106 protein-coding genes, 1 other RNA gene and 1 pseudogene (2 of these 108 only partly in view) are annotated in these 112,891 nt (G+C 63.3%); 38 read left to right on the top strand and 70 right to left on the bottom strand.

Annotated features, from left to right (window positions below; all coding sequences use genetic code 11):
• The 11 genes in view from murC to mraZ are tightly spaced (at most 54 nt apart) and all read right to left on the bottom strand, a layout consistent with a single transcriptional unit that may run on beyond the window.
• Window positions 1-813, bottom strand: partial view of a UDP-N-acetylmuramate--L-alanine ligase gene (murC, locus tag NKH43_RS10000; RefSeq protein ID WP_023721200.1) — the 5' portion only. The gene continues 594 nt to the left of window position 1, outside the view; only the first 813 of its 1,407 coding nucleotides appear in the window; it begins with the start codon at window positions 811-813; its stop codon lies off the left edge, out of view.
• Window positions 813-1,937, bottom strand: coding sequence for an undecaprenyldiphospho-muramoylpentapeptide beta-N-acetylglucosaminyltransferase (murG, locus tag NKH43_RS10005; protein ID WP_352857883.1), 1,125 nt, complete (start codon window positions 1,935-1,937; stop codon window positions 813-815). Before murG ends, murC begins: the two co-directional genes overlap by 1 nt.
• 1 nt (window position 1,938) lies before the next feature.
• A complete protein-coding gene (gene ftsW / locus NKH43_RS10010; RefSeq protein WP_023721202.1) occupies window positions 1,939-3,090 on the bottom strand; it encodes a putative lipid II flippase FtsW in 1,152 nt (383 codons plus the stop codon).
• Entirely contained in the window at window positions 3,090-4,490 is a 1,401-nt protein-coding gene (gene murD / locus NKH43_RS10015; protein WP_023721203.1) for a UDP-N-acetylmuramoyl-L-alanine--D-glutamate ligase, read from the bottom strand. Before murD ends, ftsW begins: the two co-directional genes overlap by 1 nt.
• A gap of 8 nt (window positions 4,491-4,498) precedes the next feature.
• On the bottom strand, window positions 4,499-5,581 hold the full coding sequence (mraY, locus tag NKH43_RS10020; protein ID WP_023721204.1) for a phospho-N-acetylmuramoyl-pentapeptide-transferase: 1,083 nt from the start codon (window positions 5,579-5,581) through the stop codon (window positions 4,499-4,501).
• Window positions 5,582-5,605: 24 nt separating this feature from the next.
• On the bottom strand, window positions 5,606-7,039 hold the full coding sequence (locus NKH43_RS10025; RefSeq protein WP_352857886.1) for a UDP-N-acetylmuramoylalanyl-D-glutamyl-2,6-diaminopimelate--D-alanyl-D-alanine ligase: 1,434 nt from the start codon (window positions 7,037-7,039) through the stop codon (window positions 5,606-5,608).
• Entirely contained in the window at window positions 7,036-8,490 is a 1,455-nt protein-coding gene (locus NKH43_RS10030; RefSeq protein WP_023721206.1) for a UDP-N-acetylmuramoyl-L-alanyl-D-glutamate--2,6-diaminopimelate ligase, read from the bottom strand. The genes NKH43_RS10025 and NKH43_RS10030 overlap by 4 nt, the downstream gene beginning before the upstream one ends.
• 54 nt (window positions 8,491-8,544) lie before the next feature.
• Complete coding sequence (locus NKH43_RS10035) at window positions 8,545-10,272, bottom strand: peptidoglycan D,D-transpeptidase FtsI family protein (protein ID WP_352481539.1); 1,728 nt, start codon at window positions 10,270-10,272, stop codon at window positions 8,545-8,547.
• Between the two features lie 14 nt (window positions 10,273-10,286).
• Window positions 10,287-10,664, bottom strand: coding sequence for a cell division protein FtsL (gene ftsL / locus NKH43_RS10040; protein ID WP_023676771.1), 378 nt, complete (start codon window positions 10,662-10,664; stop codon window positions 10,287-10,289).
• 4 nt (window positions 10,665-10,668) lie between these two features.
• Window positions 10,669-11,700, bottom strand: coding sequence for a 16S rRNA (cytosine(1402)-N(4))-methyltransferase RsmH (gene rsmH, locus NKH43_RS10045; protein WP_352857889.1), 1,032 nt, complete (start codon window positions 11,698-11,700; stop codon window positions 10,669-10,671).
• A complete protein-coding gene (gene mraZ, locus NKH43_RS10050; RefSeq protein ID WP_352857891.1) occupies window positions 11,697-12,155 on the bottom strand; it encodes a division/cell wall cluster transcriptional repressor MraZ in 459 nt (152 codons plus the stop codon). The genes rsmH and mraZ overlap by 4 nt, the downstream gene beginning before the upstream one ends.
• A 406-nt stretch (window positions 12,156-12,561) precedes the next feature.
• Between mraZ and NKH43_RS10055 the strand changes: the two genes are divergently transcribed.
• Window positions 12,562-13,677: a cystathionine gamma-lyase gene (locus tag NKH43_RS10055; protein ID WP_352857894.1), complete on the top strand. Its 1,116-nt coding sequence runs from the start codon at window positions 12,562-12,564 to the stop codon at window positions 13,675-13,677.
• On the opposite strand, the pseudogene NKH43_RS10060 reads toward NKH43_RS10055, so the two are convergent.
• The 7 genes and pseudogenes from NKH43_RS10060 to NKH43_RS10090 form a co-directional block, all read right to left on the bottom strand.
• A pseudogene (locus NKH43_RS10060) lies at window positions 13,657-13,964 on the bottom strand (type II toxin-antitoxin system RelE/ParE family toxin). The gene NKH43_RS10055 and the pseudogene NKH43_RS10060 sit on opposite strands and share 21 nt — an antisense overlap.
• A complete protein-coding gene (locus NKH43_RS10065) occupies window positions 13,961-14,236 on the bottom strand; it encodes a type II toxin-antitoxin system ParD family antitoxin (protein ID WP_352857897.1) in 276 nt (91 codons plus the stop codon). Before NKH43_RS10065 ends, NKH43_RS10060 begins: the two are co-directional and overlap by 4 nt.
• Window positions 14,237-14,387: 151 nt before the next feature.
• An RNA gene (gene rnpB / locus NKH43_RS10070) (RNase P RNA component class A) lies at window positions 14,388-14,786 on the bottom strand.
• Between the two features lie 59 nt (window positions 14,787-14,845).
• Entirely contained in the window at window positions 14,846-15,589 is a 744-nt protein-coding gene (locus NKH43_RS10075) for a lytic transglycosylase domain-containing protein (protein ID WP_352857900.1), read from the bottom strand.
• Window positions 15,590-15,774: 185 nt separating this feature from the next.
• Window positions 15,775-16,542, bottom strand: a complete 768-nt coding sequence (locus NKH43_RS10080) for an N-acetylmuramoyl-L-alanine amidase (RefSeq protein ID WP_352857903.1) — start codon at window positions 16,540-16,542, stop codon at window positions 15,775-15,777.
• Window positions 16,539-17,258, bottom strand: a complete 720-nt coding sequence (locus NKH43_RS10085; protein ID WP_023721214.1) for a J domain-containing protein — start codon at window positions 17,256-17,258, stop codon at window positions 16,539-16,541. The genes NKH43_RS10080 and NKH43_RS10085 overlap by 4 nt, the downstream gene beginning before the upstream one ends.
• 319 nt (window positions 17,259-17,577) lie before the next feature.
• Entirely contained in the window at window positions 17,578-17,784 is a 207-nt protein-coding gene (locus tag NKH43_RS10090) for a hypothetical protein (protein ID WP_023721215.1), read from the bottom strand.
• Between the two features lie 172 nt (window positions 17,785-17,956).
• Here NKH43_RS10090 and NKH43_RS10095 point away from each other — a divergent pair, with 172 nt between their 5' ends.
• From NKH43_RS10095 to NKH43_RS10105, 3 genes are read left to right on the top strand one after another with little or no spacing between them, the layout of a single operon-like run.
• The gene (locus tag NKH43_RS10095) at window positions 17,957-21,838 is read left to right on the top strand and encodes a hydantoinase B/oxoprolinase family protein (RefSeq protein WP_352857906.1); all 3,882 of its coding nucleotides are present in this window, start codon (window positions 17,957-17,959) and stop codon (window positions 21,836-21,838) included.
• A 31-nt stretch (window positions 21,839-21,869) separates the two neighbouring features.
• On the top strand, window positions 21,870-23,168 hold the full coding sequence (locus NKH43_RS10100) for a BtaA family protein (protein ID WP_352857909.1): 1,299 nt from the start codon (window positions 21,870-21,872) through the stop codon (window positions 23,166-23,168).
• Window positions 23,165-23,830, top strand: a complete 666-nt coding sequence (locus NKH43_RS10105) for an SAM-dependent methyltransferase (RefSeq protein ID WP_352857912.1) — start codon at window positions 23,165-23,167, stop codon at window positions 23,828-23,830. The genes NKH43_RS10100 and NKH43_RS10105 overlap by 4 nt, the downstream gene beginning before the upstream one ends.
• Window positions 23,831-24,037: 207 nt before the next feature.
• Here the strand turns inward: NKH43_RS10105 and NKH43_RS10110 are convergent, their stop codons facing one another.
• Window positions 24,038-25,417 (bottom strand): serine hydrolase domain-containing protein, encoded by a 1,380-nt coding sequence (locus NKH43_RS10110; RefSeq protein WP_352857914.1) that lies wholly within the window; start codon window positions 25,415-25,417, stop codon window positions 24,038-24,040.
• 318 nt (window positions 25,418-25,735) lie between these two features.
• Here NKH43_RS10110 and NKH43_RS10115 point away from each other — a divergent pair, with 318 nt between their 5' ends.
• Together NKH43_RS10115 and NKH43_RS10120 are read left to right on the top strand one after the other, a co-directional pair.
• On the top strand, window positions 25,736-26,533 hold the full coding sequence (locus NKH43_RS10115) for a glycoside hydrolase family 25 protein (protein ID WP_352481550.1): 798 nt from the start codon (window positions 25,736-25,738) through the stop codon (window positions 26,531-26,533).
• An 80-nt stretch (window positions 26,534-26,613) separates the two neighbouring features.
• Window positions 26,614-27,786 (top strand): lytic murein transglycosylase, encoded by a 1,173-nt coding sequence (locus tag NKH43_RS10120; protein WP_352857917.1) that lies wholly within the window; start codon window positions 26,614-26,616, stop codon window positions 27,784-27,786.
• Between the two features lie 87 nt (window positions 27,787-27,873).
• Here NKH43_RS10120 and NKH43_RS10125 read toward each other — a convergent pair whose 3' ends face one another.
• The gene (locus NKH43_RS10125; RefSeq protein WP_352481552.1) at window positions 27,874-28,767 is read right to left on the bottom strand and encodes a LysR family transcriptional regulator; all 894 of its coding nucleotides are present in this window, start codon (window positions 28,765-28,767) and stop codon (window positions 27,874-27,876) included.
• Window positions 28,768-28,890: 123 nt separating this feature from the next.
• On the opposite strand from NKH43_RS10125, the gene NKH43_RS10130 reads away from it, so the two are divergent.
• Window positions 28,891-29,622 carry an SDR family oxidoreductase gene (locus NKH43_RS10130; protein ID WP_023721222.1) on the top strand — a complete coding sequence of 244 codons (732 nt, stop codon included), beginning with the start codon at window positions 28,891-28,893 and terminating at the stop codon, window positions 29,620-29,622.
• A 157-nt stretch (window positions 29,623-29,779) separates the two neighbouring features.
• Here the strand turns inward: NKH43_RS10130 and NKH43_RS10135 are convergent, their stop codons facing one another.
• Window positions 29,780-31,000, bottom strand: coding sequence for an alanine racemase (locus NKH43_RS10135; RefSeq protein ID WP_352857920.1), 1,221 nt, complete (start codon window positions 30,998-31,000; stop codon window positions 29,780-29,782).
• Window positions 31,001-31,224: 224 nt separating this feature from the next.
• Between NKH43_RS10135 and NKH43_RS10140 the strand changes: the two genes are divergently transcribed.
• On the top strand, window positions 31,225-32,142 hold the full coding sequence (locus NKH43_RS10140) for a DMT family transporter (protein WP_023721224.1): 918 nt from the start codon (window positions 31,225-31,227) through the stop codon (window positions 32,140-32,142).
• An 8-nt stretch (window positions 32,143-32,150) separates the two neighbouring features.
• Here the strand turns inward: NKH43_RS10140 and NKH43_RS10145 are convergent, their stop codons facing one another.
• The 4 genes from NKH43_RS10145 to NKH43_RS10160 all read right to left on the bottom strand — a co-directional run bounded on the left by NKH43_RS10145 (window position 32,151) and on the right by NKH43_RS10160 (window position 35,807).
• The gene (locus tag NKH43_RS10145) at window positions 32,151-32,729 is read right to left on the bottom strand and encodes an RES family NAD+ phosphorylase (RefSeq protein WP_352857923.1); all 579 of its coding nucleotides are present in this window, start codon (window positions 32,727-32,729) and stop codon (window positions 32,151-32,153) included.
• 111 nt (window positions 32,730-32,840) lie between these two features.
• Window positions 32,841-33,278, bottom strand: coding sequence for an MbcA/ParS/Xre antitoxin family protein (locus tag NKH43_RS10150; protein ID WP_023676794.1), 438 nt, complete (start codon window positions 33,276-33,278; stop codon window positions 32,841-32,843).
• A gap of 589 nt (window positions 33,279-33,867) precedes the next feature.
• Window positions 33,868-34,785, bottom strand: a complete 918-nt coding sequence (metF, locus tag NKH43_RS10155) for a methylenetetrahydrofolate reductase [NAD(P)H] (protein ID WP_023676795.1) — start codon at window positions 34,783-34,785, stop codon at window positions 33,868-33,870.
• Window positions 34,785-35,807: an ArsR/SmtB family transcription factor gene (locus NKH43_RS10160; RefSeq protein WP_352857925.1), complete on the bottom strand. Its 1,023-nt coding sequence runs from the start codon at window positions 35,805-35,807 to the stop codon at window positions 34,785-34,787. The genes metF and NKH43_RS10160 overlap by 1 nt, the downstream gene beginning before the upstream one ends.
• Before the next feature lie 140 nt (window positions 35,808-35,947).
• On the opposite strand from NKH43_RS10160, the gene tsaA reads away from it, so the two are divergent.
• Together tsaA and NKH43_RS10170 are read left to right on the top strand one after the other, a co-directional pair.
• Window positions 35,948-36,472, top strand: coding sequence for a tRNA (N6-threonylcarbamoyladenosine(37)-N6)-methyltransferase TrmO (gene tsaA, locus NKH43_RS10165; RefSeq protein ID WP_352857928.1), 525 nt, complete (start codon window positions 35,948-35,950; stop codon window positions 36,470-36,472).
• Window positions 36,469-36,780, top strand: coding sequence for a DUF2293 domain-containing protein (locus NKH43_RS10170; RefSeq protein ID WP_352857930.1), 312 nt, complete (start codon window positions 36,469-36,471; stop codon window positions 36,778-36,780). The genes tsaA and NKH43_RS10170 overlap by 4 nt, the downstream gene beginning before the upstream one ends.
• Window positions 36,781-36,888: 108 nt before the next feature.
• Here NKH43_RS10170 and NKH43_RS10175 read toward each other — a convergent pair whose 3' ends face one another.
• The 7 genes from NKH43_RS10175 to NKH43_RS10205 all read right to left on the bottom strand — a co-directional run bounded on the left by NKH43_RS10175 (window position 36,889) and on the right by NKH43_RS10205 (window position 44,877).
• The gene (locus NKH43_RS10175; RefSeq protein ID WP_352857933.1) at window positions 36,889-37,434 is read right to left on the bottom strand and encodes a gluconokinase; all 546 of its coding nucleotides are present in this window, start codon (window positions 37,432-37,434) and stop codon (window positions 36,889-36,891) included.
• 5 nt (window positions 37,435-37,439) lie between these two features.
• A complete protein-coding gene (locus tag NKH43_RS10180; protein WP_352857935.1) occupies window positions 37,440-38,426 on the bottom strand; it encodes an ABC transporter permease in 987 nt (328 codons plus the stop codon).
• The gene (locus tag NKH43_RS10185) at window positions 38,423-39,403 is read right to left on the bottom strand and encodes an ABC transporter permease (RefSeq protein ID WP_352857937.1); all 981 of its coding nucleotides are present in this window, start codon (window positions 39,401-39,403) and stop codon (window positions 38,423-38,425) included. Before NKH43_RS10185 ends, NKH43_RS10180 begins: the two co-directional genes overlap by 4 nt.
• The gene (locus tag NKH43_RS10190; protein WP_023721233.1) at window positions 39,400-40,941 is read right to left on the bottom strand and encodes a sugar ABC transporter ATP-binding protein; all 1,542 of its coding nucleotides are present in this window, start codon (window positions 40,939-40,941) and stop codon (window positions 39,400-39,402) included. The genes NKH43_RS10185 and NKH43_RS10190 overlap by 4 nt, the downstream gene beginning before the upstream one ends.
• A gap of 80 nt (window positions 40,942-41,021) precedes the next feature.
• Entirely contained in the window at window positions 41,022-42,146 is a 1,125-nt protein-coding gene (locus NKH43_RS10195; protein WP_352589840.1) for a sugar ABC transporter substrate-binding protein, read from the bottom strand.
• A 301-nt stretch (window positions 42,147-42,447) separates the two neighbouring features.
• A complete protein-coding gene (gntR, locus tag NKH43_RS10200; RefSeq protein ID WP_352857940.1) occupies window positions 42,448-43,476 on the bottom strand; it encodes an HTH-type transcriptional regulator GntR in 1,029 nt (342 codons plus the stop codon).
• 168 nt (window positions 43,477-43,644) lie between these two features.
• Window positions 43,645-44,877 (bottom strand): MFS transporter, encoded by a 1,233-nt coding sequence (locus NKH43_RS10205; RefSeq protein WP_352857943.1) that lies wholly within the window; start codon window positions 44,875-44,877, stop codon window positions 43,645-43,647.
• 176 nt (window positions 44,878-45,053) lie between these two features.
• On the opposite strand from NKH43_RS10205, the gene NKH43_RS10210 reads away from it, so the two are divergent.
• The 4 genes from NKH43_RS10210 to mocR all read left to right on the top strand — a co-directional run bounded on the left by NKH43_RS10210 (window position 45,054) and on the right by mocR (window position 48,250).
• Window positions 45,054-45,341, top strand: a complete 288-nt coding sequence (locus NKH43_RS10210; RefSeq protein ID WP_023721237.1) for a DUF3175 domain-containing protein — start codon at window positions 45,054-45,056, stop codon at window positions 45,339-45,341.
• Window positions 45,342-45,459: 118 nt separating this feature from the next.
• On the top strand, window positions 45,460-46,371 hold the full coding sequence (gene iolE, locus NKH43_RS10215; protein ID WP_352857946.1) for a myo-inosose-2 dehydratase: 912 nt from the start codon (window positions 45,460-45,462) through the stop codon (window positions 46,369-46,371).
• Between the two features lie 201 nt (window positions 46,372-46,572).
• On the top strand, window positions 46,573-46,779 hold the full coding sequence (locus tag NKH43_RS10220) for a LacI family DNA-binding transcriptional regulator (RefSeq protein WP_023721239.1): 207 nt from the start codon (window positions 46,573-46,575) through the stop codon (window positions 46,777-46,779).
• A 4-nt stretch (window positions 46,780-46,783) separates the two neighbouring features.
• Window positions 46,784-48,250 carry a rhizopine catabolism transcriptional regulator MocR gene (mocR, locus tag NKH43_RS10225; protein ID WP_352857949.1) on the top strand — a complete coding sequence of 489 codons (1,467 nt, stop codon included), beginning with the start codon at window positions 46,784-46,786 and terminating at the stop codon, window positions 48,248-48,250.
• A gap of 166 nt (window positions 48,251-48,416) precedes the next feature.
• Here the strand turns inward: mocR and NKH43_RS10230 are convergent, their stop codons facing one another.
• Together NKH43_RS10230 and NKH43_RS10235 are read right to left on the bottom strand one after the other, a co-directional pair.
• A complete protein-coding gene (locus NKH43_RS10230; RefSeq protein ID WP_352481566.1) occupies window positions 48,417-48,860 on the bottom strand; it encodes an SRPBCC family protein in 444 nt (147 codons plus the stop codon).
• 170 nt (window positions 48,861-49,030) lie between these two features.
• Window positions 49,031-50,275, bottom strand: a complete 1,245-nt coding sequence (locus NKH43_RS10235; protein WP_023721241.1) for a DegT/DnrJ/EryC1/StrS family aminotransferase — start codon at window positions 50,273-50,275, stop codon at window positions 49,031-49,033.
• A gap of 363 nt (window positions 50,276-50,638) precedes the next feature.
• On the opposite strand from NKH43_RS10235, the gene NKH43_RS10240 reads away from it, so the two are divergent.
• The 5 genes from NKH43_RS10240 to NKH43_RS10260 all read left to right on the top strand — a co-directional run bounded on the left by NKH43_RS10240 (window position 50,639) and on the right by NKH43_RS10260 (window position 55,896).
• A complete protein-coding gene (locus NKH43_RS10240) occupies window positions 50,639-51,613 on the top strand; it encodes a polysaccharide deacetylase family protein (RefSeq protein ID WP_352857952.1) in 975 nt (324 codons plus the stop codon).
• A gap of 67 nt (window positions 51,614-51,680) precedes the next feature.
• The gene (locus NKH43_RS10245) at window positions 51,681-52,649 is read left to right on the top strand and encodes a rhizopine catabolism ABC transporter substrate-binding protein (protein WP_023721243.1); all 969 of its coding nucleotides are present in this window, start codon (window positions 51,681-51,683) and stop codon (window positions 52,647-52,649) included.
• Window positions 52,650-52,797: 148 nt separating this feature from the next.
• On the top strand, window positions 52,798-53,913 hold the full coding sequence (locus NKH43_RS10250; RefSeq protein ID WP_352547088.1) for an ABC transporter permease: 1,116 nt from the start codon (window positions 52,798-52,800) through the stop codon (window positions 53,911-53,913).
• Window positions 53,914-53,945: 32 nt separating this feature from the next.
• Window positions 53,946-54,758: an ATP-binding cassette domain-containing protein gene (locus tag NKH43_RS10255; protein WP_352858090.1), complete on the top strand. Its 813-nt coding sequence runs from the start codon at window positions 53,946-53,948 to the stop codon at window positions 54,756-54,758.
• A 31-nt stretch (window positions 54,759-54,789) separates the two neighbouring features.
• Complete coding sequence (locus NKH43_RS10260) at window positions 54,790-55,896, top strand: Gfo/Idh/MocA family protein (protein ID WP_352857955.1); 1,107 nt, start codon at window positions 54,790-54,792, stop codon at window positions 55,894-55,896.
• 27 nt (window positions 55,897-55,923) lie between these two features.
• On the opposite strand, the gene NKH43_RS10265 is transcribed toward NKH43_RS10260, so the two are convergent.
• Window positions 55,924-56,697, bottom strand: coding sequence for a FadR/GntR family transcriptional regulator (locus tag NKH43_RS10265; RefSeq protein ID WP_023721247.1), 774 nt, complete (start codon window positions 56,695-56,697; stop codon window positions 55,924-55,926).
• A gap of 30 nt (window positions 56,698-56,727) precedes the next feature.
• A complete protein-coding gene (locus tag NKH43_RS10270) occupies window positions 56,728-57,729 on the bottom strand; it encodes a LysR family transcriptional regulator (protein ID WP_352857957.1) in 1,002 nt (333 codons plus the stop codon).
• Between the two features lie 110 nt (window positions 57,730-57,839).
• On the opposite strand from NKH43_RS10270, the gene NKH43_RS10275 reads away from it, so the two are divergent.
• From NKH43_RS10275 to NKH43_RS10285, 3 genes are all read left to right on the top strand, one after another.
• Window positions 57,840-58,454 carry a nitroreductase family protein gene (locus NKH43_RS10275; RefSeq protein WP_352857960.1) on the top strand — a complete coding sequence of 205 codons (615 nt, stop codon included), beginning with the start codon at window positions 57,840-57,842 and terminating at the stop codon, window positions 58,452-58,454.
• Entirely contained in the window at window positions 58,451-59,308 is an 858-nt protein-coding gene (locus tag NKH43_RS10280) for an EamA family transporter (RefSeq protein ID WP_352857962.1), read from the top strand. Before NKH43_RS10275 ends, NKH43_RS10280 begins: the two co-directional genes overlap by 4 nt.
• Window positions 59,309-59,477: 169 nt before the next feature.
• Window positions 59,478-59,966, top strand: a complete 489-nt coding sequence (locus NKH43_RS10285) for a nucleoside deaminase (RefSeq protein ID WP_352857965.1) — start codon at window positions 59,478-59,480, stop codon at window positions 59,964-59,966.
• 94 nt (window positions 59,967-60,060) lie between these two features.
• On the opposite strand, the gene NKH43_RS10290 is transcribed toward NKH43_RS10285, so the two are convergent.
• Entirely contained in the window at window positions 60,061-60,957 is an 897-nt protein-coding gene (locus NKH43_RS10290) for an NAD-dependent epimerase/dehydratase family protein (RefSeq protein WP_352857968.1), read from the bottom strand.
• A gap of 146 nt (window positions 60,958-61,103) precedes the next feature.
• Between NKH43_RS10290 and NKH43_RS10295 the strand changes: the two genes are divergently transcribed.
• A complete protein-coding gene (locus tag NKH43_RS10295; protein WP_352857971.1) occupies window positions 61,104-62,042 on the top strand; it encodes an NAD(P)-dependent oxidoreductase in 939 nt (312 codons plus the stop codon).
• Window positions 62,043-62,705: 663 nt separating this feature from the next.
• Here NKH43_RS10295 and NKH43_RS10300 read toward each other — a convergent pair.
• Together NKH43_RS10300 and NKH43_RS10305 are read right to left on the bottom strand one after the other, a co-directional pair.
• The gene (locus NKH43_RS10300; RefSeq protein ID WP_023721256.1) at window positions 62,706-63,485 is read right to left on the bottom strand and encodes a FadR/GntR family transcriptional regulator; all 780 of its coding nucleotides are present in this window, start codon (window positions 63,483-63,485) and stop codon (window positions 62,706-62,708) included.
• Window positions 63,486-63,632: 147 nt separating this feature from the next.
• Window positions 63,633-64,622 carry a sugar-binding protein gene (locus NKH43_RS10305; RefSeq protein ID WP_352481576.1) on the bottom strand — a complete coding sequence of 330 codons (990 nt, stop codon included), beginning with the start codon at window positions 64,620-64,622 and terminating at the stop codon, window positions 63,633-63,635.
• Between the two features lie 427 nt (window positions 64,623-65,049).
• Here NKH43_RS10305 and NKH43_RS10310 point away from each other — a divergent pair, with 427 nt between their 5' ends.
• From NKH43_RS10310 to NKH43_RS10365, 12 genes are all read left to right on the top strand, one after another.
• On the top strand, window positions 65,050-65,790 hold the full coding sequence (locus NKH43_RS10310; RefSeq protein WP_023675804.1) for an ATP-binding cassette domain-containing protein: 741 nt from the start codon (window positions 65,050-65,052) through the stop codon (window positions 65,788-65,790).
• Between the two features lie 34 nt (window positions 65,791-65,824).
• Window positions 65,825-66,823: an ABC transporter permease gene (locus tag NKH43_RS10315; protein ID WP_023721258.1), complete on the top strand. Its 999-nt coding sequence runs from the start codon at window positions 65,825-65,827 to the stop codon at window positions 66,821-66,823.
• A gap of 269 nt (window positions 66,824-67,092) precedes the next feature.
• A complete protein-coding gene (locus NKH43_RS10320) occupies window positions 67,093-67,920 on the top strand; it encodes an AraC family transcriptional regulator (protein ID WP_352641216.1) in 828 nt (275 codons plus the stop codon).
• 107 nt (window positions 67,921-68,027) lie between these two features.
• Complete coding sequence (locus NKH43_RS10325) at window positions 68,028-68,480, top strand: SRPBCC family protein (protein WP_352481579.1); 453 nt, start codon at window positions 68,028-68,030, stop codon at window positions 68,478-68,480.
• 21 nt (window positions 68,481-68,501) lie between these two features.
• Window positions 68,502-69,296, top strand: a complete 795-nt coding sequence (locus NKH43_RS10330) for an FAD binding domain-containing protein (RefSeq protein WP_352857976.1) — start codon at window positions 68,502-68,504, stop codon at window positions 69,294-69,296.
• A gap of 32 nt (window positions 69,297-69,328) precedes the next feature.
• Window positions 69,329-69,811, top strand: a complete 483-nt coding sequence (locus NKH43_RS10335) for a (2Fe-2S)-binding protein (protein ID WP_352481581.1) — start codon at window positions 69,329-69,331, stop codon at window positions 69,809-69,811.
• 13 nt (window positions 69,812-69,824) lie between these two features.
• A complete protein-coding gene (locus NKH43_RS10340) occupies window positions 69,825-71,192 on the top strand; it encodes a xanthine dehydrogenase family protein molybdopterin-binding subunit (RefSeq protein WP_023721263.1) in 1,368 nt (455 codons plus the stop codon).
• 1 nt (window position 71,193) lies between these two features.
• The gene (locus tag NKH43_RS10345; RefSeq protein ID WP_023721264.1) at window positions 71,194-72,198 is read left to right on the top strand and encodes a xanthine dehydrogenase family protein molybdopterin-binding subunit; all 1,005 of its coding nucleotides are present in this window, start codon (window positions 71,194-71,196) and stop codon (window positions 72,196-72,198) included.
• Between the two features lie 9 nt (window positions 72,199-72,207).
• Complete coding sequence (locus NKH43_RS10350) at window positions 72,208-73,089, top strand: AAA family ATPase (RefSeq protein WP_023721265.1); 882 nt, start codon at window positions 72,208-72,210, stop codon at window positions 73,087-73,089.
• Window positions 73,086-74,219 (top strand): vWA domain-containing protein, encoded by a 1,134-nt coding sequence (locus NKH43_RS10355; protein ID WP_352788615.1) that lies wholly within the window; start codon window positions 73,086-73,088, stop codon window positions 74,217-74,219. Before NKH43_RS10350 ends, NKH43_RS10355 begins: the two co-directional genes overlap by 4 nt.
• The gene (locus tag NKH43_RS10360) at window positions 74,219-75,106 is read left to right on the top strand and encodes an amidohydrolase family protein (protein ID WP_352481707.1); all 888 of its coding nucleotides are present in this window, start codon (window positions 74,219-74,221) and stop codon (window positions 75,104-75,106) included. Before NKH43_RS10355 ends, NKH43_RS10360 begins: the two co-directional genes overlap by 1 nt.
• Window positions 75,107-75,352: 246 nt before the next feature.
• On the top strand, window positions 75,353-76,141 hold the full coding sequence (locus NKH43_RS10365; RefSeq protein WP_352857979.1) for an IS5 family transposase: 789 nt from the start codon (window positions 75,353-75,355) through the stop codon (window positions 76,139-76,141).
• Between the two features lie 368 nt (window positions 76,142-76,509).
• On the opposite strand, the gene NKH43_RS10370 is transcribed toward NKH43_RS10365, so the two are convergent.
• The 21 genes from NKH43_RS10370 to NKH43_RS10470 form a co-directional block, all read right to left on the bottom strand.
• Window positions 76,510-76,917 (bottom strand): carboxymuconolactone decarboxylase family protein, encoded by a 408-nt coding sequence (locus NKH43_RS10370; RefSeq protein ID WP_352857983.1) that lies wholly within the window; start codon window positions 76,915-76,917, stop codon window positions 76,510-76,512.
• A gap of 239 nt (window positions 76,918-77,156) precedes the next feature.
• Window positions 77,157-78,653 (bottom strand): sugar ABC transporter ATP-binding protein, encoded by a 1,497-nt coding sequence (locus tag NKH43_RS10375; RefSeq protein ID WP_023721268.1) that lies wholly within the window; start codon window positions 78,651-78,653, stop codon window positions 77,157-77,159.
• Window positions 78,653-79,711, bottom strand: coding sequence for an SMP-30/gluconolactonase/LRE family protein (locus tag NKH43_RS10380; protein WP_352857986.1), 1,059 nt, complete (start codon window positions 79,709-79,711; stop codon window positions 78,653-78,655). Before NKH43_RS10380 ends, NKH43_RS10375 begins: the two co-directional genes overlap by 1 nt.
• On the bottom strand, window positions 79,708-81,831 hold the full coding sequence (locus tag NKH43_RS10385) for an ABC transporter permease (RefSeq protein ID WP_352857989.1): 2,124 nt from the start codon (window positions 81,829-81,831) through the stop codon (window positions 79,708-79,710). The genes NKH43_RS10380 and NKH43_RS10385 overlap by 4 nt, the downstream gene beginning before the upstream one ends.
• 83 nt (window positions 81,832-81,914) lie before the next feature.
• Window positions 81,915-82,940: a sugar ABC transporter substrate-binding protein gene (locus tag NKH43_RS10390; RefSeq protein WP_352857991.1), complete on the bottom strand. Its 1,026-nt coding sequence runs from the start codon at window positions 82,938-82,940 to the stop codon at window positions 81,915-81,917.
• Between the two features lie 59 nt (window positions 82,941-82,999).
• A complete protein-coding gene (locus tag NKH43_RS10395; protein ID WP_023721272.1) occupies window positions 83,000-83,986 on the bottom strand; it encodes an ABC transporter permease in 987 nt (328 codons plus the stop codon).
• Window positions 83,987-84,266: 280 nt separating this feature from the next.
• Window positions 84,267-85,709 carry a DHA2 family efflux MFS transporter permease subunit gene (locus NKH43_RS10400; RefSeq protein ID WP_352857995.1) on the bottom strand — a complete coding sequence of 481 codons (1,443 nt, stop codon included), beginning with the start codon at window positions 85,707-85,709 and terminating at the stop codon, window positions 84,267-84,269.
• Window positions 85,710-85,936: 227 nt separating this feature from the next.
• Entirely contained in the window at window positions 85,937-86,737 is an 801-nt protein-coding gene (locus tag NKH43_RS10405) for a 3-methyl-2-oxobutanoate hydroxymethyltransferase (protein WP_023675787.1), read from the bottom strand.
• Between the two features lie 37 nt (window positions 86,738-86,774).
• Entirely contained in the window at window positions 86,775-87,089 is a 315-nt protein-coding gene (locus tag NKH43_RS10410) for a MocE family 2Fe-2S type ferredoxin (protein ID WP_352857998.1), read from the bottom strand.
• A gap of 42 nt (window positions 87,090-87,131) precedes the next feature.
• Complete coding sequence (locus tag NKH43_RS10415) at window positions 87,132-88,220, bottom strand: fatty acid desaturase family protein (protein WP_352858000.1); 1,089 nt, start codon at window positions 88,218-88,220, stop codon at window positions 87,132-87,134.
• A gap of 91 nt (window positions 88,221-88,311) precedes the next feature.
• Entirely contained in the window at window positions 88,312-89,493 is a 1,182-nt protein-coding gene (locus NKH43_RS10420) for an aldose 1-epimerase family protein (RefSeq protein ID WP_352858002.1), read from the bottom strand.
• A 34-nt stretch (window positions 89,494-89,527) separates the two neighbouring features.
• The gene (locus tag NKH43_RS10425; RefSeq protein ID WP_352668485.1) at window positions 89,528-90,310 is read right to left on the bottom strand and encodes an ATP-binding cassette domain-containing protein; all 783 of its coding nucleotides are present in this window, start codon (window positions 90,308-90,310) and stop codon (window positions 89,528-89,530) included.
• Entirely contained in the window at window positions 90,307-91,326 is a 1,020-nt protein-coding gene (locus tag NKH43_RS10430; protein ID WP_023721278.1) for an ABC transporter permease, read from the bottom strand. Before NKH43_RS10430 ends, NKH43_RS10425 begins: the two co-directional genes overlap by 4 nt.
• A 46-nt stretch (window positions 91,327-91,372) precedes the next feature.
• A complete protein-coding gene (locus tag NKH43_RS10435) occupies window positions 91,373-92,314 on the bottom strand; it encodes a sugar ABC transporter substrate-binding protein (RefSeq protein ID WP_352481596.1) in 942 nt (313 codons plus the stop codon).
• A gap of 37 nt (window positions 92,315-92,351) precedes the next feature.
• Window positions 92,352-93,266, bottom strand: a complete 915-nt coding sequence (locus NKH43_RS10440; RefSeq protein ID WP_352858005.1) for a sugar phosphate isomerase/epimerase family protein — start codon at window positions 93,264-93,266, stop codon at window positions 92,352-92,354.
• Window positions 93,267-93,292: 26 nt separating this feature from the next.
• The gene (locus tag NKH43_RS10445) at window positions 93,293-94,396 is read right to left on the bottom strand and encodes a Gfo/Idh/MocA family protein (protein ID WP_031194610.1); all 1,104 of its coding nucleotides are present in this window, start codon (window positions 94,394-94,396) and stop codon (window positions 93,293-93,295) included.
• Between the two features lie 35 nt (window positions 94,397-94,431).
• Window positions 94,432-95,505, bottom strand: coding sequence for an ABC transporter ATP-binding protein (locus tag NKH43_RS10450; protein ID WP_352858008.1), 1,074 nt, complete (start codon window positions 95,503-95,505; stop codon window positions 94,432-94,434).
• A gap of 1 nt (window position 95,506) precedes the next feature.
• Window positions 95,507-96,598: an ABC transporter ATP-binding protein gene (locus NKH43_RS10455; protein ID WP_023721283.1), complete on the bottom strand. Its 1,092-nt coding sequence runs from the start codon at window positions 96,596-96,598 to the stop codon at window positions 95,507-95,509.
• Window positions 96,595-97,554 (bottom strand): carbohydrate ABC transporter permease, encoded by a 960-nt coding sequence (locus NKH43_RS10460; RefSeq protein WP_352858010.1) that lies wholly within the window; start codon window positions 97,552-97,554, stop codon window positions 96,595-96,597. Before NKH43_RS10460 ends, NKH43_RS10455 begins: the two co-directional genes overlap by 4 nt.
• On the bottom strand, window positions 97,551-98,411 hold the full coding sequence (locus NKH43_RS10465; RefSeq protein ID WP_023721285.1) for a carbohydrate ABC transporter permease: 861 nt from the start codon (window positions 98,409-98,411) through the stop codon (window positions 97,551-97,553). The genes NKH43_RS10460 and NKH43_RS10465 overlap by 4 nt, the downstream gene beginning before the upstream one ends.
• Before the next feature lie 77 nt (window positions 98,412-98,488).
• The gene (locus tag NKH43_RS10470) at window positions 98,489-100,102 is read right to left on the bottom strand and encodes an extracellular solute-binding protein (RefSeq protein ID WP_023721286.1); all 1,614 of its coding nucleotides are present in this window, start codon (window positions 100,100-100,102) and stop codon (window positions 98,489-98,491) included.
• 373 nt (window positions 100,103-100,475) lie between these two features.
• Between NKH43_RS10470 and NKH43_RS10475 the strand changes: the two genes are divergently transcribed.
• The gene (locus NKH43_RS10475; RefSeq protein ID WP_023721287.1) at window positions 100,476-101,507 is read left to right on the top strand and encodes a LacI family DNA-binding transcriptional regulator; all 1,032 of its coding nucleotides are present in this window, start codon (window positions 100,476-100,478) and stop codon (window positions 101,505-101,507) included.
• A 167-nt stretch (window positions 101,508-101,674) separates the two neighbouring features.
• Here the strand turns inward: NKH43_RS10475 and NKH43_RS10480 are convergent, their stop codons facing one another.
• Both NKH43_RS10480 and NKH43_RS10485 read right to left on the bottom strand, forming a co-directional pair.
• The gene (locus NKH43_RS10480) at window positions 101,675-101,830 is read right to left on the bottom strand and encodes a hypothetical protein (protein ID WP_352858013.1); all 156 of its coding nucleotides are present in this window, start codon (window positions 101,828-101,830) and stop codon (window positions 101,675-101,677) included.
• Entirely contained in the window at window positions 101,830-102,453 is a 624-nt protein-coding gene (locus NKH43_RS10485) for a heme/hemin ABC transporter substrate-binding protein (RefSeq protein WP_245278681.1), read from the bottom strand. The genes NKH43_RS10480 and NKH43_RS10485 overlap by 1 nt, the downstream gene beginning before the upstream one ends.
• 251 nt (window positions 102,454-102,704) lie before the next feature.
• On the opposite strand from NKH43_RS10485, the gene NKH43_RS10490 reads away from it, so the two are divergent.
• Entirely contained in the window at window positions 102,705-104,837 is a 2,133-nt protein-coding gene (locus NKH43_RS10490) for a TonB-dependent hemoglobin/transferrin/lactoferrin family receptor (RefSeq protein WP_352858015.1), read from the top strand.
• 2 nt (window positions 104,838-104,839) lie between these two features.
• Window positions 104,840-105,922, top strand: a complete 1,083-nt coding sequence (locus NKH43_RS10495) for an SIP domain-containing protein (RefSeq protein WP_352858018.1) — start codon at window positions 104,840-104,842, stop codon at window positions 105,920-105,922.
• Here NKH43_RS10495 and NKH43_RS10500 read toward each other — a convergent pair.
• From NKH43_RS10500 to NKH43_RS10535, 8 genes are all read right to left on the bottom strand, one after another.
• On the bottom strand, window positions 105,919-106,341 hold the full coding sequence (locus tag NKH43_RS10500; RefSeq protein ID WP_023721289.1) for an aconitase X swivel domain-containing protein: 423 nt from the start codon (window positions 106,339-106,341) through the stop codon (window positions 105,919-105,921). The two genes, NKH43_RS10495 and NKH43_RS10500, sit on opposite strands and share 4 nt — an antisense overlap.
• Complete coding sequence (locus tag NKH43_RS10505; protein ID WP_352858021.1) at window positions 106,338-107,585, bottom strand: aconitase X; 1,248 nt, start codon at window positions 107,583-107,585, stop codon at window positions 106,338-106,340. The genes NKH43_RS10500 and NKH43_RS10505 overlap by 4 nt, the downstream gene beginning before the upstream one ends.
• 80 nt (window positions 107,586-107,665) lie before the next feature.
• A complete protein-coding gene (locus NKH43_RS10510; protein WP_352481610.1) occupies window positions 107,666-108,733 on the bottom strand; it encodes an ABC transporter ATP-binding protein in 1,068 nt (355 codons plus the stop codon).
• Complete coding sequence (locus NKH43_RS10515; RefSeq protein WP_031194613.1) at window positions 108,733-109,521, bottom strand: ABC transporter permease; 789 nt, start codon at window positions 109,519-109,521, stop codon at window positions 108,733-108,735. The genes NKH43_RS10510 and NKH43_RS10515 overlap by 1 nt, the downstream gene beginning before the upstream one ends.
• Complete coding sequence (locus tag NKH43_RS10520; RefSeq protein WP_352858025.1) at window positions 109,521-110,390, bottom strand: ABC transporter permease; 870 nt, start codon at window positions 110,388-110,390, stop codon at window positions 109,521-109,523. The genes NKH43_RS10515 and NKH43_RS10520 overlap by 1 nt, the downstream gene beginning before the upstream one ends.
• A 60-nt stretch (window positions 110,391-110,450) precedes the next feature.
• On the bottom strand, window positions 110,451-111,512 hold the full coding sequence (locus NKH43_RS10525) for an ABC transporter substrate-binding protein (protein ID WP_352858027.1): 1,062 nt from the start codon (window positions 111,510-111,512) through the stop codon (window positions 110,451-110,453).
• A 52-nt stretch (window positions 111,513-111,564) separates the two neighbouring features.
• Window positions 111,565-112,539, bottom strand: coding sequence for a PfkB family carbohydrate kinase (locus NKH43_RS10530; protein WP_352858029.1), 975 nt, complete (start codon window positions 112,537-112,539; stop codon window positions 111,565-111,567).
• Window positions 112,536-112,891, bottom strand: partial view of an ADP-ribosylglycohydrolase family protein gene (locus tag NKH43_RS10535; RefSeq protein ID WP_352858031.1) — the 3' portion only. 685 nt of this gene lie beyond the right edge of the window; the window shows 356 of its 1,041 coding nt (coding positions 686-1,041); its start codon lies beyond the right edge, outside the window — the gene reads right to left on this strand; the stop codon is at window positions 112,536-112,538. Before NKH43_RS10535 ends, NKH43_RS10530 begins: the two co-directional genes overlap by 4 nt.

Consider the following 112,891-nt stretch of genomic DNA (forward strand, 5'->3'; position numbering starts at 1 on the left):
GCCGTGCGTCTTGCGGTCGCGGATCACCACGTCGAATTCCGAGGTTGGGCCGTCCATGCGGTGATTGGTGAAGCGCACGTCGGCCTGCGCATTTTCGCCATAGGTGATGACGCGCCGGTCCTCGATGCGGCCGACCAGCGCCTGCACCTCGGGATGGTCGGTGCACATCACGCCGAAGCCGTAGAACGGCACATTCTCGACGAACTGGCGAAACGCCTCGCGCACTTTATCGAAGGAGCCGTAATGGTCGAGGTGCTCGGGGTCGATATTGGTGACGACGGCAATCTCGGCCGGCAGCTTGAGGAAGGTGCCGTCGCTCTCGTCGGCCTCGACCACCATCCATTCGCCGTCGCCCATGCGGGCGTTGGTGCCATAGGCATTGATGATGCCGCCATTGATCACCGTCGGGTCGAGCCCGCCGGCATCGAGTAGCGTCGCCACCATCGAAGTCGTCGTTGTCTTGCCGTGCGTGCCGCCGATCGCGACCGCCTGCCGGAAGCGCATCAGCTCGGCTAGCATTTCGGCGCGCCGCACGATCGGCAGCAACTTCTCTCTCGCCGCCTTCAGCTCCGGGTTGGATTTCTTGATTGCGGTGGAGACGACGACCACTTCGGCCTCGCCGAGGTTCTCGGCCTGGTGGCCGACGAAGCATTCGATGCCCTTGTCGCGCAGCCGCTGCACATTGGCGCTGTCGGCCTGATCGGATCCCTGCACCTTGTAGCCGAGATTGTGCAGCACCTCGGCGATGCCGCTCATGCCGATGCCGCCAATGCCGATGAAATGCACGAGGCCGATCGTCTGTGGCATCTTCATCAATGCGTCTCCTTCCTGAATTCCGAAACGGATTTCCTGGACGCAATAGCCTCTGTCAGATCGGCGAGCAACCGCGCGGCATCCGGTTTACCGGACGATTTCGCCGCCGCAGCCATTGTCGCCGCCCTGCCTGGATCATCCATTAGCCCGCCGACAAGCGCAGCGATCCGCTCCGCCGAAAGCGTGGATTGCGGATGCACCTCGGCGCCACCCGCTGCGGCAAGGGCGGCCGCATTCGCCGCCTGGTCGTGGTCGAGCGCGTGCGGATAAGGCACCAGCAGCGCCGGCCTGCCGATCACCGCGATTTCCGATACGGTCGACGCGCCGGAGCGCGACATCACCAGATGCGCCGCCGCGAGCCGCGCCGCCATGTCGGTGAAGAAGGGCGACACCTCGGCCTCGATGCCAACCGCGGCATAGGCGGCTTCCACCCGCGCCACATCGTCGGCGCGGGCCTGCTGCGTGATCGCCAGTCGCCTACGCTGTGCATCGGAAAACCGGGCGATCGCCGCCGGCACCGCATCGGAAAAGAACTGCGCACCCTGGCTGCCGCCAAACACCAGAAACCGGAACGGCTCTTCGCCGGCCGATGCAGCATAGGGTGTATTCGCTGCTTCCAACACTTGCGGCCTGACCGGATTGCCGGTGGTCACCGTCTTGGCGCCAGTGGCACTGATGTCTTCCGGCAGGAACCCGCCGGCAACGGCGTCGACGCGGCCGGCGAGCGCCCGATTGGCGCGGCCCATCACCGCATTCTGCTCGTGGATCAGCGTCGGCACCTTGCGCCGGGTCGCCGCGTAAAGCGGCGGCAGTGTCGGATAGCCGCCGAAGCCGACCACGATGGCGGGCTTGATGCTGGCGATGACGGCCGACGCCTGCCGCACCCCGCGCCAGATTTTCCAAAACGCGGCGAGCATGGCAAAAGGATTCTTCGAGCCCATCGTCGCCGACTGGATCGGATGGATGGCGGTCGCCGGGAACTGCCCGGCAAAGCGCTCGGCGCGGTCGTCGGTGGCCAGATGTACCGCCCAGCCGCGCGCCTTGAGCTCATGTGCCAGCGCCTCGGCCGGGAACAGATGTCCGCCCGTTCCGCCAGCAGCTAGAAGGATGACCCCCTTCGCCATCTCACTCCGCCGGCATCGCACGCGGCGACGGCATGAAGCCCAGCTGCTTGCGCTTTTCCGGGCGCTTGCGCGTCAGCGCCAGCACCATGCCCATCGAGATGGCGATCGCGATCTGGGAGGAACCGCCATAGGAGATGAACGGCAGCGTCATGCCCTTGGCCGGCATCAGTTGCAGATTGACGGCCATGTTGATGACCGACTGCAGGCCGAAGACGGTGACCAGGCCGCCAACCGCGTAGCGCGTGAAATCGTCCTGCTCCTTGAGTGCCGTGTTGAGGCCGCGCAGCACGATGAAGCCGAAGATGGACATGATGAAGAAACACATGATCAGCCCGAATTCCTCGCCAGCGACCGAGAAGACGAAATCGGCATGGCTGTCGGGGATGACCCGCTTGACGGTGCCCTCGCCCGGCCCGACGCCGAACCAGCCGCCATTGATCAGCGCCTCGCGGCCCATGTCGACCTGGAACGTGTCGCCCTCGCCGGTCATGAAGCGGTCGATGCGGCCGGCAACGTGCGGGAACACCGCATAGGCGGCGAACACGCCGCCGACGCCGGCAGCACCCAGCGCGACGATCCACAGCCACGGCAGCCCGGCCATGAAGAACATCACCCCCCAGGTGCCGAGCACCAGCATGGTCTGCCCCAGGTCAGGCTGCGCCACTAGCAGCGAGATGACCAGCGCAAGCAGCAACATGGCGAACAGATTGCCCGGAATGTCGGGCTGGCGCTTGTGCTCGGCGAACAGCCAGGCGCAGATGATGACGAAGCCCGGTTTCAGGAACTCGGACGGCTGTATCGACAGGCCGGCAAGCGATACCCAGCGCCGCGCGCCTTTCACCTCGACGCCGATATAGAGCACCGCCACCATCAAAAACAGCGTGATGCACAGCATGACCAGCGCCATGCGCCGGATCTGCCTGGATTCAAGGAACGAGACGGCAAGCATCACTCCAAGTGCCGGAATGGTGAAGATGATCTGGCGTGTGGCGAAGTGGAAACTGTCTAGTCCGATGCGTTCGGCCACCGCCGGGCTTGCGGCGAAGGACAAAACGATGCCGAGGCCCATCAGCGACAGGAACGCCGCCAGGAACCAGCGATCGATCGTCCACCACCAGGTCGCCACGGGGCTTTTGTCGAGACGGCTTTGCATTATCGTGTCCCTCCGATGGGCTTCACGCCATCAATGGCGGTTGCGGCTTGCCTGAACGCCTCACCGCGGACTTCGAAATTCTTGAACTGGTCGAAACTGGCGCAGGCCGGCGACAGCAGCACCACCGCCTCGCCGCTACTATCCTTGGCCGCATCGCGGGCGGCGTGTTCGACCGCCGCAGCCAACGTGCCTGATATCTCGTAGGGCACCGCTTCGCCCAGCGTCGCCGAAAAGGCCGGTGCGGCTTCGCCGATCAGATAGGCCTTGGCGATACGCGGGAAGAAGCCGCGCAACGGCTCGATGCCACCCTCTTTCGGCAGACCTCCGGCAATCCAGTAGATACGCGCAAAGCTCGACAGCGCCGGTGCCGCGGCATCGGCATTGGTCGCCTTGGAATCGTTGACGAACAGCACATGCCCTTTGCGGCCGACCTGCTCCATGCGGTGCGCCAGCCCCGGGAAACTCTCCAGTCCGGATTGGATCTCGCCGAGCTCGAGCCCGACCTTGAGGCAGGCGGCGGCGGCGGCCAGCGCATTCTGCGCGTTGTGCTGGCCGCGCAACGAGCCGATGCCTTCGAGAAAGGCGACCCGGCTGTAGCGGCCGTGCACGGCTTCCATCAGGTTGGTGCCTTCGGCGAAATAGCCGTCGGTCAGCGGCAGGCGCTTGGAGATGCGAATGATCTGCCGGCCCGCTCGCTCCAGCCGGTCGGCGATCTGGGCGCACCAGGAATCGTCGACACCGATGATTGCCGTCTCGCTGCCGGCCACCAGCCGCTCCTTGATCGAGGCGTAGTGTTGCATCGTGCCATGGCGATCGAGATGGTCCGGCGTCAGGTTGAGCAGGATGCCGGCCGTCGGATTGATCGAAGGGGCAAGATCGATCTGATAGGACGAGCACTCAACCACATAGTGCCGCTCGGGCTGCGGCGGATCGAGCGTCATCACCGCGCGGCCGATATTGCCGCCCATCTGCGTGTCGCGCCCGGCCGATTTGAGGATGTGCGCCGTCAATGCCGTGGTCGTCGACTTGCCGTTGGTGCCGGTGATGGCGATGAAGGCTGCTGCCGGCGCCCGCGCCGTCCGCTCGCGGCAGAAAAGCTCGATATCGCCGATGATCTCCACGCCTGAGCCCCGCGCGAGCTCGACGGTCCAGTGTGGCTTGGGATGCGTCAGCGGCACGCCGGGCGACAGCACGAAGGCGGAAAACCTCGCCCAGTCCGCGCCGCGCAGGTCTGCGGTGGCGATGCCGACCGCGCCGGCCTTGGCAACGCTGTCGGGATTGTCGTCCCAGGCGAGGACGTCCGCGCCGCCCTCGATCAGCGCGCGCGCCGTGGCAATCCCCGAGCCGCCGAGCCCGAAGAGCGAAACGCGCTTGCCTGAAAAGGATGCGGCGGGGATCAAGCGGCCTCCTATCTGAGCTTCAGGGTCGACAGCCCGACCAGCGCCAGAATGACGGCGATAATCCAGAAGCGGATCACCACCTGGCTTTCGGTCCAGCCGAGCTTTTCGAAATGATGGTGGATCGGCGCCATCAGAAAGACGCGCTTGCCGGTCATCTTGAAATAGCCGACCTGGATGATGACCGAGAATATCTCGACGACGAACAGGCCGCCGACGATGACCAGCACGATCTCGTGCTTGGTCGCCACCGCGACCGTGCCGATCAGCCCACCCAGCGCCAGCGAGCCGGTATCGCCCATGAAGATTGCCGCTGGCGGCGCATTGAACCACAGGAAACCGAGACCGGCACCGATCACCGCTCCGAGGACCACGGCAAGCTCACCGGTGCCGGGAACGAAATGGATCTGCAGATATTCAGCGAACACCGCATTGCCGGAGAGATAGGCGATGACGCCGAAGGACGCCGCCGCGATCATGATCGGCACGATCGCCAGCCCGTCGAGGCCGTCGGTCAGGTTCACCGCATTGCCGGCGCCGACGATGACGAAGCACGAGAACGGGATGAAAAACCAGCCGAGATTGACGAGAAACTCCTTGGCGAAAGGGAATGTCAACGATGACGAGAACGGCACCTGGCCGTTATGCATGATCACCCAGGCGGCGATGCCGGCAATGACGAATTCGAGCCCGAGCCGCGCCTTGCCGGAAAAGCCGAGATGCGATTGCTTCGTCACCTTGAGATAATCGTCGTAGAAGCCGATCGAGCCGAACCCCAGCGTCACCAGCAGCACCACCCAGACGTAGATGCTCGACAGGTTCGCCCACAGCAGCGACGAACCGACGATGCCGGACAGGATCATCAGTCCGCCCATTGTCGGCGTTCCCGCCTTCTTGAAATGCGTCTGCGGCCCGTCGGCGCGGATCGGCTGGCCCTTGCCTTGCCGCAGCCTCAGCGAATTGATGATGGTCGGTCCGAAGATGAACACGATCAGCGCCGCTGTGATCAGCGCTCCGCCGGTGCGGAAAGTTATGTAGCGGAAGACGTTGAAGACCGAGATCTTGTCCGCAAATTCGACGAGCAGTGTTAGCATGCGCTTGCGTCCCCCGGACCGATCCTAGGTCTGTCTGCTGGTTGTGGCTTCCGCCGGAAACTTGCCGAGCAACGCCTCGACCAGCTTTGAAAAGCCTATGCCCTTCGACGATTTGATCATGACCACGTCGCCGGGCTTCAATTCCGACAGAAGCACCGGTTTCAGATCTTCCGCGCCGGCGCGGTATTCCGTCTTGATCTCGCCCGGCAGCACGTCGGCCAGCGCCCGCATTTCCGGGCCGCCGAGGAAAACCGTGCGCGTATCGGTGCCGACGATCAGGTCGGCAAGCGCGGCATGCAATTTCGCCGAATGGCTGCCGAGCTCGAGCATGTCGCCAAGCACGGCAATGCGCCTGCCCTCGCCCGACACCGGTGTGGTGTTGAGCAGTGCCATTGCAGCGGTCATCGACGCCGGATTGGCGTTGTAGCTCTCGTCGATCAGTGTGATCGGCCCCTTGGGATGGCGCAACACATAGCGTTTGCCGCGTCCGCGTTCGGGCGAAAGATCGGCCAGCGCCTGCGCAACCCTGGTGACGTCGGCGCCGACCAGATGCGCGGCACCCAGCACGGCCAGCACATTCTGCACCATATGGCGGCCCGGCGCGCCGATCCTGGCGACAATCTCGTGTCCGCCAATCTTGGCGGCTATCACGGAGTGATCGGCATTGAGCTCGCATTTGATCAGTTTGAAGGTCGCCCGTGCATTCTCGCCGAACCCGTAGACATGCTCGACGCCCGCTTCTTTCGCCATCTTCTCCAGCAGCTTCCAGCGCTGGTCGTCGCGGTTGAGAAGGGCGGCGCCACCGGGCTCCAGTCCCTCGAAAACCTCTGCCTTGGCCTTGGCGATCTCGTCCAGGTTGCGGAAGAAGCCGAGATGAGCGGCCGCGATCAGCGTAATGATGGCGACATGCGGCCGGACCATTTGGACGAGGGGCCGGATCTCGTCCGGATGGTTCATGCCGATCTCGAAGACGGCATAGTCGCAATCCTGCGGCATGCGCGCCAGTGTCAGCGGCACGCCCCAGTGATTGTTGAACGACTGAGCCGATGCATGCACCGTACCGACCGCGGACAGAGCGTGGCGCAGTGCTTCCTTGGTGGTGGTTTTGCCCGCCGAACCGGTCACGGCAATCACCCTCGCCTTCGAGCGTGCGCGCGCCGCAACGCCGAGCTTTTCCAGCGCGACGAGCACGTCCTCCACGACGATCATCGGTGCCGTCAGCCGCCCCAGCGACGGCAGCTTGCCCTCGGCGACGACAAGCACGCCGGCGCCCGCCTTGATGGCGGCGGTGACGAAATCATGGCCGTCCATCACCTCGCCCTTGATGGCGAAGAAGGCGTCTCCCGGCTGCAGGCTGCGGCTGTCGATGGAAATGCCGGCGATGCCTTCAGGCATCGGACCGAGCGGCCGGCCATCCATGGCGGCAACCAGCGCCTCGGAGGTCCACAGATAGCTCACGCCGCTTGCTCCCTGAGCGCCGAGCGAACTTCCTCATGATCGGAAAAATGCAGCGTCTCGGTGCCGATGGTCTGGCCTTCCTCATGGCCCTTGCCGGCCACGATCAGCGTGTCGCCAGCGTGAAGCATCCCGACTGCCTCGTGGATGGCCTTGCGCCGGTCGCCGATCTCGATGGCGCCAGGTGCGGCCTCCAGGATCGCGGCGCGGATCGTCTCGGGAACTTCCGAGCGGGGATTGTCATCGGTGACGATGACGACATCGGCCAGCCTTGTGGCGATCTCGCCCATGATCGGCCGCTTGCCCCGGTCACGGTCGCCGCCGCAACCGAATACGACGATGACGCGGCCGGTGGTAAAGGGACGCACCGAAGCCAGCACGTTTTCCAGCGCGTCCGGCTTGTGCGCGTAGTCGACATAGACCGGTGCGCCATTGGCGGCCGTCCCAACGAGGTCGAGCCGCCCCGGCGCACCCTTCAATTTCTCTAGCGCCATCAACGCCTTGGCAACAGATGTTCCAGTCGAAATGGCGAGGCCCGCCGACACCAGCGCATTGGCGATCTGGAAGTCGCCCGCCAACGGCAGGTCGACTTCATGGAGAACGCCGTCAACTTCGACCTCGGCGCGTTGGCGGTGGCGCTCGTGCTCGACCCGCTTCAGCCGCAGGAAATCGCCGTGGCGGCCGACCGTCAGCACGTTCAGTCCCGCTGCCCGCGCCGCCTTGATTGTCGGCTCCGACCACGGGTCGTCGGCAAAGATGACGGCCGGCGCGCCCTTCGGCAGCAGCGCATCGAACAGACGCAATTTGGCGCGATGATAGTCCTCGACCGTCGGATGATAGTCCATATGGTCGCGGCCGAGATTGGTGAAGCCGCCGGCCGCAAGCCTGACGCCATCGAGCCGGCGCTGGTCGAGGCCATGGCTGGACGCTTCCATCGAGGCGTGGGTGACGCCGGCCTCCGCCAACTCCTTGAGCAGCCTGTGCAGTGCCACCGGATCCGGCGTGGTCAGCGAGCCATATTCATTGCGGCCCGGCGCCACCACGCCGGTCGTGCCGATCGAAGCGGCGACCAAACCCGCCTGCTCCCATATCTGTCGGGTGAATGCGGCGACGGAGGTCTTGCCGCTGGTGCCGGTCACCGCGACCATGGTTTGCGGTTGCTTGCCGAAAATACGGGCAGCACTCAGCGCCAGCGCAAGGCGCGGATCGTCTACGACAAGAACCGGAACTGGCAGCCCGGCGACCGCACTGCCCTTGCCGACAACAATCGCGGCAGCGCCGCGGCTCGCGGCATCGGCGGCATAGGCTGCGCCATCCGCCTTGGAGCCGGTGAGCGCGAAAAAGACAACACCCGGTGTTACCTGGCGGGAGTCCGACGAAATCCCTGTAACCTCCATGTCGAAGGAAGCTGTCCCCTCGACAGGCAGGATACCGGCTAGATTTTTCAGCTTCATCGAACCCCGTTCATCGCAACAAAATAGCGCGCAGTTGCCGGCGCGCCCCAAGAATCACTGATAGGAAACCAGCGTTGCACCATTTTCATGGCTGAAATCTGGCTTCACGCCAAGCATGGAAGCCGCACGTCGGATGATGTTTGCAGCCATGATGCCCGCATTCGAGGCAGCCGTGGCACCCATGCCGGGCTTTTCCGGCTTCGGTTCGTCGGCGATCGTAAGCACTATGTATTGCGGATCGTCCATTGGGAAAGCCGCAACGAAAGCGTTGAAATTCTTTTCCTTCGAGTAGCGGCCGTTGACGACCTTCTCCGCCGTTCCCGTCTTGCCGCCCACCCGGTATCCTGGCACCCGGGCATTGCGGCCGGATCCCTTTTCGGCATTGAGGGCATAGAGATAGCGCATGCCCTCGACGGTCTTGTCGCTGACCACTTTCTTGGCCACCGCCATCGCCTGCTCCTGGGTGCGCGGCAGGAAGGTCGGGTCCATCAGATAGCCGCCATTCATCAGCGCGGCGCAGCCGACCGCCGTCTGCAGCGGGGTCGTCGACACGCCGTGGCCGAAGGCGATGGTAATCGAATTGACCTGCTTCCAGACCTTGGGCTCGGTCGGCCGGGCGACTTCCGGCAGTTCGGTCTGCATCTTCTCGAGGATTCCCAGGCGATGCAGGAATTCGCGGTGTCCGTCAATGCCAACCGCTTCGGCTTCCTTGGCAGAGCCGATATTGGATGAGTAGATGAACACTTCCGGCACCGACAGCACCCGGCCCTTGCCATGGAAATCATGGATGGTCTGATGGCCGATCCTGATCGGGCGCGATGCGTCGAAGCGGCTTTGCAGCGTTATCTTGCCGGAATCGAGCGCCATGGCGGTGGTGAAGCTCTTGAAGGTCGACCCCATTTCGTACAGGCCGGCGGACATACGGTTGAGCCGGTCCTTGTCCTGCGCGTTATAGGGGTTGTTCGGATCGAAATCTGGAACCGACGCCATCGCCAGCACCTCACCGGTCTTGACGTTGAGCACGACGGCACCCGCCGCGATCGCATGGTACTTTTCCATGCCGGTGGCGACCTCGTCACGTACGATATGCTGGACGCGCAGATCGATCGAGAGCTGGACCGGCTTCAAATCCTTGGCCACCGCCAGGCCCGACGCCTGAAGATCGCTCAAGCCCTGTTCGTCGATGTATTTCTCCATGCCGGAGATGCCCTGATTGTCGATGTTGGTGAGGCCGACAATGTAGGACGAGGTTTCGCCGGCCGGATAGAACCGGCGCTTTTCGGTGCGGAAGCCGAAGCCGGGGATGCCGAGCTGCATGATATCGGCCTGCTGCTTCGGCGTCAGTTGCCGCTGCAGCCAGACGAAGCCGGCGCCGCTCTTCAGCTTGTTGTATGTCTGCTCGTAGTCGATCTCGGGAAGCACCGTCGACAGCTTTTCGATCGCCTCGTCGGCATCGACGATGCGGCGCGGTTCGGCAAACAGCGACGCCGTCTTGATGTCGGTCGCCAGCACTTCGCCGTTACGGTCGACGATGTCGGGCCGCGATGCCGTCACCCGGCTCTGCGGCCCGCCCGACAGGTCGGGGTTCTGGAAACCCAGATAGACCAGCCGCCCGGCAATGGTCGAATAGATACCGAAGAACACCGCCATCGTCATGACAATGCGGGTCCTGCCCTTGCCACCGGTTGCCTTGCGGGCACCTTCGACCACGATCGATCCGCCCGCGCCGGGCTTCGAACCGCGCTTCAGCAGCCTGCCAACCTGTGGAAATCTGGCGGCCATTGGAAATCCGGTGATCATTGGACGATGCCTCCGGTCACCACCGGATCCTTGCCGCCAATATCAGCCATGCCGCCCAGCCGCTGCGATGAAAGGTCCTCGATGTTGACGGGTTTGGCCGGCAGATCGTCCAGCCCGACGATCTGGCGCGCATTGACCGGCTCGAGTCCGAGTTGCGATTTGTAGATTTCGGTGAGCTTCTGCAGGCGCGACGGCTGGGTAAGCAGGCTCCAGTCCGCCTTGAGCAGGTCGATCGTGTCCTCTTCATAACGGATCTGCGCCTGGATCTTGTGCACTGCCGCCAGTTGCTCCTCGGCCTCGCGTTTGGTCTTGTAGGTCAAGGCAGCCGCCGAAACCATGACGGCGATCAGGACTATGTCGCTGGTACGAAACACGTGTTCACCTCTCTCCCGGTCGATCGGCACCGGGAAGCTTTGGGCCAGGCAGTTTTGGCAGGCCGAAAATCGAAAAATCACCAGCGCGCGCCGGCGCCTCTGTACGGATCGCAGCGCGCAGCCTTGCCGAGCGCGCCCGCGGATTGGCCGAAATCTCGGCATCGCCAGGCGTCACGCCGCTGCCCTTCTTGGTGAAGGTGGCGGTGCGCGCCTGCGCCTCGGGCAGGTGCCGCGATCCGGTCGCTGAATCAGCTCTGTCGGCGATGAAGCGCTTGACCATGCGGTCCTCCAACGAATGGAAGGTCACCACGGCAAGCCGCCCGCCCGGTTTCAGCACGCGCTCGGCGGCAAACAGCGCCTTTGCCAGTTCGCCGAGCTCGTCGTTGACGAAGATGCGCAGCGCCTGGAAAACCCGGGTGGCTGGATGGATCTTGTCTTTCGGCGCGCGGCCGATATGCGTCTCGATGGCATCGGCAAGGTCGAGCGTGCGCTCAAAGGGGCGTTTTTCGCGACGGCTCTCGATCATACGGGCGATGCGCCCAGCATGGCGTTCTTCGCCGAGAAAACCGAAGATGCGGGCAAGATCGCCCACCTTGAAAGTGTTGACGACGTCGGCGGCGCTCAGGCCCGCCTGCGCCATGCGCATGTCGAGCGGTCCATCGGCGCGGAATGAAAAGCCGCGCTCCGGCTGGTCGATCTGCATGGAGGAGATGCCGATGTCGAGCACGACGCCATCGGCACTTTCAACCTGCTCGTCGAGCGTTGAGAACGGTGCCTGGACAAGCCTGAGCCTGCCGCCGGACTGCTGTTCAAGGGTCCGCCCCGCCGCGATCGCATCCGGATCGCGGTCGATGGCGACGACCGAGGCTCCGCTTGCCAGAATGGCCTTCGTGTAGCCGCCGGCACCGAACGTGCCGTCGACGATCACCTCGCCTTTTGTCGGCGCCAGCGCCTCCAGAACTTCGGCAAGGAGGACCGGAATGTGACGGGCTGGTCCGCCAACGGCATGAACTTCATCGCCGTCGCCCGCCATCATTCCGGCCGCTCCCCGGGCTTCGTCCCCTGCCGAAGCTGCAAAAGCCGGGCGCGAGCTTCCGTCCCATAGGCGCTGAGCCGTCCCGGCTCCCAGATCTGAAAGAAATTGCCGCGGCCAACGAAGGCCACTTCCGCTGAAATGCCGGTATGCTCGCGAATGAAATCGCTCATCGTGATACGGCCGTCCTGGTCGAGCTTCAGAAACGTTCCATCGCCATGGCAGAAGAAGGACATGTCGCCCGCCGTCTGCAGGAACGGGTCTTCCTGGGCGATACGCTGCTCGTAGCGATCGAGCAGGTCGAGCCCGCCGACATCCATCGCCGGGCGATCCAGGCAGCGTAGCGCATAAAGTTCCGAATAGCCGCGTTTCTGCACAACGGCACGGAAATGCGCCGGCACGGACACCCGTCCCTTCGCATCGATCCTGTTCACCGCGCTCGACAGAAACCGGTCCATTACGCGTTACGACCGCTTGCGCCGCCGCACCCCTCTGCATCTTCCTGTCCGCGCCGCCCCAGCCCGGTCGGCGTCCAAAACCCACTTCGTTATGACGGGCGAACGCAGGCAAACGCGCAGCCGCCGCGGCTGCCCGATTGGCGTACGCTTCACCCTGACACGGAACGAAGGCTTGAGTATCGTAATGGGATATCATGGGGTGTTATGGGCGTCAACGGGAACAGTCTTCAAAACGCGCCTGCCACGACTGGGGAGAGCAGCTTTGACGGCACTCCCGTCTTTATCGTCTATTAAGCCTAACGAAGCGTTTAGAGCCGTGTGGCCCAACCGGAGCCGACTTGCTGCGGATCGCTGCCGCGCATAGCCTCGGCATCTCCTTTTCCGGTCAGTAACGAGGTTTGAAATCATGTCCGAAACAGCCAAGTCACGCGCCGCAGCACTTCCCCATCTGCGCCGCGGCGGGCTGGCCAAGGGCGAGCCGATCCCCTTGCCCCTGACCATGGCCGCCATCTTTCATGCGCCCGGCGACGCCACCGGCTTCGATCAATATGGCCGCTTCAGCAATCCGACCTGGGATGCGGTCGAGCACATGCTGGCGCATCTGGAAGACGCCCCATGCGTCGCCTTTCCCTCGGGAATGGCTGCCATCTCGGCGGTGTTTTTCGGCCTGCTCAAAGCCGGCGACCGTATCCTGCTGCCGTCCGACGGCTACCATACGACGCGAGCGCTGGCAGACCGTTTCCTGAAATCCTTCGGCGTTGCCTACGATGTCCGGCCGACGTCGAGCTTCCTCGACGGCGGCTTCGACGGCTATCGGCTTGCCTTCGTCGAAACACCCGCCAACCCAGGACTGGACATATGCGACATCGCAGCCGTCGCCGAAGCCGTGCATAGAGCGGGTGCGGTGCTTGTGGTCGACAACACGACGATGACACCTTTCGGCCAGCGCCCGCTCGATCTCGGCGCAGATATCGTCATTGCTGCCGACACCAAGGCACCAAACGGCCATTCCGATGTGCTGTTCGGCCATGTCGCCAGCCGCGACGCGGACATTATCTCGAGGGTGACCGACTGGCGCGAGACGTCGGGCGCCATCCCCGGGCCGTTCGAGGCATGGCTGGTGCATCGCGGCCTCGAAACGCTGGACGTGCGCTTCGACCGCATGTGCACTTCCGCAGAAATGATAGCGCGACGGCTGAAAAACCATCGCGCGATCAGCGGCTTGCGTTTTCCGGGACTGGAGAGCGACCCATCGCACAATCTTGCCCGCGCCCAGATGGAGCGCTTCGGATTTCTCATCTCGTTCGTGCTCGCCTCGGAGGACAAGGCCGAGGATTTCATCAACAGTTGCGCCTTGATGCAGGCCGCGACATCGTTCGGCGGTGTACACACCTCGGCCGAACGGCGATCAAAAAGGGGAGATGCCGTTCCGCCCGGCTTCGTTCGCCTGTCGGTCGGCTGCGAGCCGGTGGAAGAGCTTTGGCAAGCGATCGAAGCGTCGCTAGATGCAATCGGTGGCTGAGCCGGCGTCGATCTTGCGCCGGCCGTGGAGGACGCGAACGATTTCGATCGCCTCTTCGACGACACGATACAGGGTGAGGTATTCGCCGACGATCAGGTGACGGATGCCGGGCGCGATGTCTTCGCGCGGGCACCTGAGAAGGGATAAGTGGCCACTTGCTGCCAGCGGGCTTCGATCCGATCGAGCAACCGATCCGCTGCAGCCCCGCTGTCTTGCGCAACATAAAGCCAAATCGCGATCAAATCCTCTTCTGCATGTGCAGTTCGGATAATGGGCAACAAATTCATGCCGCGCTGTCGGGTTTCAATCGTCTCCGAGCTTCGGCCTTTATTTCGTCGATCGACGCAAATCGCCCCGGCCCGCTGTCGATCCCCTCCTGCGCCATCTTGCGCAATTCCTCGACCGTGTAGCCGAGCAGGTCGCGCCTGTCCTTCCATTGCCTCAGTGCGTCGCGGATCACCTCGCTCGCCGAGGCATATTCGCCGGCGGCGACCACGTCGTCGACTGCCGCGGCCAACTCCGGCGACAGCGTGATGCTACGTTTATCGACCTGTCCCATGACGCGCTCCTGAATATCGTCATCAACTGGTACGATTTAATCGCACCATTTTCAAGGAATGTCGCGCTCGATTGCGGGTCGAAAAGCGAATCAACGGCTGCGCCCGAAGACGTAACCTGCTGATATCAGGAGATTTCCTTTTATCGGGGAAACTGCCAGCTGGCCTGTAAGCCGGGTTCTGTATGGCCCTCGCCCCGTACGGGGCGAGAACGTGGCGGCCATTCATCTTGGGCGCATGTTGCCATGCGCCTCACGCAACCTACCCGGACGGTGAGCCGGAAACGGCCCTCGAGGGTTTCCCCTCGCACCGCCCCTATTCGGTCTTGCTCCCGGTGGGGTTTACCGTGCCGCTCCTGTTGCCAGTCGCGCGGTGGGCTCTTACCCCACCCTTTCACCCTTGCCACGATTAGATCGTGGCGGTTTGCTTTCTGTGGCACTTTCCCTGGGGTCGCCCCCGCCGGCCATTAACCGGCACCGTGTCTCCATGGAGCCCGGACTTTCCTCACCCGCAGCCTTTCGGCTTCGCGGGTGCGGCCGCCCGGCCAGCTGGCAAGGCGTATAAAGGGGTTCAGGCCCGAAAACGCAAACGAAAAAGCAAGTTATCGCTTGTCAGGCGGGCGCTCCAAGTGCTGCCAGCTGCACCTTGACCTTGCCGCAATAGGCTGCGGACACCGGGTTCATCCGTGTGGCGCCGTGGCCGGCATTGTATTTCAGGATCGTGCCGCAGGTCGTGCCGCCGCCGAGATCCCGCGCCATGGCAAGGTACTTCATGCCGTATTTGATGTTGGTATCGGGATCGTAGAGACCCTGAACCGAACCGCTATAGCCCATCATTCTTGCCGTCGCCGGCTTGATCTGCATCAGGCCGATCTCGCCGGCGCTGCCGACCTGGTTCGGCTGGTAGTTGCTCTCGATCTTGATGACGGCATTGGCGAGCGACACCGGCACGCCGTAGCTGGCGGCATATCGCGCAATGATCGCCGAATACTGTCCGCTGCCGCCGACAACCGCCGCCTGGGGCGCTGGCCTGCTCTTCGGAGCGACTGACGCCGTTGCCATGTGGTCGATACGTTTGCGGTTACGCTTCACATGCTGTTTGGAGATTGTCTTTCTCGCAGCGGTTGGCCTTTTCGCGGAGACTGGCTTTTTCGTTCTTACCGCGGCCGCTTTTTCCACTTTTGCGGTGGTGGTCTTCTCTACTTTTGCACCACCTTTCGGCATGGCGGTTTTGCCGGCTGCGGCACTGAAGCCCTGATCGGCCCGTTGGCTCAGCGGTGCGCCGTTCGCCGCGCTGAAGGCAAAAGTCATTACGCCGGCAGCAATGGCTGCCGTTAAAACGGTCAATTTCTGCATGTGATCCTGTTCTGTTTGATCTGCACAAAGAACTTCGCGCAGATACCCTCAATCAACATCGGAACATCTGGGGGGATAGAGGTCCGACAATCTGTACGGATCGCCTTTGACGACGGAATTGGCGCCAAAGAAGGCGGCGCAAGTCACTTTAGGTAACAGATTGTAACTTTTAATCTGGGAAAAGATTATTTGAGAGAGGCTATCCTTGCGGAAGCGAGCAGCCTTTCCAGCGTGCGGATCGTCGATCCGTCAGCCATGCCATCGACCAGGCGCTGCCGGAAATGCCGCTGAAATGCCTCGACCACGATTTCGGTCTGCCGGTCGAAAGCGCCGGTGATCTCGACGCCATAACCATAGAGCGACAGCATCGACTGCAGCGCCTCGACCTCGGCGCCGGTATCATCTGGCTTCAGTACGGCGCCGCGCCGGATCGGTGCTGCCGGCACAACATGGCCGACACCGGCGGCAAACAAGGCTTTCCATGGAAATTTCTCGCCCGGATCGACCTTGCGCCCCGGTGCCACGTCGGAATGGGCGAGCACCCGCTGCGCCGGAATGGAATGGCGCTCGACGATGCCGGCGCACAGGCCGATCACCGCGTCGATCTGCGGTTTTGGAAAGTTGCGATAGCCGAGCATATGCCCCGGATTGACGATCTCGATGCCGATCGAACAGGAGTTGACGTCGCTCCGTCCGAACCACGAGCTCGTGCCGGCATGCCAGGCGCGGTCGCTTTCCCTTACCATCTGAACAATGCGGCCGTCCTCATGGACCAGATAGTGCGACGAGACCTCGCTTGCCGGATCGCACAGCCATGCCTCGGCACCGGCGCCGGTCGCCATGCCGGTGTAGTGCAGCACGATCATATCGGGTCTAAGCGTGCCGCGCCGCGGTCCGAAATTCGGCGCTACCCTGACCTCGGCGCTCGGCTCGTCGGGCGGAAAGCCGCTCATGCGTGCCGCAGGCCTCGCTCGATCATCTCATAGGCCGCGTTGATCGCCGCCAGCCTGGTCGTCGCGATCTTGATGAATTCCTGCGGCAGGCCGCGTGCGATCAGCCGGTCCGGATGATTGTCGGAGACCAGCTTGCGGTAGCGCCTGCGGACCTCCTCGAACGGCTTCCCACGCTCGATGCCGAGCACAACATAAGGATCGGCGGCGCCCAGATCGACATGCCGCGCCAGGATGCTCTGGTAGTGCGCCTCATCGATGCGGAAGATCTCGGCGATGCGATGCAGGAATTGGCGCTCGCGCTCATGCACCAGCCCGTCGGCCTTGGCGATGTGGAACAGCCCGTCGAGTATGTCCTCCAGCATCAGGCAATTCGAATGGCCCGAACCGCAAAGCTGCGCCATCCGCTCGGCATAGGTTTCGAAACCGGCAATGTCGCGTTTGGCCAAATCGTAGAGCCGCGCCACATTGCGCCTCTGTTCCTTCGGCACCTCGAATATTTCCTGGAAGGCGCGCACCTCGTCTTGGGTGACGATGCCGTCTGCCTTGGCCATCTTGGCCGACAGCGCGATCATCGCCACCGAGAAGGCGACGCGCCGGCGCAGATCGGCATCGCCGGAGAAAACCGTGCGCACGGCTTCGACCACTTCGGCGACGCCTGACGACGCTGAAGATGAAACGCGTGTGACGAAGTCGCCGAGGCGGTCCCAAATCGACATGAGGGTTTCATAGGGCCAACCGCCCATCGCTATCAAGCCAAGACAGTGCCGCAGGGGCTGGCCCAATCGATTTGGCGGAATGCCTGAGGCGGCTGGCGCTAGCGCTCACCCATGGAAAATCCGCAGACGGCAGCCTCGCCGCGCAAACGGCGAGCCTGGCGATTGGCGCCTTGGGTCGTCGTTTCGGCGCAAGTAAGGGGCGAGGCGTACTTTTCGCGTTGCGGTTACCTGCGTCGGCGCACTCGGCCGCAAAGCGCGGGTATCGTAAGCAGCAGAAAGGCCGGCGTGTGAGGCCGGCCTCTCTTGGTTGTCACATCAATTATTGCGCCGGGGCAGCCGGCGCAGGAGCGGGCGCCGGGGCCGGCTCGGCAGGTTTGTTGGCGTCAGGAGCAGCCGGCTTCATCGTCTGGTCGGATGCCGGCGGGTTAGTGCTCTGCGTCGTAGTGTTGTCAGTGCCGCTGTCGCTGCAGGCCGCAACGCCAAGCAAGGCAAGCGCCGAGACCGACGCAAGAATGAGTTTCTTCATGATATCTCTCCTCTAATCACGCCACCGTTACCGGCGACGATCGAGGACACAATGCATCAGGTCATGATGAGTTTCGTAACGTTGCGTTTCCGCGTGTAACATCAAGCGCTTGGCCGTACAAAGCGTTGAGCACTAACAGGATGCGTAAAATGAAAATGCCGGAGGCGCTGCCATGACCGCAAGATGGGATTTCTGGATCGACCGCGGCGGTACCTTCACCGACATCATCGGCCGGGACCCGGAAGGCGGGCTGCATCCCAGGAAACTCCTTTCGGAAAATCCCGAAGCCTATGCCGACGCTGCCATCCAGGGCATTCGCGAACTGCTCGGCGTCCAGCCCGGCGCCCCAATCCCCTCCGCTCTGATCGGCGACGTCAAAATGGGCACCACGGTTGCCACCAATGCGCTTCTCGAGCGCAAGGGCGACCGCGTGCTGCTGCTCATCACCAAGGGCTTCCGCGATGCGCTGAGGATTGCCTATCAGGCCAGGCCCGATATCTTTGCCAAGCAGATCATCCTTCCCGAACACCTCTACGAGCACGTCATCGAGATAGACGAACGCCTGCGCGCCGACGGTCGTGTCGAACGCCTGCTCGACATCGCCTCCGTGCGTCCTGCCATCGAACAGGCCAAGGCTGACGGTATCGATGCGGTCGCGATCGTCTTCATGCATGCCTGGAAACATCCCGATCACGAAAAGGCGGTCGCCAAAGTCTGTCGAAAGCTCGGATTCTCGCAGGTCTCGGTCAGCCACGAGGTCTCGCCGCTGATCAAGCTGGTCGGCCGCGGCGACACCACGGTGGTCGACGCGTATCTGTCGCCGATCCTGGCAAGGTATGTGCAAAGGGTTGCGGCGGAACTGGGTGCCGCGCCAATCTCCCCCCTTGTGGGGGAGATGTCGGCGAAGCCGACAGAGGGGGGCGCTGTCCCGCCAACATCTCAGTCTGTCACGCCCCCCTCTGCCCTGCCCCCTTTGCCGCCACTTGGCATCTCCCCCACAAGGGGGGAGATTGGCCAATCCCCCCGCCTCATGTTCATGATGTCGTCGGGCGGCCTCACCGCCGCCGACATGTTCCAGGGCAAGGATGCGCTGTTGTCAGGCCCGGCCGGCGGCGTCGTCGGCATGGTCGAGACGGCAAAACTCGCCGGTTTCGGCAAAGTCATCGGCTTCGACATGGGCGGCACCTCCACCGATGTCGCCCACTATGATGGCGACTACGAGCGCGCCTTCGACACCGAGGTCGCCGGCGTGCGCATCCGCGCGCCGATGATGCGCATCCACACCGTCGCCGCCGGCGGCGGCTCGATCCTGCACTATGAGGCCGGCCGCTTTCGCGCCGGGCCGGATTCGGCCGGCGCCAATCCCGGCCCGGCCGCCTACCGGCGCGGCGGTCCGCTTGCGGTCACCGACGCCAATGTCATGCTGGGAAAGCTGCAGCCCGACTTCTTTCCGGCCATTTTTGGGCCGGGCCAGCACGAACCGCTCGACGTGCGGACAGTTCGCGAGATGTTCACCGCACTTGCCGCCGAAATCGGCGACGGCCGCTCGCCGGAAGCCGTTGCCGAAGGGTTCGTCACCATCGCCGTCGAAAACATGGCCAATGCCATCAAGAAGATTTCGGTGCAGCGCGGCTACGACGTCACCGAATACCTGCTGAATTGTTTCGGCGGCGCCGGCGGCCAGCACGCTTGCCTCGTCGCCGATGCGCTCGGCATGGAGGCTGTGCTGATCCATCCCTTTTCCGGCCTGCTCTCGGCATACGGCATCGGCCTGTCCTCGGTGTTTGCGTCACGCCAGCAGGCGCTGCTGAAGCCGCTGGCGAACGATTCCGGGCCGGCGATCAACGAGCTCATCGCAACGATGCGCAAAGCCGTCATCGACGAACTCGCCGCGCAAGGCATCACCGAAGACGCGGTCGCCTCGAAGCCGGTGCTGCAGATCCGCTATGACGGCACCGATACCGCGCTGCCTGTGAACTTTGGGCACGGCTCGATTGCGCAGGCCAAGGCGGACTTCGAACTGGCGCACAAGGCGCAGTTCGGCTTCGTCTATGACGACAAGCCGATGATCGTCGAATCGGTCGGCGTCGAAGGTACCGATACCGGCAGCACCGGCCGCGACGAAAGCGATTCAGTTCTTGAACACAAGGCCGCAAGCCCTTCCGGGACGCGGAAAATTTTCGTCGACGGCATCTGGCGCGACGCCGGCATCTTCCCTCGCGAAACGCTGAAGCCCGGTAACAAGATCGCCGGCCCCGCTTTGATCATCGAGCCGAACCAGACCATCGTCGTCGAGCTCGGCTGGCAGGCCGAGATCACCGCCAAGGACCATGTACTGATGCGCCGCATCGAGAAGAAGCACCGGCAGGCCGCACTCGGCACCGAAGCCGATCCGGTGATGCTGGAGGTCTTCAACAATCTGTTCATGTCGATCGCCGAGCAGATGGGCGTAACGCTGCAGAACACCGCCTATTCGGTCAATATCAAGGAGCGGCTCGACTTCTCCTGTGCCGTTTTCGACCGGAATGGCGCGCTGGTCGCCAACGCGCCGCATATGCCGGTGCACCTCGGCTCGATGGACCGCTCGGTGGAGACCATCATCCGGCGCAACTCCGGCGACATTCACCCCGGCGACGTCTTTGCCCTGAACGCCCCTTACAATGGCGGCACGCATCTGCCTGATATCACCGTGGTGACACCGGTGTTTTCCCTCCCCCTCGAGGGGAGGGTGGCCGCGAAGCGGCCGGGTGGGGTCCTCTCAGAAGGCACCACAAGTGCGTCGAGCACTGCCGCAACGACCCCCACCGGCGGCTTCGCCGCCACCTCCCCTTCGAGGGGGGAGGAGATCCTCTTCTACGTAGCGTCGCGTGGCCATCATGCCGACATCGGCGGCACGGCGCCCGGCTCGATGACGCCGCTTGCCACTACCGTCGACGAGGAAGGCGTGCTGTTCGATAATTTCCGCATCCTCGATCGCGGCCGGTTCCGCGAAAAGGACGTGGAGACGCTGCTCACCGACCATCCCTACCCGGCACGCAATCCGCACCAGAACATCGCCGATCTCAAGGCGCAGATCGCCGCGAACGAGAAGGGCGTCGCCGAGCTGCGCAAGATGGTCGCGCATTTCGGCCTCGATCTGGTCGAAGCCTATATGGGTCACGTCCAGGACAATGCCGCCGAAAGCGTGCGCCGCGTGCTGGAGCGGCTGCCCGACAGTTCCGAATACGAATACTCGACCGACACCGGCCAAATGATCAAGGTGAAGATATCTGTCGACCGGCAAAAGCGCGAAGCGACCGTCGACTTCACCGGCACGTCGCCGGTTATGAAGAACAATTTCAATGCGCCAGAGCCGGTCGCCCGTGCCGCGGTGCTTTATGCCTTCCGCGTCATGGTCGAAGACAACATCCCGATGAATGCCGGATGTCTCCGGCCGATCAACATCATCATTCCCGACGGCTCGATGCTGAAGCCCGCCTATCCCGCGGCAGTCGTCGCCGGTAATGTCGAGACCTCGCAGCACGTCACCAACGCGCTGTTCGGCGCGATGAGGGCAATGGCCAATGCGCAAGGCACGATGAATAATCTCACCTTCGGCAACAAGCAGTACCAGTATTATGAGACGATCTGCTCCGGTTCGCCGGCCGGCCGCATGAACAACGGTCGCGGCTTTGACGGCACCTCCGGCGTCCACACCCATATGACCAATTCGCGCCTGACCGATCCGGAAGTGCTGGAACTGCGTTTCCCGGTATTGCTCGAGGACTTTCATATCCGCGAAGGTTCCGGCGGCAAAGGCAAATGGAGCGCCGGCGACGGCACCAAGCGCACCATCCGCTTTCTTGAAAAGATGGAATGCGCGATCCTGTCCTCGCATCGCAACCGCCCGCCGCAGGGACTGGACGGAGGCGGCGATGGCGAGGCCGGCTCGACCAAGGTCCGGCGCAAGGATGGCCGCGTCGAGGTCCTGAAGGCCTGCGATCAGACCATCCTCGACGCCGGCGAGGCAGTCATCGTGACGACGCCGACGCCTGGTGGATTTGGCAAGGCCTGAACTCGCGTCAACAGGCTGTCACCGGCCTGTCATGACCCTGCGCTACCCGCTTGCGGCAAAGCAAACGGGGAATCGCCTTGCCATGACGGACATTTCTGGAGAACTGGTTTTTCGCCGCGGCAAGGAAGTTGGCAAAGCCGTCTACCAGAACCGCCCGCTGTCGAAAGCCGGCATCTCCGAGCGCTTGTTCGCCTTCCTGTTCTCCGGCCTTGTCTACCCGCAGATCTGGGAAGACCCCGAAATCGACATGGACGCGATGCAGCTCGGCAAGGGTCACCGCATCGTCACCATTGCCTCGGGCGGCTGCAACATCCTCGCCTATCTCACCCGGTCGCCGGAAAGGATCGATGCCGTCGACCTCAACACCGCCCACATCGCGCTGAACCGTATGAAGCTCGAAGCCGTCCGTCACCTGCCGTCGCAGGGCGACCTGTTCCGTTTCTTCGGCGCGGCTGAGACCGGGCACAATTCGCAGGCCTACGACCGCTTCATCGCACCGCATCTCGACCCGGTCAGCCGCCATTATTGGGAGCGCCGCAGCTGGCGCGGCCGTCGCCGCATCGCTGTCTTCGACCGCAATTTCTACCAGACCGGCCTGCTTGGCCTGTTCATCGCCATGGGCCATCGCACCGCAAAATTCTTCGGCGTCGACCCGGCCGACATCATGGACGCCAAGAGCATCGCCGATCAGCGCCGCTTCTTCGACGAAGAGCTGGCGCCGGTCTTCGAAAAACCGCTGCTGAAATGGGCGACTTCGCGAAAAGCTTCGCTGTTCGGCCTCGGCATTCCGCCGGCCCAGTACGATTCGCTGATCACCTCGGGTGACGGCACCATGGCCAGCGTGCTCAAGGCGCGGCTGGAAAAGCTCGCCTGCGATTTTCCGCTGAAGACCAACTATTTCGCCTGGCAGGCTTTTGCCCGCCGCTATCCCAATCCCGGCGAGGCCGCCCTGCCCGCCTATCTCGAAAAGCGCAACTACCAGACGATCCGCAACAATGTCGATCGCGTGGCCATCCACCACGCCAATCTGATCGAGTTCCTTGCCGGCAAGGATGCGGGCTCGGTGGATCGCTTCGTGCTGCTCGATGCACAGGACTGGATGACCGACGACCAGCTCAACGGGTTGTGGGCCGAGATCACCCGAACCGCCTCCACCGGCGCCCGCGTCATCTTCCGCACCGCAGCGGAACCCAGCCTGCTGCCCGGCCGCGTCTCGAATTCGCTGCTCGACCACTGGCGCTACGAGAACGACGCCTCGCGCGAGTTTTCGGCGCGCGACCGCTCGGCGATCTATGGCGGCTTTCATCTCTACGTGAAGCAGGGCGCATGAGCACGACCGAGTTGCCGGCCAGCCATGCCGAGCTGATGGACGGCGTTTACCGCTGGCAGCGTCATATCTACGACCTGACCCGCAAATATTATTTGCTCGGCCGCGACCGGCTTATCGCCGGCCTGGATGTGCCGGCCGGCGGCACCGTGCTCGAGCTCGGCTGCGGCACCGGCCGCAACATCATCCTCGCCGCCCGCCGCTATCCGGGCGCGCGCTTCTTCGGCCTCGATATTTCGGCCGAGATGCTGGAGACGGCCACCGCCGCCCTTGCCCGCGAAGGCCTCTCCGGGCGCGTCACGCTGGCGTGCGGCGACGCCACCGATTTCGACGCGACGGCGTTGTTCGGCGTCAAAAGTTTCGACCGCGTCTTTGTCTCGTATTCGCTGTCGATGATCCCCGGCTGGGAGAAGACGGTATCCGCGGCACTTGCTGCCCTGGCACTGGGCGGCTCGCTGCATGTCGTCGATTTTGGCCAGCAGGAAGCGCTGCCCGGCTGGTTGCGCACGCTGCTGCGCGGCTGGTTGAGAAAATTTCACGTCGAGCCGCGTCAATCGCTGCGCGCGGTTCTGGATTCGGAATCTGCAAGAACCGGTGCAAGCTTCCGTTTCCAAGCGCTTTATCGCGGCTATGCGTGGCTCGCTGTGATCGGCCTAGGTCGATAGCCAGGGTGTGTTGAGATTCAGGTCAGGCCGAGTCGAAAACGGTGGGCTCCGAGAACCGGCGCGGGGCGTACTTTTGGGTACGTGAGCACCGGCCTACGCCGGCCGTAGCCTTAACTGCCACGACCGCTCATGAGTGCTTTGGCCGGCGAAGGCCGGAAGCGCAGGAAACCGCCGTTTGCAGGCCGGCATCACCTGAATCGATACAGCCTAATGCAGCGCCTTGACCAGCGCCGCCACCATTACCTGCGGCCGGTAGCCGAGCCTGGCCGGCGTCAGCCCGAGCCGCACCACAACCAGCTGCTCGGAGGGAATGATGGCGACCGTTTGCCCATCATGCCCCTCCATCCAGTAGGTGTCCTTGGGCAGGCCGGCGGCAATGCCGGCGCCGGGATTTTCCTCGTCGCCCGGCCCTTCGATCCATAATTGCCCCTTGCCGTAGACCTTCGAGGCAGTTGCCGGTTCCCGCATCCAGTCGACGAAGCCGGGGGGCAGGATCGCCTTGCCGTTCCAGACGCCACCCTGCAGCAGGAATTGGCCGAAGCGCGCCCAGTCGCGTGCCGTGGCATAGAGATAGGACGAGCCGACGAAGGTGCCGTGCTCGTCGGCCTCTAGCACCGCGCTCCGCATGCCGAGCGGATCGAACAGCGCGACCCTCGGCCACGCCAGCGCCTTGTCCTTGTCGCCGATCGCGTCCTGCCACAATCGGGACAGCATCACCGCCGTGCCGCTCGAATAGGAAAACACCTTGCCGACCTCGCCGGTCAGCGGCTTGGATCCGGCAAAGCCTGCCATGTCCGGTTCGAGATAGAGCATGCGCGTCACATCGGCGACGTCGCCATAATCCTCGTTGAATTCCAGTCCGCTCGACATTGCCATCATGTCGGCGAGGCTGATCACGGCACGGCCATCTGCTTGCCAGGGTCGAAACAGGCCCTGGTTGGTGATCGCCAGCTTGCCGTCCTTCATCAGCGTGCCGACGATCGCCGCATTCACCGTCTTGGTCATTGACCAGCCCAGTAGCGGGGTCTTTTCGGAAAAGCCGTCGCCATAGCGCTCTGCGACGATGCGGCCGTTCTTGACCACCACCACCGCCCGCATGCCAGCACCGGTCAATGCCGGATCGTCGAGGATTGCCGTGACCTCGGGATCCTGCGAGGCATCGGCCTTGTCGCCCTCCGGCCAGATCGCATCGGGCAGCGGCGCCGACGTCGGTGCAACTCCCGCGACAGCCTTGGCGGCGGCAATATCGCTGTCGGGAACCGAGGCGCAGCCGAGCCCGTCGCGGGCGACCGCGACACTCTTGCCGAGCCCGCCGAACAGGCCCGCCGAAACCGTTCCCTTCTCCTTGTCCACCGACACTCTCATCAGCTTCAGCAGCGGATGGCCCGGCGCCTGCACATCGACGGCGAGCACGTCGTCGGCGTCTCGCCCTGCGATGAAGACGTTCGAACAGACGATCTTGGCCGAATAGCCGGAACCGACGCGGATCAGTTCCGGCGGCGCGAAATACAGCCAGCCGGCGAGCATCGCAGCGGCCAGCACAGCCAGGCCCAGCAGCCATTTGACGAACTTCAGAAGGATCTGCATTTTTTTCGAATTCCCCCCGAGCGCGATCTATGTCATCGATTTGCCGCCATTGTTTCGGCAAAATCGCGGCTCTTGTCGAGCGCCGTCAACCGAATATCAACCATGATCGGCGATCACGAGGGACTGGGCGATTCTGTGGGGTGATCGTCCGGCTGGGCTTGCATGCATGTGTCCCAAACTGCGCAACGGTTTGGGAATGCATGAAACGAAGATCCAGGCGCTTCGCGTAAGTCAGTTTCAAACGCGTCGCGCCCGGTCGAGGGGCCACGCGCGGAAAGACCCATCAGCGGCCGGCTGAAACCGGCTCGGGAAGTAGCGATGCGCCGTTTCGCGGTCCTCATCACGCTGATGCTGCTTGGTGCCTGCTCGACGGTCGATGATCTGACGCCATCGCTGTCGTCGTCCAGCGCCCCGACGGTTGCGGTACGCGCGCCCCGTTTTGCCGATTCCGACCCGCATGAATGGGATAGCGGCGCACCGTGGAGCTACGCCGTCCACGGCACCGACGTCTCCAAATACCAGACATCGATCGACTGGCCGGCGGCCAGGGCCAGCGGCATCTCCTTTGCCTTTATCAAGGCTACCGAAGGCGGAGACCGGTTCGATGAAGCTTTCAACGAGCATTGGAGTCGCACGAAGGCCTCGGGTATCCCCCGTGCCGCCTATCATTTCTTCTACTTTTGCACGCCGGCCGCTACCCAGGCGCGCTGGTTCATCCAGAACGTGCCCAAAGACAGTTCGGCGATGCCGCCCGTTCTCGACATGGAATGGAACCCGAAATCGCCGACCTGCAAGCTGCGGCCAGATTCCGCCACGGTACGCAGCGAGATGAGCACATTCCTCAAAATCGTCGAAAAACACTACGGCAAGAAGCCGATCATCTACACGTCGGTCGACTTCTTCGAAGATAATGGTCTATCGGGTTTCCGGGGCTACCCCTACTGGCTGCGCTCCGTCGCCGGGCACCCGCGCCAGAAATACGGCAGCCATCCATTCACCTTCTGGCAGTATACCGGAACGGGCGTCGTGCCGGGCATGGCCGGAAACGCCGACATCAACGTCTTCAACGGCTCCGAAGCCGCCTGGAAGAAGTGGTTGCGGCAGAACACCCGTTGACACCAGGCCTGCCGCCTGCTTTTCGACACAGCCAATGACGAATACCCGCAACCGCTGGTAATCTTCTCGGAAGGATGGCGATGCGATCGCGTTTTGGAATTCTCGCGGCGCTGCTCCTGACCGCCGTGCCGGCCGCGGCACAGCAATGCGGCGGCGATTTCGAGGCATGGAAGCAGGGCGTGGCGGCGGAGGCCAGGGCGGCCGGCGTCGGCGCTGCCGGCCTTGATGCGCTGGAAAACGCCACCCTCGATGAGAAGGCGCTGGCACGCGACCGCGCCCAGGGCGTCTTCACCCAGACCTTCATCGAATTCTCGAACCGCATGATCTCGTCCCACCGGCTGAAGCAAGGTGCGGCCAATCTGCAAAAATATGCCGAGATCTTTGCCCGCGCCGATCGCGAATTCGGCGTCCAGGCGCCCGTCATCGCCGCTTTCTGGGCCCTGGAAACCGATTTTGGCGCCGTGCAAGGCGATTTTCATACGCTGAACGCTCTAGTGAGCCTCTCGCATGACTGCCGCCGCCCGCAGTTGTTCCGGCCGCAGATCGTGCCGCTGCTGATGCTGATCGATCGCGGCGTGGTGCCGGCCGACGTGACCGGTGCCTGGGCCGGCGAGATCGGCCAGACGCAGATGTTGCCTTCCGACTATCTCGGCCACGGCGTCGACGGCGACGGCGATGGCCTGATCGACCTGCGCGGTAGCGCGCCGGATGTGATCATGAGCACGGCCAGCAAGATCCAGTCGCGCGGCTGGAAGCGCGACCAGCCTTGGATCGAGGAAGTCCGTGTGCCCTACGATTTGCCGTGGGAGCAGACGGGGCGCACCAACAAGCTGCCGTTGACGCAATGGACCCAGTGGGGCGTTACCAGGCCAGACGGCACGCCGCTTCTCGACAACGGCCTGAAGGCCGGCCTGGCGCTGCCCATGGGCCGCAAGGGGCCAGCCTTCCTGACCTACGACAATTTCGACGTCTATCTCGAGTGGAACCAGTCCTTCACCTATGCCCTGACCGCGGCAAATCTTGCCGCCCGGCTGGGGGGCGCGCCGCGATTCGATCCGCGCAACCCGGAACCCGGCCTCAACGGCGACGAGATGAAGGCGCTGCAGACCAAGCTCGAGGCGAAAGGTTATGACGTCGGTACCGTCGACGGCATCCTAGGCACCAACACCCGCGAGGCGATCCGCAAGGAGCAGATGCGGCTCGGCCTGCCGGTCGACGGCTGGCCGACGCTCGAGCTGCTGGCGAGGCTGTGAGGGCGGTGAATGGTGAATGGTGAAAAGAATAGCACCGGAGCCGCACTGAACACCAGAGCTACTACTATTCACTATTCACTATTCACATCACCGCCTGGCAAGCAAGAAATCGATGAAGGCTCGCAGCGGCGCGGGAACCTGCCGGGAACTTGCGTGATATAGATAAAAACCCGGAAATCTCGGCGACCAGGCTTCGAGAAAGCGGATGAGCTTTCCCGCTTCGATCCACGGCCGGACCTGGTATTCCAGCATGTACGCCACGCCGACCCCATCCAGAACCGCCCCGATCATCAGGTCCGTATCGTTGACCGTCAGGCCACCGCTGACGGCCACTTCCAGGGCACGTTGGCCTCGGGCGAACTCCCACCGGTAGAGATTGCCGCCGCTCGGCCACTGGAAATTGATGCACTGGTGCTGATGCAGGTCCGCGGGGTGACGGGGTATCGGGTGATGCTGCAGATACCTCGGCGCCGCCACTGCAGCCATCTCGAGCTCCTCGCTGAGCTTCACAGCCACCATATCCTTGTGCAGCCGCTCACCCAGTCTGATTCCAGCATCGAAGCGGCCCTCGACGATGTCGGTGAGCATGTCGTCGACAATGATTGTGAGGGCGATATCGGGATAGGCGCGGCGGAAATCGCCGAGGATCGGCGCGATGAAACGCGTGGCGGCGATGCGCGGAACATTGATGCGCAGCGAGCCTGCTGGCCGGCCGCGTGATGCATGCGCGTCCGCGACGGCGCCTTCCAGTTCGCCGAATGCCGGTGCGATGCGGGCAAACAGCTTCTCGCCCTCAGCGGTCGGCGACATGCTGCGCGTGGTGCGGTTAAGCAGGCGGATACCGAGACGCTCTTCCAGCCCACGTATCGTCTGGCTGAGTGCTGGAGGCGAAATCCTGAGCTTGGCCGCGGCGCGGACAAAGCTTCCCTCTTCGATGATTGCTGCAAATGCCGTGAGTTCGGAAAACTCGCTTCCTCGCATTATGTACCTCAGGCTTAACAAGTCAGTTAGATAATAGGCTATTCTCTGAGCAATAGCATGCCCCTAGCTTTTCCCCGGAACGCCGCTCGATCGAGACGGCCGTAGCCAGACGAAGGAACAGCCATGCATCGTCCACTCGAAGGCAAGACCGCACTTGTGACCGGCAGCTCGCGCGGCATCGGACGCGCCATCGCCGAGGGGCTCGCGGCCAAGGGTGCTGCCGTGGTCGTCAACTATGTCGGCAACGAGAAAGCAGCCAGGGAAGTCGTTGCCGCCATTGAAGGGATTGGCGGAAAAGCCGTCGCCATCCAGGCGGACGTCTCCAGCATCCCCGACATTCGCAAGTTGTTCGACGAAACCGAACGGCAGATGGGGCCGATTGACATCGTCGTAGCCAATGTCGGCGTCGCCGTCATAAAGCCGCTCGTCGAGGCCACCGAAGCGGACTTCGATCATGTGTTCGGGGCCAATGCCAAGGGCACCTTCTTCACGCTTCAGGAAGCGGCGCGCCGCGTTCGCGACGGTGGCCGCATCATTGCCGTCTCCACCGGTGGAACGAAGATGTTCTTCACGCACACGGCGCTTTATCTCGGCAGTAAGGGAGCCGTCGAGCAGTTCGTCCGCGTCCTCTCGCGCGAACTCGGCCCGCGCGCCGTTACCGTGAATGCGCTTTCGCCAGGCTTCACCGACACCGACCTGCTTCCGGAGCGGGACCGGGCCGTGGCCGCCGGCATGTCGCCCTTCGGCCGGATCGGAGGGCCGCGCGACGTCGCCGATGTCGCGGTTTTCCTGGCTTCGGACGAAGCTCGCTGGCTGACCGGCGAGAACATCCAGGCCGGCGGCGGAGTAGCCTGACTGAATGGTGAATGGTGAATGGTGAATGGTGAATGGTGAATGGTGAATGGTGAAAAGAACAACACCTGAGCCGCGCAGAGCACAAGAGCTACTACTATTCACTATTCACTATTCACTATTCACTATTCACTATTCACTATTCACTATTCACTATTCACTAATCCGCCATCGTCTCGAGGCTGGCGAACCCTTGCGGCGCGTCGCCTTCGTCGAATGGCGTTGCCACCTCGACGAAGGTGTCGGGATAGAAGCCGTTGAACCGTGTCCTGAGCGACAGCGAGTAGGCGCCGATATGGCCGATCTCTATCCAGTCGCCGGTATCGACGGTTTCGGGCAGCCAGAACGGCCGCGACAATATATCGACGGAATCGCAGGTCGCGCCGCAGACCTTGAAGGGCACGATGGTCTTGTCCTCGCCATTGCGCGAGCGGATCGCCGGATCGGGGATGAAGCGCGCCGGCAGCGTGATCTTGCCGGTCCATGAATCCGACAGCGACGCCCAGATGCCGTCATTGATGTAGAGCCTTTTGCCCTTGCGCAGCAGCACGCGCACGATCAGCGACAGGCAGCGCGCCACGATCACCCGGCCGGGCTCGGCCACCAGCGGCATCTGGTCGAATTGGTACTCCTGGAGGTCGCCCGATAATCGCGACATGATCTGGCCGAGCGACGGCATCTCCGGCTTGCGGCTGTTCGGGTCATGGCCATATTCGGCCGGAAAGCCGCCGCCGACATCGAGCCCGGCAATGTCGAAACCGACGCGGTTGCGCACCCAGTCGGCCGAAGCCAGCGCCCGCTCATAGGTGTCGGGATCCTCGATCTGGCTGCCGACGTGAAAGCACAGCCCGACCTTGTAGCCGGTTCGGTTCAGCCGTTCGGCGAGTTCCACCGCATTGGCCGGTCCGGCGCCGAACTTCTTCGACAGTTCGTAGGCCGCCGAGCCTTTCGTCTGGATGCGCACGAACACGGTGATCGCGCCCGGATCGATGTCGAGCGCCCGCACCACCCTGGTCAGCTTGGTGATCTCGTCCTCATGGTCGAGCGAAATGACGCGAATGGCGTACTTTTCCAGCGCCAGCCTGATGTCCGACTGCGCCTTGACCGGGTGCATGTAGAGCATCTCGGCGTCCGGCGAGACGGCGCGCACGGCAGCGAATTCGCCGGGCGAGGCCACATCGAAGGCGCTGACGCCGGCCTCGACCAGTGCTTTGAGCACGATCTGCTCGCCATTGGTCTTGACCGCATAGGCGGTCTTGCCGGGAAACATGCCCATGAACTGTTTGGCGTCCGCCTTCAGCACCTGCGGGCGGAAGCAATAGATCGGATCGTCCGGGCGCAGCGCCAGCGCTGCCTCGCGGGCATTTTCGAATCGCTGCATGGACGAATCCCTTGACTGAGGCTGCGCACAATTAATCCAAGCTAGCGGCTAATGAAAACAATTCTATGTCTCGCCGCCCCGGCTTCGCGGCGCTACGCCTTTCTGTACGCCGGTTATGGGCGAGCTAGGCCATCGCTCAGGTTTCGGGTGGCCCTTGCGGCCGGATCGGGTATGGCGTGAACAGACGCCTGAAGAGCAAGGCATCTCGTCTGGGAGGACGACCAATGGCGATAGCTGCCACCACCACGATGCGCGGGCCGATGGTGCTCAAGGACTGGGCGCAGCTTCTGCTGCTCGGCGCCATCTGGGGCGGTTCGTTCTTCTTTGCCCGCATTGCGGTGGCGGAACTTCCTCCGCTGGTGCTGGTGCTGTTCCGCGTCACCATCGCGGCGGCGGCACTTCAGCTCTATCTTGCGGTTCGCGGCCCATCCTTTCGCCTCGCTTTGCCGCATGCCGGCCTGTTCTTCCTGCTGGCGCTCGCCAACAATGTCATCCCTTTCTCGCTGATCTTTGCCGGCCAGACCGAGCTTGGCGCCGGCGTCGCCTCGGTGCTCAATTCGACGACGCCGTTCTGGACGCTGATCCTCGCCAACGCCCTGACCAGCGACGAAAAGCTGTCCTGGAACAAGCTTGCCGGCATCGCCCTCGGTATCGCGGGAACGGCGGTGATGATCGGTCCCGGCCTCGTCGCCGGGCTCGGCGGCCCGGTCTGGGCGAAATTCGCGCTCATCGGAGCGTCACTATCCTATGCGGTTGCGCTGATGATTGCCCGCCGCTTCAAGGGTGTGCCGTCACCGGTCATTGCCACCGGACAATTGACTTGCTCGACCATCATCATGATCCCGGTCGTTCTGTTCACCTACGGGACCGCCAATCTGTTCTCGGCTTCGCCGCCGGTCTGGGCGGCGGTGCTGGCGCTGGCGCTGCTGTCGACCGCCTTCGCCTATATCCTCTATTTCAACCTTGTCGCCTCGGCCGGCGCCACCAACGCCTCGCTGGTCACGCTCATCGTGCCGGCCAGTGCCATCCTGCTCGGCTTCCTGTTCCTGGGCGAGCGGCTCGAACTGTTCGAATTGGGCGGCATGGCGCTGATTGCGCTTGGCCTCGTCACCATCGACGGTCGCCTGTTCGGGCGGCGTTAGAGATGGCGCTATATGGGCGTGATCGCCGGAACAGATGAACCCTGCCATTCCAGACGCCAGAGACCGCCTTGCCGGAGATTCTGAACGAGATCTGGATGGAAGGCGGCAAGGCAGGTCCCGCCAACATGTCTCACGGAAGGATAGACAAAACCGGTCGCGGCGTCTTGCTTGCGGAGTTGCTTCGCCAGCGCCTGCCCGGCAGGATAGGCTAAGGCAGTATCCGGATCGAGCACCGGGTCCTTGCTGAACTCAGCGCCGCGCAGATCGTGAAACGAGCCTATGAAGTCGGCAACGAGCTCCGCATAGTCGGTAACGTTTTCGAACCGTTCGATCGCAGCAAGCTCGCGCGTCAGATGAAACGAGACCTCGCCGAGCGCGGTTTCCGCATCGAACGCACAGTACCAGACGCCCCTGGCATCATCGTTGAAACGATTGCCGCCCGGACGGGTGTAAGCGAACGCCGCATTGATGAAGGTGTAGCCCGGCCTCCCGAAGACCAGTTCGCGCGGATCGAGGTCGGGCAATCCCCCTTGCTGCGCCTGAAGACGGCCGCTGGTGGCTCCTTCAAGCTCCGCAAGGTCCTCCATATCTCCATGATTCCTGGCCAACGGCATCAGGACCGGCTCCTTGAGCCTGCCTGTCGAAATCAGCCGGATCGTGTCGCGCTGGGAAATGTCGGCGCGCGGCGGGATCTGCATTCAAAGTCCGCCACGCAAAGCGTCGATGTGTTGGCGAACCTGCAGCAGCTTCGGAATGCCGCCCTCGATCATCACGTCCAGGGGGCGCCGGCCACCATACAGAGGTCCTTTGTTCGGCAACCGCACCCATTCATCGGCAAGCGCTTCGGAAAACAGAAGCCGCAGTCCCTTGAAGATGCCGATCAGGGCGCTGATGCGTGTCAGCGAATCCTGGGAGAGAACGCCCTCCCACTCGCCTTTCTTCATACGGAACCAGGTTCTCTCCGATACGTCGCCGATCAAGGTGCAGATCTCGGTGCTGGTCAGATGCCAGATGTCTGCGAGCCTGACGATGCCGGCAACAGCCGCTGGCGTGAGCCGCGCCCGTGCCGAGGCATCCGCCAGATTTGCCGGCAAAGCCTGATTTGCAGGATCGCGAACCGCATAAGCGACACTCATTCCGACCTCCATCACTTGGCAGACAATATACTGCCAATTGGCAGGATATGCAAGTCCCGGCTATCCTCACAACGCGCTGCTGGTTGCCCCATCGCATTCGTATGGCGTGCAGCACCCGGTTGGACATGCAAAGGACGCTCTGACGCTCCGAACCTTCAGTCGGTCCGAAATCGAATCCGATTTCTGGAGCGGTAGCGCTGCCATTCTCGTTACTGCCCCGGCTTTGCCACAAATTATTCACAGGTCCCGAGCCGGCTTTTGACAAAGAGTTTCAATGCCTAACGGCAAACGGCAGGTCGCAAATTCCACAATCTCGTCGCATTGCAGCAAAGTTTCTGCTTGCCTGTGGCACAAATGACCCTAGACTCTCGCCATAGCTCTTTAAGAGGAGGCTATGACATGGGACTGACGAGGCCGATCAACGCATTGATGATTTGTGCTGCGTTTGCATTCATCGGCGCCCTCATTATAGGCGTCCTTCCATAAGGCCGCTAAGCGGGGGAAGACCAGCACCGAATACTACAAACCATTGAAAGGGCCGGGCATTTTGCCCGGCCTTTTGCATTCCCCCGATCTTTGACATTTCGCTTTACGCCGCGGCCGATCCAGCTGCCTCGACTTCGTGCGACCTGATGCCGATCATGTGGCAGATGGCAAAGACCAGATCGGCCCGGTTCATCGTGTAGAAGTGGAAATCGCCGACGCCGCGCTCGACAAGGTCCAGCACCTGCTCGGCCGCCACGGCAGACGCCACCAGCGCATGCGTTTGCGGGTCGTTCTGCAGCCCATCGAAGCGCTCGGCCAGCCATGCCGGCACCAAGGCGCCGCAACGCGCCGAGAAGTTGGCGACCTGGGTGAAATTGTGCACCGGCAATATGCCCGGCACGATCGGTATGTAGATGCCGGCCCGCCGTGCCCGCTCGACATAGCGCTCATAGAGATCGTTGTCGAAGAAGAACTGGGTGATCGCCCGCGTCGCGCCATTGTCGGCCTTGCGCTTCAGCATGTCGAAGTCGGTGGCGAAATCCGGGCTTTCGGGATGCTTTTCCGGATAGGCCGACACCGAGATGTCGAAATCGCCGGCGCCCTTCAGCGCATCAACCAGCTCGGCGCCATTGGCATAGCCTTCCGGATGCGGCCGGTAGGCCGCGCCGACGCCCTCGGCCGGATCACCGCGCAGGGCAACGAAACGCTTGACACCCATATCGGCGAATTCCCGGATCACGGCATCGACCTCGTGACGCGCCGCATCGACGCAGGTCATGTGCGCCGCCGGCGTCAGCGTCGTTTCGTTGAGGATGCGCTTGACGGTGCGGGCCGTGCGCTCGCGGGTCGAACCACCGGCGCCATAGGTGACTGAAACGAATTTCGGCTTGAGCGGCTCAAGCCGGGTGACCGTATCCCACAGCCTTGCTTCCATCTCGTCGTTTTTAGGCGGAAAGAACTCGAACGAAACCCTGACCTTGTCGCCGATGTCGGGGCGGCGGGAGAAGCGGAACTGGTTCATCAGGCGGTTTCCCCTATCGGATACGCATTGGCCGGTTGTCTGTCGTTGGAAGGCTCGGCAATCAGCATGCGCCGATCGCGGCCGAGCCAGAGTTTGACGGTGAGCTTGGCCTCATTGCCGCCGCGAGGCTCGAATTCCTGGCTGTCCTCAAGGTCGAGGCCGGCCTCGGAAAACCAGTCGCCGATTTGCCGGTCGGAGAAGCCGAGACGCATATGCGCGTGCTCGTCGCGCAAAAACTCCAGCGTGTGCGGCGCGAAATCGACGATCACCAGCCGGCCGGCCGGGCGCAACAGCCGTGCCGCCTCGCGGACGGCGCGGGCAGGATCGTCGAGATAATGCAGCACCTGATGGATGGTAACGAGATCGAAGGCGTCGCGTTCGACCGGCGGCGCAAAAATGTCGCCCTGGCGCACCTGCGCATTCGAAACGCCGGCCTTGTCGAGATTGGCGCGCGCCACCGTCAGCATCTCGCGCGACATGTCGATGCCGACACCGCGCCGATAGAGCGGCGAAAATATCTCGAGCAGCCGTCCGGTGCCGGTGCCGAGATCGAGCATCGACTGGAACGGCCGCTTGCCGACGAGCTTAACGAGTGCTGCTTCGACCGCGCGGTCCGGCACGTGCAGCGAGCGGATATGGTCCCAGCTTGCGGCGTTTACCGAGAAATATTCGGCAGCCCGGTCCTGCCGCTTGCGCTTGACCGCGGCCAGCCGTTCGAGATCACGCTCGACCTGCGGATCGGCGCCGCGGATGCCGGAGACCAGCCCGAGCACGAAATCGCGCGACGTGTCGGAATCCGAAAGCCGGAAGAAGGCCCACGAACCCTCCTGGTAGCGGCCGATCAACCCGGCCTCCAGCAGCAATTTCAAATGGCGCGAGACGCGCGGCTGCGACTGGCCGAGGATTTCGGTGAGATCGGAAACGGTCAGGTCGCCGCGCGACAGCAGTGCCAATATGCGCAGCCGGCTGGATTCGGCCGCCGCCTTCAATGTATCTACCATCGTGTCGAGAGCGACATGCATGCGAGCATTCTCTTTGAAAAAGATATAAACATATGTTTATGTCGATTTTGATAGGCTTGCAAGCGCTATGTCGCTTCCGGACAAGAAAATGACGCATGCGTGGCGGATCGCGCAAAGCCGGAAGCATCGAGGCGAGAACCATGTTCGAAACGCGCAGCGGCGAAAAGCTTCTGGAAACCGACCCGGCAACGATGCCGCCGGATGGCCATGTCGTTTTCATCGGCCGTATCGCCTCGCCGTGGACGACACGGGAAACCTGCCCCAAAAACATGAAGGCCGCGCGGGAGACGGGACAGCCGGCGCACTTGGTTATTGACCCGCTCTACCGGGATGGCCTGCTCGGGCTGGAACGCGCCAGCCACGTGATCGTCCTGTCCTGGCTGCACCATGCGCCGCGGCAACTGATTGTCCAGAAACCCCGCCATGCAGTTGAACCGAAGGGCGTCTTTTCACTGCGCTCCCCTGCCCGGCCGAACCCAATTGGGCTGCATGTCGCCAGGCTGGTTGCCGTCGACATCAACACCGGCCGCATCGATCTCGACGCCATCGACGTGCTCGACGGCACGCCGGTCATCGACATCAAGCCCTATTTCGCTTCGACCGATGCCTTCGCCGAGGCGACCATGGCCGGGCGGGACGAGTCACCCAGATCGGATGAGCAGTGAGCGCCCCGACCGGCCGCCGCCGCGCCATCGCCAAGGCACTGACAGCGCTCCTGCCGCTGGCGCCCTATGCCGACATGGAAAAGATCCGTGCCGATGCCGGCGCCGTGCATATGAAGACCTTGCCACCGAGCATTGCCGTATGGCTGGCAACAATAGCCCACATCCGCCATATGCACACCGACTACGAAAAGCTGCTGGCCGAAGGCTATGACCGCGATTCCGCGCGCTTCTTCGTCATCGAACAGACCAACTTCGTGCTCACCCGCTGGCGCGCCACCCGCTTGCTCGACGATGGCGATGAGGCATAGAGCGATGCAAGCACACGCGTCGAGTTCTACGCTCTTCACCATTGTGATTGGCGAAATCCAGGGATGACAGCCAATCTCCAAAGTTGCAGGACTGAACGAGGCGCTAAACTAGCGTGCCAGCAAGCTCAAGGCAGTCGCGACGATGTCGGCGACCGGATGCGTGCCATCCAAGGTTATTGCCGCCTCGTCCGTCGCTGGCGCCTCCAGCGTGGCGAACTGGCTGTCGACCAGGCTTGCCGGCATGAAGTGGCCCTTGCGATTGCCGACGCGCCGCATCGCCGTTGCCGGGTCGATCTCCAAATAGACGAAAACGATATCCGGGCAAAAGCCGCGCAGGCGATCGCGATAGCTGCGCTTCAGCGCCGAGCAGGCAGCGACCACACCTTGCCCGCTTGCGATCGACGCGGCCATGCGCTGGCCGATCGCGTCGAGCCAGCCCTCGCGCAGCGCGTCGGTAAGCGGTTGTCCGCTCGCCATGCGCGCGACGTTTTCGGGCGGATGCAGCCTGTCGCCTTCGATAAAGAGGGCGCCCAATGCTGCTGCAAGCGCGTCGCCGACGACCGACTTGCCGCATCCGGCAACGCCCATCACCACGATGGCGGGTATCGTTCGAACAGTGCTCGCCGGCTTATATGACACGTCGTTCCCGGTCATGCAGGTCAGCGGCTTGCCGGCGCGCGGCCATAGAGCAGCAGCATAGCGACGATGACGACGCCGTAGATGATCTGCCGCCCCGCCTCCGGCATCTGCATGACGGAAAGGATGGATTGCAGGAGCGTGATCAGGATCACGCCGGCGACGGTACCGAGATACGAGCCCCGTCCGCCGAGGATCGAGGTGCCGCCGAGCACCACGGCAGCGATCGACGGCAGCAGATAGGCATCGCCCATCGACTGCGCCGCCTTGGAGGCATAGCCGGCCAACAGCACGCCGCCGAAGGCCGAGAGCCCGCCCGAAACCGCAAAGGCGATCATCACCACGCGCCGCGTGTCGATGCCGGAAAGATAGGCGGCACGCTCACGGTTGCCGATGCCGTAGACGGTGCGGCCGAAGCCGGTGCGGGTCAGCACGAACACCATTGCGGCGCCGATCAGCGCCCAGATGAGAACTGCGTTGGGCACGCCAGGAACGGCAAAGCCGGTCGCCAGATAGCGCATCGCACCGGTTGCTGAATCCTGCGGCGAGAAACCGCCCGTATAGACCACCATCAGCCCCTGCGCGACGGCGTTGGTGGCGAGCGTGATGATCATCGAGGGAATGCGCAGATAGGCGACGCCAATGCCGTTGACGATGCCGATCAGGACTCCGCAGAAGATGCCGAACGGAATGGCAAACGCCACGCCGACCGGGCCGTATGCGGCTGCGGCACAAGCCATCATGGCGCCGACCGCCACCGACCATGGCACCGACAGGTCGATCTGGCCGAGCAGGATGACCAGCATCATGCCGGTGGCGATGACGCCGAGAAACGACGCCACCTTGAGCTGCTGCAGCAGGTATTCAGGCGACAGGAAGCTGCGCGAATAGAGGCTGCCGAGAAACAGCAGCAGCACGATGCAAGCGAACGCCGTCAGCACCGCCGGGTCGGCGCGGCGAAGGAATTTCGGCATGCGGCCGGCGAGACCACTCACAGTCGTTTCGCTCACAGGAACCACTCCAGCCGGTTGCGGACCCGAAACAGGGCAAAGGCGCCGAGGCTGACCGCGATCAGCAGGATGACACCCTGGAACAGAGGCTGCCAGAGCGGATCGAAATCGAAGACGAACAGCAGGTCGCCGATGGTGCGGAAGGCAAGCGCGCCGAAGATCGCGCCGATGGCGCTGCCCTTGCCGCCGAACAGCGACACGCCGCCAAGCACGACCGCGGCGATCGAAAACAGCGTATAGGCGTTGCCGCTCGCATAGGCCGCATCGCCGGTATAGGTGAAGAACGTCAGGAACAGCCCGCCGATCGCGGCAAGCAGCCCGGCAAGCGCATAGGCGGCGAACTTTCCACGCCGGATCGGCACGCCGGACATGTAGGCCGCCATCTCCGAGGAGCCGGCTGCATAAGCGGCGCGGCCGAGCACCGACCGGCTGAACGGCACCCAGACGACAAGCACGACCGCCACCAGCGCCACCAGGCTCGCCGGCACAATACCAAACAGGCGCCCGGTCAGCGCGTCGGCGAGCCCCTCATTGACCGAGCCGCCCGGAAATGGCCGCAGCAGCAGCGCGATGCCGAAATAGACCGCGCCGGTGGCGATGGTGGCGACGATCGGCTGCAGGCGCCCATAGATAACGATGGCGCCGTTGATTGCCCCGCACAGCAGCCCGGTGCCGAGCACGGCGATGGCGCCGAAGGCGGTTTCGATGCCGGTGCCGACGACCAGCCACGACGCCAGGCAGTTGGTCAGCGTGAAGATCATGCCGACGGAGAGGTCGATGCCGGCGGTGATCACCACCAGCGTCTGCGCCATGGCGACGAAGGCGAGCAGCACGCCCTTGTTCGAAGCCGTCTGTACGACGTTGGCGGTGAAGCCCGCCGGATGGTTCGAGGTGTAGATGACGAACATGACGACGAAGATGCCGAACGCCAGCAGCGTTCCGCGCTGTTCGGCAAGCCAGTAGCGCCAATCCTTCACGCGTCCGCTCCTTGCTTTGGCATCTCTTCGTGAATGTTGAGCGCGCTGGCGATCAGCGCCCGCTCGGTGATTTCGGCGCCGACCAGTTCACGCTTCACCGCCCCGTCATAGAGCACCAGCACCCGGTCGCAGCAGCCGATCAGCTCGTCATAGTCGGTCGAATAGAACAGGATTGCCGCGCCGCCGTCGGCAAGCTTGCGCATCAATTGGTAAAGCTCCTGCTTGGTCCCGACATCGATGCCGCGTGTCGGATCGTTGAGCAGGATGATGCGCGGCTGCCGCATCAGCCATTTGGCGATGACGACCTTCTGCTGGTTGCCGCCGGACAGCGCGCCGACGGGGATGTCGAGGCCGGCCGTCTTGATCGCCAGAAGACCGACCATGTCGTCGATCAGCCGCTGCTCGGCGGCGCGATCGATGATGCCGGCCCTGGACAGCCGGTCAAGGGCGGCGAAGGAGAGGTTTTCGCGCACCGTCATCGGCAGCATCAAGCCTTCGGTCTTGCGATCCTCCGGGATCAGCGCCATGCCGATCCGGTCATCGCGCGCGGCGGCCGGGCTGGCGATCGCCACCGGCCTGCCGTCGATCAGGATTTGGCCCGACAGGCCGCGCAGCACACCGAAGAAGGCGAGCAGCAATTCGCGCTGGCCCTGGCCGTCGAGGCCGCCAAGCCCTACCACCTCGCCCGCCCCGACCGACAGCGAGACATCGTGCAGCCGATCAGTCCATGACAGGCTGCGCGCCTCGAGAACCGGCGTGGCTGCAGCAGCCGCCCGCGCGGGCTTGGGCGGAAAGATGTGGCTGTATTCGCGCCCGATCATCAGTTCGACGACCTCATTGTCGCTCTTGGTGCCGGCCGCATAGCTGGCGACATTGCGGCCATTGCGGAACACCGTGCACTGGTCGGCCAGCTCGGCGATCTCGTTCATGCGGTGCGATATGTAGAGCAGCGCCAGCCCTTCCGAACGCAACCGCTTCAACACGGCAAAAACCCTGGCGACGTCAGCGGCGGTCAGAGCCGAGGTCGCCTCGTCGAGGATCAGGATGCGTGGCTTGCGCGCCAGTGCCTTGGCGATCTCGACCATCTGCCTTCTTGAAAGAGGAAGATCCTTGACCAGCGCCAGTGGATGGATATCGGAGGCGCCGGCGCGAGCCAGGGCTTCTTCCGCAACGCGGCGCTGTGCCTTGCGGTCGATCATGCCGAAACGCTTGGGCGGATCGGAAATGGCGATGTTGTCAGCCACGCTGAGTTCGGGGACGAGCGACAGTTCCTGGAAGATGCACACGATGCCGGCCTGGTTGGCGGCGGCCGGCGAAGCGAAGGTCACTTCGCTTCCGTCCAGCATCATGCGGCCTTCGTCGGGCGCGACGACCCCCGCCATGACCTTGATCAGCGTCGATTTGCCGGCGCCGTTCTCGCCGAGAATGGCGTGGATGCTGCCTGGAGTGACCGACAGCTCGGCCTTTTCCAGCGCCCGCACGCCGCCATAGCGCTTGGATATGCCTTCCATGCGGAAGAGCGGAACCGCACCGTCCATCGGCCCTCCCCAGGCGCTTGGCAATCAGGATGTCGAGCGCCGACGCCGCGGGATTTCCCGCGGCGTCGGGCTGTTGGAGCTTACTGGTTTTCCTTGCTCTGGCCCATGATTTCCTGCGCCGTGAAATTGATGCCGCAGGTCGGGAAGGAATTGCCGACGAAGAAATTGTCGGACTGGTCGGGGAAGTAATCCTGGCCTGCCTTGAAGTTCGGATCCTCGACGATCGCCAGCGGCAGCTTGACCGCTTGCGGCACGACCTGGCCTTCAAGTGCCGCGATCGCTGTCTTGATGGCAACCGCAACCTGGGCCGGGCCGGTACCGGCCGACGAGCATTTCAGGCCGTCAGCGGCGAACTTGGCGCAGAATTTGCGGAAGCCATTCTCCGTCTCGCCGCCGAACGGCACGAACGGATGCTTGGCATCGATCATCGCCTGCACGATGCCGGTATCGCCGCCCTGCCCGGTAACGCCGTCGAAGGGACCATTGGTGGCAATGGCGTCGGCCGAAGCCTTTTGCGCAACGCCGTCATCCCATTTGCCGACGACCTCGGTGACATCCCACTTCTTGCCGGACGCGTCGAGAACCTCGTGGATGCCGTTGTGACGGTCGGTGTCGACGGACGTGCCGGCGACGCCGCGCACTTCCAGCACCTTGCCGCCGTTCGGCACGTGCTTGACCAGCCAGTTGCCCCACAATTCGCCAAGGCCTTTCTGGTCGACATTGACGTTGATGGCATCCTTGGTGTCGAGGATGTTGTCGAAAGCGACCAGCACGACGCCGGCTTCCTTGGCCCGCTTGATGACAGGGCCGAATGCGGTCGGATTCTGAGCGTTGACGACAATCGCGTCATAGCCGGAATCGATGAAATTGTTGATTGCCGAAATCTGGGCCGGCACGTCTTCGCCGGTCGAGACCACCTTGAATTCCTTGAGCTTGGCTGCGACCTCCGGCTGCGCTGCATAGGCCTTCGCCGTCTGCACCATCTGGATGCGCCACGTGTTGGCGATGTAGCCGTTGGCCAGAGCGATGCGGTATGGGCCGTCTTTTTTGGGGAACTTGAAGAACTGCGTATCGGCCGACCAGGGTGCGAAGCACTCAGGCTCGGCCGATGGCCCCTTGACGATTTCAGGCTCGGCGATCGCCGACGAGCTCAGCATGACAAAAGCAGTGGCGGCAACGATACCGCCAACGAGTGACTTGATCATCGATATTCCTCCCAGTTGCAGTTTGTTTGTTGTTACGTCGATGAATTTGCGCGTTCCCGGCCCGGCACCTCCCGCCATGCCCGTTGCGCGTTCAGGTGACCGAATGCCGACCCGATTTCCTCCTTTATTGCCCGGCTAATCCCGTAAAAAACTATCATATTATACATAATAAACAAGCATGAGCTGTCGCTTATGTATAATAAACAGATTCCACTCTTCGAGGCGAAATCCCGCCTATGAAAAGTGGTAGCGCTACCATGACGTTATGTAAAGCGCCATTTACATTGCGTTGAAGCTCGCTTCAGCGCGCCGTGCTTTCACGTCGCTTGAGTTCGAAGCCGAGGTCGACGACCCGCTGCTCCGGCCTGTTGCCCTCGATAGCCGCAAGCGCCATAGCGACAGCCCGTCGGCCGATCTCGTAGCGATAGGTCCGAACGCTGGTCACCGACGGGAAAGCAACCTCCATCATGTCCAGATCGTTGAAGCCGACGATGCCGATCGTCTTCGGCACGGCGATCGAAGCGCGATGGCATTCGAACAGCACGCCAAGCGCGATATCGTCATTGTTGCAGAATACCGCGTCGAGGCTCGGCACCTTGGCCAGCGCGTCGCGGAACAATTCGCGGCCGAGTGTCACGCTGGAGGGCACCGGCGTCGTGGTCGTGAGCCTCGGATCGAACAGGCCGGCCGCCTCCATCGCCGCGCGATAGCCGGCAAGCCGCCGCTGCGAACGCGGATCCATGCGCGCGCCGATGAAGCCGATCCGGCGATAGCCCGCCTCGATCAGATGTTCCGCCGCCGCCTTGCCGCCCTCGAAATGTGAGAAACCGACCATCATGTCGACCGGATCGAGCCCGGTCTCCATCACCTGCACCACCGGACAGCCTGCCGTTTCCAGCAGTTTTCGCGAGGCTGGCGTCTGGTCGATGCCGGCCACGATCAGCGCGGCCGGGCGTTGCGGGCCAAACACCTGCAGCAGCCGCTCTTCCTCGAGGCCGGAATAGTGGGTGTTGCCGAGCTGGATGCGGAAAGGGCCGTCCGACAGGCTGTCGTAGATGCCGCGCACCACTTCGGCAAAGACGTTGTTGGTAAGCGACGGTACCAGGACGCCAAACACCTCGGCGCGCGCCGAAGCCAGCGCCCGCGCGTTCGGGTCGGGCACATAGCCGAGCTCGTTCACCGCAGACTCGATCTGGCGGCGCAGATCTTCCGAGACACGCCCCGGCTCACGCAAGGCGCGCGATACGGTAATGGCGCCGACGCCGGCCTTGCGGGCGACGTCGGCGATGGTCGGGCGGCCGCCGCCGCGGCGCGAGCGCGGCTTGATCACTATACTCGTCCCGACGCCGGGCAACCGCCCAGACGCGATCGTGAGACGATGTTCAGGGTCTTTGCCACTGCTGCCTTGCCAACCCGTTGCCACACCTTGCCTGGCGTCGCGCAGCCTTCGGCTATTGTCAAGCGACGGCCGGAGAGACTGTGCCCGTATCGCCGTGCTTCAGGCCGTCACAGCAGCGCTGCGGCGGGCCTTCCACAGCAGCAGCGCCATGGCCAAAATGTTCAGCAGGTTCCAGGCAATGCCGTTGAGGAACGCGGCGGCATACGAACCGGTCAAATCGTAGATCCAGCCCGACATCCAGCCGCCGATAGCCATGCCGAAGATGGTCGCCATCATAACGATGCCGACGCGCTGGCCAGCCTCTTTGGCAGGCATATATTCGCGCACGATGATCGCATAACAGGGCACGATGCCGCCCTGCGACAGGCCGAAGACCAGCGAGACGACATAAAGCGAGGCCAGCCCGTCGAACGGGATATAGAACAACAGCGACAGGCATTGCAGCACCGAACCGATCAGCAGGGTTTTCACGCCGCCGATGCGATCGGCAAGGAAACCCGAGCCAAGCCGGCTGACGACGCCGGCCGCCAGCATGATCGACAGCATATCGGCGCCATGTGCCACGCCGTAGCCGAGATCCATGCAATAGGCGACGATATGGACTTGCGGCATCGACATCGCCACGCAGCAGCCGAGCCCGGCGACGATGAGCAGCGCCTGCAAGGCCGCCGGCGACAGCGAGATCGGCTGGACCACGCGGCTGCCCGGCGATCCGGGAACCGGCTGGGGCGGTGCGCCGCGCCGGAGCAGCAGGATCAGCGGCACCATGGTGACCAGGCAGACGACACCGATCGCGGCATAGGTGAAGCGCCAGCCTTCGGTCTGCATGACATAGGGCATCGCCGTCGGCCAGATCGCTCCGGCGAGATAGTTGCCGGACGCGGCAGCCGTCACCGCAACGCCGCGGCGCCGGTTGAACCAGTGCGAGATGTCGGCAATCAGCGGCCCGAAGATCGCCGACGAGCCGACGCCGATCAACAGGCCCTGGACGAGGGTGAACTGCAGGATCGAACTGGTCAGCGACGCCAGCAGGAAGCCGGCGCCAAGTGTAATCGCGGCAATTAGCGCCGGGACCCAATACCCGATGCGGTCGATGGCGCGGCCGAACAGCACATTGCCGGCGGCAAAGCCGACCATGGTCGCGGTGTAGGGCATCGAGGCAGCGGCGCGATCGACGCCGAATTCTGCCTGCACGGCAGGCAGCACCACGACCACCGCCCACATGCCGACCCCGCCTATGGTTGCCAGCAGCATCGAGACGCCGAGCCGTATCCAGGCATAGGCGCTGTCGATGCCGGAACTTGCTGCCTGGTTTGAGACGATGGGGGTCAAGAACGTTTCCTGTCCGCAGTTCTTAAATCGGCGGTTCTGACCACTATCAGCGCATTCGCATCGCGGAGCAGCGCCACGGCAGGCCAATCCGTGGCTCCAGGGATTCGGGCCGAAGTGGAACAGTGGCGCACCATAGGGCGTTTTCTTTTCGAACGAGCTTGTGGAAGGAGTTTGCCATGACCGCGCAACGGAAATGGTCTGCCGACGTCACCGAGCATAGCGACGCGCTGGATCTCGAGGAGCACATCTTCGAATCCCACGATCCGAGGAAGATCGCCGCCTCGCTGAAGCGCTCGGCCGAGCACAGCGACCGGCGCAAGGCGGGGCCGTTTCAATCCGCCATGTCGATGCTGAATTTCTACATCAACCGCGCCGGCAAGAACCTGCCGGCGGCGCAGAAGAAAGTGCTGGAGGACGCAAAGGACGAACTGCGCGTCCTTTTTGGCCGCCCAAAGGAAGACTAGAATCGGTCACTATTGATTGGTTCTGCCAAATCAGGCTGAACTGGACCTAGTGACAGGGCCTCTTTGTCGCCAGTCTGCAGGCTGGCTTGCATTCGCAAGCCTGCAAAAGCCTGGCGTCATGACGGTCAAGATCGGCATCAATCCCATTACCTGGAGCAATGACGACGTCCCGGCGCTTGGCGGCGACACGCCGCTGCAGACCTGCCTGTCCGAAACCGCACAGGCCGGTTATCGCGGCACCGAGCTCGGCGGGAAATTTCCGCGCCAGGCTGAGGTGCTTGGGCCGCTCCTGTCCTCCTATGGCCTGGAACTCGTCTCCGGCTGGTATGATGGCCGCATCCTCGACCGCACGGTCGAAGAGGAATTCGCGGCGATTACCCCGCATCTGGCGTTGCTGCGCGACCTCGGCGCCAAGATCGTCGTCTACGCCGACACCTCGCGCGGTCGCCATGACGGCATTTTCGCACCGATCTCCGAGCGTCCGCGCCTCGGCGACGGCGACTGGCGGGCCTATGGCGAGAAACTGACCGCCCTCGCCACCCGCATGGCCGCATTCGGGGTCGGCATGGCCTTCCACCACCACATGGGCACCATCGTCGAGACGGACGATGAAGTCGACAGGCTGATGGCGGCGACGGGGCACAGCGTCGGACTGTTGTTCGATACCGGCCACTGCCTGTTTTCGGGCGGCGACCCGCAATCGCTGTTGCAGCGGCATCTCGATCGTATCGTGCATTTCCATTGCAAGGATGTTCGCAGGGCGGTCCTGGAAAAGGCACGCCGCGAGGACATGAGCTTCATGGCGGCGGTAGTGGACGGCATTTTTACCGTGCCCGGCGATGGCTCGGTCGATTTCCTGTCATTGCTGAAACCCCTCGCCGCGCGCGGCTATGAGGGTTGGATCGTTGTCGAGGCCGAGCAGGATCCGGCCAAGGCGCATCCGCTGACCTATGCCAGCAAGGGCTATTTCTCGCTGCTCGCCACCGCCCGCGAGGCCGGCTTCGAAGTGGCGACGCGGCAGGCAAACTGACCGGCCCGCATTTGCGAGCCGGGGGAACACAATGGGCGCGCGCCTCGATGGGGTTAGCGACGCGAATGCGCCCGGCGATCCGCGCCGCCTTGCTCCCTGCGCGGCGCGGATCGCAGAATCCCGGCTCTGGATTTCAAAACCCGACGTTCGAGCTTGAGGCCGGCCGGAAGCCGTGCCTTGATGCAACCGAGGAGGAGCGACATGGCTTTCGAAGCTGCGCTTGGCATGGAACGGCTTTGCACCATCCGGGAGATTGCCGAAAAGGCGGAACTTGGCGCCGCCACCGTTCATCGCGCGCTGAAGAACAGCCGCGAGGTCCACCCCGAAACCAGGCGACTGGTGCTTGATACCGTCTGTCGGCTCAACGAGGAAAAGATCGCCCGCGCCGCCCGGTTCGTCGGGGGATAGTGCCTTGGCCGACCACATGCGCCTTTCCCTCGACATCATGTCGGTCGACCGCGCTTCGGAAGAACCGATGCATCGTCAGATCTACGGCGCCTTGCGACGCTTCATCCTTGACGGCCAAATCCCGCAGAACACGCTGCTGCCGTCGACGCGCTCGCTGGCCGAAGACCTCAAGGTCGGGCGCAACACGGTCATCGCCGCCTATGACCAGCTCCTTGCCGAAGGTTTTATCGAGGCGCGCGCCGGATCGGGCACCTGGGTAGCGCCGATCCAGCAGAACCGCCCGTTGGCATCTCTGCTCGCCGGACTGGCAGCGCCGCAAAAACTGTCGCGGCGCGGCCAGACCATCGTCAACGGCCCGCAACCGCCGCGTAATGCCGGCGTCATCAATTTCCATCCCGGCGTGCCTGAAACGGCGTCGTTTCCGTTCACCATCTGGTCAAGCCTTCTGGTGCGCAATGCACGCAGCCGCGACGAGAGCCTGCTCGGTTATCTCTCCTTTGCCGGCCACCCCGGCCTGCGTCAGGCCATTGCCTCGACCATCGGCCTGTCGCGCGGCATCAGCTGCACCGCCGACCAGGTGATCATCGTCACCGGTGCGCAGGCAGCGCTCGATCTCGTCTCGCGCGTGCTGATGGACGAAGGCGACCATGTCTGGATGGAGGAGCCCGGCTATCTCGGCGCCAAGAGCGCCTTTCTCGCCAGCGGCGCCAGGCTGGCACCGTTGAAGGTCGACCGGCGTGGCTGGCATCTTGCCGATCCGGAGCTGCCGCCGCCGCGGCTGATCTATGTGACGCCATCCTGCCAATGGCCGTTCGGCACCATCATGCGCATCGAGGAGCGATTGCAGTTGCTCGACATCGCCGAACGCAACGGCGCCTGGATCGTCGAGGATGACTATGACGGCGAATACCGGTTCCGCGGCCGGCCGGTGCCGGCGCTGCGCGGGCTCGATCATGCCGACCGCGTCGTCTATATCGGCAGCTTCGGCAAGACGCTGATCCCGGCGCTGCGCATCGGCTATCTGATCGTGCCGCGCGAACTGTCGGTGCCGTTCGACCGGGCGGTGAGCATCACCGGCCAGTTCGCGCCGCTGATCCTGCAGGCAACGGTCAACGATTTCATCACGCAGGGCTATTTCGCCACGCACCTCAAACGCATGCGCCGGCTCTACGCGCGCCGGCAGGCGAACTTCGTCAAGCTGTGCCAGGAGCATCTGGCGGAATGGCTGACCGTCACGGAAAACGATTCCGGCATGCAGCTGCTGGCGAGCTTCGTCAGGCCCTACAAGGACAGCGACGTGGTCGCCGCCGCCGTCAAGGAGGGGCTCGACGTCCAGGGCATCTCGATCAACTACCATTCCACAGAACCCGAGCACGGCCTGCTGCTCGGCTATGCGGCAATGGACGAACGCCAGATCCTGCGCGCGGTGCTGGCGCTGCGCGCCGCGTTCCTAAGGTTGGACAGAAGCTAGAGCCAGGCTTCCCCAATCCGGGCTTTCCGGCGCCGGCGCATGTTGCCTGGCAAGATCGGGAATCCCTAGGATCCCGGCTAGCGACGCCGATGCAGCCAAGGCAGCGCCCGCTTCGCTCTCTTGGCGCGAAGAGATCGCCCCCACGGATCAGCCGCGCGCGCTTACCCTACTGCTTGATCTCGGGTTCGACGAGTTTCGCCAGATTTCGCAGCGACTCCTGCCAGCCGAGATAGCAGGCCTCAACCGGGATGGCATCTGGAATACCGGCCTGCGTGATATTCACTTCGGTGCCGACCGACACTTTCTTCAATGTCACGGTCACCTCGATCTCGCCGGGCAGGTTGGGGTCGTCGAACCGGTCGGTGTAGCGCAGCTGCTCATTGGGCACGAGCTCGACATATTCGCCCCCGAACGAGTGGCTGTCGCCGGTGGTGAAGTTGCGGAAGGACATTTTGAACGTACCGCCGACTTTCGCCTCGAAGTGATGAACCGTGCAGGTGAAGCCGTTCGGCGGCAGCCATTTCGCAAGTGCATCCGCTTCGAGGAACGCGCGGTAGACTTTCTCCGGGCTGGTTGTCAGAACGCGGTGCAGACGTACGGTGCCGGGCATATCGTTAATCCTCCGTGGTTGGTGATCGATGCCCCTAGGACGAGCGGGAGCCCGGCCTATCCGACACGGGCCTGCGGATTTTTTGACGCCCGGTTATGCCGGCCGGAATCCTCGCCCGGCCGCCGGACAAGGAACTCGGCCGCAGGGTAGCAAACCGCGTCGGAACTGGTCTAGTTCACACTGTCGAACTTCTGCAGATCAACCGGTGCCGCTTTGCGCAATTCGACATCATCCAGCGAAGCATTTTCCAGCGCCACCCGCGCCGCCGCGTCGATGTTGTGGATCATGTCCTGAATATCGGTATCGTCATGCGCCGGGTTCATGGCGATCATCACCGTGCGATTGAGGATGTCGAGCGAGCGCTTGCCGAGGTCGTCGGCGTAATCCAGCCGCAGGCCCTGGTTCTCGGGCAATGCATAAGGATTGAGCGCCGGATGATGCGCCCCTTCATGCATCAGCACCTGGTCCCACTGGGTGAAATTGTGACGGCCGGTCTTGCCGGCAACGACGCTCGGAATGGTCTTCGAAAAAGTCTGCGCCGCCTGCTCGCTCGGCAGTAGGTACATCACCTGTGCGGCGCAATCGTCGTCCGGGCTGTTCATCGGCGACGGTGTCAGACCGAGATTGCCGAGATGGCGGGTGCCGGCCAGCACCATCTTCTTCTCGGCGCGCATCGCCTCGATGATGCCGTCCAGTCGATCGAGTTGGACGTTGAGCATCGCCCCCATCAGTTCGGAAGCACGCGCGCCGATGCCGGCGAAGGGTTTGATGCTGTCGCTTCTGCCCTGCCAGTAGAAATGGCAAGGGTCGATGGCGCAGCGCGCCCGCTCCGCCACTTTCGGGTCGCTGGTGGCAATGCCGCCGCCCTCGCCCGAGGTCATGTTCTTGAAGTAGTTGAAGGAATAGGCGCCGGCATGGCCGATCGAGCCGAGCTTGCGGCCCTCATAGCCGCCGCCGATGCCTTGGCAGACATCCTCGAGCACCAGCAAGCCGCGCTTGGCAGCAATGTCCATGATCGCATTCATGTTGCAGGCCGCGCCCCACATATGCACCGGGATGACCGCCCTGGTGCGCGGCCCTATGGCATCGCGCAAGGCGACGGGATCGATGGTCAGGCTCTCGTCGATGTCGACGATGACGGGAATGGCCCCGACCGACAGCACCGCGGTCGCTGTCGCCATATAGGTGTGCGCGGGCACCAGGACCTCGTCCCCCGGACCGATGCCGAGCCCGATCAGGCCGGCCGCGAGCCCATAGGTGCCGCTGGCGGCCAGTGCGAAATGCTCGACGCCAAGATGCTGCGCATAGCGGGCCTCGAAGCGGTCGCATTCGCTGTCCTTGCCGTAACGAAACAGCGCGCCCGAGCGGATCACCCTGGCAATGGCTTCGATTTCCTCTTCGCCGGCGGTGTACATGACAGGCCTCCAAGTTACTTGGTAGTTGGGTCACTTGGTAATGTGGGTCGCTTGATGGTGTGGACAGCTGTAGGCTTGTGGGCACAGTTTGGAAGAACCACTCCGCCGCTATTCGACCAAGCCATCTGCGCCCGGAAGACGGTTCCTATGAGTGGTTTTGAACCCTGATTGGGGAAATCGGCAGCTAAGTGTCTCAGCCGGCAGGCAAATCGTACCCATCCGAATTCGCCAAAGTGGCCCTGTCGGAAAGCCAGCTTTCGGCGTTCCATTCCGGCCAGTTGGGCAAACGGTTGGTTCCATGAAATACGGGACACACTTTGGAAGACCCTCGAGACCGGCGCGCCGGCGGAAAGGCCGACATTCGTGAACGCCGCCGGCTCAAGCAAACGGATCGTGCTCCACGAGGACGATGTCGGCATGTGCCACGGCGCCAACAGCGCCTTTCTCGAATTGAACGGGCTAGGTGTCTGCAGTTCCGGCGCGGTGATGGTGCCGTGCCCGTGGTTCCTCGAAATGGCCGAAAGCGCCGCAGCCAACCCTGGCCTTGACCTTGGCGTCCACCTGACGCTGAACAGCGAGAAACAGCACTACAAATGGCGGCCGCTGACCGCGCCGTCGCGGGCGGCCGGCCTGACCGACGAGTTCGGCTTCTTATGGCCCGACGTGGCGACCACGCGCCGCAAGGCGGTGCCGCAGGCGGTCGAGGCCGAGCTTCGCGCCCAGATCGACACCGCCTATCGCGCCGGCATCGACGTCACCCACCTCGACGCGCATATGGGCGCAGCATTGTCGCCCGAATTTTGCGACATCTACATCAAGCTCGGGCTCGAATATCAGCTGCCCGTGCTGCTGACCAAGACCCTGTCCGCTTATTCCCCCAACGACAATCTGGTCGGCGTCACCGAGGAGGCGTTCCAGCGCGGCGTGGCGCTGGCCTGCGCCGGCGGCTTTGCCATTTTCGACGCCGCCATCCAGACGACCTGGGGCCGGCCGCGCTCCAGGCCGATCGAGCCCGTTTACAAAGCGCTCATCGAGGGTGTGCGCGAGGGCCTGACTTTCTTTTGCCTGCATTGCAACGCGCCCGGTGAACTCGAGCTGATCGAGCCGCGCTCCGCCTATATCCGCACCGAAGAGTACGAGCTGTTCCGCGACCAGGGCTTTCGCGACTGGCTCGCCGCACAGCCGATCGATGTCATCGGCATGAAGCCGTTGCGCGAGGAGCTTCGCGCAGCACTCTCGGCCGGGCGATCGTCAACATCAGCCCGCGGCAACAACGCGGGCGAACAGCGATTGACGTCGGCAAAGGCCCGCAAAGCGGCCACCCGATCCGCGACGTGAGCCGATCGTCGCGGCCGGAAAACGGCGCCAGAGGGATTGGAACTGCAACGACAAATGGGAGAATAAGATGAAAACTCTTCTGAAAGCGGCATTGGGCGCCTTCGTCACGGCGGGCCTGATGACAGGCATTGCATATGCCGCGGGCCTCAAGGATCCGAAGGACGTCCACATCACGTTCGTCGTGCATGGGTCGGCGTCCGATCCCTATTGGTCGGTGGTCAAGCGCGGCGTCGATGACGCGGCCGCCCTCACCGGCGCCAAGGTCGAATATTACGCGCCGCAGGTCTTCGACGTGGTCGAGCAGGCCCGGCTTCTGGACGCCGCCATCGCCACCAAGCCGGACGGCATCGCGGTCTCCATCGCCGACGCCAATGCACTCGGCAAATCCGTCAAATCCGGGCTTGCCGCCAATATTCCGATGGTGGTTCTGGATTCCGGCGAGAAGGAAGGCGCCGAGCTCGGCACCACGCTCTATGTCGGCACCGTTTCCGAATATGATTCCGGCAAGAAGGCCGGCGAGCGGCTGGCCAAGGAAGGCACGCTCAAGGTCGTCTGCATCAACCACGAGGTCGGCAATGTCAGCCTCGACCAGCGCTGCCAGGGCCTCAATGACGGGCTGAAGCCATCCGGCGGCGGCACCGAGGTTCTGGCCGTGGCGCCCGATCCGGCCGACATCCAGCGCCGCACCGAAGCCTATCTGTCGGCGCATCCCGACACCCAAGCCGTCTTTGCGCTTGGTGCCACCGCCGCCAATCCGCTGATCCCGATGTTCCGCGACAAGGAACTGTTCGGCAAGCTCAAGCTCTACACTTTCGACATCAGCCCGGAGGTCCTCGACTCTGTCGTCGCCGGCGAAATGGGCTTCGGGATGGATGCCCAGCAATATCTGATGGGCTATCTGCCGGTGATCTATCTGGTCGAGCAGGCGACGCACGGCTTCTGGCCGCAGAACAACGCCTATACCGGGCCGCTGTTCATCGACTCGCCCGAAAAAGCCAAGGCGATCCTGGCCCTCGCCAAAGAGGGCATCCGCTAGGCCAGCACTCCGACGGAACGGGAGAATGCGCCAGGCGCTCTCCCGATCCGTTCGAAGATTGCGAATTGAGCGATTGGAGAGCCTAATGGCGGTCGTGGAAGACAAGGCGATACCTCCGGGCGAACTGAAGGCGACCGACCGCTTCGGCATGACGTCGAAGCGGGCCGCCGGCGCCGACGAGCGGCTGGCCAGCACCGGCAAGCTGACCCAGTGGCTGCGCCGGCCGGAAGCCGGTGCTGCCGGCGGGCTGCTTGCGACGATCATCATCTTTGCGCTGCTGCCGGGCGCGGCGAACCTCTATTCGCTGCAGGGGTCGATGACCTTCCTGACGCTGTCGGCGGAGCTCGGCATCGTCGCCACGGCAGCAGCACTTCTCATCATCGCCGGCGAGTTCGACCTTTCGGTTGGCTCCATGGTCGGCTTTGCCGGTGTCGTCATCGGGCTAACTGTGAAGTACTGGGGCCTGCCGCTATGGGGCGGCATCGCCTGTGCCTTCGCCGTTGCCATCCTCACCGGCTATCTCAACGGCCTGATCGTGGTGAAGACGCGCCTGCCCTCCTTCATCGTCACGCTCGCCACGCTCTATATCCTGCGCGGACTGTCGATCGGCATCACCCGCGCCGTCACCGGCCGCACCCAAATTCCCTACATCCTCGAAGGCGTACCGGACCCGGCGACGGCCGGCATTTTCAACGGCCATCTGCTCACCGGCCTGTTCCACTGGATGGGCGCGCAAGGCTGGATCGGCACCCGCAGCGACGGCATTCCCTTCGTCGCCGGCATTCCGATGTCGATCGTCTGGTGGCTTGGCCTGACGGCGCTGGCCGGCTACGTGCTCACCCAGACGAAATACGGCAACTGGATCTTCGCCACCGGTGGCGACCTGATCGCAGCCCGCAACGTCGGCGTGCCGGTCGATCGCGTCAAGATCAGCCTGTTCGTCTACACCGCTTGCGCGGCGACGCTGCTTGCCACCATCCAGGTGATGGAGGCGGGCTCCGCCGACACCACGCGCGGCCTGCTCAAGGAGTTCGAGGCGATCATCGCCGCCGTCATCGGCGGCGTGCTGCTCACCGGCGGCTACGGCACAGTCTATGGTGTGCTGTTCGGTGCGCTGATCTTCGGGCTGGTGCAGATGGGCATCTTCTACACCGGCATCGACACCGACTGGTTCAAGGTCTTCCTCGGCATCGTCATCCTGATGGCCGTGCTGGTCAACAACTACATCAGGCTGAAGGCGCTCGGCCGCGGAGGTGGCAAATGACCGAGCCGGCCCAAATGACCGAACCGGCCCAAATGACCGAACCGGCAATGGAACTGCGCGGCGTCAGCGTCAATTTCGGCTCGGTGCGCGCCCTCCAGGACATCGGCATCAAGGTCTATCCGGGCGAGGTCCACTGCCTGCTCGGCGACAACGGCGCCGGCAAGTCGACGCTGATCAAGGTTCTGTCCGGCGTCTACCGGCCGAGCAAAGGCGAAATCCTGGTCGACGGCAAGACGGTCACCTTCCGCAGCCCGCGCGACGCGCAGGAGCTCGGCGTGGCAACGGTGTTCCAGGACCTCGGCATGATCTCGCTGATGTCGATCACCCGCAACTTCTTCCTCGGCCGCGAACCGACCAAAAGCAGCCTGCCCTTCTCGCGCATCGACAAGGAGCGCGCCAACACTATCGCCAGGCAGGCAATGGCCGATATCGGCATCGATGTGCGCGACCCGACGCAAGCCGTCGGCACGCTGTCGGGCGGCGAGCGCCAGTCGGTGGCGATCGCCCGCGCCGTGCATTTTGGCGCGCGCGTGCTGATCCTTGACGAGCCGACCTCGGCACTCGGCGTCCACCAGGCGGCGATGGTGCTGAAGTTCATCATCGAAGCACGCATGCGGGGCCTGGCCGTGATCTTCATCAGCCACAACATCCACCATGCCTATCCGGTCGGCGACACCTTCACGCTGCTCAACCGCGGCCGCAATCGCGGTACCTACGCCAAATCGGACATCTCGCGCGACGAGGTCATCTCGATCATGTCGGGTGGCGAGGATCTGAAGGCGGTCGAGGCGGAGATTGCCGGCCTGCTCGCCCAGATCGGCAACCGGCCGCCTGCGGCGGCTTGAGCTGACAATCGGACATCGCGGGGATGATGGCATGAGCAGGTTACGCGTCGGGGTCGTCGGCGCCGGCATGATCTCGCAGGTCGAGCATATTCCCAATCTGCTGCGCCTCGGTGAATTGTTCGAGCTGGTCGGCGTCGCCGACCCCTCCAGGATTTCACGGCAGTTCGTCACTGACACCCATGGCATCGCCAATTTCGAAACGATCGACCAGCTCTTCGACCAGCGCCTCGACGCGGTAGTGATCGGCTCGCCGGACCCATTGCATCACGAACAGGTGCTGGCGGCGCTGGCGCGCGGCCTGCATGTCTTTTGCGAAAAGCCGCTCTGCTATTCCCTGGCGGAAATCGCCGAGATCGTCGCCGCGCGCGATGCCGCCAGGAAAATCATGCAAGTCGGCTACATGAAGCGCTTCGATCCGAGCTACCGGCTGGCGCTCGCTTCGCTGCCGGGGACATCGAGCACGCTGCGCTCGGTCTCGGTGGAAGTGAACGATCCCGACGCCTGGCCGTTCATCGCCCACCTGCCCTACAGGCGCGGCACCGATATCCCGAAGGACATGGTCGCCGCTGTCGCCGCCAAGCAGAAGCGCCAGGTCGAACAAGCCATTGGCGTGCCTTTCACTGATCTCGCTTTCCGTGGATTTACCGGCGCTTACAGCTCGGCCTTGATTCACGATGTCAATGCCGTTCACGGCCTGCTCGATGCGCTCGGCGTGCCGGACGGCGAGATCGTCGGCGCGCAGATCTTTGCCAATGGCGACGGCGGCCAGGGCGCCGTCAAGCTGCTGGACGGACAGGCGCTGTGGACCATGATCCATCTTACCGTACCTAAGCTCGCCGACTACAAGGAGCGGATCACGCTGTTCTTCGACGATGCCAGCCTGGAGCTCGAATTCCCCTCGCCCTGGCTCAACCATCATCCGACCCGGCTGACGGTGACGACCTCGCACGGTCACACGCTGTCGAAGAAAGATTTGCGCGCCGGCTACGCGGAAGCCTTCGTCGAGGAGATGCGTGGCTTCTGGGCGGCGATCGTCAATGGCGACCCCATCGTCAACCCGCCCGAACACGCCGCCCGCGATCAGGCCTTGCTGCTCGGGCTGACCCGGCGGCATCTCGCGACCGGACCGTTCGACTGAGCACTCAAACCGGGAGCCGAACGGCGGCTATCTGGACTTGATGACGCCGTCGGTATTGGCCAGCAGCTTGCGCACTGCATTGCGTGCCGCGTCCGGCCGCTGCAGGCGGATGCTCTTCTCGATTGCCTCATGCAGCCTCTGCGCATGCTGCAAATCGTCGAGTTCCCGGGTCGTAAAAGCGAACAGATGATCGAACGCCGATTCGATCAGCACGCCGAGCGGCACCAGCAGATCGTTGCCCGAGGCGCGCAGGATGGCGAGATGAAACCGCGTGTCGGCGCGCGTCCGCTCCTGCAGGTTGGTCGCCTCGCCCATCTCGCGGCAGGCCTGGCTGATCTCGGCCATCTGCTCGTCGGTGCGCCGCATGGCGGCAAAGGCGCTGGCCTCCGGCTCGATGATGTGGCGGAATTCCTGCACCGTCCTGAGGAACACCTCGCGGTCCGGCGAGGTCGCGTACCAGGCCAGCACATCGCGATCGAGCAGGTTCCAGCGCTCCTTCGGCTCGACCCAGCTGCCGATTTTGGGACGTGACGACAAAAGGCTCTTCGCCATCAGCATCTTGATGGCTTCGCGCACCGCCGAGCGGCTGACGTCGAAGGTCTCGGACCATTTGGCTTCGTTGGGCAGGATGGTTCCCGGCGGATAGTCGCCGCGCACGATCCTCAGCCCGATTTCGTTGGCCAGCGACGCATGCACGCTCGACCCCGGCATGCGCGCCGCATCGGCGCGGCGAATACCGCTCGTGCGTTCGGCGAACGCCTCGGCCGCTGTCTTTCCCTTATTCGGCTTCGCGTCCTGCATGGCTCCACAAAGTCCGGATTTGGAGGCGTGTCAAGGAGATGAAATCGCCGGCAATATCTCGGTTTGATTTTCCGTATCCGTCGCCTCGCCGACACCGCGCTTTGCCGGGCGTTCACGCCGGGGAGGCACGAACGGCTTCTCTTTGTCCCGACTGAATTCCTCGATCAGGAAATCAAGGAAGACGCGGATTTTCGGGGCAAGATGCTGCCGTGCCGGATAGACCGCGTAGAGTGTGGTTTCGACCTTGTCCCAGTCATCCAGAGCCGATTGCAGCCGCCCTGCTTTCAGGTCGCTTTCGACATAGGGATAGGGGATCAGGCTGACGCCGAAGCCGGCACGCAACGCATCGCGCACGGCAAGGCTTGACGAGACCGTGTATCTTCCGTCGATGGCGATCCGCTCGCTGCGGCCGTCCTTGCGGAATTCCCATATGTCCGCATGCCCCGAGAGGCTGAACCGGATGCAATTGGCCGCCTTCAAATCGGCAGGCGTCTTGGGCCGGCCATGCTCCTCGAAATAAGACGGAGCTGCGCAAAGCACGTGCGGCATGACCGCAAGCTTTCGGGCGACCAGGCTGGAATCCTCGAGATTGTCGCTGCCCCGAATGGCAAGGTCAAATCCCTCCCGCACGATATCGACGCGCCTGTCGTCAAGGTGCAGATCGAGCTTCAAATCGGGATAGCGCGATAGAAACTCGGGAATGGCAGCCGAAAGCCGTGTCAACGTGACAGTCATCGGCGCGCTGACCCGCAACGTGCCGCTCGGCGCCGTCTTGATCGGACCGAGGACCTGGTCGGCCCTGGCCAGCGCATCGAGCCCATGCGTGACATGCTCCAGATAGATCCTGCCTTCTTCGGTCAGGGCCATCCGCCGCGTCGTCCGGTTGATGAGCCGCACCCCCAGATGCGCCTCCAGCTCGGCGATGTTCTTGCTGATCGCGGGAGGCGAGAGACCGAGCCGCCGTCCGGCTTCGGCAAAGCTGTTCAGTTCCGCCACATGACGGAAAACCTGCAACGCAGTCAGGCGATCCACTGCACCATTCTCTCCCAGTAAACAATGTCTTTCAATTGTCACATATTATCGTCTGTTGGTAAATTCCATATCTGCTTCCCGAACAACTTTCTCAATTTCGGAATGATATGATGACCAACCCCACAATCTCCCTTATCGAGCGACGCATGTCGGCCAATCGGTTCGATGCCTCGTACGCATTGACGGATGCCGAGGTCGAGGAACTGGCACGTCTCGCAACCCGCGCGCCAACCGCCTACAACCTTCAGAACTGGCGGTTCATCGCCGTGCGGACGCCGGAAGCAAAGGCGCGGTTGCGCAGCGTGGCCCATGGCCAGGCCAAGATGCAGGAAGCAGCGGTCACCTTCATCGTCTGCGGCGTATTGCCCGACCACGCTGCCCTCACAGCAAGGCTGCATCCTTTCGTGCAAGCCGGCTTCATGCCGGCGGATATGGCTTCGGGCTGGCAGGAAAGCGCCCGCGCACAATATGCCGATCCTCGGGCAGCCCGCGACGAAGCGGTGCGCTCGGCAACGCTTGGCGCTGCAACGCTGATTTTTGCAGCCGAAGCGCTGGGGCTCGTCGCTGGTCCGATGGGAGGCTTCGATGCCGAAGGCGTGGCCCGCGAGTTTAGCCTTGGACTGAATGAAGTGCCGGTGATGCTCATCGCGGTCGGCCGCGCCGCGCCCGGCAACTGGCCGCAAAAGCCGCGCCGCCCTCTTGCCGAAGTACTGGAAATCTTATGAAAACGCGCCGTTCCGATCTGTTGCTTACGGCCATTGCACCGGCAATATGGGGCAGCACCTATATCGTCACCACCGAGTTCCTGCCGAACTTTTCGCCGATGACGGTCGCAATGCTGCGTGCCCTGCCCGCCGGATTGCTGCTGCTGGCGATCGTTCGGCAACTGCCGACGGGCATCTGGTGGCTGCGCAGTTTCGTGCTCGGAGCCCTCAACATCTCGATCTTCCTGAGCATGTTGTTTGTCGCCGCCTACCGGCTTCCGGGCGGGGTCGCCGCGACGGTGCTGTCGGTCCAGCCGTTGATCGTGATTTTCCTTGCCGCTGCCCTGCTTGCCAGCCCTGTCCGACCGTTAGCGATCGTCGCTGCCCTTGTCGGGATCGCCGGTGTTGCATTGCTGGTGCTGACCCCGAACGCGACGCTCGATGCGGTCGGCGTTGCCGCCGGCCTCGCCGGGGCGGCCTCCATGGCCTTCGGAAGCGTATTGGCCCGTAGGTGGCAACCGCCAGTATCGCTGCTTACCTTTACGGCATGGCAGCTGACTGCCGGTGGTCTGCTTCTCGTTCCGGTGACGCTGCTTTTCGAGCCTTCCATCCCGCTCCCGACCGGCACCAACCTGCTTGGACTGGCGTGGCTCGGCCTGATCGGCGCGGCGCTGACCTATGTCCTCTGGTTCCGGGGCATTGCGCGACTGGAATCCGCAGTGGTGTCGTCGCTGCTTTTCCTCAGCCCGGTGACCGCCGTGCTGCTTGGATGGGTATTCCTGGATCAGACGCTGACCTTGCCTCAGATCGCCGGCGTCATTTTCGTCATCGACAGCATCTGGCTGGCTCAACGCCCGAATCGCAACGAGTCCTGATGCATGTCGCGCAAAAGTGTGCAGCGGTTTTGCGATACGACATGCATCAAAACAAGAACCTGAAGCGCGTAGCATGAGGCCGGTCGAACGCGACGCGTTTTAGGCCGCCGACTTGTGTCGGCGGATTGTTCGGCACTATGGTCCAGCGGCATAGCCGGAGGATCCGCCGATGCCACAACGCCCCTATGATGGGCGCCTGCTCCGTCAGGCGTTCGAAGTCGCGCGCAAGGCCCGCGATGCCGGCGAACATCCCTTTGGTTCGCTCCTCGCTGACAAGGACGGCAATGTTTTGCGCGAGCAGCCCAACGCTTACAAAGCCGGCGGGGGCGACCGCACCGCTCATGCCGAAAGGCTGCTGGCCTCATGGGCAGGGATGAATTTCAGTCTCGAAAAGCTGGCCTCTTGCACACTCTACACTTCGGCCGAACCTTGCGCGATGTGCTCCGGCACAATCTATTGGGCGGGCATCGGACGGGTCGTCTTTGGCCAGAGCGAACATGACCTCAAGGCGTCGACAGGCGCACATGTCGAAAACCCCACACTCGACCTGCCCTGCAGGATCGTCTTCGAAGCTGGGCAGCGTCCGACCGAAGTCGTCGGCCCGCTGCTTGCCGATGAAGCGGCGCAACTCCAGGCCGAATTCTGGAAAGACAAGTAGCTCGAGTTTGCCGCGCGCGGCAAACACGTGAGCCTGGCCTCATGACCAGCAAGTCGGGGCTGGCCCAGTGCCGGTTCCGCGTCAGCTGCCCCGGTCAGCTCGCCTTGACGTATTTCCGCCAGCTGTGTTCCGGCCGGAAGCCGAGCATGTCGCGTGCCTTGCGGTTGGAGAGCAGCGTCTCGTATTCGCCAAGTTCGCCCTTGACCGGCACATCGGGGTAAAACCGCTTCAGCAGTTCGGCTGTCGGCAGGTCGGACGAGGTGTCGTCATTGGCGGCGTTGAACACCTGATAGCCGAGCCCATCCTTCTCGATGGCACGCAGCGTGATCTGGCCGAGGTCGCGCGCGTCGATATAGCTCCAGGCGATGCGCTTGCGGAAGCCCGGATCGGCGAACCATTTCGGAAACAGCGAATATTCATGCGGCTCGATGACGTTGCCGATGCGCAAGGCGTAAATGTCGAAGCCGCTGCGCAGCGCAAAGGCGCGCGCGGTCTTCTCGTTGACGACCTTGGACAGCGCATAGCTGTCCATCGGATCGACGTCGTATTCCTCGTCGAGCGGGAAATACGTCGGATCGCGCGGTTCGTTGGCGAAGACCAGGCCGTAGGTCGTCTCGCTGGAGGCGATCACCACCTTGCGGATACCGAGCTTCACGGCGGCCTCGATGACGTTGTAGGTGCCGAGCGCGTTGATGCGGAACACCTCGTTGTCGGGCGTGATCATGATGCGCGGGATCGCCGCGAAATGCACCACGGCATCGACCGGCTGCGTGCGCAGCGACGGGTCGAATTCATGCAGGCCGATATAGCTCGACAGCGCGTTGAACACCTGCCCGCTGTCTGTGATATCGGTGATCAGCGTGCGCACCTTGGGATTGTCGAGCGGCTTGGTGTCGATGTTGAGCACCTGGCAGCCCTGCTCGACCAGATACTGCACGACGTGGCGCCCGGCCTTGCCGCTGCCGCCGGTGAACATAATCCGCTTCGTCATTTTGCTCTCCCTAAGATTCATGTGTATTGTCAGACAATATCGAACTCTGCAATCGCCTGCCATGGCATGCGGCAAAAACCCGCTTCAACAATTCGCCGGCAAGGTGCACCGCCGTCATCCATCATTGCAAAATAGGACGAAACGACATGAACACGACCGCCGCGAGCGAAAAGATCGGCTTCATCGGGCTTGGCCTGATGGGGCACGGCATAGCGAAGAACATCGTCGACAAGGGCTATCCGTTGACGTTTCTCGGCCGCAAGAACCGCGCACCGGCGGAAGACCTGCTCGGCCGCGGCGCCAAGGAAGCGGCGACCTCGCGCGACGTCGCCGCGGCATCCGATATCGTCTTCATCTGCGTCACCGGCTCGCGCGAGGTCGAAGCCATCATCCGCGGCCCAGGCGGCCTCAAGGAAGGCCTGAAGCCGGGATCGGTCGCCGTCGACTGCTCGACCTCGGATCCTGTCTCGACGGTGGCGCTGGCCGCCGAACTCAAGGCGCTCGGCGTCGATTATGTCGATGCCCCGCTCAGCCGCACGCCGAAGGAAGCGTGGGAAGGGACGCTCGATGCCATGGTCGGCGCGCCCGACGCGGTCTTTGCCCGGTTGAAGCCGGTGCTCGAAACCTGGGCCGGGCGCATCGTCCATATCGGCGACACCGGCGACGGCCACCGCATGAAGCTGCTCAACAACTTCATTTCGCTCGGCTATGCCGCGATCTATTCCGAGGCGCTGGCGTTGGCGCAGAAGGTCGGCATCTCGCCGCCGCGCTTCGACAGCGTCATCCGCAACGGCCGCATGGATTGCGGCTTCTACCAGACCTTCATGCGCTGGACGCTGGAAGGCGACCGCGACGCGCACAAATTCAGCATCGCCAACGCCTTCAAGGATCTCACCTATCTCGAATCGATGGCGGGTGCTGCCGGCATCGCCAACCCACTCGGCAACGCCACCAAAAACGCCTTCGCCGGCGCCTTCGCGGCCGGCCCCGCCGACCAGTATGTGCCGATGCTGGCCACGCATATCGGCAAGGTCAACGGCGTCGACCTGATGCCGACCAGGGATGGCAAGAAGCAGACGATCTGAGCCGGCCGATCAGCTTTTGGCCACGCAAGCTTGCCGCAACATTCCGAGGCGTCAGCGCCACTGGCGAAGCTGCCAATCTTCCCCCTTGAGGCAGTGCAATCGCATGTAGGCAAGAGCCCCCTCACCCGGATTGCCAACCGAATTGCAAAGGGCAATTCGGGGCAATCCAACCTCTCCCCGAGGGGAGAGGAGATCGCCAGCGCCGGCGTCAGCCTCTTCTCCCCAGCGGGGAGAAGGTGGCCGCGAAGCGGCCGGATGAGGGGGGACTCCTTACGCGATTTGCCCTGCCTTGTTGGGGGAGATGCCCGGCAGGGCAGAGGGTGCTGTCCCTCAGACCTCAGATCGGCAACACTGCAATTTCAAAGCCGAAAACAAAAAACCCGCCTCGGTAGGCGGGTCGCCGGCGCCAATCAGCACCATAACCAAATTAGTAGCATAGCTGCCGGCACAAAGCAAGAACAAAATACGCTGCGGCGGTAAAAAAGTCCGAATCCCTGGCCCATCCGAGGTCGCCGCCCTCATTGCCTAACGTTGATGATTAGCGAAAGCCGAAGTGGCATCCAATCTCCCCTCGTGGGGGAGATGCCCGGCAGGACAGAGAGGGGCGCGAAGGAATGCCGAGTTTTGCAATCGTTCGGAGCAATGCCAGCCCTGGTGCAACCATCACCGCCGCGACCGCCCGATAACATCGTCGGTGTTGGCGAGAAGCCTGTGCACCGCGGCACGGGCTGCGGCGGGCCGCTGCAGGCGGATGTTCTTCTCGATCGCCTCGTGCAGTGCCTGCGCCCGACGCTGGTCGCTGGTTTCGCGTGTGACGAAAACAAAGAGGTGATCGAGCGCCGATTCGATCAGCACGCCGAGCGGCACCAGCAGATCGTTGCCCGAGGCGCGCAGGATGGCGAGGTGGAACCGCGTGTCGGCGCGCGTTCGCTCCTGCAGGTTGGTCGCTTCGCCCATTTCGCGACAGGCCTGGCTGATCTCGGCCATCTGCTCGTCGGTGCGCCGCATGGCGGCAAAGGCGCTGGCCTCCGGCTCGATGATGTGGCGGAATTCCTGCACCGTCCTGAGAAACACCTCGCGGTCCGGCGAGGTCGCGTACCAGGCCAGCACATCGCGATCGAGCAGGTTCCAGCGCTCCTTAGGCTCGACCCAACTGCCGATCTTCGGGCGCGACGCAAGCAAGCTTTTCGCCATCAGCATTTTTATGGCTTCGCGCACCGCCGAGCGGCTGACGTCGAAGGTCTCCGACCATTTGGCCTCGTTGGGCAGGATGGTTCCCGGCGGATAATCGCCGCGCACGATCCTCAGCCCGATTTCGTTGGCCAGCGAGGCGTGCACACTCGAGCCGGGAAAGTGTGCGGCGTCGGCACGCCGAACGCCGGCCGGCCGTTCAGCCTCGGCCTTCAACTTGGCGGGTCGCTTTTTTGATGTCGCGTCCGGCATTCGTATTCCCCGGCAGCTGCCTGTCGAAAGCCTGAACTCAGGACACGACAAAGCAGCGGCCTACGCTCCAAAGCAGCGTCGCCTCGTGCGTTCGTATGGACGGTCTGTGACGGGGCGCCCGTCGAAGGGCGCCCCGAAACTGCGAACCTACTTCTGGATGCAGGTGTCGACCGTGTCCTTGGTGCATTCGTCGAGGCCGGTGAACACCGGATCGGCGACCGGCTTGCCTTCGACCAGGTCGATCATCACCGAGGGCGCCTTGTAGCCCATCTCGAACGGCCGCTGGCCAACCAGCGCGGTCACCAGCCCGTCACGGGCAATCGCCACCTCGTCGCCGATCGTGTCGGCGGCGCCGATGACGAAGGCGTTGCTGGCGATCTTGTCGGCCATTGGCTTGAACAGGTCGCGGTAGGGCTGCGGAGCGCCGAACAGCGGCCAGCCGCCCATGATGCCGAAGGCGTCGAGATCGGGATTGGCAGCGAGGATGTCGGTCATCGCCTGCACGCCCTTGGCGCCGTCGTCATTGGTGAACACCGGGCAGCCGGCAACTTCCGTCCAGCCGCCTTCGCCTGCCAGCGCGGCGAGGCCGTCCTTGCCCGAAAGCGCGTCACGCATGCCCTGCGCGCGGCGCAGGATGTTGTCGGCCGCCGGATTGCCTTCGATGGTGCAGATCTTGCCGCCATTCGGCTTGGCCTTCTTGATGTATTCGCCGATCTTGTGACCCATCAGGTAGTTGTCGGTGCCGAGGTAGGTCTTGCGCAGCGCCGCATCTTCCTTGCTGAGGTCGGCGTCGAGGGTCATGATCGGGATCGACGGATTGGCGCTTTTGATCGTCTGCGCGATCAGCGGCGCGTTCGATGGCGAAATCGCCATCGCCACAGTGTCGGGCTTGCTCAGCATGTCCTGGACGATCTGGGCTTCACCGGCCTCGTCCGAGGTCGACGCCGGTCCAGTGTAGAAGCACTCATATTCCGAGCTGGCGTTTTCCTTGTTCCATTTCTCGCAACCCTGGTGGATGGCCTCGAAGAATGGATTGTCGAGACCCTTCACGACGATGACGAGCTGTTTCTTGGCCATAGCCGGCCCGGCACCCAACGCCATGATGGCGGCGGCAGCGAGCAATAGTGATTTCCTCATGTCAGTCCTCCCTTTTGAAACAAACGGACACCGCGTGCCCGCCACACACAGATCGACCCGGAGCAAGATGACAGAGGACGTCGCACTCGTGTCGCCAAGCCAGGTCGATAAGCATTTTCATATTCAGTCTCAGACCGGCACCGACAGATACTGCTGGTTACCAAATCCCTGACCGACAAACCTTCACCGATTCCTTCCGGCAACCCGGGGGATCGGCGCAAGCTCCTCCGACACTTAGCTAATATCGCCTTGTCACCGACGTCAATGCTATTTGTCCTACAAAACTGATTTTTCGAAAGAAGCCGTGGTTGACGCCAAGGTGGCTTATGCGTAAATGGGCAAAATCGCTGCTTCCGGGAGGAACTGGGGAGAGCGAAAGGCCGCGGCAGAACCGCAGGCCGCAAAGCACGGGGAGGCAAGAAGGCTGGTGGCGGTTCTCGAACTCACCAACATCTCGAAGCATTTTGGCGCCATCCAGGCGGTCAACGACGTTTCGTTGTCGATCGAGGCCGGACAGGTTGTCGGCCTGATGGGCGACAACGGCGCCGGCAAGTCGACGCTGGTCAAGATGATCGCCGGCAATTTCCCACCGAGCCATGGCACGATGCAGATGGACGGCAAGGAGCTGATCCTGCACAAGCCGGTCGAGGCGCGCCAGCACGGCATCGAAATCGTCCATCAGGACCTGGCACTGTGCAACAATCTGACGGCCGCCGCCAACGTCTATCTCGGCCGTGAATTGCGCCGCGGCCTCGGGCCGCTTCGCATCCTCGACTATGCCGCCATGTACAAACGTGCCGGCCAGATCTTCGCCGAGCTGAAATCCGAAACCCGCCCGCGCGACCTGGTCAAACAGATGTCGGGCGGCCAGCGGCAAGCGGTAGCGATCGCCCGCACCATGCTTTCGCAGGCCAAGATCGTGCTGATGGACGAGCCGACGGCGGCGATCTCGGTCCGCCAGGTCGCCGAGGTATTGAACCTGATCCGCCATTTGCGCGACCAGGGCATCGCCGTCGTGCTGATCAGCCACCGCATGCCCGACGTCTTTGACGTCGCCGACCGCGTCATCGTCATGCGGCGCGGCCGCAAGGTCGCCGACAAGACGATCGCATCGAGTTCGCCGGAAGAAGTCACCGGGCTCATCACCGGCGCTATCGAACAGGTATGATTGACGCCTCAACCATGAGTAAAAAAGGTCGATAATGGCAGTCACCCTTGATCAGACGATCGCGCACAAGCAGCACACCTTGCTGAGCAAGGTGTTTGCCAGCCAGACCTTCTGGGTGGTGATCGCGGTCATCCTCGCCTGCCTGTTCCTGTCCGTGGCCACGGATTCCTTCGCCACGACCAAGAACCTCTACAACATCACCCGCAACATCACCTTCGTCGCCATCGTGGCGCTCGGCATGACCTTCGTCATCATCACCGGCGGTATCGACCTGTCGGTCGGCTCGGTGCTTTGCCTGTGCTCGATGGTGCTGGCCGTGACCATGCATGCCGGCTACGGCATCGAGACCGGCATTGCCGCAGCGATCGCGACGGCGCTGATCATCGGCGCCTTCAACGGGGTTCTGATCGCTTATCTCGGCTTTCCGCCCTTCGTGGTGACGCTTGGCATGCTCTCGATCGCACGCAGCCTTGCCATGGTCGCCTCCAACAACACCGTCGTCTTCCAGTTCGGGCCGGACCACGACAAGCTGCTGGCGCTTGGCGGCGGCGCCTGGGTGTTCGGCATCGCCAATCCGGTGCTCTATATGATCGTACTGGCGATGATCACCGGCTTCGTGCTGCGCTGGACGAAATTCGGCCGGCACATCTTCGCCATCGGCGGCAACGAGCATGCGGCGACGCTGACCGGCGTTCCTGTGCGCCAGATCAAGGTTGTCGTCTACATGATCTCGGCACTGGCGGCGGGCCTTGCCGGCATCATCCAGACCGGCTGGCTGGGCGCGGTCACCACAAATCTCGGCAACGGCATGGAGCTTCAGGTGATCGCCGCCACCGTCATCGGTGGCGCCAACCTGGCCGGCGGCATGGGCACAGCCTTCGGCGCAGTCGTTGGCGCGGCGCTGATCGAGGTCATCCGCAACAGCCTCGGCCTGCTCGGCATCAATGCCTTCTGGCAAGGCGTGTTCATCGGCGGCGCCATCCTGCTTGCCGTGCTGTTCGACCGCATCCGCAATTTCAGGCGCAACGACTGAACTTTTCCGCCGGCGGGGCAAAGTTGCTTCGCTGGCAAAAGTCCTTGCTCAGCCTCGAAGGGAGTGCCGGTTGCCGTCGACCGCACCGGTCTTGCCATACCGGCCTGGAAACGCTCGCCTTCTTCCTATCGCCGAGTCTGAAAATCCGCCGCTGCGGCGCATGGCCGGCGCCCGGGCGTGCACATCCGTCTTGACGCAAGCCCGAACTGAGCCGCACAATCGCTCGCAGCAGGCGAAGGGAGGCCAGTCGCCTGCGGGAGGATATACCCATGACGGAAGCGATCAGGCTCTACTGGGGCCGGTTCGGACATGTTTCTGTCCTGAACGTCGCCAGCGACTTCGTCACCCATGCCCATGTCGAGGCGCATATCATCATCTGGCTGGAAGGCACGGCCGGCGAGATGACCATCGGCCGCGAGACGGTGCGGCTTGGACCGGGCACCGCCGCCGGCATCAATTCCTTCCAGCCGCACAGCCACGCTCTGTCCCGCGACGGCACGCCCGGCCTGTTCCTCGCCTTTTACATCGATCCGGACTGGGCTCGAAGGCGCCGCGAGCTGCCTTCCGCCGCGCCGCTGTTCTCCGCCCCGGCAATCACGCTCGAGCCTTGGCTGCACAAGGCAGCGGCCAACCTTCTCGACCATCTCAGCGACAATGAGAGCATCGACGACATCGCCAATTACGAGATCGAGCGCTTCATCGACAGCGTGCTCGATGCCGCCGACGCCTGCGCACCGCAGACGGTGCGCGCCCGCGTCCACACCATGCAGGATTTTCGCGTCCGCAAGGCGATCCAGCTGATGAAAGCCAATGTCTGCGAGCGCATCTGCTTCGACGACGTGGCGCGCAGCGTCGGCCTGTCGCGGCCGCATTTCTTCGCCCTGTTCAAGGAACAGACCAATCTGACGCCCAACGTCTATTGGAACACGCTGCGCATGGAGGAAGCGGTGCGGCAATTGCAGTGGTCGCAGGAGCCGCTGATCTCGGTCGCCTGCAATCTCGGCTTCACCACCCAGGGCAATTTCTCGCGCTTCTTCCGCGACCATGTCGGCGTTCCGCCGACGCTTTACCGCGAGGCGGCGCGGGCGATCAGCTGAGCGCCCGTTTTTCAGACTAATTGATAGGCGTTCAAGACGCATTGATAAGCGCCGCCGAGTCTGCCGCCCTACCCTCCCAAGCAGCTGATTTGCAAGGGAACGATCATATGGCGAAAGTCACCATCTCCAGCGTCATCGACGCGCCGGTCGAAAAGGTCTGGGCACGCATACGCGACTTCAACGGTCTGCCGACCTGGCATCCGCGCATGGTCGAAAGCCACATCGAGGACGGCAAGGACGCCGGCACGATCGGCTGCGTACGCAATTTCCAGCTCGCCAGCGGCGCCCGCCTCCGCGAAAAGCTGCTCGATTTCTCCGACGAGAATTTCCTCGTCAGCTACTCCATCCTGGAGACGCCGCAACCGCTTACCAACCACAAGGCGACGCTGCAGTTGCGGCGGGTGACCGACGGCGACCGCACCTATGCCGAATGGACCGCCAGCTTCGACGCCCCTCCCGAAGAAGCCGACAAGCTGGCCGAAGGCATGGGCGCCAACGTCTTCCAGGGCGGCTTCAACGCCCTGAAGGCCCATTTCGCCGGCAAGGTTGAACTGAATTGAGCTGACAACCAGGAGCGTTCCATGGCGCTTGCACTGCAGACTTTCCCGACGGTGAAGGACGCTGGCGCGGCGCTGAAGGCCGCCGGCACCCGCTATCTCGGTGGCGGCACACTGGTCGTGCGCGCCGCCAACGAAGGCGACGTGTCGATTTCCGGTTTCATCCGGTCGACCGAACCGGCGCTGTCGGTCATCCGCATTTCCGGCGGCGAGGTCCGCATCGGCGCTTCGGTGACCATGGCGGCGATCGCCCGTCACCCGGATTTCGCTCCACTGGCCCACGCCGCGCGCGCCGTCGGCGGACCGGCGATCCGCAACATGGCTACGGTCGGCGGCAATCTCTTCGCGCCAACGCCTTACGGCGATTTCACCGTTGCACTGCTGGCTTTGGACGCAACCGTCACCACCGACTACGGCGAGCTGCCGATCGAAACCTTTCTGGCAAAGCGCGAGAGCAATCACGCCATCGTCACTGCGGTCGGCTTCACGCTTCCGAAGGAAGGCGGTTTTCGCTTCCTGAAAGTGTCGCGGGTCAAGCCAAAGGGCGTCTCGGTGCTGAGCATCGCCACCATGCTGGAACACACGCCGGACGGCACTGTCACGTCAGCGCGGATCGCGCTCGGCTGCATGGCCGACCGGCCGATCCGTGCCAGGACGGCGGAGAAAGCCTTGATTGGCCGCAAACTCACCGCAGACGGCATCGCACCGGCACTGGCCGTTGCCCACGACGGCACTTCGCCGCCAACCGATCCGATCGCCAGTGCCTGGTATCGCAACGAAGTCCTGCCGGTCCATCTCGGCCGGCTGCTGCTCGCCTGAAAGCCCTGGCTGCGGCGCAAGGAGTAATAAAGATGGCGAAGGTCCCGGTTCAGTTCACGCTCAATGGTGCCGAAAAGGCCGAGTTCATCGACAGCGGCACGACGCTGCTTCACGCGCTGCGCGACAAGATCGGCGACACCTCGCCAAAAGGCGGCTGCCATCAAGGCACTTGCGGCGCCTGCACGGTCATCATCGATGGCGAGCTCAGGCTGTCCTGCCTGACGTTGGCCGAGACCTGCAACGGTGCGGCCGTCACCACGACGTCGGGGCTTTCGGAAGGCGGCGTGCTGCATCCGCTGCAACGCGCTTTCCTCGATGCTTTCGCCACGCAATGCGGTTTCTGCACGCCGGGCATGATCATGGCAGCCAAGGTACTGCTCGATCACACGCCGAACCCCAGCCGCGAGGACGTGGTCGAGGCGCTGTCGGGCAATATCTGCCGCTGCACCGGTTACGAGCCGATCATCCAGGCGGTGCTGACCGCCGCGCGCTCCAATTCGCAGAACGCGGTTTGAGGGAGTTAAGAAAATGGAACTCCGCAAGAGCTATTTCGCCGACCAGCGCAAGGACGATCTGCACGAGATCGGCCAGCCGCGGCCGCGTTCGGATTCACCCGGCCATGTCACTGGCAAGACCACCTATTTCGCCGACCGCAATTTTCCCGGCATGCTGCACCTGAAGATGGTGCGCAGCCCGCACCATCACGCCCGCATACGCAGCATCGATACGTCCGAGGCGGAAAAGCATCCGGGTGTCGTCAAGGTGCTGACCGCCAAGGATGTGCCGCACAATGTCTACACCATCCTGATCCTGATCCAGATCGGGCCGGAGGACGAGACGGTGCTGGCTGACGGCAAGGTGCGCTGGAAGGGCGAGGCGGTGGTGGCGGTGCTGGCCGAGACCGAGCGCGCCGCGCAGGAAGCCGCCGCCAAGGTCAAGGTCGACTACGAGGTGCTGCCGGCCGTCTTCGACATGGAGGAAGCGCTGAAGCCCGACGCGCCGATCGTCAACGAGTATCACGGCCGGAACTATTACCTCTACGACAGCGGCGAATGCCGCAAGGTGCGCTTTGGCGATGTCGAGGCAGGCTTTGCCACAGCCGACCACGTGCTCGAACAAACCTATCAGTCCTCGCCGATCGAGCATGCGCCGACCGAGACGACCGGCTGCATCGTCGCACCGGAGGGCAACGACCGCTTCACCTGCTACACCAACACGCAGGCGATGTTCTTCACGCTCGACAACGCCTCGATCATCCTGCAGATGCCCGGCAACAAGCTGCATTTCGTCGGCGGCACCGTCGGCGGCGGTTTTGGCGGCAAGGTCGACGTCATCGTCGAGCCGATCGCCATCCTCGGCGCCAAACTAACCGGACGACCGGTTTGTTTTGTCTATAGCCGCGAGGAGGAGATGCAGATTTCCTCGCCGCGCGCCGCCGAGAAGGTCGTCATCAAGGACGGCGTCATGAACGACGGCCGCATCGTGGCGCGGAAAGTGACCGGCTACACCGATGCCGGCGCCTATTCGCGCCATTCGCCCTACGGCGCGCAGAAGGGCGCCGGGCACTATCCTGGCCCGTATACGATCCCGAATGTCTGGATCGACACCTACTGCGTCTACACCAACCGTACCCCGTCCTCGGCGATGCGCGGTTTCGGCGTCACCATCGGCGACTTCGCGCTGGAGGTGCAGATGGACAAGCTCGCCCGGCTGATCGGCATGGACCCTCTCGAATTCCGCTTCATCAACGCCTACCGCGACGGCGACATGAAGGCACACCGGCAGCCGACGGAGGGGGCGGCGCTGATCGAGTGCATGCAGGAAGCCTCGCGCGCCGCCAACTGGCCAGTGGCGGAGAAGTTCATGACGATGTCGTCTTACGCGAAGGGAGCTTGAGATGGCGATCAGGCGCGGACGCGGCGTCGCCGCGATCAATTATCCGACCGGCATGAATCTCGGCGGCGACCCGACGCAGGCGCTGGTGCATTCGACGCCGACCGGCAATTTCATGGTCACGCTCTCCAGCGTCGACCTGGGCCAGGGCATGAAGCAGATCATGGCACAGATCTGCGCCGAGACGATCGGCGTACCGACCGACCGCGTCGTCGTCGACACCGCCGACACTGACACCGGCCCGCACTGCATGGGCACCTTCGCCTCGCGCGGCACGCATCGGGCCGGCAATGCGGTCATCCAGGCCGCCAGGGAAGCCCGCCAGGTGATGCTGGAAGTGGCGGCCGAGGAACTTGAGGTAAACGCCTCGGACCTCGAGACCGATGGCGAGGGCAACATCCTGGTCAAGGGCGCGCCGCAAAGATCGATCTCGATCTTCGATGTCGCGCTGTCGGCGCATTTCAAGCGCGGCCGTTCGATTTCCGGCCGCGGCATGTTTTTGATCCCCCGCTCCTATCCGGAGAAAGAGACCGGAGCGATGAAGCCGTCTACCTGCTACGCCCATGCCTGCACGGTGGCGGAGGTCGAGGTCGACGACGAGACCGGCGAGGTCACCGTGCTGACGGTGAAGAACGTGTTTGAGATCGGCCGCGCGCTGAACCCGAAAATGGTCGAGCAGCAACTCGTTGGCGGCTCGTGGATGGGCATCAGCCATGCGCTCTACGAAACGACCGAGCCCTATTATCCCAACCGCGACCATGGCGGCACCGACTTCAACCAATATCTGATGCCGGGTCCTGGCGATCTCGCGCAAACCGAGATCATCGTGCTGGAACGGCCCTCGGCGGACGGGCCGTATGGCGCCAAGGGGCCGGGCGAAATGTGCGCCAACCCGCAGATCCCGGCGGTCGCCAATGCCGTCTTCGACGCTGTCGGTGTGCGCATCGATACGCTGCCGATCACGCCGGAGCGCATCCTGCGGGCGCTGAAGGCGCAAGCCCCGAACTGAGGGCTGAAAATGCCCAAGAGAAGCGCTGAGACAGTCGCGACCTCGCCTGAGGCGGTGGCGTCGCGCCTCGCCGCCTCGCGCTATCTCGCCGATGAAAGCCTGGCCACCGCCATCTTCCTGGCGATCAGGCTGGGAAAGCCGCTGCTGCTCGAAGGCGCACCCGGCGTCGGCAAGACGGAAGCTGCGAAGGCGATTGCCGAGGTGCTCGGGCGCGACCTGGTGCGGCTGCAATGCTACGAGGGCATCGACGCCGCACATGCGCTCTACGAATGGAATTACCAGCGCCAGTTGCTCGCCATCCGCCATGCCGGTGAGCACGAGGTCGACATCTACGACGACCGCTTTCTCATCGCGCGGCCGCTGCTGCAGGTGCTGAAAGCGCCGGAAAAGCGCGTGCTGCTGGTCGACGAAATCGACCGTTCCGACCATGAATTCGAAGCGCTGCTGCTGGAGTTCCTGTCCGATTTCCAGATCAGCATTCCCGAGCGCGGCACCATTCGCGCGACTGCGCAGCCGATCGTCATCCTGACCTCGAACCGCACCCGTGAGCTTGCCGAAGCGCTGCGGCGGCGCTGCGTCTACCACTGGATCACCTATCCCGACGCCCGGCGCGAAGCCGAGATCATCATGCTGCGCGCCGGCGACGTCGCCGAGGCCACGGCGCGCGCCGTGGCTGCCGCAGTGCGCGACATTCGCGCCCGCCCGCTGGCGAAGCCGCCCGGCATCGCCGAAGCGGTCGAATGGGCGAACGCCGCGACGATCCTCGAAAAAGGCGGCAGTCCGTGGCCGGAAGCGTTTCGCCGCGCCATTGGCGTGCTGATCAAGGACGAGGAGGACCTTTCCTGCATCGCGCCCGAGTTCGGCAAGATTGTCGAGGAGGCGCTGGCGTGAGCCCCGCGGATCTGCCTCAAGGGGCGACGCCCTTCCTCGGCTTCGGCCGGCTGCTGCGCCGCTATGGCTTTTCAGTGGCGCCCGAGCAGGTCTCCGGCTTCATGCAAGCGGTGACGCTGCTTGGGCCGCGCTCGATGGCCGACATCCGCGAAGCGGCGCTCGCCACGCTGGCGCCGCCGCCCGACCGCCGCGACGAATTCGAGGCGCATTTTCGGAGCCATTTCTATGGCAGCACCGCGGCAGTGGTCGGAGGCGAGGCCGACGAGGAAACCCGCATCAAGGATGACGGCGAAACCAGCGAACAAGAAATCGAGGTGGTCCGCCAGGAGCAAGGCGGCGAACTGTCTTCGGCCAGCGAACAGTTGAGCGTCCGCGAATTCAGCCGCGATAGCGACGGGCTTGCCGCCTTCCGCCGCAAGCTCGCCACCGCTTTGCCCGCCCGCCGCTCCTTCCGCACGGTGCGCACGCATGCGCGCGGCAAGCTCGACCTGCGCCGCTCGCTGCGCGAAATCGTCAGTGCCGACGGCGATATCCCCTCGCCGCTGCTGCGCCGGCGGCAGACAGTGCCACGCAAGCTACTCATCCTGATCGACGTGTCGGGCTCGATGAAACTCTACACCTCAGACTATCTCAAGCTGGCGCATGCGGCCGTGCAAGGCGCCGACCGGGCGGAGGTCTTCACTTTCGGCACACGACTGACCCGTATCACCTCGGCGCTGCGCATTCGCGACCGCGACCAGGCGCTGGCCCGCGCCGCTGCCCAGGTCGACGACTGGGACGGCGGCACCCGCATGGGACCGACACTGCTTGCCTTCCTCTCGGTGCCGCGTTTTTCGGCCTTTGCGCGCGGGGCGGCGATCGTCATCCTGTCGGATGCGCTGGAGCGCGGCGATCATGCCGAGCTGGAGACGGCGATGCGCCGGCTGAGCGCCCGCGCCTTTCGGCTTTCGCTGGCGACGCCGTTGGCCGGCGATCCACGCTTTCGGCCGGCGACGGCAGCGCTTCGCGCCATCCTGCCAGTGCTCGACGACCTGGTCGACGGTTCGTCGATCGCCGGCCTCACCGATTTCATCCTGTCGCTCGCCCGCCCAGCCCCGGCGGCCGCGGCAATCTGGAGGAGGGTTTCGTGATGCAGAAGGCGATCGACGCGCATTTCCACATCTGGCGCCAAAAGGACCAGCCCTGGCTGGTCGGGCCGATGGTGCCGCGCATCTTCGGACCATATGAGCCGATCCGCCGCGACTATCCTATCGGGGAATTCCTCGCCGACCAGCAAGGCTCGGGCGTCGAGAAGGCGGTCTATGTGCAGACCAACTGGGCCAAGGAGGATTTCGAGAATGAGGTCGCCTTCCTGCAGAAAACCGCGGAAGAAACCGGCTGGCCGCACGCCATCGTCGGCTATGCCGACATGACCGTGGACGACGTGCGTTCCCAGATCGACCGGCTGATCAAATACCCCCTGCTGCGCGGCGTGCGCATGCAGCTGCACTGGCACGAAATGCCGGCCTTCCGCTTCGCTGCCTCGGCCGATCAGGTCATCGACCCGAAGGTGCGGGCCAATGTGGCGCGTCTGAAGGACTACGGCTTGTCCTTCGACCTGCAGCTTTTCCCCGCCCAGATGAAGGACGGGCTGACGCTTGTCGGCGAGAACCCCGAGACCAATTTCATCCTCACCCACGCCGGCATGCTGACCGACATGGAGCCAGAGACCACCGAGGCCTGGAAAGCCGGCCTGCGCACGCTGTCAGCGGCCCCCAACCTCTATGCAAAACTGTCCGGCCTCGGCACCTTCGTCCACCGCAACGACCCGGCGCTGATCAGCTATATCGTCGACGCCGCCATCGACATCCTCGGCAGCAATCATTTGATGTTCGGATCGAACTTCCCGATCGAGAAACTGTGGACCAGCCACGCCGAGCTGATCAGGGCGCACAGGGAAGCGGTGGGCAAGCACGGCGCGGCGGCAGAGGCCGACATCTTCTGGAACACGGCGGAGAAGGTTTATCGGCCGGTGTAGCGCGCATTCGCTTCTCCCCCTGTGGGAGAAGGTGGATCGGCGCGCAGCGCCGAGACGGATGAGGGGTGCTGGAAGAAACTCGGCGGTGGAAATCTAGGCAATTTGAAGCACTTACGTCTCCAGGCTCGCGATCCTTCCGGCACCCTCATCCGACCGAGCTTCGCTCGGCCACCTTCTCCCACAGGGGGCCTTTGCACAGAATCGGATTGGTGATTCTGTGGCATGGTCGCTACGGGAGATTCGCGGATGGTTGATCGTGTGCTTGGTCAATTGAGCTTGGCGGACGGCCTTGCGGTGTCGGATGAGATGATCTTCGATCTTGTTGCGAAGGAGATCGACTGGGGTCCGATCGACGGGCTTTTGGGCGCACGCAGCGGAGCCGGGCCGGGCACGGCCAGCTATCCGGCGCCAGTGCTGATGCGCTGCCTTTTGTTGGGCGCATGGCATGGGCTGAGCGATCCAGCGCTTGAGGCACAGATCCGCGACCGGCTGTCGTTCCGCCGCTTTGCCGGCTTCAGCCTTTCGGACCGCACGCCCGACCATTCGACGCTGTGGCGCTTCCGCGAGGAGCTGACGCGCGAGCGGCTGATCGACAAGGTGTTCGAGGAGATCAACCGCCAGCTTGAGGACAAGGGCCTGATCGTCAAGCGCGGCACGCTGGTCGATGCCTCGTTCCTGCAAGCTCGCGGCCGCCCGCCGAAACAGCCCAAGAAGGGCCACCAGGGCCCGGTCAAGCCATCGGCGGACAAGGATGCGCGCTGGGGCAAGAAGGGCAAGAAGAGCACCTTCGGCTACAAGATGCACATCGGCGTCGACCAGGATCATACGCTGATCCGGCGCGTCGAGGTGAGCGACGCTTCGGTCACCGACACCGAGCCGGCCGACGCACTGATCAGCGGCGATGAAAGGGCGGTCTATGGCGATCAGGCTTATTATACCCACGCCAGACATGCCCGGCTGGTCGAGGCAGGCATCAAGGACCGCCTGATGCGGCGGCCCAACAAACATCATCCCGAGTTGCCGCCGCTCCGCTAAACACGGGGGCTGCGCGGCGGACACGCCGACGTCACAGCTACTGCCACGCCATTTTTGCAGAACTTGACGCACACAACTCGGCGCCTGCGCTTCTTCAACCTCGCCGCCAACCGAACGCAGTGCATGCTGGCGGCCTGCGCCTACAACCTGCGCCGCATGGTCAGCACCCTCCATCCGCCTGGCGAGAAGCCGGCATAAGCAGGAGTCCGTCCGTAATCGGGCGGATGAGCCGATTATCCTGAAAAATGCCGCGCTGAACGGCCAAGCAGCGCTCTCCGACGCTCAAAAAAGCATATATGCCTCAAATCGCATATCTATGCGCCTTCTCTGCAAAGGCCCCACAAGGGGAGAAGGGAAGGCGCCGCACCTCACCTCACCTCGAACTCCGGATCGATCGGAATCTGCAGCGCTGTCACCATCTGGTTGGTCTGCCCGGCCAGCCCGATGATCGACACCAACTCGCCATGCTGCGCTTCGGTCATGCCCTTGGCGCGGGCGGCGGCGGTGTGGGAGTGAACGCAATAGGAGCAGCCATTGGCGGTCGAGACGGCGATGTAGATCATCTCCTTGGTCAGCGGGTCGATGACGCTGTCCGCGACCATCACCGCCTTGAGCTGTTCCCACACCCGCTTCAGCGAGACCGGATCATTGGCCAGCCCGCGCCAGAAATTGTTGACGAAGTCGGATTTGCGCGTCGCGCGAATGTCGTCGAACACGGCCTTCACGGCGGGAATCGCCTCGACCTCGGCGTCGGTCAGAAGTCTTGTGGTGGCCATGGACAGGCTCCTTTCGTTTGAATCAATGAGAGAGGTCGTTGAATCGGCTTGGTAGCGAATGCGGCTAACTTGCTCTGGTGATTCAGTTTTTGCGGGCCGACCCCGAACCCTGGAAATGCAGAGGCCCTCACCGTCGTCATCCTGGGGTCTGCGCCGCGTCGCTGCGCTCCTTGCTTCGCCCCTCGATGACGAATGGACTGGTGACTCCGCCAATTGTCGAAGTACGCATCGCCTGGAACCTAATGAACCGCCGCATACATGATCTTCTCCTCCGTCGCCTCGGCCGGCGAGAACTCCTCGACGATGCGGCCTTGCCGGCAGACCAGGATGCGGTCGGACAGGTTCATGATCTCCGGCAGGTAGGACGAGATGACGACGACGGCCAGGCCCTCATCGGCCAGCCGGTTGATGATCTGGTGGATCTCGGCGATCGCACCGACATCGACGCCGCGCGTCGGCTCGTCGAAGATGACGATGCGCGGCTTCTGCACCAGCCCCTTGCCGATCACCACCTTCTGCTGGTTGCCGCCCGAGAGCTCGACCACCCGCGCATTGTCGTTGATCGCCTTGACGTTCAGCGTCTTGGTCCATTCGGCCGACAGCGCCCGCATCTCCTGCGCATTGATCACCCAGCCCTTTTCCCGCCCGGCCGCCAAAAAGCCGCCGAACAGGTTCTCGGCAACGTCCATGGTCTCGAAAATCCCCTCGCTCTTGCGGTCTTCGGTGACATAGACGATGCCGTCCGCCACCGCCTCGCTCGGAACGAGATAGCGCACCGGCCGGTCGTCCAGCTCTATGGTGCCGCCGCGCAGGAAGTCGCGCTTGTAGATGCCGGAAACGATCTTGAACGTCTCGGTGCGACCCGAGCCGATCAGCCCGAACACCCCGGTGATCTGGCCCTCGAAGATCGAGAAGGAATTGTTGCGCACGACATTGCTCATCGAGATGTCCTGCACCGACAGCACCTTCTTGCCGGCCTTGCGCAGCTTGGCCTCGTCGCGCTGGCTGTAGAGCTGCCCCGACAGCGTGCGCCCGACCATGGCGGCGACGATCCTGTCGCGATCGAAGGCGGCTGTGTCGTCGGTGATCACCAGTTCGCCGTCGCGCAGAATGGTGATGCGGTCGGCGACATCAAGCGCCTCTTCGAGCGCATGGCTGATGAAGACGATCGACACACCCCTTGCCTTGAGCCGGCGGATCAGCGCGAAGAAGTGCCGCTTCTCCTCCGGCGTCAGCGTCGCCGTCGGCTCGTCGAAGATGATGATCTCGGCATTGTGGTGGACGGCGCGCGCGATCTCGACCATCTGCCGTTTGGCCGCGCCCAGCGTCGCCACCATGGCGTTCGGGTCGACGGGAAAGTTCAACGACTGCAGGAATTGCTGCGCTGAAATGTAGGTGCCGCGCAGCCGGTTGAGAAAGCTTTCCGTGCCGAGATAAAGGTTCTGCGCCACCGTCATCGACGGCACCAGGCTGGTCTCCTGGAACACCATGGCGATACCGGCTTGAAGGGCCGCATGCGGCGAGGCGTAGGCGATCTCCTGCCCGTTGTGGAACATCTTTCCCGAGGTCGCGTCGACGACGCCGGCGATGATCTTGGTCAGCGTCGATTTTCCCGCGCCATTCTCGCCGAGCAGCGCGTGGATCTCGCCCTTGCGCAGCTCGAAGCTGACATTCTTCACCGCGGGCACGCCGCGATAGGTCTTGGTCACGTTCTCCAGGCGGACGATCGGTTCCATCAGCGATGTCCTCCTGGACCCAAGTCGATGGCCAGCAGGCAATCGCCGCCTTTCGAGGCAATGAACAGGCGACCGTCTTTCTCCGCCACGCTGCAGATGCCGTGGCGCGTGCCGTTGGCGCGGCTGTGCAGGCTGAATTGCGGCCGCATCTCCCGGTCGAGCCTGACCACCAGGCCGTAGGAGCGGCTCGGCGACCATGGCTTGTGAATGCCCATGGTGCGAATGCCGCCGCATTGCAGCGGCTCAAGGAAGCTGCGGTTGGAGGCAAGTGCCGGCGCGATCCAGTGTTGCGGCGGCATTTGCGCCAGCATGTCGTTTCGATAGTGCGTTTCCTGCAACACCAATTCGATCAGCCGGTTGCGGGGCGCAAACAGCGCCAGCCAGGCACCGCCACCGGCGGCAGGCGACAGGCGCGAGGGATAGCCAGGCAGATGCGCCAGCACCGTCGAGCGGCTGCCTGTCGCGCTATCGAAGCGGACGAGTTGGTGCCGCCAGCTCTCGCTGACCAACACATCCTTGCCGGTTGGATACAGCCCATAGGGAAAGGCGATGTCACCGGCGAGCTTGCGGAATTCGCTGCCTGCCGGATCGCGCTTCCACAGCGAACCGGAAGCGCCCTTCTTCATCAGATCCGCGGCCCATTGCGACGGCGCGTGGTGGGCCGAGCCATTGGCCAGCCAAAGCGTGCCATCTTCTGCGTAGGCGAGCGCTGTGATGCAGCGGATCTCGGCCGGTAGCGGAGCGTCCTTACCTGCGATCAACAGCCTGCCGCTTTCGAGCCCGACCGTCAGTTCGCCGGCGGGCGAGCGCGCGAGCGCGATGACCGGGGACGGAAATGTCTCGACTATCGTCGGCGCGGCACCGGCGGTGACCGCGTAGACGGCATTGGCACTGGAAACCAGCAGCCGGCCGTCGGCGACCAGCAGATTATCGGGCTCGGGCAGTTCGGCGAAGGCCGCAACATCGTCCAGCAGCGTATTCGGCCTGAAGGCGCCATCGAGCGGCGGGATGGTCACCGCCTTGCCGCGAAAGATGTCGAGGATCGGGTCCAGCATCATGGCTTCGCTCCCCAATAGGAAGCGGGGCTGGTCCAGTTCGGATCGGCAGCGGCAATCCGGTAGCGGCCGATGCGGTTGTTGAGGATACCGCCGACGAACAGAAAACCCTTGTGCTCGCGCATCGAAGTGACCATCGGATGCACGGCGCCCGACAGGTCGCCCATCGCTTCGACGATGCCGCCCTTCTCGTTGAATTTCACCACACCGCCGGTGTTGATGTTGGGGAACAGCCATTCGTCCTGCGGCAGCCGGCGCGTCATGCGCTTGCGCATGTCGGGATGGCGTAGCGACAGGTCGAAGCTCGGCGTGCGCATGCCGAGCCAGGCCATCCAGTAATCGCCGTCGGAGGCACGATTGATGTTGTCGGGGTAGCCCGGCATGTCGCGGATGACGCATTCGGCGCTGCCTGCTTTCGGCCCTTCCAGCCAATAGCGGTGCACGCGGCAGGCCCAGCTTTCGGCAAAGAACAGCGACTTGCCGTCATGCGCCATGCACACGCCGTTGGTGTAGCGGTAGCCGTCCAGCAACGTCTTCGTCGAACCGTCCTTCGGGTCATAGACGAGCAGCCGCCCGGTGGCGCGGTTCTCGATCGAGTCCAGCGCCCAGTCGTGGGCGTCATAGCGCTTGGTGGAATCGGTGAAGTAGATGCGGCCGTCCGGCGCGATGTCGCAATCATTGGGGTCGCGCAGCCGCGCATCGTCGACGATCGAAGTCCAGGAGCGCGATGTTTCCGCCGATAGCCGCTTCACCTCCCGGTCCGGCGAGACCGAATAAAGGCCCATCGCGCCGACGCAGCTGATCAGATTGCCTGTTTTGTCGAAGGCCAGGCCGAGCGGAAAGCCGCCAATATGGGCAAAGACCTCCGAACGTTTGTAGTCCGGCGCGAAGAAACGGACGATCTCGCCATGCCTGGTGCCGCAATAGAGATGGTCGTCACGGTCGAGGATGACGTCTTCCGGCCCTTCCAGCTCGCCAAGCCCGATATGGTCGGCCTCCGATAGGCGATTGTCGAGCTCGTAAGGCGTGCCGGAGCCCGGTGCGGCCGACTGCGTTGCCCCCATCTTCAAATAGACCGGTGCGACATAGACCTCGTCCAGCACCTTGTGGCGGTTCTTCAGCCAGCGAATGTCGATGGTGACCGCCACGGCCAGCATGATGCCCAACACCATCTGGTTGGTGCCGGTGCCATAGCCCAGCCGGATCAGCCCGTTGGTCATCGTCAGCACGATGATCGCGCCCATCAGCCCCTTGATCACCGAACCGCGGCCGCCGCCCAGGCTGACGCCGCCGACGACCGCTGCTGTCAAAGCCATGACCTCGAGATTGAGCCCTGTGCCCGGCCCTGCCCCGCTCAGCCGGCAGGCGATGAGGAAGCCGCCGAGCGAGGCGCAGAAGCCGGAGAACACATAGGTCATGAACACGGTGCGGCGCACGCGGATGCCGGCATTGTGGGCCGATCGCCGCGACCCGCCCACCGCCTGCATATGCCAGCCGGGCCGCGAGCGCGTCAGCGCGACATGGGTGATGATGGCCAGGATAATCGCCGCCCACACCGCAACCGAAAGGCCCCAGAAGGTGTCGTCGCCGATGAAGTCCAGCACATCCGATGTGGCATCGGAAAGCTGGACGTCGGCGGCATAGGTGGTGACCAGTATGTCGAACAGCGCCCGGCCGAAAATGAAGGTGACCAATGTCGTCAGGAAAGCGCGCAGCCTGAAATAGCCGATCAGATAGCCATTGATCGCGCCGAACAGCAGCCCGGTAGCGATCGAGGCGGCCAGCGCCAGCCATACCGATTGTTCGAGGATGAAGAAGACGAACACGGCCGAGAAGCAGGACAGCGCGAAGATCGAGCCGACCGAAAGGTCGATGCCGCCGCCGAGCATGACCACGGTCATGCCGGTGACCACCAGCGAGAACTCGCCGAGCTGGCGGGTCGATTCCTGCAGCGACATCGGCTTGAAGAAGCCGGGAATGATCGAACCGAACACACCGAGCGTCGCCACCAGCGCCAGGAACGGAATGGCGTTATCAGTCCAGCGTTTGCTTAGGATCTCGCCGACAAGGTGGTCGGGCACGAGATTGTAGCGCCAGGATTGAAGGCGTTCGCGAAAGGACATCGGTTGCTGCTGCCACTCAAGAGAGAAAGAGGCGGCCGAACAAGGTCCGGCCACCTCGTCGATGCTTGCAACGGACCCGCGGTTTACTTGGCCGCAGCTTGGGCTTGCAGTGCTTTCAAGTCCCAGCAGCTGTCTGGCTTGAGGTCGGCCTTGGTCGTCGCCTTCTCCAGCGTGTAGATGTAGGTGTGCGAGGTGCCGGCTGGCTGGCCACTCTGCAACAGGAACTTGATGACGGCGTTCATGTCGCCCGACTGGCGGGCAAGGTCGGTCATCACCACCGCGCCATAGGTGCCGTCCTGCAGCTTGTCGCAATCAGCGGTCTTTTCGCCACCGCCAGTGGTGACCAGAAAGACTTTGCCCTCGAGCTTGGCATCGCGGATCGCAGCCGATGCGCCCGTCGCGTCGCCGTCCCAGAAATCGATGATGGCGCAGATGTCGGGGTTCTGCTGCAGCATCGTCGTCGTCACGTTGCGCGAGGTCGTCGCATCCCAGTTCGAGTCAGGCTTGGCCACGACCTTGAAGTCGGGGTTCTTGTCCAGCACCTTCATGATGCCGGCATATTGATAAAGGCTCGACGAGTTGGCCTGGTCGCCCTGCACCAGCCCGATCTTCTTGGAGGAGTTCGGCCCACAACCCTTGATCGCCGCTTCGGCTTCCAGCTGGCCGAGCCCATCCCAGTCGCTGCCGACAAAGGCATCGGCCGGGAAGTTCGCCGGATTGTCGACCAGCAGGACATAGGTGCCGGCGGCCTGCGCCTTCTTCATCAGCTTGGCATAGGAGTTGAGGTCCGGCGAGTGGATGATCAGCACGTCCGGCTTGGTGTCAGACGAGATCGCGTCGGTTATCGCCTGCGCGCCGGCATCGACCACCCAGTTCGGGTCACGCGTCTCGAACACGCCGCCCCAGGCCTCGACCTCGGTCTTCAGGTAATGCGCCCAGCCCTGTGCCAGATCGAAGCCCATCGCCATCGGCACCAGCACCACACGCTTGCCCTTGAGCGCTTGCGAATAGGCGCCCGGACCCGGATCTTCGGCGGCAAAGCTTGGCGCCACGAATGCGGAGACGGCAAGCGCTGCCGCGGCGGCCATAAATGTCCTGATGATTTTCATGTCACATCCTCTGGTTTGGTCGTTGTCGTTCGCGGTCGGTCCCAACCGTACGCGTCAGTCTAGATGTCGCCTTGCTGCGCGGTCTGCTCGTCGCGCGGATTGATGAACCCATCGACGATGATCGCCGCCAGCAGGATCGCAGCCTTGATCAGGTTCTGATAGAGCAGCGGAATGTCGATGATGGTCATCGCGTTGAGCAGGATGCCGATCAGCGCGGCACCCACCAGCACGTTGCGCACCCCGCCCCGCCCGCCCGACAGACCGATGCCGCCGATCACCGCCACCAGCACGATGTCGTAGAGCAGCGTGGAATTGACGATGCGGGTGTTGATCGAATGCAGGCTGGCGGCGGTGAGCAAGCCGGCAATCAGCGAGACCAAGGCCGACAACACGTAGCGCAGCACCAGCATCGGGCGCACTGGAATGCCGATATTGCGCGCCGCAACCGGGTTGTCGCCGGCGAAATAGACGTAGCGGCCCCATTTGGTGTAGCGCAGGAACAGGAAAAAGGCGAAAGCCAGCCCGGCGAAGACAAAAACCTCGACCGGGATGTCGAGGAACCGAAGCCCGCCCAGAAGCTCGACCCAATGGCCGGGCGGCACCGGCACGGCGTCCTGTGTGATCAATTGTGAGCGCACATAGCCGAAGACGAAGGACGCGGTCGCCAGCGTCACGAAGATCGCCGGAACCTCGGCGTAGGCGACCAAAATGCCGTTCAAAAGCCCGATGGCGAGAACGCCGGCGAGCACATAGGCGAAGGCCAGCCCGTCGGACATTCCCGAACTCAGCAATTGCAGATACCAAGCGACCGACATCGCCATGATCGCCACCGCCGACAGATCGATGCCCCTGCCGATAATGACGACCGCCATGCCGAGCGCCAATATTCCCAGCACCGAGACCGAGCGCACGATGGCAACAAGATTGTTCGAGTTGATAAAACCAGGCAGTCCGATGGCGGCGGCAATGAACAGCACGACCGCGATGGCAAAGACAATGCCCTCCTGGTTCAGGCTTCTCCAGTTTAGCCAGCCGGTCGCGTTCATTGCCCGCTTTCACCCGCGATGGCTACGCCCTGCTCCCTCTGCGGCCATCGGAACGAAAGCTAATCGGCTCAAGACCAATTCGTCAAATGAATCCGCGCATTGCAGGCTGGCTTGCGAGGAAATTCCGCGGTTGGACGCACCGATTGGCGAGGCTGGCGCAATGCCTGGAACTCAAGCACTTTTGCAATTGATCGCGCCGATCGAACCGCTGGCGAAGGTTCGCTTCAAGACGAGCGGAGCACGCAGAATTCATGTCCGCGCTCGCCGCGCAGTTCCTGCGTCAAATCCGCAAAACATGGCCCGAGACCTCGGCGCCGGCGGCCTTCGGCAACGCCAGGAAGCGAAACGCGGCGACGAGCCCGATTGCGCCGATCACCAGGAAGGCAAGGCGGAAGTCGATGAGACCGAGCGCCGCCACGCCCCTGGCGATCTGCGACAGGTTGAGCAGTGCCGCCGCGACCGCTACGCCGAACAGCATCGCCACCTGCTGCAGCATGCTGGACAACGTCGCCGCCGAGCTGCGCTGCGGTGAGGCAACATCGGCGAAAGCCAGCGTGTTGAGCGCGGTGAACTGCATCGAACGCGACAGTCCGGCGATCAGCATCAGCACCATCACCAATGCTTGCGGCGTCTGCGGCGAAAGCGCCGCGCAGGCCATGATCGACAAAGAGGCGATCACTCCGTTGACAATCAGCACCGAACGGAATCCGAAGCGCCTCAGCGTCGGCGTCGTCACGGCCTTCATCCCGAGATTGCCGAGGAAATAGGCCAGGATCATCATGCCTGCATCGACCGGGCTCAGGCCGAAGCCAACCTGAAACAAAAGCGGCAGCAGGAACGGCGTGGCGTTGATGGCGATCCGGAAGATCGTGCCGGCGGACAGCGTCGAGATGGCAAAGGTCTGCACCTTGAACGCCGATAGATCGAGCAGCGGATGGTTGGCGCGTCGCAGATGCCGCACCGCCAACCAGCCGACCAAAATGCCCGTGCCGAGCAGTGCCACGGTCGGCAACACACCGTCTTCCGTATGAGCGATGCGCTCGAGGCCATAGAGCATTGAGGCCAGCCCCACAGAGGTCAGCAGGAAACCCGGCCAGTCGAGCGGCCTGGCGCCGGCTTCGCGGTCGCCGGGAATGAAGCGGGCGACCAGCGCCAAACCGACAACCCCAAGCGGAATGTTGATGAAGAAATTCCAGTTCCAGGAGAGATAGGTGGTGATGAAGCCGCCAAGCACCGGCCCGATCACCGGCGCAAACAGCGCCGGCCAGGTGATCAGCGCCGTGGCGTTGAGAAGCTCGGATTTCGGCGCGTTGCGCAGCACCAGGATGCGGCCGACCGGCGTCATCAACGCGCTGCCCAGGCCCTGAACCGCGCGTGCGGCGACGAACTCGGCCAGGTTCTGTGAGATGCCGCAAACGAGCGAGGCCAGCGTAAACAGCGCGATCGCCACGAGGAAGATGTTGCGCGCGCCAAAACGGTCCGCGAGCCAGCCGGACAGCGGCACGAACACCGCCATCGTCAACATATAGATGGTGATTCCGATGCTCATTGCCACCGCCGGCACGCCGAACGATTCTCCCATCTGCGGCAGCGAGGTCGAGATGATGGTCGAATCCAGAAGCTGCATGAAGAAGGCGACGGCGACGATCAGCGCCACCCGCCGGGCTTGCCGCGCCGCGGGCGCGGTTTCGGGCAAGGCTTCGTTTTCGGGAATGGCGGTCATGCGCAGAACTGTCCGAATGGGAATCTTCTCCCGCCCCATCGGCAACCGCACAAATGTCCGGCAAAACCGATGACGCACCGGTTTCAACAGCATTTGTCCGGTGCCGTCCAGACATGGACCAACAAACTTTCGTGTGACATCGCAGCCGGTTATGCGATGACTTGGCCCTGCCGCCGAACCGGCCTTTCACGATCCGCCATGGCGCTTCGCGCCGCAGCCGGCGTATCTCATGCGGCTTCGATCTTCTCCAGAAACAGGCTAAGCTGGTCCGGGTCCATGTGCACGACGTGCCTGTCTTCGGGATACGCCAGGCTGTTCACATCGGCGACATATTCGGAAAAGGCGGCGATGCGTTCGGCCTGCAGGCGGTCGTACTCGGCGGCGAAATTGCGATAGACCTTGGAATGGCGCGGCATGTGGCCACGGTTCTGGCCGAGAATGTCGTCTGCGAACAGGTATTGCGCATCGCAGCCCGTGCCCGCCCCCATGGACAACATGATCAGCGACGTCCGTTCCGAAATCGCTTTGGCCACCTCGACCGGCACCACTTCGATCTCGGCGCCGATCGCGCCGGCGGCCTCGAGTTGCTTCACCGCCTCGAACACCTGCATGGCGGTATCGGCGGTCTTGCCGACGGCCTTGAAGCCGCCGGTCCAGGTGGCGCGTGACGGGATGAGGCCGACATGGCCGATCACCGGAATTGCGTCGTCGGCCATCCGCTTGATGGTGGCATAGCCGGCGCTGCAATAGACCGCATCGGCGCTGGCCTTGTAGAGCCGGAACGCCCAGCGGACGAAATCATCGGCGGTGCCGATCTCGAAGAAATTCTCGCCCGGCATGGTGAACAGGCTGGGTGCCGCATCGCGGTATTGCGGATTGAGCACCAGCTCCGGCGGCACCGAGACGATATCGACGCCGGCGCGTTCGGCGGCCTCGGCCTCGTCCATCGTCAGCACGCGCAGCATCGTCAGCTGCCGCTTGCCCTTCATGGCGCGCAGGTCTGCGACGGTCGGTCTTTTCCGGCTCATGGATTTTGGTTCCCTTTGCTACGTGACAGAAGGCCCGTCAGCCAATCTGGATCATCACCTTGCCAGCTTCGACCTTGACTGGATAGGTCGCGAGATTGACGCAGACGGGAGCGCCCTTGGCCTGGCCGGTCTTGTAATTGAAGCGGCCATTGTGCTTGGGGCATTCGATGATGTCGTCCATGACGAGCCCGTCGGCCAGATGCGCCTTCTCATGCGTGCAAAACCCGTCGGTGGCGAAAAATTCATCGTCCGGCGAACGGTAGATCGCGAAGGTGCGGCCGGCATGGTCGAAGCGGATGACATCTTCCTCTTCGACATCGTCCACGGCGCACGCCTCGACCCAATCGGCCATTTCCATCTCTCCTGAAATTCCCGCGTTGCGCTGGTGCGGTGCCTACTCAGCCGCTGCCGACATGTTCACTTCGTGGAACTCGCCACGATAGGGCCGTGCCGTCGGCGGCAATTCGCGCTTGAGGAAATAGTCCTCGTATTTGAGCTGCCTGAGCAGGACCGGCCAGACCTCGCGATAGGCATGCCATATCGACGGGTTCGGCTCCGGCAGATCGTGTTTGATCAGTTCATGCAGCCTGGGCAGCGCGTGATAGGGTACCATCGGGAACATGTGATGCTCGACGTGGTAGTTCATGTTCCAGTAGATGAACCGGCTGATCGGATTCATGTACACGGTCCTGGTGTTGAGCCGGTGGTCGACGACGTTGTCGGCCAGACCGATATGCTGCAGCAGGCCGGTTAGCACCATGTGCCAGGTGCCGTAGAGGCGCGGCACGCCGATGAGCACCACCGGCACCCACGATTGCATGTACAGGGCGAGCGCTATCGTGGCGATGTAGATGGCGATATGCCAGCGCGCGGCGATGACGGCCTTGTGCTGTTCCATCTCAGGCACGTAGCTTTTCTCGTCGGGCGTTAGCTTGCCGAACGCCTGGCGTACCAGCGCCGGAAGCGAATAGCGGAAATCGAGGATGCCGGTGAAAGCCAGCGCGGCACGCAGCAGGTCCGGCGGGCGCATCACGGCGATCTCGGCGTCGCGGCCGACGATGATCGTGTCCGTATGGTGCCGGGCATGGCTCCAGCGCCAGGTCACCGGATTGCGCATCAGCATGAAGCTGGCGATCTGATAGACGACATCGTTCATCCAGCGCGAACGGAAAGCCGTGCCGTGGCCGCATTCGTGCCAACGCGAGTCGCTGGACGAGCCGTAGAGCACGCCGTAGACGAAGAAGAACGGCACGCACCACCAGGTGCCCCAGAAATAGATGGCGCCGGCGGCGGAGCCGATGATGGCGATGATCCAGATGATCGTGTCGCGGATCGCCGGGCCGTCTGAGCGCTGCATCAACTCCTTGATCGCCTTGCGGGGGACATCGGTGTGGTACCACTCCGCCGACGCCAGTCCCGTCTCGATCGCCCTGCGCGTGCTTTCGCCGACCAGGCTGTAATCGCGCTTTACCGTGCCAGCCATTGTGACCTCCAATTCCCGATCGGCCGCGAACCCTCCCCGCTCCGGCCGGGACCAGCCTCCCAACTGGTGTCTCGTATCGTCCTAGCCATTATCACGACCTGCCTCCAAGAACAGGAAAACGGCCCGACGGCTGGGGATAATCCTGCTGCGGCTGCCTGGCGATTGCCGCGATCCGGCTCTCGGCGGCGGCGATCTCGCCGGCGCCGTCGAGAACCCGGAACACCGCATCGTACGAGCGGCTCTCGCCGTGCTCCAGCCAGATCATCTCGCCGCGTTCGCGCGCCGCCAGATTTCCCAGCACATGATGCGTCGACGGCTCGATGCCAAGCGCGTACTGTCCAGCCTGGAAATTCTGCCATTGGTAGGTGCAGGGCAATTGGTCCTTGCGCGTGACCACCTCGAAGCCGAGGCCGAGCCTATCGTTGACCACCGCCACCGGGACTTCGCCGGTGCTGCCAGCGCCGAGCTCGTGCTGCCAGACCTGTTCGCTGAAACGCGGCTGCGGCGCCGGGACCGTGCGATAGCCGACCTTTTGCGCCTCATAACGCTCGCCGGCATGCCCGGCCCAAACGACATCCCTTATCGGCGCCAGATAGCGCGCGCCCTCGTCAAGCACCGGATGGCTGACATTGATGTGGTAGAAAAACATATGCGGTGTTCGGTTGAAACCGTGATTGACGACACGGTCCGAAAGCCGGATCTCGTTGCCGCCGACATCGGCCTCGATCCGCCGCAATAGATGCAGATCCTCGCCGAATACAGTCGATTGCTGGACGATGCCTTCGGCCCACAACACGCAGCGGTCGCCGTCCCAGGTCTCGCCGTAGCCACTTAGCCGCGCCGGGATGGTGCTGATGCGGCCATGCAGCGAATGGCGCACCGTATTCTTCGGCGGATAGTTGTAGGTGTCGGCGGGTACCTCGTTCATGAACAATATATGGTCGAGGCCGCAGGTCAGTAGAAGGCCGGAAAACGACCTCGCCCAGGCCAGCCCGTCCTCGCCTTCATACTCGTGCAGGCCGGGATTGCGAAAGCCGCTCGGCGAATGCCAGCCGATCGCCTGGCCCTTGAAGTCGCAATCGGCGATATCGAGCGCCCGGTCGACCAGCGCGGTGAAGCGCAGGCCCGAGCCGGTGCGGAATTCGAGCATGCGGATGCCGCGCTCGACGCCGTCGCCAAGCGTCATCAGTCGCACGCCGGCGAACTGCGACAGCATGCCCGAGCGTTCCGAGACCTGCCGGCGCGACAGCGTCTTGCCGTAAAGCTCTACCATGTGACGGCCAGTTCCTTCACTTTGCTCCCGTCCTTCACTTGGCTCTCGTCTCCTTGAGCAGGGCCGACATGTCGGCGCCGGTGATGATACTTTCCACGGTCAGCAGGTCGGTGTCGGCGACCGTCTGCTCGGCGACGATCTCGCCGCGCCGCATGACGATGATGCGGTCGGCGACCTGGAAGACGTGATGGATGTTGTGGGTGATCAAAAGCACCGAGTGACCGGCGTCGCGCACTTCCTTGACGAAGCGCAGCACGCCGTGCGTTTCCTCGACGCCGAGATTGTTGGTCGGCTCGTCGAGGATGATGACCTTGGCGGCGAATTGCATGGCGCGCGAGATGGCGATCGACTGGCGTTCGCCGCCCGACAGCGTGCTGACCAGCGCATCGGCGTCGAGCTTCTTCGAGATGCCGACGCGCTTCAAAAGAGCCGAGGCAGCATCGCGCAATTGGGCGAGATCGAGCGGCGCGAACACACCCAGCCATTTGAGGTTGACTGGCTCGCGGCCGAGGAAAAGATTGCGCGCGATGCTGAGATCGGGCGCCAGCGAGGTGTCCTGGTGGATGGTCTCGATGCCGAGATCCATCGCATCGCGCGTCGAGCGGATGGAGACCTTCTGGCCGCGCACATAGATGTCACCGCGGTCGACCGGAAACACCCCGGAGATCGCCTTGATCAATGTCGATTTGCCGGCGCCGTTGTCGCCGAGCAAGGCCACCACCTCGCCCTCGTTGAGCGTGAACGAGGCGCTCTTCAGGGCGCGGACGCTGCCGAAGGACTTTTGCAGGTTCTGTAGCCGAAGCACTTCCATGGTCAGCTCCTGGCGGCGTTCTTCTGCAGCAAAGCGTGCAGAATGAGCATGGCAAGGATGATGACGCCGACGAAGATGTTGTAGGCGAGCCCAGGCACGCCGATCAGCACGATGCCGTTGCGGATGCTGCGCAGCATCAGCGCGCCGACGATGGTGCCGAAAATGGTGCCTCGCCCACCGGTCAGCGCGGTGCCGCCGACCACCACCATGGCGATCACTTCGAGCTCGTAGCCGGTGCCTGCCACCGGCGAGGCGGCAGAAATGCGGAAGGCGCTGATCATGCCGGCGAGACCGGCCAGCACCGAGGTCAGGATGAACAGCCAGATCTTGACCGCATCGGCCGGCACACCACGCGCCACGGCGGCGTTACGGTTCGAGCCGATGGCGCTGATCCAGTTGCCGAGCTTGGCGTAGCGCAGCACATAGATTGCCAGCAGCGACAGGCCGATAAACCACCACAGCGAGGTATAGAAACGGAACGTTCCGATATTGAAGCTGCCGGCCAGCAGCGTCACGAAGAACCCGGGCTGGTCCCAGGATTTCAGCGGAAAGCCTTGGGTGATGTAAAGCGCTGCCCCACGCACGACGAGCAGCATCGACAGTGTCACCAGGAAGGAGGAGATGCCGATCTTGGTGACGATCAGCCCGTTGATCGCACCGATCGCTATGCAGAGCAGCAGGCCGGCCAGCAGCGCCACGCCAATATCCACCCCGCCGTTCTGCACCAGCAGCATGACGACAACCGGCGCCAGTCCGAACACAGCACCGACCGAAAGGTCGAACTCGCCCGCCGTCAGAAGCAGCGTCATGCCGAGCGCGATGATGCCGAGCTCGGGCAGGAACGCCATCATGTTGGAGATGTTGAGCGGCGACAGGAAGTTCGCATCGGCGATCGCGAACACCGCCAGCAGGACGATCAGGATGACGAGCGACGAGAACTGCGGCGAGCGGATCAGGCTCGACCTGCGTTTGGCACGCGGCATTTCCTCTTCTGCGGCAATTGTCATGACAGCCCGAACCATACGCCAGGGTGAGGCCCGCCGCCTGCGCGGCGAGCGTCAGTTCCAATCACTTGTTGTAGAGTTTCAGGATCGGTTCGACGCTCGAGGCGTCGTAGAGGCTGAAAGTGTGGATGTCGTAGCCGATCGGTTCGCCGGCGGCGGCCAACCCGAGCAGCGCCACCGGCATGAAGCCCTGCGCCGACGGGAACTGCCAGGCAGCCGCGTTGACGAAACCGGCCTTGACGGACTCGGCCGTTTCCTTCGAATTGCCCCAGCCGACGACCGGAATCTTGCCGGCCGGCACGCCGGCGCCATCGAACACCCGCTTGACGCTGGCCGCGACGGAATCGCCGAGCGCGATGATTGCCGGCGGATTGTTGGCCACCATGTAGTCCGTCATCTTGGCGATGATGCCGGCCGGATCGGTGCCGCAATCGACCACGTCATATTTGATGCCGAGCGGATCGAAGACGCTGGCAATGCCTTCGGTCTCGAGCTGCTGGTAGCTGGCACCCGGCACTTCGACCGGCAGGAACACCTTGTCGCCCTGCTTCACCATTTTGTGGTCGACCAGATATTTCGCCCAGATGACACCGGCTTCCCTAAGGTCGGCGCCGACATAGGCTTGCCGGCCGGTTGCCGGATCGTCGGTGTTGAAGAACACGATCGGGATGCCGGCCGCCTTCGCTGCCTTGACCTCCTCGGTCCACAGGCCGGGCTGCGCCGAAGTCGTGGCGATGCCGTCCGGCTTGGCGGCGAGTGCCGAGTTGAAGGCTTCCTTCTGCGCCGCCATGTCGCCGCCGCTGAACGAGATCTTGCAGGTCACCTTGAGCTGGTCGCAGGCCTTGGTCGCGCCGGCATTCCAGTCGATCCAGAAGGCATCCGACGGGCCGCCATGCGACAACAGGTAGAACGTCTTCTGGGCGTCCTGCGCCACCGCCGGAGTACCCAGCGTTGCACCGGCTAGAACCGTCGCGGCAGCCGCGATTTTCAACGCGAATTTCAACATTTCTCTTCCTCCCTTGTTTCGTAGCCGAACCGCGCCATCACAGTCCGTTGGCGCGGAATTTCCCATCGAGGAATTTCTTGGCGCGCGGCACGTCGTCTTCCGAAAGATGCTCGATGATGACCGGGATGTTCGGGTGCTTTTCGGCCAGCCGCTTGAGATAAAGGTCGTAGTTCAGCGAACCGAGGCCGGGCGCCGGCAGCTCGATCTCACCGACGCCGCGGAAAGTGTGGCTCTCCAGCGCGTCCTCGTCGCCAATGTCTGCGTGCTTCTCCGACTTGTCGCCGCCGGAACGCTTGACGTCCTTGGCGTGGGCGATCTTGATCTTGTCGGTCAGCGTGTCGAACACCTGGTTCAGGATCTGATCCATCCGGTCGATATTGTGGGTTTCGAAATAGTTGGTCGGGTCCATCAACAGGCCGAGGCCTGGGTGGTCGACCTGCGCGAACATCCTCACCGTCTCCTCGACCGAGCCGACGACATTGTTGACATAGGTTTCGAGCAGGAAGACCGCGCCGTGGTCATAGGCCGTCTGGGCAAGGTCGGCGATGACCTTGCGGCATTCCTCGAACCCTTCCTCGGTCTTGTTCTTCGGGTGATGCACCCAGTCGGATTCGGTGTTGTAGGTACCCGTTTCCGAGATCACGTAAGGGGTGCCGAAATGGCGCGCGTTGCGGATGATCTCCTTCAAATAGCCGACGCGCTTCTCGCGCTCGCCCATATCCGGATGGATGATGTTGGTGTAGCCCGACACACAGCAGATCGGCAGATTGTGGTCGCGGAACGTATCGCGGACGGTCTTGGCCTTGTCCTTGGTGATCTGCCCGGACGACAGGTCGATATCCCTGAAATGCAGGTCGAGCTGCACGGTGTTGAAATCGAGCGCACGGATCTTCTGCGCGGTTTCCTTGAGGCCATACGGGAAATAGCCCGTGAAAATACCTGCCTGCATCATGGTGTGAATTCCTCCCTGTAAGTGATTCAGTCAGTTGATATTTCGGAAAGCTTGACCGTCCGGCCTTTGTCGATCGAGCGGTAGCCGGCTTCGACCAGCGCCATGGTCTTGACATTGTCCGCGACGGACAGCGCTGGCGGCTCGCCCGTCTTAACCGCGTGCTGAAGCTGCTCCATGACGCCGATGAAAGCATGCGGGAACCACATCGTGTCCCAGCTGGGTGTCACCCATTGACCATCGGTGGTCTCGGTCGAGGCGTAGGTCAGCGTCGACGCAGCGCCCGTCGGCCAGCCGATGGTGCCTTTGGCGACACCCTTGGTGCCGTCGACGCGCCAGTTGATGTGCTGGTCGTCCTGGTAGCCCTCCTGGCGCGGACCGGACCAGACATCCTCCAGCGATACGGCGAGCACGCCGGACGGGAACCGCAGCGTCGACACGATGATGCCGTCCGAATGATCAAAGCGGGTGCGCGGATCCTTGCGGGTCAGGGTGGTGATCTCCAGGGGATCGCCGAACAGGAAGCGCAGTACGTCGAGATGGTGGACGCTCATATTGGCGAGCGTCAGCCGGTCATAGTCCTCGAGGAAGGTCTGCCAGTGCGGGATCGCATGCATGTCGATCTGGGCGAAGACGATGTCGCCGAGCGCGCCGCTGTCGATGATCTGCTTCAAGACGCGCATCGACTGGTCGTAACGCATGTTCTGGTTGACCGAGAGGATCTTGCCGGCCTTGGCCGCCTCGTCGCGCAGTTTGACGGCTTCATCGAGCGACAGCGCCAGTGGCTTCTGCGCCAGGATCGCCTTGATATGTGCTTGGTTCAGCGCATGGCGGATCAGCGCCGGCTGCTGGTCCGGCGGAAAGGCAAGATCGATGATCTCGACGTCCTTGTCCTCGATGAGTTGTTCCGGCGTGTTATGGACGGTCGGGATATCCCAGCGCTTGGCGACCTTCTCGGCGCTGGCCTTGGTGCGCGAGGCGATCGCCGCCACCGGAAAACCGGCTTCCTTGTAGGCGGCAAGGTGACATTCGGCCATGATCATACCGGCGCCGACGCAGCCGATCCTGTATTCCCTGGTGCGGACTTTAACGTCCGGCTCGAAGCCGTTGCCCGCTATTTCTTCGCTTGCCATATGTTCCTCCCGAAGCTCGTTTCTTGCAGCCGCCGTCATCTTGCCAGCGCTTCCCCGCTTTGCCCGAAATAATGCACCCTGCCCGGCTCGCAGGATATCGCCACCATCGCGTCCGGCCTGATGTCCGGCTGGCCGCGCAACAGCGCCCGCAGGCGCGCCTGCCCGGCGGCGAGCGTCACCACGGTGTAGCCGCCGAGCGGCTCGACCTCGAACACGAGCGCCGGGCGGCCCGCGCCCCCGTCCGAGATTCCATCCGACCAGGCCTTGACCTTGATGTCTTCCGGCCTGAGCCCGATCTCGACGGCATCGGCCGGCGCCGCCTTGTCCGCGATGCGGATCGTGCCTTCGGCCGCCTCCACGCCTTCCGCGCCGTGCACCGACTTCAATATGTTCATCATCGGCGAGCCGAGCAGCCGCGCCACATAGGTGCTGGCCGGCCGGTCATAGATCTCGGCCGGCGCGCCGATCTGCCTGATCTTGCCGCTCTCCAGTATGGCCATGCGGTCGGCGACCGACATCGCCTCTTCCTGGTCGTGCGTGACATAGATCAGCGTCTTGCCGAGCTCGCGCTGGATGCGCTTGAGCTCGACGCGCGTCTCCTCGCGCAGCCGGGCGTCGAGCGCCGAGATCGGATCGTCCATCAAATAGGCAGCCGGATCACGCACCAGCGCGCGGGCGATCGCGACGCGCTGCCGCTCACCGCCGGAAAGCTGCGCCGGCGGTTTGTGCAGGATATGTCTGATATGCAGCTTGGCCGCGACATCGGCGACGCGTTTTTCGATCTCGGCTTCTGCCACCTTCCGCTCGACCAAAGGAAAACGGATGTTGTCGCGCGCGCTCATATGCGGGAACAGCGCCAGATTCTGGAACACCATGGCGACATTGCGCTCGGCCGGCGACACCGTGTTGACCGGCTTGCCGCCAATCAGGATCTCGCCCGTGTCCGGGGTTTCCAGCCCGAGCACCAGACGGAGTATCGTCGACTTGCCCGACAGCGGCGGCCCGAAGAAGCAGAAGAACTCGTTGTCGTTGGCCGCGAACGAGGCATCGTCGACAGCCAGCGTGCCGCCATAGCGTTTTGTCACATTACGGAAAACGATATCGGCCATCTCAACCTGCTCTCAACGCAAGGCCGGTAGCGGCGTCGAAGACGCGCACCGCCTCCGCCGCAGGCGCGACGACGGCTGTCTGCCCGATCGCCAGCCCGACATCATTGTCGAACACCGCCTTCACCGCGGTCTCTCCGTCGCCAAGATGGATGATGGTGCGCGCGCCGATCCGCTCGACGAAACTCACCGGCATGCAGAGGCCACGGCCGCTTTCGGCCAGCGTCACCTGCTCCGGTCGAAAGCCATAAAACACCTCGCCGCGCATCCGGCTGGCGGCATCGGCGATCTCGACCGGCAGCGGCGGCGTCGCCCCGAGTGGGCCAAGATCGACGACCAGGCCACGGTCACTTTCCGCCAACCAGCCCTTGAGCAGGTTCATGCCCGGCGCACCGATGAAGCGGGCGACGAAGACGTTGGCCGGGTTGTTGTAGACTTCCAGTGGCGTGCCGACCTGCTGCAGCACGCCGTGGTCCATCACCGCGATGCGGTCGGCCATGGTCATCGCTTCAAGCTGATCGTGGGTGACGTAGACCATGGTCTGCCGGAACTGGCGCTGCAGTTGCTTCAATTCGGTCCGCATCACCGCCCGGAAGGCGGCGTCGACATTGGACAGTGGCTCGTCGAGCAGGAAGATCGCCGGCTCCATGATCGCCGAACGGCCAATCGCCACCCGCTGCAATATGTTGACCGAAAGCCGGTCGGCCTTGCGGTCGAGCAGCGGCGTCAGCTGCAGCATCTCGGCAATGGCGCCGACGCGGCGGTCGATCTCGGCCTTTGGTGCGCCGCGCATTTTCGGGCCGTAGGCGAGGTTCTGCCGCACGCTCATATGAGTGAAGATCGCATAGTTCTGGAAGACGAAGCCGACGCCGCGCCGCCCCATCGGCACGCCGGCCATGTCGCGTTCGCCGAACAGGATCTTGCCGCTGGTCGGCTCTTCCATGCCGGCGATCATGTTCATCGTCGTCGACTTGCCGCAGCCGGACGGCCCGAGCAGCGCCATGAACTCGCCGTCGGCAATGGCCAGATCCATCGTCTGCAGCGCAGTGAAGTCGCCAAATTTCTTGACAAGGTTTTGCAGATGGATCGTGCTCATGCCGCCACCTCGCGTACCCGGGCCATGCGTTTCATGGCAAACACAGCGGCGATGGACAGCACGATCAATATGGCCAGCGCGATTGCCGCCACATAGCCCCAGATCAGGTCCTGCGTGGTGAGCTTGTAGATGTAAACGGAGATGGTTTCGGTAGCGACCCCGGGACCGCCGCCGGTCATGATGTAGAGGGTGTCGAATATTTTGAAGTTCTCGATCACCCGGATCGCCAGCGCAATGATGATGATCGTCTTCATCTTCGGCAGCACGATGGTGACGAAGCGCTGCCAGGGGTTGGCGCCGAGCAGCGTCGCCGCCTTGATCTGGTCCTCCGGCACGCCGACCAGGCCGGCAAGCAGGATCAGGAACATTAGCGGCGTCCACTGCCAGATGTCGGCGACCATCACCGCGATCAGCGCCAGCGTCGGATCCGAGAGCCAGGCGATGGTGACGGGAAAGCCTGACATCGCCGACAGGATGTCGTTGACCGGGCCGCCCGACTGAAACAGCATGAAGAACATGTAGCCGGCCACCGCCGGCACCACCATCATCGGCATCAAGAGGATCGAATAGAAGATCCGCTTGCCGGGAAACTCGTCGGCAAACAGCGTCGCCAGCGCGAGGCCGAGCAGGAACTCCGCCGGCACGCAGACGATCATGACGATGGCCGTGCGCCTCAGCGCGCTCCAGAAGCGCGCGTCCGCGGCAAGGTCGGTGTAATTGGCGAAACTGTTCCACATCGACCAGGCATTCCACCAGCCGGTGCCCGACAGCGGCGACCAGTCGGTCAGGCTGATGTAGAGCTGCATCAGCAGCGGGAAGACGGCGATGAACAGCACCAGGATCTGCGCCGGCAGGGTCAGCCGGAATCCGAGCCGCGCGCCCTCGTCCGGCAACACCGACGCCGCCTTGGAGGCTTGCATGTCGCCCTCCGAAATCGTGGCTGTCACCGAGCTCATTGCTTGAGCGCCCCGAAGGTCAGCCCGCGCACCAGATGACGCTGGATGGCGATGCCCATGATCACCGGCGGCACCGCGGCGATCAGGCCGAGAGCTGCCTTGGCGCCGTAGAGCTGTCCGGTCATCGAGGAGGACAGCGAGGCCATGTAGACCGGGACCGTGACCCATTCGCGCGTCGTCAGAAGCAGCGCAATCAGATAGTCCGACCAGTTGAGGATGAAGACGAACAGCGCGGCACTGGCCAGCGGCGCCCGCATCATCGGCAGCGTGATGCGGGTGAAGACGCGCCACCGCGAACAGCCCTCGACCAGTGCCGCCTCCTCGATCTCGCGCGGCATGTCGTCGAAGAAGGTCTTCATCAGCCAGAAGGCGAAAGGCAGCGTGACGATGCCGTAGATCAGCGACAGCCCCCACCAGCTGTCGGTGAAGTTGAGGAAGGCCCACATGATCATCACCGGGGTCATGACCGCCATCGGCGGAAACAGGCGAAGCTGGATCAGCGCCAGCGGCAGGTTCTGGCCCGAGTTGAAGCGCGACAGCCCGTAGGCCGCCGCTGTGCCCGCCGACATGGCGATCGCCGTGCCGAACGTGGCCGACAGCAGCGACGACAGGATCGGCTTCAAAGCTGTGCGGTCGAGCGCGACGATAAGATTGTTGGTCGATTCACCGAAGACGAAGCGGAAATTGCTGAGTGTCGGGTTCTTCGGCCACCAGGTCAGGTCGGCGCCGGTCGCCGACCATTCGGCGATCGGCTTGAACGCCATCGACATCATCCACAGGATCGGCACCAGCGTCACCGCCATTGCCGCAAAGATCGCGGCATAGCGGAATATCTCGAAAGGAACTGAACGCTTCATCTTGCGGCTTTGCTGGGTCCTTCGTTATCGAGGGGAAGAGCAATCACTCCTCCCCTCTTTGGCAAGATCCGGGAGGATCAGGCGATCGGATCGAGAACGGTGGGCCAGGCCTCCTTGTTGGTCTTGATGGCTTCGAGAAGCTTCTCCTCGCCGGTGCGGCGGGCAATCTTCTTCCACTCGGCCTCGGTGTCGGCCATAGCCTGCTCTGCTGTCTTGGCCTTGGTCAGCGCGGCGACGAGGTTCTCGTCCAGCGCATTGTGGAAGGCGGTGGCGCCGGGATAGTTGATGGTGGGCACGGTGCGGGCGACCGTCTCGCACACCACGTCCATGTGGTAAGCATGATAGGTCTGGCGGACCAGCGGATCGGAGAAATCCGACAGCCGGAACGGATCGAAGTAACCGCCCGGGTTGGCGGTCATCCACGCATAGATGCGACTAGATCCCAGCCATTGCAGGAACAGGTAGCAGGCCTCCGGATTCTTGGCTTGCGAGGACACCGACGCCGACAGATTGAGCCACAGCACCGAACGGCTGACCAGCTTGCCGTCGATCTCGCGGCCGGGCGGCAGCATCGAGCCGATCTTGCCGGTGACGGCTGAATCCTTGTTGCCGGCATTGTCGAGGAATTTCGGCAAATTGGAGAAGGCGCAGGTCATGGCCGCACCGCCCTTGGCGAAATTGCCGTACTGCTCCGGCCAGCCCCAGGAGATCGCATCCGGCGAATGGTGCGCAAGCGACGCGATGTACTCGCTGGTCGCCGCAATACCTTGCTCCGAATTGATCAGCGGCTTGCCGGTATCGTCGAACAGGAACTGATTGGGCGAAGCCATTGAGACATAACGCTGATACCAGTTGGTATAACCCCAGCCCTGGTTGCGCAGATCTGTCGAGCCGAACAGGCCCTTGTCCGGGCGCTGGAAGAAGGCCGCGATCTCGTCATGCTGCTTCCAGGTCTTCGGCGCCGCCAGTTCATAGCCGTATTTGTCGGAGAAGGCCTTCTTCTCGTTTGCGTCGCCGAACAGATCGGTGCGGTAGACCCAGGTCTGGAAGTCGCCATCCAGCGACACGCCATAGGTCGAGCCACGATACTGATTGAGCAGCGACACGCCCTTGGCGCCATTGACGTAGCCACGCTCGGGATCGTCCCATTCCGGCTTGTACTGGGCGACGAAGTCGTCGAGCTTGAGAATGCCGCCGGTTTCGGCGAGGTCGCCAAGGCGGTTCCATTCGACCGCGTAGATGTCATAGGCACCACCCTTGGTGGAGATGTCCTGCATCGTCTTGGTGAATTCCTGGCCGTTCGGCACACCGACGATCTCGAGCGGAATACCGGTTTCCTTCTCCCAGAGATCCTTGATCGACGGCGCACCGGCCGGAAACGGCTGGGTCAACTGGCCGATCGAACCATCGGACAGGCCAAGCACGATCTTGGCCGGCGCCTTGCCGGCGCCCTTCATCGCCTTGGCCGCCTCAATGGCGCGGCCCTCGGGCGTGTCAGCGCCATATTGATAGCGCTCCGAGCCGTCGAAGCCCGTCGGGCCACCGATCATGCCGGGCGCCAGGGCATCGGCCGCATAGGCACGGCTTGGGCGAATGAATTTCGGTGCGATACCTGCGGCAGCAACAAGGACTGCCGCCTTTCCACCGGACGCCAGCAAACGGCGCCGCGACACGCGGATCAAATTCGACATTGGAACTCCTCCCTCAGGGCCTTGTTCCTCCACGGCCCTTATGATGGATATTGACGGCACTATACGAAGCCTGTCAACATCATAAATAATCAAGACACCTCATAACATCTCATGGGAGGGGACGAATGGCGTGTATCAAGGCACTCACACTGAAGCCAGTGCTTGAATTTGAGGGAGCGAGGCTGCCCACCTCCCCGCTTTGGTCCGCTTCGGCATTTTGGTGTAGCGCGGCAGCTTGCGCATCGGCCAAGGCTGGTTACATCATTTCCCATCAGAATCGCGGCTGGCGATGAAGCCGCCGCTTCGACAGCGGACCCATGAAATGCGTAATCTCGATGCGCCCTTGGCGCATTTTGGAATGAGGTGATCGACAGTGCGGTCCACCCTGACAGACATAGCCCGGGAAGCCGGCGTTTCCGCCGCTACGGTCGACCGTGTGCTCAACAACCGCGCCGGGGTCAGGGCGCGCACCCGCGAGGTCGTGCTCGAGACGGCGCAACGGCTTGGCTATATCGCTGAAAATTCGAATAATCCGAACTCGCGCAACGCGATACCTGGTGAGGTTATACGGCTCGATTTCGCCCTGCCCGCCGGCACCAATTCCTTCATCAAGATGCTGCACCGCCAGATCGAGGCGCAGGCGCAGTCGCGGCCGGACCTCGACGTCCGCGTCGCCACTATCGAAGGCTTCAATCCGGACCGGCTTGCCCGTCTGCTGCAGGAACTGCACGGGCAGACGCAAGGCGTCGGTGTGATCGCGCTCGACCATCCGACGGTCCGCGAGGCGATCCGCTCGCTTTCGGCCAGCGGGGTCAAGGTCGTTACCATCGCTTCCGACATCCTGCATGTGCCGCGGGTCGCCTATATCGGCATCGACAACCGCGCCGCCGGCCGGCTCGCCGGCTACCTGCTCAACCGCTTCATGGGTGCAGGGCGTCCGGGCAAGGTCGCGCTGTTCGCCGGTTCGCTCTCCTACCGCGGCCACGAAGAGCGCGAGATGGGCTTCCGCCACATACTGACGGAAGAATCGCCCAATCTGCAGATCGTCGAGATGCGCGAAATGCTCGACGATCGGGAAAAGGCCTATTCGGAGGCTTCCGCCCTGCTGGATCGGCACCCGGACCTGGCCGCAATCTACAATGTCGGCGCCGGCAACACCGGCATCGCCCGCGCGCTACGGGAACGCGGGCGGGCACTGTCGACGGTCTTTCTCGGCCATGAGGTAACGGAAGGCACCAAGGAGCTTTTGCTCGACGGCACGCTCGACGCGGTCATCGACCAGAACCCGCGCGTCGAAGCCCGCGAAGCGCTCAACACCTTGACCCATGCGGTCAGGGGATTGCCTTACGAACTGCACCAGCCAAGGCTGCAGGTGATCTTCAGGGAAAGCATCCCGGAGATCTGAACGGAAGCTTGGGGCAGATGGGGCGCGAGTACCCACTGAACATGACGTCATAAAGTTCATGACTTAGTCGGCGCCTGCTGTCTCCGAATACAGCGCCTGCGCCAGGTCGCGGACCGCATCGGCGGTGCGCGGGCCAAAGCCGACCATATAGGCGCCGTCCAATACGATCAGCGCCTTTGCCTTCGCCGCCGCGTGGCGCTCAGCGCGCGCGTGGCGAACACCTGCTCGGCGGTGGGTCCGCCCTTGCCGTCGCTCATCATCAGGATGACGTCGGGCGCCATTTCGATCAGCTTCTCCTCCGACGCTGCCTTGTAACCCTGCATTACGGCCATCGATTGATGCCGCCGGCATAGCGGATGATCGCGTCGGCCGCAGTGCCCGCACCGGCAGCACTCAGCCGCACGAGGCCGTGGAAGAACACCACCTTCTTGCGTCGCTCGGCCGGCATTTTCGCGGCGAGGTCGGTAGCGGCCTGGAAGGCGTCGAGCACTTGCCTTGAAACCTTCCTGCCCTTGTCCTCGAGGTGGAGCGAGGCGGCAATCAACGTAATCTTGTGGTCGATGCCTTGAGGACTGTTGTCTTCCGGGACAAGGACAATCGGGATCGCCAGCGATTTGAGCACTTCGATCGCCTCCGGCGGCCCACTGTCTTCGGCCGCCAGGATCAGGTCCGGGCGAAGCGCGACCAAGCCTTCGGCGGACAACTGGCGCCGGTAGCCGACATTGGGCTTTTGCGCGACGGAAGCGGGATATTTGCTGCCGCGATCGACGGCGATGATCCGCTCGCCGGCACCCAGCGCATCGACGATCTCGGTAACATCGGAACCGAGTGTCAGGATCCTGGTTCCCGGACCGGTCGCGACGGTGCGCCCCGATGCATCGACAATCGTCTCGGCGGCCAGCGCCTTGAAGCCGCAAGACGGCGCAAGAGCAGAAAGCGCCAGCATCAGCACCGCCACCATCCCGCCCAATTGAAACCAGCGCGTCTGCCTCCACCGTCTACCGCTGCAGACCCCGCCGTTTCGCTGCTCCATTTTAGATAATTCGGTCATGGTCGCGGCCTGTAAAATTAAGTTGACTATTATCATCATGTTTTAATAAGTAGCCCTGCCCGGCCCGCGTGTCGAGGCTTCTCCATCATGCCAGCCAGGGCCAACGGCCGCCGCCAGCAATCTTTGCTTTTCCGGGGGCTGCACGCATGAAACTGACAAGCAACAAGACCTTGATCGCGAGCACCGCGCTCGCCTTCGCGCTCGGCCTGTGTGCCGCGCCACTAGCCGCCGCGCAGGAGCCGGAGAAGAAAGGCGCCGCCGCCAAGGCCGACCGGCCGGTCAAGGTCCCCCAACAGACTAGAACTGGGCAGAACGAGCCGACCGTGCTCGACCTGATCACCATCTCGGCGACGATGATCAAGACCGCGATCATCGAATCGATGGCCGCCATCAGCGCCGTCGATCAGGAAGAACTCGAACGCATCCAGCCAGACACCGCCGCCGACATGTTCCGCACCACGCCCGGCGTTGCCGCCTCGATGAACGGCGACGATCCGGCGACCGCCATCAACATTCGCGGCCTCGAACAATATGGCCGCGTGGTGGTGACGCTCGACGGCGCCCGCCAGGATTACTGGCGCGTCGGCCACGGCTCGGGCTCATTCTATGTCGAGCCGGAACTGATCAAGGAAGCGACCGTCATTCGCGGCCCGGTCTCGAATGCCTATGGTTCGGGCGGCATCGGCGGCGTCGTCTCCTTCGAAACCAGGGATGCCGGCGATTTCCTCAAGCAGGAGGAACGCTGGGCGCTGAGCGAAAAGCTGGGCTATGAGGGTAATGGCGACGGCTTCACCACCAGCACCACCGGTGCCTACCGTTTCAGCGACGACGCCGACATCATCGGCAACGTCATTTACCGCGACCGCGACAGCTACACCGATGGCAATGGCGACACCGTGCCATGGACCGGAGAGAGCATCACCAGCGGCTATGTGAAGGCGACGCTGCGGCCCGCCGACGGCCACGAGCTCAAGCTCGGCGCGATCCTTCAGCGCTACAGCGACCAGGTCACCGGATCGAGCGGCTCGACCTCGCCGACGCTGAGCTGCTACGACACCGACACGACCAACCAGACCTACACGGCTGGCTATACGTGGAGGCCGGACGACAACGAGCTGGTCGACCTCAGTGTCAACGCCTACCACAACCGCACGCGCGCCGAGCAGACGCAGGTCTGGCCGGCAACGGCGATCGGCAACTTCCGCTACTACGACGTCGCCACGAGCGGCTTCAACCTGAAGAACTCCTCACGCTTCGATGCCTGGGAGATCGCTCACACCCTCACCTACGGCCTCGATTACTACTATCTGAAGGCTTCGTCGGACGCCGCGCATTTCGGCGCCGGCGAACAGCAGGGCTATGGTGGCTTCCTGCAATGGCAGGGCGACTATGAGAACTGGCTGCAGCTCATCGCCGCCATGCGCTATGACGGCTATCAACTCGACGGTGAGACAAAGACCGTGCCGCCGGCGGAAGCCTCGATTTCCGGCGACCGCTGGTCGCCGCGCCTCACCGTCGGGTTAACGCCATTGGAAGGTTTCCAGCTTTACGGCACCTATTCGGAAGGCTACCGGGCGCCGGGCCTGCAGGACGTCTACCGCGGCGGCGGCGCGCATGGCGGCGGCGACAGCTACCAGCCCAACCTGCTTCTGCAGCCCGAAACGGCGAAGAACTGGGAAGCCGGGATCAATCTTAGATATGACGATGTGCTGGCCGCGGGTGACCTGTTTCGTGCCAAGGTCAACGTCTTCCACACCGCCGTCGAAGATTATATCGACGTCGACCTCACTGTGTTGCCGCGCACGGCGATCAACATCGGCGACGCACGGCTGAAGGGCATCGAGGCCGAGGCCGTCTACGACTATGGCTGGGGTTTCGTGAACCTCGCCGGCGCCCTGATCGACGCCAAGGTCGTCAGCGGCGTTTACTCCGGCCAGGCGCTGAACAACACGCCGCTCGACCGCTTCTCGGCGACCGTCGGTTTCCGCATGCTGGAGGACCAGTTCACCGTCGGTGCGCAATATCTCAGCGTCGGCAAGATCACCCGGACAAGCCGCACCAACCCCGACGCGCCGCCCGTGGTCGATGAAGGCTTCGACCTGGTCAACGTCTTTGCCAACTGGCGCATCAATGACCATGCCAAGCTCGATTTCGGCGTCGATAACGTCTTCAACACCGCCTACACCGACCCGCAAAGCGCCTGGTCGACGACGGCGGCAACGGAACAGGGCAAGGGCCGCACCTTCAAGGTGGCGCTCACAGGCAGGATCGGAGGTTGAGAATGAGGCAAGCATCAGCGAGCGGACTGGCCTGCGAAGCGCGCTTGAACCTGCGCAACCTGCCGCATTACATCGACCGCATCAGCGACAGGCTGCAAAGCTTCGATGCCGATGCCTCGCGCGAGGGGCAGCGGCTCGACTTCCGCTTCGCCTTCGGCGACGCGTCCCTTGACATGGAGCGGCTGGTGATGCGGGCCAACGCCGCCGACCGCGATGGGCTGGCCCGCATCAAGGACCTGCTGGCTACCGCTGTCGAAGTCTATGCCAAGGAAGAAAAACCCGAGATCGTCTGGACCGGCGATCTCGCCGAAGAAACCCGACTTGCGCAGTTCCGTGAGATGGTCGTCACCCAGGTCGGCGACCTGACCCCGCATATGCGCCGCATCCGCTTCGCCGGCGAGGATTTGACGCGCTTCGCAAAATTCGGCGGCATGCATATCCGCATCCTGTTCCCGACCAGGGATGTCCCCGATCCGCTCTGGCCCGTGCTTGGCAGCAATGGCTTGCCGGCCTGGCCCTCGGACGACAGGCGCCCGGTAGCGCGCGTCTATACCATTCGAGCCCTCGACGTCGAAAACGGCATCATCGACGTCGACTTCCTCATCCATCCCGGCGACAGCGTCGGCGCCTGCTGGGCCATGCAGGCGGCGCCTGGCATGAAGATCGGCATCATGGGGCCGGTCGGCCGTCCGGTACGACCGGCATCATGGTATCTCATGGGCGCCGACGAAACCGGCCTGCCGGCGCTGGCCCGCATGCTGGAGACGCTGCCCGCCGAGACCAAAGGCGTGGCCTTCATAGAGATCGCCGACGACGGCGAACGGCAGGCCATCGACAACAAGACCGGTATCGAGCTGCATTGGCTGCCGAGAAATAGCGTGCCGGCCGGGCTCGACGACAGGCTGGCGCGCGCCATCCGGTCGGTCGCATGGCCGACCGGTTCGGCATTCGGCTGGTTCGCGGCCGAAGCAGCCGCCGCCAGGACCGTGCGCGAACACTGGCGTGGCACGCTGACGCTCGGCCGCAACGAAACATTGGCGGCAGCCTACTGGCGGCGGGGCGCGGCGGGACTGATGGCCGGCTAGATCTTGCTCACCATCGCTTGGGCATCTTCGCCCAGATCGATTGCGATCCGGTCGCCGGAGACAATGCCTGATATCTCGCAGACGACCAGCGGCATGCTGATTTCATAGAGGAATTCGGCAACGATGGCGCCGACGGCAAGGATCGGGTCCGGCCGCTCCAGGATAATGCCGGCCGGCGCCGTGCCCCTGCGGATCGCTTCGGCCAGAACCGAAGACGAGGACGACGACCCCCGCCCGCTCGGCATCACCAGGATCTTGCCGGCGATGTTGCCGCCGAGGTTCGGGTGCGAATGGTCGATGATGTCGCCCGTTTCGACGTCGATTCCGCCCCAGAAGCTGAGCGCCTGCGAAAGCACCAGCGCCGGGCCTTGTGCCGAGCCGGCAAGGTGGAATGTACCTGTTCTGTCCGGCCCCCTCATGGCGCGCCTCGCACGACGCGGCCGGCAGCAGCCGAGCGGACGCAGTCCTCCATGTCACCGAAGGCCACCGAGACACCGATATTGCCAGGTGCGTAATGCGCCCATTTGCCCGAATTGGTCATCACCACACCGTCGAGCCGCTCGATGATCGTGGTGACGTAAGTGCAGGTGTCGGCGACCGGAACGAGGCCGAATGCTCCCATGCCGGCCAGTGCGCCTTCGTCCTGCAGCCGCGCCAGGGTGGCACGCCCTGTGTTGACATAGATCGGAACGCCTCTGCCCGGCGCGACCTCGCGCAGCAACGGCAACAGGCGCATCCATTCCTCGTAGGAGAAATGCGGCGTGCCTAACGAGACGGCGGCAAGCAGCACACCGTCGGGGACGCTCGATAGCCTGGCCAGAGCATGGTCGATGTCGGCGCAGCTGATACGGATTTTTTGCTCCGGCATCAGGCCGTGCAACGCCTCCTCGCGGGTCTTCGCCTCCGGTGTGATGCCGACGGCATGAAATAGCGCCACCGCGCCCGTCGTTGCCGCCGCCGCCCCCAGCGCCTTCAGTTGGTCCTCGTCGCGCGGCGGCGGCAGGCCCGATATCACCGGAATGCGGTCGCCACTCCTTTGCCCGACGATCAGCCCGACGCCGACAAACAGGGCGTCGGTAGGCTCGAGGCCGCCAGTCAGCTCGAACAGTACCTGGCCACGCCGGTTTTCGATCAGGTGCAACCCCCAGGCTGGCGCGCGCCCGGTGATTGCGCAGCACAAATCGATAAAATCGCCATAGCGGTTGGTCCGCGCACCGATCACCGAATTGGCAAAGACGATGGCGTTGGATTCACCCCAGGCAATCTGCTCGCCAAACCCTGGCCGAAACCGCGTCTGATAGGGCGCGCAGGTGAAGGTCGCCTGGCAGCCGAGTTCCAGATGCGCCTTCATCAGACGGCGCGCCGGCACTTCTTCCGCGGCTGTCATCTTCACCAGTCCGGGATGGATCAGATCGAACGAGCCGACATTCAGCGTCGTTGGCACTCGAACGCGGCCGCCGCCCTCGATCAGCCTTTCGACGAAATCGAGGCTGGCCTGGCCGTGATAGAGGCAGCCGTCGATATGGGCACCGGCAATGTCCAGCAATTTGCGCGCGTCGACCGCCTTCGCGAAGGCGACCAGGATCTTCATGGCGGCAGCCGCTGCCGAGCCTTGCTCGCCATGCAGCATCGACTGGTCGCCCGCATTCAATTCAAGGGGCATCGAGCATTCCGCTTCGGAGTTTGCCCGACCATGCTTTCCCCGATTGCCGACCGCCTGGCAAGACTGAAGGATTGGATCTGCTAGCTCGCGTCGATCAGCACCGTACTCTCGGACGACCAGCGCAGCACCACCTGTTGTCCTTCCGCCAGCTTTTCGATGCCGGTGTTCTGCACGATGACCTTGATTGTCTGGCCATCGCGATCGACAAAATATGTGCTGTTGTTGCCGGCGAAGATACGCTTAGAGACCCGCCCCGTGAGCATGTTGGCATGGGCTCGGTCCGGAACGCCGGCATTGGTGGCGATGCGGATTCGTTCGGGCCGCACGGCGCAGCTCGCCTTCATGCCGGCGACAAGCGTAGCCCCCGCGCCTGCGGCAATCCCCGTTCCGTCAGGCAGCCGGATGCCCGTACCAGTGGCGTTGCCGCGAAGGATGTTGGCGTCGCCCAGGAAGGTGGCGGCAAACTCACTCTTCGGCCGATCGTAGATCTCCTCGGGCGGGCCTTCCTGCACCAGCTTGCCATCGCGCAGAATGCCGATGCGGTCGCTCATCGTCAGCGCTTCTTCCTGGTCGTGGGTGACGAAGATCGTGGTGATGCCGATCTCGCGCTGAATACGCTTCAATTCGATTTGCATGTCCACGCGCAGCGCCTTGTCGAGCGCGCCGAGCGGCTCGTCGAGGAGAAGCACGCGCGGCGTGGTGACGATCGCGCGAGCGAGCGCCACCCGTTGGCGCTGGCCGCCGGAGAGCTGGTGCGGCCGGCGACCACCGAGCGTGCCGAGTTGCACGAGGTCGAGTGCGCGCTGCACCTCGCTGGCAATCACCGCCTTGGGCTCGCCGCGCACCGACAGTCCGAAGGCGACATTGTCGGAGACGCTCATATTGGGAAAGAGCGCGTAGTTCTGGAACACCATGCCGATGCGCCGCTTCTCCACCGGCACCCGCTCAACACTTTCGCCGCCTATGGAGATGCGACCAGAGTCGGGAAAGTCGAAGCCTGCGATCTGGCGCAGCAGCGTGGTCTTGCCGCTGCCGGAGGGACCGAGCAGGGCGTAGAAGCCGCCGTCGGCGAAATCGATCGAGACATCGTCCAGCGCCTTGTGCGCGCCAAAACTGCGCGACACATTCGATACCTGCACGCCCGCCATTATTTCTCTCCGCCGAATTTGAAGAAGCGCGCCGTCAGCAGCATCAGCGCCATCGACACAACAATGATGATCGTCGAGACAGCATTGATCTCGGGCGTGAAACCCTTGCGGATCGCCGCGTAGATTTCGACCGGCAGCGTCGTTTGGCCGGGCGTCGACAGAAAGTAGGAGACGACGAACTGGTCGAAGGACACGGCGAAGGCGAACAGCCCGCCGGCAATGACGCCCGGCATGATCCAGGGCAGCGTGACGCGGTTCGTCACCTGCCATTGATTGGCGCCGAGCGAGCGCGCCGCCTCTTCGAGCTCCGGCGCAAATGTCTGCAGCCGGGCCGAGACGACGACGATGACATAGGGCAGCGCCAACGCCACGTGGCCGAGCAGGATGGCATGCAGCCCGCGGCCGATGCCAACGCCGAAAAAGAAAATCAGCATCGCCGTGCCAGTGATCAGCCACGGTATGGCGATCGGCGGAAACAGCAGCGCCTGCAGGAATTTCTTACCGCGGAAGTCGTAGCGATAGAGCCCTAGCGACGCCGCGGTGCCGAGCGCGGTGCAGATGATGGTAGTGATGACGGCGATCTCGACGCTGTTTCGCGTGGCCGCGATCAGCTGATTGTTCTGCCAGAGCGAGGCATACCATTCCGTCGTCCACTCGAACGGCAGTTGGTAAAAGGGCGAGACGTTGAATGACATCAGCGCCATGATGATGATGGGCAGGTACAGGAAGGCGAGCAGCATCAGAATGTAGACCCGGCCGAGCCATTCCAGGATTCGGGTCGTCGCCACTAAGCGGCCCTCCGCAGCACTGGCGAAGTAACCGCCAGGATGACCAGCACCACAGCCAGCAGGATGAAGGACAGTGCGGCACCCAGCGGCCAGTTGAACACGGCAACGAACTGGTCCTCGATGACAGTGCCGTAGAAGGTGCCGGTGCGGCCGCCGAGGATGCGCGGTTCCATGAACGAGCCAACGACCGGCACGAAGATGAGTACTGCGCCCGCCACTAGCCCCGGCATCGACAGCGGAATGATGACCCGCTTCAGCACCTGCAGCCGCGAGGCGCCGAGCGAGCGCCCAGCCTCGATCAGCGAGTCATCGATGGCCTGCAGGGTCAGATAGCAGGTCAGCACCATGTAAGGCACGTAGGAGTGCACCAGCCCGATGATGACGGCCGGATAGGAATACATGAGATCAATGTTGATCTTGAACGGCAGCACGGCGTTGAGCGCTGTGTCGAGAATGCCCCCTTCACGCAGCACCATCGCCCACGAGAAGATGCGCACCAGCCCGTTCGACCAGAACGGCAGGATGACGAGCAGGAAAATCGCCTCGCGGCTGCGGCCTTTCAGCACCTTGGCCAGCACGTAAGCGGCGGGATAACCGATCACGATGCACCACAGCGTCACCTCGAGGCCGAGGCGCAGCGAGGCCACCAGCAATGTCAGGTAAAGGCTTTGTGAAAAGAAGGCGGCATAGTTTTCGAGCGTGAATGCCCACGGCTTTCCCGATAGCGGCAGGTCGGTCATGAAGGAGAAGAAGACCATGGCTGAGAGCGGCAGGAAGATCGCAACCGTCAGCCAGAGATAGGCAGGCGCCAGCAGCGGCAAGGCCGATCTCAGCCCGCTGCGCGACGCGGCTGCAACCTGTGCTGCCATGACATCCTCCCAGGGAAGGATCAGCCGACATGCATGATCGGCTGATCCCGCTTTCTGCTGTTACTTCACGTTGACCTTGAGCTGCTGCCAGAGCGACAGATAGGCTTCGCGCTGGGCGTCTGTGATCGGCGCCTGGAACTCGATGCGCTTGGCAACTGCCGGGTCACCCATCACCTTGCGGTTGAACGCATCCTCGGGAAGTGTTTCCACAGCCTTGGTATTGGCGGATACCGGCGCGCCGACCTTGGTGACCCATTCGACATAGAACGTCGGGTCGATCATGTAGTTGATGAAGGCCTCGGCGCCGGCGACATTCTTGGAACCGACCGGAATGGAGAAGGCGTCGAGCCAGGCGACAGCACCCTCCTGGGGAATGACCAGCGAGACCGGCAGCTTGAAATGCGTCTTGGCGCGGTCGGCCGAGCCGCTCCAATAGGTGCCGATGTCGATCTGGTTGGAGGCAACCATCTGGTTCCAGTCGTTCTCCGAGCTCCAGAACGTCTTGATCTGCGGCATCAGCGAGGTCAGCTTCGCCTTGACCGCCTCCATGTCCTTGACGTCGTTGATGTTCTGGCCGGTAGCGATGGCGCCGAACTGCACGGCCTCGACGGCATCGTCACGGATGGTAACGCGGCCCTTGTGGGCGGGATCCCACATTTCGGCGATGCTGGTCGGCGGCTTGTCGAATGACTTGTCGTTGATGGCGAGCGCCGTCAGCCCCCAAACCCACGGCACCCCATAGACCTTGCCGTCATGGACAAGCATCGATGATCCGGCCTTGTCCTTGCTGATGTCGGCATAGTTCGCCAGCTTGGACGTGTCGATCGGCTGAATGAGCTTTTCCGCCATCGCCTGATCGTTGAAGGCGGCATTGATCATGACGACATCGTAAAGGCCGGGATTGGTCCTGAGCTTAGTCAGCATTTCCTGTTCGGAATTGAAAAAGTCGTTGACGACCTTGTTGCCGGTTGCCTTTTCGAAGGCGGCTATGGCCCAGGGCTCGTCGGCGCCATAGCCCTTCCAGTTGAGTACGTGCACCTCGTCGGCCCTGGCGGCCAGCGTAAGCGCCGAAGCGAAGACAGCGGTTGCCGTCAGAAAAGCAGTCAGTTTGGGCATGCGCATGTTCGTTCCTCTCATTATTGCCCGGTTGGCGGGCTTGTTATCCCATAGGCTGTCAGAAATGGGCCTCTTGTTTCCGGCCATGCACGGTCGTCGGTCGATCGTCATGGCTGAGGAATCGCTGGATCTCCTGGTCGTTCGGCGCCGTCGACCCGCCATGGCGGGTGACCGAGAGCGCCGCCGCCGCATTGGCGTAACGCGCCGCTTCGAACGGCGACACGCCGTGCGAGAGCGCGCTGACGAAGGCGCCGATATGAGTGTCGCCGGCGCCGTTGGTGTCTACCGCCGCGACCTTGAACCCGGGCACATCTTGGGCGGTGCCGTCGGCCAGCCGCACGAAGCAGCCTTTTGCGCCAGCGCGGACGACCACGCCTGCCGCGTTGGGGCAGTGGCTGGCCAGCAGCCGGGCAGCAATAGCCTCGACATCGCCGGTGCCGGCGATCTCAGCCGCTTCGGCGGCGTTGGAGCTCAGCCAGCTCGTGCGCGCCAGCACCCGGTCGAGAATGGTGCGCGGAATGTCTGAGATGATCGGCGTCGGATCGAAGACTAAAGGAATTTCCGCCGGCAGCACCTCGATCCAGTCGACAAGCGCCTCTCGGCTTCCCGGATAGCTAAGCGTATAGCCGGAGGTGAACACCCAGTCGCCCGGTGCGACCGAAATGAGCGCCATCATGTCAAGGCTGAGCAAACTCTCTGCACCAGGCCACGAGACGAAGGTGCGCTCGGCATCGCTCGAGATCATGGCGACGCAATTGCCACTGTCCAGAACCGGCGATGCCGGCGTCAGTGTCTCGATCCCCTCCGTGGCTAAGGCCGCGCGCAGGAAGTCGCCATTGGGTCCGCTGCCGAGCTGGCCGCCGAACACCACCTTCATGCCGGTGCGGCTGGCCGCGACCATCATGTTGAAGCCGCCGCCGGCGACTTGTGCAAAGCTCGATGCGGTCTTCTCCGTGCCCGGTGCCGGCAAGGCATCGATGCGGTAGACATAGTCGACCACCGCGCTGCCGATATGGACGAGACGCCCGCTCATGCTGCCGCATCCTTGCCGGACCTGCTCTCCGCCGTCCGCAGGGCGACCAAGTCGGCGGCGAGCGCGCGCACCCGCCCAATGTCTAGGCCTTTGATCCGGGCGATGTGTTTCTGTGGCAATCGGGAAAAGCCGGTGCAGGCACCGGCCATGCCGGCCGCGATGGCGCCGATCGTGTCGGTGTCGCCACCGAGATTGGCGCTGATGACTGCCGCTTGCCAGGGATCGCCGCCGGCGACTTCCAGCACCGCGAATGCAGCCGGAACGGACTCCTGACTGGCGACGCCGGTGCCGACCAAATCGGTGATCAGCCGGATCGCGTCGCTCGTCTCCTTGCCGCGTACGAGCTTCTGCG

It is taken from the genome of Mesorhizobium sp. M1163 (assembly GCF_040318415.1).
Classification (GTDB): domain Bacteria; phylum Pseudomonadota; class Alphaproteobacteria; order Rhizobiales; family Rhizobiaceae; genus Mesorhizobium.

What these genes read in the sequence shown, in the direction of transcription:
- murG (WP_352857883.1), bottom strand. Translation starts at nt 1,937, where the DNA reads ATGGCGAAGGGGGTCATCCTTCTAGCTGCTGGCGGAACGGGCGGACAT.
- ftsW (WP_023721202.1), bottom strand. Translation starts at nt 3,090, where the DNA reads ATGCAAAGCCGTCTCGACAAAAGCCCCGTGGCGACCTGGTGGTGGACG.
- mraY (WP_023721204.1), bottom strand. Translation starts at nt 5,581, where the DNA reads ATGCTAACACTGCTCGTCGAATTTGCGGACAAGATCTCGGTCTTCAAC.
- NKH43_RS10030 (WP_023721206.1), bottom strand. Translation starts at nt 8,490, where the DNA reads ATGAAGCTGAAAAATCTAGCCGGTATCCTGCCTGTCGAGGGGACAGCT.
- NKH43_RS10035 (WP_352481539.1), bottom strand. Translation starts at nt 10,272, where the DNA reads ATGGCCGCCAGATTTCCACAGGTTGGCAGGCTGCTGAAGCGCGGTTCG.
- rsmH (WP_352857889.1), bottom strand. Translation starts at nt 11,700, where the DNA reads ATGATGGCGGGCGACGGCGATGAAGTTCATGCCGTTGGCGGACCAGCC.
- mraZ (WP_352857891.1), bottom strand. Translation starts at nt 12,155, where the DNA reads ATGGACCGGTTTCTGTCGAGCGCGGTGAACAGGATCGATGCGAAGGGA.
- NKH43_RS10055 (WP_352857894.1), top strand. Translation starts at nt 12,562, where the DNA reads ATGTCCGAAACAGCCAAGTCACGCGCCGCAGCACTTCCCCATCTGCGC.
- NKH43_RS10065 (WP_352857897.1), bottom strand. Translation starts at nt 14,236, where the DNA reads ATGGGACAGGTCGATAAACGTAGCATCACGCTGTCGCCGGAGTTGGCC.
- NKH43_RS10075 (WP_352857900.1), bottom strand. Translation starts at nt 15,589, where the DNA reads ATGCAGAAATTGACCGTTTTAACGGCAGCCATTGCTGCCGGCGTAATG.
- NKH43_RS10080 (WP_352857903.1), bottom strand. Translation starts at nt 16,542, where the DNA reads ATGAGCGGCTTTCCGCCCGACGAGCCGAGCGCCGAGGTCAGGGTAGCG.
- NKH43_RS10085 (WP_023721214.1), bottom strand. Translation starts at nt 17,258, where the DNA reads ATGTCGATTTGGGACCGCCTCGGCGACTTCGTCACACGCGTTTCATCT.
- NKH43_RS10090 (WP_023721215.1), bottom strand. Translation starts at nt 17,784, where the DNA reads ATGAAGAAACTCATTCTTGCGTCGGTCTCGGCGCTTGCCTTGCTTGGC.
- NKH43_RS10095 (WP_352857906.1), top strand. Translation starts at nt 17,957, where the DNA reads ATGACCGCAAGATGGGATTTCTGGATCGACCGCGGCGGTACCTTCACC.
- NKH43_RS10100 (WP_352857909.1), top strand. Translation starts at nt 21,870, where the DNA reads ATGACCCTGCGCTACCCGCTTGCGGCAAAGCAAACGGGGAATCGCCTT.
- NKH43_RS10105 (WP_352857912.1), top strand. Translation starts at nt 23,165, where the DNA reads ATGAGCACGACCGAGTTGCCGGCCAGCCATGCCGAGCTGATGGACGGC.
- NKH43_RS10110 (WP_352857914.1), bottom strand. Translation starts at nt 25,417, where the DNA reads ATGCAGATCCTTCTGAAGTTCGTCAAATGGCTGCTGGGCCTGGCTGTG.
- NKH43_RS10115 (WP_352481550.1), top strand. Translation starts at nt 25,736, where the DNA reads ATGCGCCGTTTCGCGGTCCTCATCACGCTGATGCTGCTTGGTGCCTGC.
- NKH43_RS10120 (WP_352857917.1), top strand. Translation starts at nt 26,614, where the DNA reads ATGCGATCGCGTTTTGGAATTCTCGCGGCGCTGCTCCTGACCGCCGTG.
- NKH43_RS10125 (WP_352481552.1), bottom strand. Translation starts at nt 28,767, where the DNA reads ATGCGAGGAAGCGAGTTTTCCGAACTCACGGCATTTGCAGCAATCATC.
- NKH43_RS10130 (WP_023721222.1), top strand. Translation starts at nt 28,891, where the DNA reads ATGCATCGTCCACTCGAAGGCAAGACCGCACTTGTGACCGGCAGCTCG.
- NKH43_RS10135 (WP_352857920.1), bottom strand. Translation starts at nt 31,000, where the DNA reads ATGCAGCGATTCGAAAATGCCCGCGAGGCAGCGCTGGCGCTGCGCCCG.
- NKH43_RS10140 (WP_023721224.1), top strand. Translation starts at nt 31,225, where the DNA reads ATGGCGATAGCTGCCACCACCACGATGCGCGGGCCGATGGTGCTCAAG.
- NKH43_RS10145 (WP_352857923.1), bottom strand. Translation starts at nt 32,729, where the DNA reads ATGGAGGACCTTGCGGAGCTTGAAGGAGCCACCAGCGGCCGTCTTCAG.
- NKH43_RS10150 (WP_023676794.1), bottom strand. Translation starts at nt 33,278, where the DNA reads ATGAGTGTCGCTTATGCGGTTCGCGATCCTGCAAATCAGGCTTTGCCG.
- metF (WP_023676795.1), bottom strand. Translation starts at nt 34,785, where the DNA reads ATGAACCAGTTCCGCTTCTCCCGCCGCCCCGACATCGGCGACAAGGTC.
- NKH43_RS10160 (WP_352857925.1), bottom strand. Translation starts at nt 35,807, where the DNA reads ATGCATGTCGCTCTCGACACGATGGTAGATACATTGAAGGCGGCGGCC.
- tsaA (WP_352857928.1), top strand. Translation starts at nt 35,948, where the DNA reads ATGTTCGAAACGCGCAGCGGCGAAAAGCTTCTGGAAACCGACCCGGCA.
- NKH43_RS10175 (WP_352857933.1), bottom strand. Translation starts at nt 37,434, where the DNA reads ATGACCGGGAACGACGTGTCATATAAGCCGGCGAGCACTGTTCGAACG.
- NKH43_RS10190 (WP_023721233.1), bottom strand. Translation starts at nt 40,941, where the DNA reads ATGGACGGTGCGGTTCCGCTCTTCCGCATGGAAGGCATATCCAAGCGC.
- NKH43_RS10195 (WP_352589840.1), bottom strand. Translation starts at nt 42,146, where the DNA reads ATGATCAAGTCACTCGTTGGCGGTATCGTTGCCGCCACTGCTTTTGTC.
- NKH43_RS10210 (WP_023721237.1), top strand. Translation starts at nt 45,054, where the DNA reads ATGACCGCGCAACGGAAATGGTCTGCCGACGTCACCGAGCATAGCGAC.
- iolE (WP_352857946.1), top strand. Translation starts at nt 45,460, where the DNA reads ATGACGGTCAAGATCGGCATCAATCCCATTACCTGGAGCAATGACGAC.
- NKH43_RS10220 (WP_023721239.1), top strand. Translation starts at nt 46,573, where the DNA reads ATGGCTTTCGAAGCTGCGCTTGGCATGGAACGGCTTTGCACCATCCGG.
- NKH43_RS10230 (WP_352481566.1), bottom strand. Translation starts at nt 48,860, where the DNA reads ATGCCCGGCACCGTACGTCTGCACCGCGTTCTGACAACCAGCCCGGAG.
- NKH43_RS10235 (WP_023721241.1), bottom strand. Translation starts at nt 50,275, where the DNA reads ATGTACACCGCCGGCGAAGAGGAAATCGAAGCCATTGCCAGGGTGATC.
- NKH43_RS10245 (WP_023721243.1), top strand. Translation starts at nt 51,681, where the DNA reads ATGAAAACTCTTCTGAAAGCGGCATTGGGCGCCTTCGTCACGGCGGGC.
- NKH43_RS10250 (WP_352547088.1), top strand. Translation starts at nt 52,798, where the DNA reads ATGACGTCGAAGCGGGCCGCCGGCGCCGACGAGCGGCTGGCCAGCACC.
- NKH43_RS10255 (WP_352858090.1), top strand. Translation starts at nt 53,946, where the DNA reads ATGACCGAACCGGCAATGGAACTGCGCGGCGTCAGCGTCAATTTCGGC.
- NKH43_RS10260 (WP_352857955.1), top strand. Translation starts at nt 54,790, where the DNA reads ATGAGCAGGTTACGCGTCGGGGTCGTCGGCGCCGGCATGATCTCGCAG.
- NKH43_RS10265 (WP_023721247.1), bottom strand. Translation starts at nt 56,697, where the DNA reads ATGCAGGACGCGAAGCCGAATAAGGGAAAGACAGCGGCCGAGGCGTTC.
- NKH43_RS10275 (WP_352857960.1), top strand. Translation starts at nt 57,840, where the DNA reads ATGACCAACCCCACAATCTCCCTTATCGAGCGACGCATGTCGGCCAAT.
- NKH43_RS10280 (WP_352857962.1), top strand. Translation starts at nt 58,451, where the DNA reads ATGAAAACGCGCCGTTCCGATCTGTTGCTTACGGCCATTGCACCGGCA.
- NKH43_RS10285 (WP_352857965.1), top strand. Translation starts at nt 59,478, where the DNA reads ATGCCACAACGCCCCTATGATGGGCGCCTGCTCCGTCAGGCGTTCGAA.
- NKH43_RS10290 (WP_352857968.1), bottom strand. Translation starts at nt 60,957, where the DNA reads ATGACGAAGCGGATTATGTTCACCGGCGGCAGCGGCAAGGCCGGGCGC.
- NKH43_RS10295 (WP_352857971.1), top strand. Translation starts at nt 61,104, where the DNA reads ATGAACACGACCGCCGCGAGCGAAAAGATCGGCTTCATCGGGCTTGGC.
- NKH43_RS10300 (WP_023721256.1), bottom strand. Translation starts at nt 63,485, where the DNA reads ATGCCGGACGCGACATCAAAAAAGCGACCCGCCAAGTTGAAGGCCGAG.
- NKH43_RS10305 (WP_352481576.1), bottom strand. Translation starts at nt 64,622, where the DNA reads ATGAGGAAATCACTATTGCTCGCTGCCGCCGCCATCATGGCGTTGGGT.
- NKH43_RS10315 (WP_023721258.1), top strand. Translation starts at nt 65,825, where the DNA reads ATGGCAGTCACCCTTGATCAGACGATCGCGCACAAGCAGCACACCTTG.
- NKH43_RS10320 (WP_352641216.1), top strand. Translation starts at nt 67,093, where the DNA reads ATGACGGAAGCGATCAGGCTCTACTGGGGCCGGTTCGGACATGTTTCT.
- NKH43_RS10325 (WP_352481579.1), top strand. Translation starts at nt 68,028, where the DNA reads ATGGCGAAAGTCACCATCTCCAGCGTCATCGACGCGCCGGTCGAAAAG.
- NKH43_RS10330 (WP_352857976.1), top strand. Translation starts at nt 68,502, where the DNA reads ATGGCGCTTGCACTGCAGACTTTCCCGACGGTGAAGGACGCTGGCGCG.
- NKH43_RS10335 (WP_352481581.1), top strand. Translation starts at nt 69,329, where the DNA reads ATGGCGAAGGTCCCGGTTCAGTTCACGCTCAATGGTGCCGAAAAGGCC.
- NKH43_RS10340 (WP_023721263.1), top strand. Translation starts at nt 69,825, where the DNA reads ATGGAACTCCGCAAGAGCTATTTCGCCGACCAGCGCAAGGACGATCTG.
- NKH43_RS10345 (WP_023721264.1), top strand. Translation starts at nt 71,194, where the DNA reads ATGGCGATCAGGCGCGGACGCGGCGTCGCCGCGATCAATTATCCGACC.
- NKH43_RS10350 (WP_023721265.1), top strand. Translation starts at nt 72,208, where the DNA reads ATGCCCAAGAGAAGCGCTGAGACAGTCGCGACCTCGCCTGAGGCGGTG.
- NKH43_RS10360 (WP_352481707.1), top strand. Translation starts at nt 74,219, where the DNA reads ATGCAGAAGGCGATCGACGCGCATTTCCACATCTGGCGCCAAAAGGAC.
- NKH43_RS10365 (WP_352857979.1), top strand. Translation starts at nt 75,353, where the DNA reads ATGGTTGATCGTGTGCTTGGTCAATTGAGCTTGGCGGACGGCCTTGCG.
- NKH43_RS10370 (WP_352857983.1), bottom strand. Translation starts at nt 76,917, where the DNA reads ATGGCCACCACAAGACTTCTGACCGACGCCGAGGTCGAGGCGATTCCC.
- NKH43_RS10375 (WP_023721268.1), bottom strand. Translation starts at nt 78,653, where the DNA reads ATGGAACCGATCGTCCGCCTGGAGAACGTGACCAAGACCTATCGCGGC.
- NKH43_RS10380 (WP_352857986.1), bottom strand. Translation starts at nt 79,711, where the DNA reads ATGATGCTGGACCCGATCCTCGACATCTTTCGCGGCAAGGCGGTGACC.
- NKH43_RS10385 (WP_352857989.1), bottom strand. Translation starts at nt 81,831, where the DNA reads ATGTCCTTTCGCGAACGCCTTCAATCCTGGCGCTACAATCTCGTGCCC.
- NKH43_RS10390 (WP_352857991.1), bottom strand. Translation starts at nt 82,940, where the DNA reads ATGAAAATCATCAGGACATTTATGGCCGCCGCGGCAGCGCTTGCCGTC.
- NKH43_RS10395 (WP_023721272.1), bottom strand. Translation starts at nt 83,986, where the DNA reads ATGAACGCGACCGGCTGGCTAAACTGGAGAAGCCTGAACCAGGAGGGC.
- NKH43_RS10400 (WP_352857995.1), bottom strand. Translation starts at nt 85,709, where the DNA reads ATGACCGCCATTCCCGAAAACGAAGCCTTGCCCGAAACCGCGCCCGCG.
- NKH43_RS10405 (WP_023675787.1), bottom strand. Translation starts at nt 86,737, where the DNA reads ATGAGCCGGAAAAGACCGACCGTCGCAGACCTGCGCGCCATGAAGGGC.
- NKH43_RS10410 (WP_352857998.1), bottom strand. Translation starts at nt 87,089, where the DNA reads ATGGCCGATTGGGTCGAGGCGTGCGCCGTGGACGATGTCGAAGAGGAA.
- NKH43_RS10415 (WP_352858000.1), bottom strand. Translation starts at nt 88,220, where the DNA reads ATGGCTGGCACGGTAAAGCGCGATTACAGCCTGGTCGGCGAAAGCACG.
- NKH43_RS10420 (WP_352858002.1), bottom strand. Translation starts at nt 89,493, where the DNA reads ATGGTAGAGCTTTACGGCAAGACGCTGTCGCGCCGGCAGGTCTCGGAA.
- NKH43_RS10430 (WP_023721278.1), bottom strand. Translation starts at nt 91,326, where the DNA reads ATGGTTCGGGCTGTCATGACAATTGCCGCAGAAGAGGAAATGCCGCGT.
- NKH43_RS10435 (WP_352481596.1), bottom strand. Translation starts at nt 92,314, where the DNA reads ATGTTGAAATTCGCGTTGAAAATCGCGGCTGCCGCGACGGTTCTAGCC.
- NKH43_RS10440 (WP_352858005.1), bottom strand. Translation starts at nt 93,266, where the DNA reads ATGATGCAGGCAGGTATTTTCACGGGCTATTTCCCGTATGGCCTCAAG.
- NKH43_RS10445 (WP_031194610.1), bottom strand. Translation starts at nt 94,396, where the DNA reads ATGGCAAGCGAAGAAATAGCGGGCAACGGCTTCGAGCCGGACGTTAAA.
- NKH43_RS10450 (WP_352858008.1), bottom strand. Translation starts at nt 95,505, where the DNA reads ATGGCCGATATCGTTTTCCGTAATGTGACAAAACGCTATGGCGGCACG.
- NKH43_RS10455 (WP_023721283.1), bottom strand. Translation starts at nt 96,598, where the DNA reads ATGAGCACGATCCATCTGCAAAACCTTGTCAAGAAATTTGGCGACTTC.
- NKH43_RS10460 (WP_352858010.1), bottom strand. Translation starts at nt 97,554, where the DNA reads ATGAGCTCGGTGACAGCCACGATTTCGGAGGGCGACATGCAAGCCTCC.
- NKH43_RS10465 (WP_023721285.1), bottom strand. Translation starts at nt 98,411, where the DNA reads ATGAAGCGTTCAGTTCCTTTCGAGATATTCCGCTATGCCGCGATCTTT.
- NKH43_RS10470 (WP_023721286.1), bottom strand. Translation starts at nt 100,102, where the DNA reads ATGTCGAATTTGATCCGCGTGTCGCGGCGCCGTTTGCTGGCGTCCGGT.
- NKH43_RS10480 (WP_352858013.1), bottom strand. Translation starts at nt 101,830, where the DNA reads ATGCAGGGTTACAAGGCAGCGTCGGAGGAGAAGCTGATCGAAATGGCG.
- NKH43_RS10485 (WP_245278681.1), bottom strand. Translation starts at nt 102,453, where the DNA reads ATGCTGGCGCTTTCTGCTCTTGCGCCGTCTTGCGGCTTCAAGGCGCTG.
- NKH43_RS10490 (WP_352858015.1), top strand. Translation starts at nt 102,705, where the DNA reads ATGAAACTGACAAGCAACAAGACCTTGATCGCGAGCACCGCGCTCGCC.
- NKH43_RS10495 (WP_352858018.1), top strand. Translation starts at nt 104,840, where the DNA reads ATGAGGCAAGCATCAGCGAGCGGACTGGCCTGCGAAGCGCGCTTGAAC.
- NKH43_RS10500 (WP_023721289.1), bottom strand. Translation starts at nt 106,341, where the DNA reads ATGAGGGGGCCGGACAGAACAGGTACATTCCACCTTGCCGGCTCGGCA.
- NKH43_RS10505 (WP_352858021.1), bottom strand. Translation starts at nt 107,585, where the DNA reads ATGCCCCTTGAATTGAATGCGGGCGACCAGTCGATGCTGCATGGCGAG.
- NKH43_RS10510 (WP_352481610.1), bottom strand. Translation starts at nt 108,733, where the DNA reads ATGGCGGGCGTGCAGGTATCGAATGTGTCGCGCAGTTTTGGCGCGCAC.
- NKH43_RS10520 (WP_352858025.1), bottom strand. Translation starts at nt 110,390, where the DNA reads ATGGCAGCACAGGTTGCAGCCGCGTCGCGCAGCGGGCTGAGATCGGCC.
- NKH43_RS10525 (WP_352858027.1), bottom strand. Translation starts at nt 111,512, where the DNA reads ATGCGCATGCCCAAACTGACTGCTTTTCTGACGGCAACCGCTGTCTTC.
- NKH43_RS10530 (WP_352858029.1), bottom strand. Translation starts at nt 112,539, where the DNA reads ATGAGCGGGCGTCTCGTCCATATCGGCAGCGCGGTGGTCGACTATGTC.